This window comes from Mesorhizobium robiniae (assembly GCF_040545535.1).
In the GTDB taxonomy this organism is placed as follows: domain Bacteria; phylum Pseudomonadota; class Alphaproteobacteria; order Rhizobiales; family Rhizobiaceae; genus Mesorhizobium; species Mesorhizobium robiniae.
Window position 1 is genome coordinate 1 of record NZ_JBEPMC010000005.1, and the last position, 115,343, is coordinate 115,343.

Consider the following 115,343-nt stretch of genomic DNA (forward strand, 5'->3'; position numbering starts at 1 on the left):
ATAGAGCTGCTTCCGCATCAATGCCTCCACTCGATTCGGAAGCCTTGAATCACAACTCTGCGCTGGCGGGAATCCTAATTGAGTACAGACCCTAGAGGAAGGTTTCCGGAATCGGCTTCCAGCGGTCCCCGTCTGGTGCGAATTGCGGGATATGTGCGAGGCTGTGGATCAGCGCCCGGTCCGGCCCAAGCGTTTCTTGCCAATCCCGCGCCTCGGTGAGGATCACGCCGATGCCAACCATTTCCGCGCCCGCGCTGCGCACCAACTCGACCGAGCCCTTCAGGCTTGAGCCGGACGCCACGACATCATCGACCACCACGACGCGCTTGCCCGCGAGGAGCGGTATCGCGCGGCGGTCGAGAAGCAGGCGCTGCTCGCCCTTCGAGGTGATGGAGGAGATGCGCTGGACAAGCGCGTCGCCCAGATGGATCTTGGGCGATTTCTGCAAGATCACGTAATCGTCGAGTCCCAAGGCGCGGCTCACTTCGATGGCGACGGGAATGCCGAGCGTGGCCGCGCCCACGATCACGTCGGGTTTGAGCGGCCGCAACTTCTCGGCCAATTTGCGGCCGACATGCTCGCCAAACCTTACCCCGAGATCGATGACCATCATCAGCGAAATGGCAAAATCCGGCTTGATCGCAACGATCGGCAAATCGACCTGTACGCCGGCGACGTCGACCGGCCAGTGTTGCCCGGTCATCGGCGCAACAGCGGTTTCCTGGGTCATTTTGTTTGTCCTTGATGAGCGAGCCGCGGTTCGACCAGCAGGCCGACATTGCGCCACGTTGTGCGCTTGCGGTTCATGTCGAACCCATAGATGGAAAGTGAAAGCGAAATGGCGTGCGCCAAGCGGATGGCCTGCACCAGAAGCGGCACACCACGTGCCAGCGCAAAGCGCAACCGAGTTGGCAGCGAGACGTCGTCGATCTCCATGCCACGTGCGCGCTGCGCATCGGCGATGCGCTCGAAATCCTCGCGCAGCATCGGGATGATACCGAAGGTGAGCGACAGGACCAGAGTGACAATGGGCGGGAGACGGGCAGCACTGGCCGCAGCCAGGATAGAGCCTGGCGTACTCGTCTCCATGACAAAATAGAAGGCCGCGGTCGTCGTGACGAGACGTGCCGCCATTCCAGCAGCGATCGGCAGGGCATCGGCAGGTGAAAGCCCCTGCAGCAGAAGGTTGCCGATCCAACTCGCCATGACCAAAAGCACGAGAAGCGCCGCACCTTTGAGATAGCCGCGCAAGCCAGGCACCTGCATCACGCTCAGGAAAACGAGAGAAAGTAGGGCCAGCGGCACGCCGAAGCGCCAGTCCGGCGCAAGCCAGGCCACCAGCATGATGGCGAATGCAGCCGTCAATTTCACGAAAAAGTTGAGTTCATAGATCCGTTTCATGCCGCAGCTCCCGTCGATAGAACCGTCGGTGCGGACCAACCGAGCTGGGAGAATGCACTCGACGCCCAGGCTTCCTGCGGCGCGCCGTCGAAGACGATCTGCCCTTCATCCAATATCAGCGTGCGCGAGGCGACATCTTGGACAAGGTCGAGATCATGCGAGATGAGCATGATCGCGCGTCCCGACGACAGCATGGACCCTACGAACAGGTCCAGCATGCGTCTGCCCTGCAGGTCTCGCGCAAGCAGCGGTTCGTCCAGGATCGCCACCGAGGCCTGTGCCGCATCGGCGCAGGCAAGTCCAAGCAGTGCCTGCTGCCTCGTCGACAGCGCGAAGGGATTGGCTTCGGCCAACCCTTTAATTCCGTATTTCTCCAGCGCTGCATGTGCCTCCCTCCTTACCGAATCGTCGGCTGCCGCGCCTGCGGTGATGGAGAAGACGACTTCCTCGAGCACAGTCATGTTGAACAGGATGCGGCGCATATTCTGCGGAAGATACGCTATCGCGCGGGCGCGGCGGGCAACGGTCCAGCCGTCGGCCGGTTCGCCACCAATACGGACCGACCCTGCGGCGAGCTTCGCCAAGCCTAGGATCGACTGGAACAGCGTCGTCTTGCCTGCGCCGTTGCGCCCTATCAGCGCCACGTGCTCCCCGGCACGGATCTGGAGCGAAACATCACGCAGGACCGGGGCGCCGTCGGGGCGCGCAAGCCGGGTGCGGATGCCGGAAACCGAAAGCAGCACATCGCCGACAGGAAAGGATGGTGTGCTGGTCGCCCGATGGTTGGGCGGCAGGATGCCCGCCTCCAGCCACGGCTCTTGTTGTGTCATGATCAGGCGCGCGGCGACCGCCTCCGAAAGCCTGCCCGACACGAGCAGGCGCACATTGTCAGCGACGGATTTGAATGCGCCCGGATCCTGTTCGGCGACGAGCAACGAGGGCACCTCGTCGGCCAGCTTCGCGAGAATTCGAACCAGCCGTGCACGGGCAGCTGGATCGAGCCCAGTCGTGGGCTCGTCGAGTACAAGCAGCTCAGGCGCAGCCGCAAGGGCAGCCGCGATTGCCACCATCCGCCGTTCGCCGCCGGAGAGAGTGAGAACTCGCCTCCCCCGCAGCGGATTGAGCTCAAGCTCATCGAGCAGAACCTGCAGCCTGCGGCGGATAAGTTTCTTTTCCACGCCCCGGTTTTCCAGCGGGAACGCGATCAGGTCCTCGACACCCAGGTCCCAGAGCTGGTCCTCGACATTCTGCGTAACGATGCCGATCCTGGTAAAAAGGGCATCCTTCGACAGGCTCGAAAGCGGCTGGCCATCGAATGAAACCGAGCCGGAGAAGTGACGGGGCGCAACGAGGCGGGGGATGATTCCTCCCGCCACGTTGAGCAACGTGGTCTTGGCTCCGCCTGCCGCCCCGCATACGAGCAGGCGCTCGCCACGTGCAATGGTCATCGTCGCTTCGGCGACTGCCGGCGGCGCATCGCCGAAGCCCACCGTCACATTGGTCAGTTCAAGCACTTTTCAAATCTTACCTTGCGCTCAGAAGCGCGTGAAACCGGCAGGATGCGCGCTCTTGAGAATCTTCAGCGCTGGGACGACAAGAAGCGGCGTGCCTATGATCATCGGCACGATGTCCGACAGCCCCAGATACATCACAGCCCACCAGAAGGGGAAAATGCCGAGATAAGCGAGACTGGCCGAGACCGCAACAACCATCACGAGGCCAACAATTAGGCATACTGCCGCAATTTTGATCAGTGTGTTGCGATCGAATTTCGTTCTGGCCGGGTCGAATATCAAGCCAGGCACGAGGCCGGTGAGGCCTACCATGATGCCGTCGACGATGAGCGAATGGGCGGGGATGAATGTGCCCGCCAGCAGCGACCAGACTATGGTGCCGAGATAACCGCAGATGAAGCCGCTCTTCCAGCCGAGCAGGATACCCACAAGCGGAGGCAGAAAGGCGAAGATGCGCCACTGGATGACGCCGGGAACGAGCTGTATCGGATTCGCATAGGCCCAGAGCACTCCGGTCGCCGCGGCAGCGACGATCGACAGCACGATCGGGAAGAGGGTATTACCCTCAGAGTGAGTGGCAGTTGCGTCTTGCATGACGAAATTCCCCTGATGTGCCTCCCCTGACTGAAAAGCAAGTTATGTGCCGGATTCCTGCCAGCGGACCGAATTGGATGCTCGCCGGCCGGACGTCGGAGCACTGAGCAAATGCAATCATGCCGCAAGCTTGGAAAGGGCCAGAATCCCGGAGCAGTGGAGGCACAAGGTGATTTTAGGCGTCGCAGAGCCCCACCATAAAGTCGATGACCGCGTCGCGATGAGGCTCCGCTGCTGCGCCCTGTTCTAAGTGCTCGCGCGTTTGATGATCTGGAAGCCGGTGTCGACGACCCGACCTCGATTTCGATTACCCCTGGCGCGTTCCACGATCATTGTAACGGATTGCTGCCCCATTTCGTAGGCATTGGGCTGGACCGTAGTGAGGCCGGGAGTGATTTCGGATGCGATTTCATAGTCACCCCAACCGGCTACGGCGATCCGGTCCGGGACCTTCCATCCGCGCCGTCCGCATTCGAACAGCACGCCCGCCGCCACGATGTCCGTCGGGCAGATGACAGCATCGATCCGAGGACCGATACGGCAAAGCTCTTCGAGCGCCTTCGGACCTGCACCGAAACCGTCCGCCTCATCTGCCAGATGAACCAGATCAGATGACAAACCAGCTTGCGCAAGAACAGACCTGAAGATCGGCAGTCGCTCTGTGAACCGGTGAGACGCAGTACGCTCGTACCCGATGAAGCCGATGTTGCGGTATCCTCGAGCAAGGAGCACGTCGAGGATCGCCTTGGTCGCCGCAGTGGTGGAATAGCCAACGGCCATGTCGATAGGATTTCCCAGAACCCAGGATTCCACCACGGGGAGCGCTGTCTTTTGGAGAATATCTATGGCTGCTGGCTCGTGCTCATTGCCGACAAGGGCAATGCCGGCAACGCGCAGCCCGATGAACGTTTGAATGGCTGCGTGCTCGTGGCAAATCGTATCGGCCAGTTTCAAAACGAGTTCGTAGCCATGCTCGGCAGCCGTATCTTGCATGCCACGGACATATTTGTAGAAGCTCGAGTTCTTGATCGAAGGTATGATCGCGCCGATGACACGGCTTTGTCCCGATGCGAGATTTCCGGCTGCATGATTGGGCACATAGCCAAGTTCAGCAGCGATCCGCATGACCCGCTGACGTGTCTCTTCCTGAACGCGCTCCGGGTAGCGGAAGGTGTTCGAAACAGTCATGGGCGAGACACCCGCGGCACTGGCAATCGAGTGCATGGTGACCAGACCGACCTGCTCGCGTCGCTTGGTCATAAATTACCGCTTGCTGTTCGGGCTGGGTGACGACAACCGTCCTGTCCCTTTAAAGGAAGCAAAAAAGCCATACCTGTTGACTCGTTTTGGCTTTCCATGAATTGTAGCGCTACAAAATATAAATGGGAACAGGCCTTTGACGGAAATCTTGCAGGCAAAAATCCTGGGCCGGGGCCACTGCGTAGCATGAGTTCTGGGCTGGAAAAGGCAGCGGACCTGCAACTTGCCGGCATTTCCAAGTCGTATGGAAAGGCGCTGGCCGTCCGCGATCTAGACCTGGAGATCGAAGGGGGACACCTGGTGGCCCTTCTGGGTCCTTCCGGTTGCGGCAAGACGACGACGTTGCGCATGGTCGCAGGTTTCGAACGGCCCGATGTGGGTTCGATCAAGATCGGCGCAACGGATATTACTCATTTGCCGCCCCATCGTCGCAATCTCGGGATGGTCTTTCAGAACTACAGTCTGTTTCCGCACCGCACTGTTGCTGAGAATATCGGTTTTGGCTTGCTCATGGCAAAAGTCGGCGCTGCCGAAAGGGACCGCCGCGTCGCGGAAATGCTGGACCTGATCCAATTACAGTCGCGCGGCGACATGTATCCTTCACAGCTTTCCGGCGGCCAGCAGCAGCGCGTGGCGCTGGCCCGTTCGCTCGTGGTCAATCCCAAAGTACTGTTGCTGGACGAGCCGCTCGGCGCTCTGGACAAATCGCTGCGCGAGAGCATGCAGTTCGAAATCCGCGCAATGCAGCAGCGTCTCGGCATCACGACCTTGCTCGTCACCCATGATCAGGAGGAAGCGCTCTCCATGTCGGATCGGGTGGCCGTCATGAGCAACGGCCGCATCCTGCAAACCGGGACCCCGACCGAGGTCTATGATCGGCCGCAAACGCGGTTCGTCGCGGAATTTCTCGGGACCTCGAATATTTTCGAAGGCACGGTGGCGCCGGGCGGCTCGGCATTGATGCTGCCTGGTCGTTCAGCGCCGGTCGATGTTCTTCTCGATCGTCCGCAGGAACCCGGTTCGGCTCTCATGGTTTCAATACGTCCCGAGCGCATGACACTCGGGGCGATACCGGTGAACGGCCCGCAATTCGAGGCGCGGATCACGGGCGCCGTCTTCCGCGGCAACTACGCCGCCTATCAGGTCGACGTTCCGTCCTTGAAACGCGAGCTCTTCGTCTACAGGCAGGCCGATGGGCCTTTGGGGTCGGTCTCGTTTCGACTTGGTGAAGCAACGACGCTCGGCTGGGCGCCTGAAGATGCCGTCATCGTACGGCCGGAGTAATGTGGAATGACAAATACGGAAAATGCCGGCGCTCGCATCGGCATCGATGTCGGTGGCACATTCACGGATTTCGTGCTTTCCGATCCGCGCAACGGAAGTCTTACGCATTATAAGGAACCTTCGACCCCCGACGAACCGTCGCGGGCTCTGATTGAAGGGCTGCAGTCTCTGCTCGACAAGGCAGGTCTGCGGTCGAGCGACATCGCGACCATCATGCATGGAACGACAATCGGGCTGAACGCGATCATCCAGCGGCGCGGCGCCACGATCGCGCTTGTGGTCAGTCGCGGATTTCGTGACATCCTTGAGATCGCCCGAAGCCGAATGCCGTCGTCGTTCGATTTCCACGCCAGCAAGGAAGAGCCGCTGGTGCCGCGCTTCCGGATTGTCGAAATCAATGCGCGCCTTTCCGCGAGCGGCGAAATGACCATGACGCCGGACGACGCGGAACTCGATCGCGTCGCGGCGGAGATCAAGACGCTCGGGGTTGATGCCGCCGCCCTGATGCTCATCAACGGATATACGAAGCCGGCGGTAGAGATTGATCTTGCTTCCCGCCTATCGGCGAAAGCCGGCGGCCTTGCAATCAGCTCCGCTGCGGCGATCTGGCCCGAGATCCGTGAATATGAACGGACATTGGTTGCCTGCCTGAATGCTTATATCCAGCCGCTGATGCACCGCTATTTCAGCGGATTGAAGAGCGGCCTCGAGCGCGACGGCGTCGTCGCTCCCATCCTTGTTACGGCCTCGAACGGAGGTTCGCTGAGCCTATCTTCGGCTGGAGAGCGGCCGGTCGAAACCATCCTGTCCGGGCCGGCATCAGGTGTGATGGCCGCGGCGCGCCTTGCCGAGGCCGCGGGCGTTCAATCGATCATCACTTTCGATATGGGCGGCACCTCGTCGGATATCGCGGTAGCGAGCGCCGGTTCGGCGCAGCTTGCGACCCGAACCGATGTCGGCGGCCTTCCGCTGGTCCTTCCGGTCGTCGATGTTTCGGCGATCGGTGCAGGCGGCGGCTCGATCGTGTGGGTCGACGATTACGGAGTGCTGAAGGTCGGTCCACGCAGTGCAGGCGCTATGCCGGGGCCGGTCTCCTATGGAAGAGGCGGCACCGAACCGGCAGTGACCGATTGCTACCTCACGCTAGGCTATATCGATCCGGGCGGCTTTCTCGGAGGCCGCATGCGGCTCGACGGGAAAGCGGCGGCTGCGGCGCTTTCCAAAGTCGGGGTACGGATCGGCCTCGATGGGGAGGATGCCGCACAGCGCGCCGCAGAAGGCGCATTGGCGGTCACGACGGCGGGCATGGCGACCGAGCTTTACAAGACGCTGGCCTCGCGCGGTCTCGATCCGGCGACGTTCGCGCTCGTTCCCTTTGGCGGTGCAGGGCCGACCCATGCCAATCTGCTGGCCGAGGAGACGGGGATTGGACGTATCGTCATTCCGCCGGCGGCGGGAACCTTTTGCGCACTGGGCGCTGCCGCTGCGGACTTGCGGCGCGATTTCGTGCGCAGCCTGCGTTGGCCTCTCGACGCGCGGAGCGCTGGGTTGCTGCAAGGCGTATTCGATGAACTCTCGGCCGAGGGTAGCGCCTGGCTGGCCCGGGAAGGCGAGCAGAGCACACAGCGCCGGTATGAACGTGCAGTCGACATGCGTTACGCGGGACAGGCTTATGAGTTGCGAGTGGAGCTTGCCGACGACTGCAAAGACGCACTCTGCGTGGCGGAGGCATTTCATCGCGAGCACGAGCGCATTTACGGGTTTCGCGACACGGAGAGCGAGATCGAACTCGGAACGGCGCGGCTTGCAGTCGTTGGCGTCACCTCGAAGATTTCCGAACCGGTCATCGCGGCCGGGACAGGCACGCCCAAGCTGAAAGCGCAGCGTCGCCTGTTCAGAAAAGGCGCCTGGATTGAAGCCGGTGTTTACGCACGGAGCGATTTCGGCGCCGGAGACACCATTCAGGGACCGGCCATCATCGAGCAGGAAGACACCACGACGGTTCTTCTTCCCGGCTGGGCCGCCAAGGCGGATGCCACTGGTAATCTTCATCTGGAAAGACATTCGTCATGAAGCTCGATCCCATCACGCTCGCCATCCTTGGCAACAAGCTGGCTGCCGTCAGCGAGGAAATGTGCCTGACGCTTCAGCGCACCGGCCGCACATTGTATGTCAAGGAAACGGCTGATTTTGCCTGCGCGCTGGCGGGACTCGACGGGCGCTTCTTTGCCTATCCGCGCTCCATCGGGGTTTCGGGTTTCGTCGGCCTCGAGTGCGGCCCGACGATCGCAGCTGTCGGTCCTCTGGAGCCGGGCGACGTCATTTTAACCAACGATCCCTACCGGTCGGAGGGGCTTGCGACGCATCTTCCCGACCTTCACATGATCCAGCCTTACTTTCACGACGGCAAGATAGTCGCCTATGGCTGGTGCTTCGTCCATTGCTCGGATGTCGGCGGGCGCGTGCCTTCCAGCATCTCTCCGATCAACACCGAGATATTCCAGGAAGGTCTGCGCATCCCGCCCGTCAAGCTGATGAAGCGCGGCGAGATGACAGCGGAAGTGCGCCTGTTCCTGGATGCCAACAGCAGGACGCCCGATGCCAATATGGGCGACATCCGCGCCATGCTCGCAGCGCTTTCCGCCGGCCGCCGTCGTCTCGAGCAGACCATCGCGCAGCATGGCGTCGCGGCAGTGTCCAATGCGGCAGTCGATCTGGTCGCCTATGCGGCTGAGAAGGCCCGGACCGTTCTGAAGCGTGTACCGGCCGGTACATACGCCTTTTCCGACTATCTGGACGACGATGCCGCGACGCGCACTCCAGTGCGAATAGCGCTGGCTGCCACCTTCGAAAAAGGCGAGGTTCATCTCGATTTCACCGGCACCGATCCTCAGCTCGCGACTGCGATGAACATCCCCTCACGGGGCCGGCCGCATGCCTGGCTGACCTTGCGCGTTCTGGCGCTGGTCAACACGCTCGATTCAACGGCGCCGCTCAATGTCGGGCTGCTCGATCCGGTGCGCATTACCGCACCGGAGGGAAGCCTGGTCAACCCGCAGGAGCCGGCGGCGACGGGCGTGCGTCATGCGGCAGCAATCCGCGTGAACGACGTTCTGAACGGTGCGTTCGGCAAAGCCCTGCCGGACGTGATGCCGGCAGCATCGTCCGGCACGGTGATACCGGTCGTCCTGGCAGAACCCGATGGCCGCGGCGGCCGACGTGTTCAGGTCGTGGAGCCGATGATCGGCGGTACCGGTGGTCGTTTCGGTCGTGACGGCGTCGATTGCCGCGACAGCGGGATTTCCAATCTGGCGAACAATCCGGTCGAGACGGTCGAGGCGGAACTCGGCATCGATATCCAGACATACGCCCTGCGTCCGGATTCCGGCGGCGCCGGTCAATGGCGTGGCGGCTGCGGCATGGAACTGACCTTCCGTATCCTCACCGACGATTCCAATGTGCTGGGGCGCGGCATGGAGCGTCTGGTGTTCCGCCCCTGGGGATCGAATGGCGGCAAGCCAGGACTTCCCGGCGCGCTGATCGTCAATCGTGGCAAGCCCAGCGAGCGGCACCTTGGCAAGATCGATGTGCTGAATCTCAACGCCGATGATACTGTGACGTTCTTGACGCCGGGCGCCGGTGGCTGGGGCGACCCGGCCCGTCGCGACCTGGAAGCGGTGCTCCAGGACGTCAAGAACGGTTTCATCAGTCCCGAGGGCGCAGCCGCGGATTATGGGGTGGTGATCCGCGACGGTGCGGTGGATGAGGCCGAAACCGCAACGCTGCGCCAGACGCTTCCACCCAGCAATGCATCGAATGCTCAAGGCCCTGAGCGCGAGCGCTGGGAAAGCATCTTCACAGCACCCGTCATGGACCGGCTGAATCAAGGGCTGATCGCCTTGCCGGGCGCAGCGCGGCAACGCCGTCGGCGCGAGATTTTCGACGCCGTGCTGACCGATCTGCCGGAGACTTTCCCCCGCGCGGCCGCCAATGAACAAGCTATCTCCAATGCACGCGAAAAGTTGGAGGCGATCGCGCAGAGCCTCTGAACCTTACCAGACCACCTGCATGCCCCTTCGTTCCAACCCCTTTGGAGAACTGCTATGATCCTTTTGAAAAGACGCAATTTTCTTAGCGGTGCCGCCGCGATCGGCGCCGGCCTGATGACCGGCGGCATGCCGCGGTTTGCGAACGCGCAATCCAGCGAAATAACGGTCACCGCATTTGGCGGCGTGTGGGAAGAAGCGGTGCGAACCTGCTTCGTGGCGCCGTTCGAAGCGAAGAGCAAGGCCAAGGCCAATGTTTCGCTCGGCGGCCCGCCGCAATGGCTGGCCCAGGTTGAGGCCAATCCGGCAAAGCCGCCGCTCGATGTTCTGATCATGACGCCGGACCTGGCATTGACCGCTGCGAAGGCCGACCTTGTCGATGACTTTACCGTCGCCAATCTGCCCAATCTGGCCAAGATTCCGCAGCAACTGACCGATTCCATCATGGGCAAGGGTACGCTCTTCGACTACGGCGTCGGCGGGATCACATTCCACAAGGAACGCGTCAAAAGCCCTCCGAAGTCCTTTGCTGAATTTGTCGATCGCGTTGCCGCGGGCGAGTTCGTCGCCTCCCTCCCCTCGATCAGCTATGCGGTCACGCCCATCATGCTGATCTGGGCCATGGCAAAGGCACTTGGCGGCGGCGTCGACAATGTCGATCCATTCTTCAAAGCCATGGAGAAAATGAAGGACAATCTCGTCTTCTGGGCGGGGCCCAACGATTTCTTCAACCATCTATCGTCCGGCGAGGCCGAACTCGGCATCTATTTCGACGGCCGCACCTGGAACCATTATGATAGCGGCGCGACCTGGATCGACTTTATCAATCCGACAGAAGGCGGCTCTCTGAACGGTGTCGCGGTCCAGAAGCCCAAGAACGCAAACCCGCTCGCCTGGGTTTACATCAACGAGGTTCTGGACGCCGCCAACCAGACCAAATTCGCAGAGATCATGAATTACGGCGTGACCAATACCGACGTGGTCTACAGCGAAAAGCTGAAGCCGCGCGTGACGCCGTGGGAAAAGACGGCCTTTCCCCCTTACGAGCAGATTGCCCTGGTCCGCAATGAATGGGTCGATCGCTGGAACCGCGAGATCGGTCGCTAACAACCGCCGTAGCTGCGTCGCTCCGCCGGGCGACGCAGCCACGATTCTCACATCGGAAACAGTCAATGGCCGATACTAAGGCGCCCGCCATTTCGCAAGCGAGAGCACAGCCGGTGTTGAAGCCGTTCTTTCTGGCTATTCCGGTCGTGCTTTTCCTGCTGGCATTCTTTGTGCTGCCGCTGATCGACAACGGCATGCGCAGCTTTGCGAACGCGGAAACCGACGGCTTCACCTTGTCGCGCTATGTGTCGCTGTTGACGGATCCATTCTATTTTCGCGTGGTCGCCGAAACGATCCTGCTGTCGACGGTGGTGACGGTCATTTCAATCGTGATCGGTTATCCGGTCGCCTATTTCCTCGTCCGCAAGGCGGGGAGATGGTCCGGCCTGGTCATATTCCTGCTGATCGCGCCGCTATTGACGTCGATCATCATGCGGACTTTTGGGTGGCAGGTGCTGTTTGCACGCCGCGGCCTGGTCAACAATCTGCTTGTCGAACAACTCGGCATCATTTCGGCGCCATTGCGGCTGACGAATTCTCCCGAGATCGCCATTGCTGCGCTGGTCCACGTCCTCGTCCCCTTCATGGTCCTCTCGATCAGCTCTGTACTGCAGGGGCTTGATCGTCACATCGAGGAGTCCGCCAAGATCCTTGGTGCGGGACGGTTTCGCACGTTCTGGGAAGTCACCCTTCCGCTGTCCCTCGACGGTGTCGGCACCGGCGCGATCCTCGTCTTCATGATCGCCAACGGCAGCTTCGTAACGCTGGTGCTGCTCGGCGGCGGATTTCAGACGCTGCCGCTTATGATTTATCAGCAGTTCAACACAACCCGCGATTTTGGAATGGCGAGCGCGATGAGCACCATCCTGCTCGTCATCGCCATCCTGTGCCTCTGGCTTCAACTGCGCCTCGTGCGCCGAAAGGGAGCATGATGGGTCAGGCACAAAGGGACTGGATCAACCTCTGGCTTTTCGCCTTCGTCGTGCTGTTTTTCATCTTCATGCTCGCGCCTATCCTGGTCGTCGTCGTCGTATCCTTTACGTCCGCCGGCTTTATCGCCTTTCCGATCCCTGGCTGGTCGCTGAAATGGTTTGCGAGGATCTTCGAATACCAGCCCTTCATAGACGCGCTTATCGTCAGCATCGAGGTGGCGATCGGTGCGACGCTATTGTCCTGCCTGCTCGGCGTCCCGGCTTGCCTGGCACTAGCGCGCTCGCGCGCCGGCTGGACAAACGCGGTGATGACATTTCTGCTGTCGCCGCTTTCAATGCCGATGATCGTCATCGGTTTCGCCTCTCTGTTCTTCCTGTCCTGGCTGGGCATCGGCGTTTCGTTCACTGCCCTTTTGATAACGCACACGGTTGTCTGCCTTCCCTACGTCGTGCGCACGGTGGCTGGCGTCTATCATGGGATTCCGAGAGCCTATGAGGAGTCGGCCTCCATCCTTGGCGCCGGTCCCTTCCAGGTGTTCTGGCACGTTACCTTGCCGCTGATAAGGCCGGGCATCATGGCGGGATCGCTGTTCTCGTTTCTCACCTCCTTCGACAACTTGCCGATCAGCTACTTCTTTGGAAGCGCCAGCACCAACACACTGCCAGTCGTCATGCTGAGCTACATGGAAAACCAGTTCGATCCGTCGATCGCCGCCCTCAGCACGCTGCAGCTGGTCATGGCCGTCATCGCGCTGCTGGTGGTCGATCGTCTCTACGGCATCGATAAGATGACGGTTTCGGCTTGATGCTGCATCTGCCGATCGATCACGTGGTTCTGGTGGTGCCTGATCTCGACCGTGCCGGCCAGGCATTCGAGGCGGCGGGCTTCCACGTTACGGAGAAGGCCACTCATAGCACCGCGATGGGAACCGCCAATCGCTGCATCATGCTCGACGGGACCTATATCGAGCTGATGGGAATAGTGACGGAAACGCCGTCCAACCTTCCGTGGCGCACGCTCCTGGACATGGGCCAGGGCATTCGCGGTCTTGCTTTTCGCAGCACCGACATCAGCGCCTCTGGGAAAGAGCTGACCCAGGCCAACGTAGCCATCGAGCCGACCCGACATTTTTCCAGAGAGACGCCGCAAGGCGAGCTTCGGTTTTCCGTGGTGCGGATCGACCCAGCGGAGACGCCTGGCCTGCAATGCCTTGTCTGCCAGCATCATACTGCCGAAAGGCTGTGGACGGCGCAAAGCATGCGTCATCCGAATGGCGCTGTCGGCCTGCAATCCCTGGAGGTTCCGGAAATTGCGACGCTGTATCGCCTTGCGGCCGTGTTCAACGACGGCGGCGTCGCCGTCGCCTCAGGTGATGGCCGCCTGGTCTTGGCGGGGCACCAACCGAACTCCTTCGATCTGCGCAGCGCATGCGGCGTCGAAATCGAGGTGGTCGGCCAATGACCTCCTGGCCTCTGGACAAGCCATCACAGCTCTGGATGGCGCTTTCGCGCGAGCGCTTCGAAGCGCCGGCCTTGCAGAGTGAGATCGAGGCTGATGTCGTGGTGGTCGGCGGCGGTATATCCGGTTTGGCAACGGCGCTGGAGCTGGCGCGGCGCGGCCGGAAGGTCGTTTTGCTGGAGGCAGCGAAGATCGGCTACGGAGCCTCCGGGCGCGCCAACGGTCAAGTGATATCGGCCCTCACGCGTCATGGACCGGCGGCGATCCGGGCTCTTGAGCCGGGCGAGAAAGGTGATCGTCTCATTGCGCTGGTGCGAGACGCAGCCGACATGCTTTTCGCGCTTGTCGATAAATACGCTATCGACTGCGACGCCTGCCGGAACGGCTGGCTGCAGCCTGCCCATAGCGAAGGGCGCGCGCGCCGCACTACGGATCTTGCCGAGCAGTGGGCGGCAGTCGGCGCACCGGCCGCTGCTCTTTCTTCGCACGCCATGCAGGCGCGTCTCGGCGCCGGCGGTTATCATGGTGGCTGGGAGCACCGCGGCGGCGGCCATATCAACCCTTATGCCTTCACCCTCGGTCTGGCCCGGGCGGCGGCACAGGAAGGAGCCTTCATCTTCGAGAGCAGCCCGGCATGGCGCATTGGACGTGTGAGAAATGGCTGGCTGGTCGAGACGCCGGAAGGCAGGGTGAGCGCGCCGAAGATTGCGCTCGCCACGGCAGCTCATACTGGCAATCTTTGGCCGGCGCTCCGCCGGTCTATCGTGCCGGTGACCTCTTATCAGGCGGCAACCGAGCCTTTGGGGGAGCTTGCAACCCGGATTCTCCCTGACAATGAGGCCGTATCCGATACCCGCATAGACCTTCGCTATTTCCGTAAGGATCGCGATGGCCGGCTGGTCTCCGGCGGTGCGCTGGCGCTGCAAATCGGCGCATCACGACGTCTGCCCGCGCTCGTGGCAAAGCGACTGCACAACATGTTTCCAGCTCTTCGAAAGAAGCGAATGGAGTTCTTCTGGGGCGGCCGAATCGCCATGACAATCGACAGGCTGCCGCACCTTCACCGACGCGCCGACGGCCTCTGCGCCTGGGTCGGTTGCAATGGCCGCGGGCTGGCACTCGCTTGCGCGATGGCACCAGTGCTGGCCGACGCCATTGACGGCGTGCCCGACGATGAGCTCGCCTTGCAACCAAGCAAGCCACGCGCAGTACCGCTGCACGCGATTACCTCCCGCATCGCGCGCTTCATCCTGCCTTGGTACCGATTCAAGGACAGTTGCGAAATCTAACCTGCCAAGACGACGCGCGGCTCAGCGCGAGGAGACAGCATGACCTTTTCGCTTTCCGCATTCGATCGAGCAACCGGCATGTTTGGCATCGCGGTTGCAAGTTCCAGCATTGCCGTCGGCAATCGCTGTCCATGGGCGCGAGCTGGTGCGGGTGTCGTTGCAACCCAGCACCGAACGGATATCCGCTGTGGACCACTGGGCCTCGAGCTCCTCAGCCAAGGTTTTTCTGCGATCGAGGTCGTCAATCTCCTCGTGGCCGGCAGTGAGCACCCGGATCTGCGACAGTTTTCCGTTGTTGACCGCGACGGGCGAACCGCCTTTTTCAACGGTCCCAAAATAGAATCCATTGCCACAGCACACCAGGGCGACGCCTGCGTCTCGGTTGGCAATTTCCTGGCAAACGAGCGCGTCACAGCCAAAATGGTGAGCGGCTACGAAAAATCGTGGAGCGCAAGCTTTGCGGCAAGGCTTCTGGATGCGCTGGATGCTGGCGTAGCTGCCGGAGGAGAGACGCAGCCGGCGATGGCGGCAGCGCTGTTGATCGTCGACCGACATGCCTGGCCGCTGGTCGATCTCAGAGTTGATTTCGTGGCAAATCCGGCGACGGGCCTGCGTGCGCTCTGGGGGGCCTATGAGCCGCTCGTTGACAGGTTCGTGACCCAGGTGCTGCGGCCGGCAGAGTTGAAGCCGCTCATCAACAGCCCTCTTCAGGTCTAACCCGAAGCTGTGCCATCGCCGCCGCCCTACTCGACTGCTTCGCTCACCGGTGCTGATCTTTCAGGATCAAGCGCGCCGTATTCTCGTCGGTGATCAATCCATTGGCCAAGCTCCCCGCGAAAGCTGCTTGGACCGCCTGAACGCGGTTGGCGCCCGAAGCCACGATGATCGTCGGACGCGAAACAGACGGCGTCGGCGAGAACGATGTCAGACGCGGATGATAATCCGCGTCGACCAGTCTTCCCCGGCTGTCGATTGCGCTGCCCAACAACTCTCCAACGCCGCCCCTTTCCATTGCCTGGCGTGTCTCGGCAGGCGTGATGAAGCCGTCCATGAGGAGCGACGCTTCCGCCCCCCAGTAACCGATCCCCATCATCAGGACGCTCGCCTCATCGACAAGTGCACTCAGCATCTTATAGCCAGGCTGAGCCTGGAGCACTTTGCGCTCTTCAATCGAATTGGTCACAACCGGCATAGGCAATGGGTAGCACTGTGCGTTGATGCGTTCGGCAAGCCAGGTGACCACATCGTAGTGACTGGCGCGGCCATCCCGCGTGAGATTGCCCATCAGCGAGACGCATTTGTGCTGTGGCCGGTTCATCTGCTGCAAGCGCCGCGCAACTTCTCGCATCGCCTTGCCGTTGCCGATACCGATTGTCACCGGAGCCTTCTGCTGCAGCAGATTCTCCAGATACAAGGCGGCCAGGAGACCGACGGACGGGATATCCTCGACATTGCCTGATTCATTGAGAGCAACATCGCAATACTGCAGTCCAAACCTGTCGGTCAGTTTCTCGGCAAGCTCAATGCACTCGCTCATCGGGTGAATAAGCTGGAACCGCATGAGCTTTTCGCTTTGGGCCAATGCGATCAACCGCTGCACGATCTGGCGTGACACCCCGAGCTGCGCCGCTATCTGATCCTGCGTGCGGCTTTTTTCGTAGTAGAGCCAGGCGGCACGCGCCGCGAGGTCGATCCGGCGGTCGCCGTGCATGTCGATGCGATCGCCGGTGTCGCTCATGAACGCGGCCCAGACAGGTAATGCAGCATCACAGGTTCAAGAGCCTGGCTATGTTGCCGCCGACGATCTTGGCGTAGCCGTCGTGGTCGGCCGTAGCACGCTCCATTTTCTTGAACTCCCATTCATAGTCGACGAAGGGCGAGTCGGTGCCCCAGATGACCTTGTCTGGACCGAGTTCGCGCACGGCGGTCTGGATCTCGAAGATCGGCGCCCGCGATGTTTCGAGATAAAGGTTGGGATATTGCCGGGCGAACGATATCGCCTGATCGACCGACCAGAAGAAGCCCATATGGGCCATCAGCAGCTGCACGGCAGGGAAGCGCGCCGCCATAAGCGCGAATTCGGGTGGGCTGTTGTAGAGATCGCTGGCGCCGTGGACGATGATCGGAATGCCGAGTTCCTCGGCCACCCGGAACAGGGGGTCCACCAGGTTCGGGTCAGACAGATGAAAACCATTGATCGTCGGGTGCAGCTTCAGCCCTTTGAAGCCCCAGTCGACGACGCACCGGCGAACTTCATCGGCCGCGTCCGGCTGCCAGGGATTTACTGCGCAAAAGGGGATCAGCCGGTCTGGGAACTGGTCGAAGGCCTCCTTGATCGGCTCATTGCTGAAATTGCCTTCAACGAAAGGAAACATGACGGCCTTGTCGACACCAACAGCGTCGATCTTGGCGACCAGTTCAGCGCCGGTCTGACGTGCGCCCGGCCGGATTCCGAGATGGTTGTGTGCATCAATGACAAGCATGCGAAGGACCCCTATTCTTTTCGTTTCAGGCCGCCAACCGCCATGGCGAGAAGGATCAAGCCGCCATTGAAGGCATAGCGCCACGGCGCGCCCATGCCCAGGATCGTAAGCCCGTTGCCGATGAAAGCGATGAAGAGCGCGCCGAGCAACGTACCGAACACGTTCATCTCGCCGCGCCTTGAAGCGAGCGTTCCCAGATAGGCGGCGGCGAACGCATCGAGCAGATACGGTTCGGCGCCGCGCGGCATGGCGATGCCGGTGCGCGAAACCAGCGCGACGCCGGCGATCGCGGCAAGGGTCGACGCGACTACGAAACCCGCACCGAAAACCATTCGGATATCAATGCCTGCCAGGAAGGCGGCGCGGACATTATTACCGACCGCTCGCGCCTGCCGAGCGAACGGCGTGTAGCGCATCAGTGTGAAGACGAAAAGGAACACCACTGTGGCTAGGATGATGAGCGCTCCTATGCCGCCTACCGATCCTTGACCGAGAAACAGGAAGGGCGCCGTCAGGCCGCGCGGCAGCGTGAAGAGGATCTGTGGCTCCGAGCCATTGGTCGCCATGAGTTCGCCTGACCGGATGACGAACATCATGCCCAGCGTGCCGATAATGGCAGGTATCCCCAGATATGCCATCTGCACCGCATTTACCGCGCCGATGATCACCCCGAATGCGACAGGCGCGGCGAACGCCACCCAGATCGGGTAGTGATTGATGATCGCGATAGCGGCGATCAGACCGGCGGCGTCGGCAACCTGAGCGATTGAGAGATCGACGCCGCGCATCGACATCACGACTGTCAGACCGAGCGCAAGGATGATGAGAATGGTGCTCTGACGAAGCACGTTGGCGACGTTGTTCGGGCTGAGGAAAGACGGTTTGAGCAGATAGACGATCGCCAGCACCAGGATCATGCCCAGGATGGGGCCGTAGGTGCGTAAAAGGTCAATGAGCCTATTCATGTTGGACTGTGTCAGAGTGGCGGCCACGGTCATCTCACTTCAAAAAATGGTAACTTGGCCGATTTCCCGGCGACGCACGACACCCACCGCTGTCGCCATGACGAGGACGATGCCCTGGATTGCCGGCAGCGCCTGGCTGGATATCCCCATCAGGATCAGCCCATTGGACAGCGACGCCAGGAAGAGCGCAATCACCACGGTCCCAATGACGTTGAGATCGCGTCGGCGCGACAGCGTGCTGCCGAGGAAACTTGCCGCCAGCGCGCTGATCAGAAAGTCGATGCCTGTCGCGAGCGCCGACGCGCCATAGCTGTAGGACGCCAGTACGACACCCGAAACGCCAAGGATGAGACCGCCAAGCGCAAAAGAAGCGAATGCATATGGCGCCTGGTCGACGCCGCGCAATTGCGCCGCCGGCAGGTTTTGACCGACCGCGTACATACGCCATCCGAGCCGGGTCCTGCGCAGCACACCGTGCAGACAGATCGTCGACGCGATCAGCAGGATGAAAACGAAAGGCACCGGCCCGACATAACCCTGCCCGATGAAGAAGAAGCCGGGCTGGCTTGCCAGCGTCAGTGCCTGGCCGCCATTGTACAAGAGCGTCGCGCCCATAGCCACGAACATGGTTCCCAGCGTCGCCACGAAGGGGGGCATGCGAAACACCAGGACCAGAAGTGCGTTGAACATCCCCGCGGCGAGTCCGGCTAGGGCTCCGAACAGAATACCGATGGCCGCGCTCATACCGCCGATCAGAGCACCGGCCGCCAAATTCGTCGCCAGTTGGCTAATCGCGCCTGCCGACATGTCGAAACCGCCGGCAATCAGCACCACCGTCAGGCCCAGAGCGATAAAGCCAAGCACGCTTCCCTGCTTCAAAAGGTCGAAGACATTGCCCGGGCTGAAGAAATGTGGCGCAACCACGCCGATCAGCGCAAGCGTTACCAGCATTCCGGCGATGGTGCCCCATCGGGTGAGAAGGCTGGTCATCGTCCACTCGGTGCGGCCATCGTTCGCCGGCAGCGAATGCGCGTTGCCGAGCGTTGCAGCGGCGGACGGGGCGGTGTTGCCGGACGCCCAGAACAGCAGCGCGGCGGCATCGATTTCGGGACGCTCCAGAAACTTGCTGATCCGGCCCTTGTGCATCACTGCAGCGCGGTCGCACATGCCCGCTATCTCCTCGAAATCGGAGGAGATGAAGATGATCGCCGCGCCGCGTTTGGCGAGCTCGACCATCTGCCGATAGATTTCAACCTTCGAGCCCACGTCGACGCCAGTGGTTGGCTCGTCGAAAATGAACACCTCCGCATCACCCATCAGCCAACGGCCGATGACGATCTTCTGCTGGTTGCCACCCGAGAGGTAGCGCGCGATCTGTCCGATGCGCGGAGGCTGGATGGCAAGCCGGCGCACGACTTCCGCCGCATCCCGGTTCTCGCGCCGTACATCGAGCAGCCCGAACGCCGACCATCGCGAGATGTTCGGCAAAGTGAGGTTGTCACGCACGCTCATATCGAGCACCAGCCCCTCATGGCGTCGATCCTCCGGGATCAACGCAAAGCCCTCCTGCTTGGCCTGGCGCGGTGACGACGGCGTTGAAGGCTTGCCATGCAAGGTGACGGTGCCGGCGCTTCGCGGCAGCGCACCGATAAGTGCCATTGCGAGCTCGGTTCTGCCCGCGCCAACCAGTCCGGCGAGGCCGAGAATCTCGCCGCGCCTAAGCGTCAGATCGACACCGCCAAGTGCGTTGCCCTGAGAAAGTCCCTCGACGATCAGGATCGGTTCGCCGATGCTTACTTCCTCCTTGGGATACAGCTGGGAGATGTCGCGCCCCACCATCATGCCGATGATGTCGCCACGCGAAGTCTCGTTTGCCGGGAGGGTTGCAACGAGCTTGCCGTCTCGAAGAATGGTGACCCTGTCAACGAGATCCAGAACCTCGTCCAGATAGTGCGAGATGTAGATGATGGTGACGCCGCCATCGCGAAGCGCGCGCACCACCTGGAACAATTGCTCCGACTCAGCCTCGCTCAGCGATGCTGTGGGCTCGTCGAGAATGAGGACACGCGGGTCGCGCATCAGTGCCGCGGCGATCGATACCTGCTCACGCTGAGCGACGGTCAGGTCCCCCACCAGCACGTCTGGCGAAAACGAAGCGCCTACCCTATCGAGCGCCGCCTGCGTGGCGGCGCGCATGGTCGCGAAATCGAGGATGCCGGCGCCCCTTGTGCGTTCCTGGCCGAGGAAGATGTTCTGCGTGACATCGAACTGGGCGACCAGTGCCTGATCCTGGTGCACGATGACGATGCCGTTGGCTTCGGCGTCATTGGGGCCGCGCATACGGATGGGTTTGCCGGCGACCTCGATTGTGCCGGCGTCGGGCTGATAGACGCCGGTCAGTATTTTCACCAACGTCGACTTACCGGCCCCGTTTTGTCCGACGAGCGCATGGATTTCGCCTTTCTCGACAGCAAGCGAGACGTCAGAGAGCGCGGCGATCCCGGCAAACTCCTTGCGGATCGATCGGCATTCGAGGATCGTTGCGCCTGAGGGTTTCATCGCATCGTATTGGTTCGACATCATAATTTGACTCTTGAGAGTGGAGCGAAGGGCGGCGTGCTCATGGCTGCCCTTCGCCCCGCGCGTTCATCACGGGAGGACTGGATGAACGACCTGCAGCTCGCCGTCCTGCGGCCAGCGTCCCTCGACAGTGGCCTTGTCGATGGCAAGATCGGCCCAGACATTGGCGCCCCAGCGCTTCTCAGCCGCCGCCACGCCGTTGGCATGAGTCGCCAGCCAGGCGTCGGTGAAGAGCGTGCTTGGAAAATCTGACTTCCCACCAAGCTTCTGGATGATGATTTCGCCGGCCAGCGAGCCGATGCGGTTCACATCCTGCACAACCGTCGCAACGAATGGGCTCCCTTCGTCGAGAAGCATTTGGAAGCCGACCCGGTCGCCATCGATCGACGCGACCTTGATCTCGTTTCGACCGTTGCGGCGAATGGCTTCCACCGCACCCGAGACAAGGAGATCGTAAGCGCCCCAGACGGCGGCGATCGATCCCGGTTCCGGATTGGCGGTCAGGATGTCCTCCATCTGCGTCTGCACCTTGGCAGCGCTATGTTCGGTGGGGACCTCGTGCAGCTTGACCTGCGGATAGTCGGCCGCGATCGCCTGCAGGATACGCTTGCGCGTCTCAAGAAGCGGCGCGCCCGGCACCCAAACCACGTAGACGTCCCCCTTGTAGTCAATGCTCGACAACAGCGCACGACTGATCATGGCCGACATGAGAGCGTCGTCGCCGCCGACATCGGCAAGCGCCCCTTCGGTCTTGGCGCCCACGGACGTTGTCACCACTGGAATGCCGGCGTCACTGGCCTTCTTGACGACCGGCGCCAATTGCTGCGCATCGCCGAGTTGCACGATGATGCCCGAAACGCCCGAGTTGACGAGGTTTTCGATATTTTCGTTGTGCTTGCGCGGATCGGCTCCACCATCGGTAACCACCACTTGGCCACCAGCGGCCTCAATCACCTTCGTCGCGCCGGCGATGATGTCGCGGTTGTAGTCGTTGGTTATTTCGCGTGCGGCTATGCCGATCTTTTTTCCTGCGAGGTCTTGCGCATCCCCTTTCGAGGGTGCCGCCACCATTAGGGCTGTGGCCATCGCTACCAAATGCAAAAACTTCATCGTCTCCTCCCAAACTCACTTTCGATCAATTGATCGATGGCTGAATAATTGCTCGCACATCTTCGCATGTCAATGCCGGTCGGTATTTTTGGAAACGCCGGCGACCTCGATCCCCGCCTTGAGCCGCTGCCGGCCGGGACTGTATCCTGCCTCCCCAGCATGCTCGGACACGGGTTCAGACCCGTTATGTGTAAGCAACCTCGGTGTGAGGCCGAGCCAGCGCTAGAAGAGCACCAGCGTCTGTAAGGTCGGCAACGGTCCAAAGCGTTTCGGCAAGGGGCTCCGCCGCCAAAGTCGGGCAACCGTAACGCGCCAGCGCGGCAAATTTCTCTCTGAGCGCCGAGTCTGACATCGGTCGAGCGAGGCTGCCGGTCGCGACCCTCTCGGACACCTCGACCGAAGAGCCGTCCGCATATCGGATCGAGACATGAGCGGCTTCGACCGGCGTGCCGGCATCGATCTCGACCGGGCGGACCTTGGCGCGCAGGGCCTTTACCTCGGGATCGTTCACCGCCGCATCGCTGAATTCCTCTGCGCCCGCTCGGCCGCGCAGCAGGCTGATAGCGACCGCGTGCTGGGCGCTCACCTGCGCCTCGCGCCCGGTGGTGACTTCGGGCCGATCAGCGCGAGCCTTGAGCAAGGGGGCACCGCGCACGACGACCTCTGCGATCCGGTCGGCGGAGAAACTAGGCTCGGCCCGGACAGCAAGGCAGGCATCGATCACGGGATTCAGCACCACTCCGCAAGGATAAGGCTTGAACATGTTGCGCAAGATCTCCCAATCCCTTCCCAGCCCTGCCTCGATCAATTCGGGCTTTGGCTGGTCCGAGCAAACTTTCAGGAAGCCGCGCGGCCCCTCGAGCGGCTGCGGCGGCCCTTCGACACCGCACTGCGCCATCAAGGCCGAGACAAGACCGCCGCGGGCCGCATTGCCGACGCCCGTGCTCTTGGCCATGAAGCCGAGCGTCTCGACGAGGCCGGAAGCTTGCGCGGCGGCATTGCCGAGCGCCCAGAGGATTTCGTTCTCGCTGAGATCGAGGAGCTTCGCGGCGGCCACGGCGGCGCCGAAGATTCCGCATGTCGACGTGATGTGCCAGCCGCGGTCGTAGTGGCTTGGCGAGACCGCGTTGCCGATGCGGCAAGCGACCTCTACGCCCAGAGTAAAGGCGTGGAGGAGTTCCGCACCACTCACTGGGCGCGTTTCGGCAAGAGCCAGGACAACAGGAGCGACGGGCGCCGTAGGATGGATGATCGTTCCCGCGTGGGTATCGTCGAAGTCGAAGACGTTTATTGCTGCCGCGTTGAGGAAAGCGGCCGTCAATGCATCCCGCCGCTGGCTATGGCCGATGACGGTCGCGGTCTCGCCAGCCGAAAAAGGCGCGAGGCTTTCGGCCAGCCGCAGCACCGCCTGATCGGACGAGCCGCCGAGCGCCGTTCCAAAGCCATTGAAGACTGATCTCAGCGCGTGCGCGCGGACCGGCTCCGGGACGTCCTCCCAGCGGGAGCGGTGTACGAAGGCCGCGAGCCGGCGCGAAAGGCCCGCGGCGGAGGGCTGCAAAACGTCGTCGGTCATGCGCGAGGTCTCCGACCTGGAACTGCGAGGCATCAGCCCCTCGCCTTGTCGCCGGCGACGATAACGCCGGCCCAGTCCTCGATCGGCTTGATGATTTCGGTCAGGTCCGCATCCGCGCCGAGATCGCCCTTCGCCACAGTCAGAAGTTGCCGTACCGCGCCGCCGACGATCATCGGTACGCCAAGGGCGTCGCTTTCCTCGAGGCAGAGCCGGATATCCTTCGCCGACAGACCGATCGAGAAGCCGAAATCGAAACTGCGGGTCAGGACAAATTTCGGAATCTTGGTCATCGTGGCATTGGAGCTGCCGCTGCCCGAATTGACCACTTCGATCAGCACGTCGGGATCGAGCCCGGCCTTGGTGCCGAGCACCAGCGCCTCGGAAGCAATGGACAGGGCCGTCACCGACATGAGGTTGTTGATCACCTTCATCATTTGCCCCATGCCCGGCTCTGCGCCGACATGGATTGGCTTGCCGAGAACTTCAAGGATTGGCCGGACCGTCTCCATGACAGACATTTCGCAGGCGACCATCATCGCCAGCGTGCCCTTCTCGGCGCCGCCGACGCCACCGCTTACCGGACAGTCGACCGTCGTGATGCCAGCCGCCTTCAGGCCTTCTGCCAGCTGCCGCTCGGTGCGCGGGCCAGTGGTCGACAGGTCGACGACGATTTTGGCCCCCTTCCCCGATGCAAGCCCGTTGGGCCCGAGCGCGACGGCGTGCACGATCTCGGGCGTCGGCAGCGACAACAGCACCACATCGGACAGGCTCATCAGCTCCGCCGGGGTCGCGGCCCTGCCCGCCCCCTCTTTCGCCAGCGCGGAGACGGTGACGGTGTTGGTGTCGTAGACGGTGACTGTGTAGCCGGCCGCGATCAGCCGTCTCACCATCGGCGTTCCCATGCGTCCTACGCCGGCAAAACCCAGCTTGAAGTTGGTCATTGTGATCTCCTGCTTGAAGGCCAGTGCAGCTCAGCTCCGCGGGCGAATGCTCACGGCGCTGCCGCAATCGGATTGAGATCCAGGCGCACGATATCCTCGACCCCCGGCAGCGCGGCCGGATAGCGCGTCAGCACAAGCGGGTCGTGGCCCGGAATGACATGTTTGGGCGAACTCGCGAGCTTGCGCATCGTGGCGTAGCCTTCCAGCATGTCGGTGGCGCTCTCCAACACCGGAAAGGGCCGGTTCTGCTCGAAATTGGCATAGAAGTGCGAGGCATCGGAGCCGAGCACCACCCAGCCGCGCGCCGTCTTCACCCGGATCACCTGCAATCCCTTCGAGTGGCCGCCGACACGATGCACGGTGAGGTTCGGGGCGATCTCCGAGACGCCGTCATGGAACGTCACCCGCCCGGTGAAGAGCTTGGCGATCATGCTGGCCACATCCTCATAGGCGAAGGGGTGGCGCAGATATTCGTGGCACATGCAACGTCCGGTGCAATAAGCCATCTCCACGTCCTGGACATGATAGCGAGCATTCGGGAACAGTTCGTGGTTGCCGGCATGATCGAAATGCATGTGCGACAGGATGACGTCCTCGACCTTGTCCGGATCGATCCCGATCATCTTCAGGCCTTCGCCGACCGGCCGCAGCAACTGCCTTTGCCGCTTCTCAGCCACCTTGGCGTCATAGCCCGTGTCGAACACGAAGGTCCGCGTCTTGCCGACAATGGCCCAGACGAAATAGTCGAGGGGCATTGGACCGTCGTGCGGATCGCCGCCGATGAAGTTCGCCGCCGCATTGCGGTCGTGGTGCCCGTAGCGAACCGCGTAGAGTTCGTAGACATCATCCATGCCTGCCTCCTTTCGCTGCCAAGCCGCCATGGCGCTGAGTCACATCGATCCGGATCCGCTCAGCTCGCAAGCCACCCACCCTCGACCGGGAGCATGGCTCCCGTCATATCGCGCGCGATCGGCCCGCAGAGAAAGACCAGGAGATCGGACACGCTCTGTGGTGAGACGAAGCTGCCGCCAGGCTGCTTGCCTTCCAGAAAGAGGCGCTCTGCCGCGCCGCGATCGATGCCTCGATCCGCCATCAGCTCTTCCACCCGGCTCTCCGTACCCGGTGTCAGCACCGAGCCGGGACAGAGACTGTGGCAGGTGACGTCGACGTCCAGGTTCTCCAGTGCCACTGCCCTTGTGAGGCCGAGGATGGCGGATTTCGTCGTCACATAGCCGACACGACCTGGTGTGCCGCGCAGGCCGTAGACGGAGGTTATGTTGAAGATACGCCCGAAGTTCTGCTCTCGCATCTGCGGTAGCAACAGCCGGACGGCGTGGAAAATCGCCGAGAGGTTCACGGCCAGCGCCATGTCCCACTGATCGGGCGGGAAATCCATAATGGACGCGAAATGCCGCACGACCGCATTGTTGATAAGAATATCCACCCCGCCAAGTTCGGCGTTGGCCGCTGCGACAAGCCCCTCCACTTCTGCTGGTGTGGACAGATCAGCCCTGTGGTAGGCAATCTGTGAGCCTGTCCTGCCGGCCAGGGCTTCGCGCTGCGGCTCGACCGCCTCGGGCGTTTCGAGCCCGTGCAGCATCACATTGCAGCCGGCCTCTGCAAGCCGAGCGGCCATCACCTGTCCCAACCCCGCGGTGGAACCGGTGATCAGCGCACGGCGCCCCTTCAGGACTTTTGCCGAGTTCGGAAGCATCGCTTGTTCTGGTTCCTTCGACACGCTCATATCCTGCCCTGCCGCTTCGTGAGCATCGCCAAAGTCCTCGTCCTGGTCCGGACGCAGCGTCGCGCCATGTTCATTTTTTGGTACCGGTAACAGGAATGGACTATAGAGCAGCGCCGCCAGCGGCGCAACCGCTGGTACGGGTCCTGGCGGTCAAGTGCTTTCGCGCTGGATCAACTCGAATTTCAGATCAACCACGCTGCCGCGCAGGTGCTCGGCTCCGTCCATGATTCGGCTGAGCAGGATGCGCGCCGTCCGCTCGCCGATGTCATAGCGTGGCAACCTCAGCGTGGTGACGGATGGACTGACGTGGCGCAAAAGGTCCACGTCATCGAAGCTTGCCAGAGCGATCCGGCCGGGCACCGTCCAGCCGCGCTTCTGGCACTCAAAGAGCGCTCCCACGGCCAGCACGTCTCCCGCGCAAAACAGCGCGTCGACTTCCGGTACGCTCTGCACCACGCGCGCCATCACCTCGGCCCCGGCAGCGAGCCCGCGCTCCGTCTCCAGCACGATGCGGGGGTCGGGATCGAGGCCAAGCTGGTTGAGTGCGGCATGATAGCCCTGCAGCCGGTCCTGCGAACGGTCGTTATGGACTGAGTAGAGACTGGCGAAAGCAATCTTGCGGTATCCGAGCCGGCCGAGATGCATCGTCATAGCGTAGGATGCGTCATAGTTGGAAAAACTGACCACCATGTCCAGCGGTTCTCTAGGTATATTGCCGTTTTCGACCACCGGTATGCCCGATTTCCGGATCTTCTCCGTGGCTTGCGGTGTATGTTCAGTACTGTGCAGAACCAGGCCGCTCACGCGGTGACTGAGGAAGACCGTTATCAGCTCCTCCTCCTCGTTTGGGTCATAGCCCGACTCGGCGATCATCAGCTGGAAGCCTGAGCTTTTGAGTACTTCCGACAGGCCCTTGACCGTTTGCGTATAGATCGAATTGTCGATGCTCGGCACGATCAGCCCGATCGTCGTGGACCGGTTCGACGACAGGCTGCCGGCCAGATGGTTCGGCAAATAGCCGATCTCGCGCACCGCCCGGAGCACCCTTTCGCGCATCTCCTCGGAGACTTTGCCGGGCTCGTTCAGCGCCCGTGACACGGTCATGGTGGAGACGCCGGCGCGAACCGCCACGTCCCGCATCCTCGCGCTCCCGCTGTGCGGGTTTCCGTCTCCAGACGATCTCTTCGGCATTTCCCATCACAGCCCGATGTGGCGGCAGAAATCAAATCATTGCGTGAGTGCGCAAACAAGCCTTCACGGCAGAATTCCGCAATAGTATTGTTACCGATACCAAAATCCAGTATTGCCTGAAAGGGGTTTGCGCCTTCAAGGGTTCTGCGGAGATCGCAATGCATGGAAAAGCCAACAGCGGAGCGGAACAGGCGGTGTTGCGCTATGTGGCGACTGCCCGACCGGTGCAGCAGCAGATAAGCGAGACGCTGACGCAAGTCGCGGGCTTCGCGCTGCTGCTGATGACCTCGCCGCGCCGGGCCGTGCTCGCCGAAAGCGCGCTCGCCAGCGCACAGGAGGCAGCAACGCGAGCAGCCGAGGAGCTACGTGCTCTCACGGTCCCCGAAGTCGCTACGCACCACCATCATCATTTGCGCGGCGCCGCCGAGACGCTCCTCCAGGCCTGCGTCGCGGCGTTGGATTCCCGCCGGATCGACACCTCCGAGCAAAGTGATGCACTCGTCCGGACGCTGCGGGCATCAAGCGATCACCTGCGAGCTACGGCCCGTCTGTTGCCGGGCTTCGAACTTGTCGATTTCAGCCTGGCTTGCTGCGCGGCTCATGCCCCGCAGCGCCTGCTGCAGGAAGCAACATAAGCCAACGGTATCAGGGAGGATGAAATGGCGGATTACTCGATTTGGGTGCTCGAATATGCGGCGGTGGAGAAATTCCCCTTCAGCGTCATGATGTATGGGCCTCAACATCAGGGCACGCGCAAACTGCCCTATGCCTACGCGCTGCTTAAGGGAAAAGGCGAGACGATCCTGATCGACACCGGCTACGACCACGTTGCCTATGGCGAACAATTGGCGACCGCCTACGGGGTCTCGAACTACCATGGGCCGCGCGAGGTTCTGGCCGAATGCGGCGTCAAGCCGGAAGATGTGACCAGCGTCTTCATCACCCACGCCCATTTCGACCACATGGGCGCCATGCATCTGTTTCCAAACGCGAAATTCTACGTCCAGAAGAGCGAATTGGACAAATGGGTCTGGGCTCTCACGTTAGGCCCGGAATATCGGTTCCTGACCGGTGGCGGCGATCCGGCCGACATCGTGCGCGCCGTCGAGGCCGCGAAGGAAGGCCGGATGATCTGCATCGATGGCGACCAGGAAGATGTCCTGCCGGGTATCGACGTCCATCTGGCAGCGGACACCCACACCTATGGCAGTATGTACGTCACCATCCGCAACGACGGCGCCAAGGATGGCGAGGACAAATGGATCTTCGCGGGCGACCTGATTTATACGTACGACAATCTGACCGGCCTCGATGCGGATGTGCCGCAGATCGTGCCGATCGGCCTTGCCGTCGGCAGCCAGCATAATTTGATCTTCTCCAGCGCCGAGATGCTGAAATCGGTGGGTGGCGAGGTACGGCGAGTCATCCCCGTCCACGAGGATCGGCTGCGCACCACATTTCCGTCGCGGCTCACCGACAAGGGCTTGCAGGTGGTGGAGATCGCGCTGGCAAAGGGCGAGAAAAGCTGGGTCGGCTGAGAAGCTGGTCGACTGAGCCTGGGCGGCAGGACGCACAGACGCCCTGCCCAAGCTGCACCTTGAAAATTCAGAGTTGGTCCGCGCCGGCGACGAAGCCGCCGCCATCGATCACGATGGCTTGGCCGGTGATGAATGAGGCCGCGTCCGATGAGAGGAACAGCACAAGCTGGGCAATCTCCGACGGGTCGCTGATGCGCCCCATGGGGATCATCGGCAACACCGTATCCTTTGCCCCCTGCTCGCTGCCGAACATGCCGCGCAGCAGCGGCGTCATCACCGAGCCCGGCGCGATGGCGTTGACGCGGATGTTCTTGCGGGCCACTTCCAGCGCCACCGAATTGGTCAGCCCGATTACGCCCCACTTGCTGGCGCAGTAAACTGCAGTGGTGGCGAAACCCATGACGCCGAAGAGCGAAGACGTGTTGACAATCGCGCCGCCGCCCTTCGCGATCATATGCGGAATCTGATGTCTCAGTCCGTTGAACATGCCGCGCAGATTGACGTCCATCAGGAGATCGTAGTCCGCGTCGTCGAGTTCGTGCACAGGCGCCGTCTTGCCCGGCACGCCCGCATTGTTGAAGGCGACATCGATCCTGCCGAAGCGATCGAAGGCCTTCTGGTGCAGCGCGGCCATCGCCTTGCTGTCGCGCACGTCGGTCTCCATGAACTCGATCTCGACGCCCAACGGCTTCACCTCTTCCTTGAGGCTGCTCCCGAATTCGGCGCCGATGCCGGCGACAAAGAGATTTGCCCCCGCCTGGGCGAAGGCCAGCGCCGTGGCGCGGCCAATGCCGGTCGTTCCACCGATCAAGATGACGTTCTTGCCGGAAAAATCGTATTTTACTTGCATGGTTGGTCCTCCCACGGCCCGCGGCCTCAAGACATCGCGGCAAAAATCATCCGCGCCGTGGCTATCCATAGCCTTGACGTGATACCGCTAACAAGAGAAAATAGAGCAAGACGCGCACAAGATAGCGGCTCCTGTTCGATTTTCGGCCAAAAAATGAATTCCCCTGACAGGGTAAGCCGCCTATTGCCGCCCTTCTGAATGTAATTTATGATACCGGTATCAGATACGACGGATCCCGGCAGCTAAGCAATCGTAGAGACCTGATCTGCGGAGCGCCAAACGGACCTGGAGAGGCACACCGCTTCGAGGCTCTTGGGCGAAGGAACGGGTCTTGGGGTGCGAGGGGGGCGAGCGAAGATCGCAGAAACCTCGTGAGAAGGAAGGCGCCGGACCCATCGTGGGGACGGTCGACAGGGAGAGAGGATTTCCAAATGCACAAACTGCTGCTTGCCGCATTGACGGCCGGCGCCATGATTGTTGCCACCGTCGCCCAGGCGAAAACGCTTGGCGTCGTTGCACTTCTGGCCAATGATGCCCTCAACATAGCCGTCATTGGCGGCGTGACCGAAGCCGCCAAGGCTGCCGGCTGGGATGTCAAGGTGACCGATACCCAGGCGAGCGCCGACCAGGCAAATGCCGCGATGAACTCTTTCGCCGCGCAAAAAGTCGACGCGATCTTCGTGCTTGCCTTCGCCAGCAGCTCCATTGGCTCCGGTCTTGCCGCGGCGCGCGATGCGGGCATTCCCGTCGCCACCTGGGGTGGCGAGATCGTTCCCGGTATCGTCGTGACGACGAGCGGTCGCCAGGTCGGCGACGACTCGGTTAAGTTCCTGCTCGACAAGGTTGGTGGAAAGGCCGACGTGCTGGCGATGACCTTCCACCCCGGAAAGCTCTGCATCGATCGCGGCATCGCCTTCGACGAGGGCGTGAAGGGCAAGTCCGACGTCAAGGTGGACTATAGCGAAGTGACGGCCCCCGGACAGGTCCAGTTCGGAAACGCCACCGCCGCGGCCTGGCTAACCGCGCATCCTGCCGGCGGCGACAAGCCGCTCGCCATCTGGGCCTGCTGGGACGAGCCGATGCAGGGAGCCGTCGCTGCAATGCGCCAGGCTGGCCGCACCGACGTCACCACGGTCTCGATCAACGGCAGCCCGCAGGCGCTGCAGCTGGTCAAGGAAGGCGACCTGACGGCGACCGTCTGGCAGCCGGCCTACCAGGAAGGCAAGGAGGTCTTCCAGGCCATCCTCGACTCGATCAAGGCCGGCGCCTCCTGGCAGCCGAAGGACATCCAGATCCCCGGAATCGTGGTCACCAAGGACAATGTCGACAAGTTCATGGCCGAACATCCCAATGGAACGTGAGACCGTTTTACAGCGCCTGACGGAGCGGCGCCGCTAGATGCCGCCCGCAGCTTCGGCCGGGCCGTGGATGCGCATCCGCGGCCTGACCAAATCCTTCGCGGGAGAACTTGCTCTCGACCACGCCGATCTCGACATCGAGCAAGGCAAGGTACATGGCCTGGTCGGCGCCAACGGCGCCGGCAAGTCGACGCTGATCCGCTGTCTTGCCGGAGTAACCGTGGCAGACGAGGGCAGCGTGACGATTTCCGGCGAGGATCTGCAAAAGGGGTCGCCTCGGGCTTCGGAACGAGCCGGGCTTGCCTTCATCCATCAGGAATTGAACCTGATCCCGCATTTCAACGCGCTGCAGAATATGCTGCTCGGCGCACCCAAGGTCACCCGTTTCGGGATAATCGACTGGCAGCGTTCCGGCGTCGCCGCTCGCGCTGCCGCCGAGCGCGTCGGCATCCGCTTTCCACTCGAGACGAAAATATCAGAACTTTCGGTGGCCCAGCGCTGGCTGGTCATGATCAGCAAGGCGCTCGTGGGCGAAGCCAGCATGATCGCCATGGACGAGCCCACGGCCTCGCTCTCGGGTCCGGAGAGCGAGCAGCTCTTTGCCATCATACGCGATCTCTCCGCCCAGGGCGTGGCCATACTCTACGTCTCTCACCGGCTCGAAGAGGTGCTCCAGCTCTGCGACAGGATCACCGTGCTGCGCGACGGCCGCATCGTCGATGGTGCGGAGCGCGGAGCGCTCAACAAGAAGGGCCTGGTCAGAGCCATCATCGGCCATGACATACGCCCGCCAGACGCGCGCGCCCGCTTCGCCGCCGACCGCAGCCGGCCGCCGATCTTCTCCGTCCGCGACATCGCCTGGAAGAGCGCGGTAAAGGGCGTGAGTTTCGATCTTTATAAGGGTGAGGTCCTGGCGCTCGGCGGCCTTGTCGGCGCGGGACGGACCGAACTCGCCCATCTCGTGGCCGGCGTCGCCCGGCCGGATGCCGGCCATTTCGAGCTCAGCGACAAACGGCTCGATATCGCCAACGAGGCGGAGGCGGTGCGGGCCGGTATAGCGCTGGTGCCGGAGGAACGCCGCTCGCAAGGCGTGATGCTGCAGCAGTCGGTGGGCTTCAACATCAACATATCCACCTTGAAGAAGCTGCGCGCCATTCCAGGGCTCCCGTTCGTCTCGGACAAAAAGGCCCGACGGCAGGCGGAGAGCCTCGTGGCCCAGCTCGCCATCAAGACGCCCAGCGTCGAGGCCAGGATCGGCGGTCTTTCAGGCGGCAACCAGCAAAAAGCGCTGATCGCCCGCTGGCTCAATGCCGGAACCAAGCTCCTCATTCTCGACGAACCGTCGCGAGGTGTCGATGTCGGCGCACGTGAAGAGATCCATGACGCGATCCGGGCGCTTGCCCGGTCCAGCGTCGGCATCCTGGTGATCTCGTCGGATGTCGAGGAACTCACGCTGCTGGCGGATCGTGTCCTCGTCATGCGCGAAGGCCGCGTCACCGGCGAACTGACCGGCGCTGATATCACCGAAGCCAAGATCATCGAACTCAGCTACCACGATCCCAATGACGAAGAAGGAGACATCGCATGATGGCCCAGGCCGGAACCGCGACGAAGGACGCGCCCCTGCTCCGCAAATCCTCGTGGAAGCGGACCGCGCTGATCTGGCTCTCTCGCTACGGCACGATCGTCGGCCTCCTGCTGATGGTTGTCTTCTTCTCGGCGAACGCGCCGGGAATCTTCCTGTCCCGAGCCAACTTCCTCAACATCCTCAGCCAGGCGTCCCTGACCGCGATCATCGCCTCCGGGCTAACCTACACGCTCGTTGTCGGCGAGTTCGATCTCAGCATTGGCTATGTCGCGAGCTTCGTCGGGCTTATCGTTACCGGGTTGATGGCCTACCAGGGTTTTCCGATCTGGCTAAGCATCGTCTGCGCCCTGCTTCTGGGGGCCGCGATCGGCGCCTTGAACGGCGTGCTGGTGACTAAAGTGAGGATCAACGCAGTCATCTCCACGCTGGGCATCGGGACCATGCTGACGGGGATAGGCTTCACCTACAGTTCCTTTCCGATCGCCACCGGAATTCCACGTGCTTTCACCGACATTTCGCTTGGTCGCCTGATCTTCGGCCTGCCCAATCCGGTGATCATCATGGTGATCGTGCTGATTGCGCTTTGGATCATCCTGAACAAGACCGACATCGGCCAGAAGATGCAGGCCGTCGGCGGCAATCTGGAGGCGGCCAGGCTCTCGGGCATCCGGGTGGACCGCATCAAGATCTTTGCCTTTGCCACTGCAGGCTTCTGCGCCGCATTGACGGGAACGCTGCTGTCCTCACTGCTCGGCAGCGGCACGCTGGCAGCAGCCGACGGCTATCTCCTGGACGCCTTCGCCGCCGTCTTCCTGGGGTCCGCCACGCTGAAGGAAGGTGAATTTCACATAACCGGGACGCTGGTCGGCGTGCTCATCCTGGCGGTCGGCTTCAACGGGCTCAGCATCTTTGGCGCCCCCACCCATTTCCAGCCGATCTTTAAAGGCGGCATCCTCGTGCTCGCGGTCGGGATGTCCGCGCTGGCCCGGCGTTATGCCGCTTCGGTGTGACTGAGGTCGGGCACCACCTCTTCGAGGATGTGCTCGGCTTTAATTTAGGGTTTCGGGTCCCAGATTCCCATTTTGCGCAAGGCGCGCACCTCCTCCCTTATGAGGGTAGTCAGCGCCCGGATGACGGTAGTGGTTGGCCGCTGGGTCGAGGTGGCGAGCAGCAGTTCCCTTTCAATCGATGGATTCTGGATACGCCAATATTTGATCCTGCCTTCCGCGACCAGGTTGTGGCAACTCGAATAGGACAGGATCGTATAGCCCATGCCGGCCTCAACGAGGCGCAACGTCGAAGGCATCGCCTCGACCTCGACCTCGATCTTGGGCACGATGCCAACGGAACCGAAGATTTGATCCAGCAGCACCCGCAGCCCATGCGGTCGGGCCGGAAGGATCATGGGGATACGTGAAACAACCTCGGCATCGACCGGTCCCGGGCCGAGCTTGCTGGGGTCATTCTCAGCGCCAAGCAGAAAGAGTTCGTCACGCAGGATCGGCTCTGACAGAAGGTTGTTCATGCGCGGCGCGTTGTAGAGCACCGCGACGTCGATCTTTCCCATCACGAGCCATTCGAGAAGATGGCCGCTGAACCCCTCGACGACGCGCATGCTCACCTGCGGGAACTGCTCGTGGAAATGCTGGACGAGGGGCGAGGTGAGGACGACGCCGACTGATGGCGGCATTCCGAGAGCAATCGTCCCACGCGGGTTCGATCGCAAGGCTCCGAGTTCAGTCGAGGCCCGCGAGGCCTGCTCCAGGATTGCCGACGCGTAGTCCCGGAGAAGCTTGCCTGCCTCCGTGAGCACGATGCCGCGACCGTTTCGATAGAGAAGTGCGATCCCGACGCTCTCCTCCAGCGCCTTGATTTGCCTGCTCAGCACCGGCTGGCTGACCGACAGTGCAACGGCGGCCCGCGAAAAGCTGCCGAACTCCGCCACTGCCGTAAACAGTTGGAGCTGCCGTAAGTCGAACATGAACATTGCCTCGTCGCAAAATGCGGAGAATTCCGTTGGCATGCAACGAATGCCGGAGTTTGGGGTACATCGAAGCCGTTGACAAGCGCGCGTCGAGCCCGCGGCAAAGCTGTTATGCGCGTCGCGAACCTTATCGCGCGGGCAGCAATCGGCCTAATCTAAACCAACCAAAAATTGCCTAAATTCAATAGATTTGAGAGGAAAAGTCGTTGCAGCGTCAAACGCTTGGGTTCATCGGCCTCGGCCGCATGGGCGCGCCGATGGTGCGCCGCCTGATCGAGGCCGGCCACCATTTGGTCGTCTACGACACGCGGCCGGACGCGGCGAAGGAACTGCCTGCGGACTACACGAAATTTGCCGCATCTCCCAAGGCGGTCGGCGATGAAGCCGACATCGTATTCTGCAGCCTGCCGACGCCTCAGGTCGTTAGAGAAGTCGTGCTGGGCGCGAATGGAATCGCGGCCGGCGCAAAGGCCAGGATCATTGTCGACGTGTCCACCACCGGACCGAGCATGGCAAAGACCATCTCGGAAGCCCTGACCAGCAAAGGCATTGCGTGGGTGGACGCACCGATATCAGGCGGGATCGCAGGCGCGCGCGACGGCACGCTGGCCGTGATGGTCTCCTGCCCCAAGCAGATCTACGAGGAAATCGAACCTGTCCTGGCCAACTTTGGTCGCAGGTTCTATTGCGGAGAAACGCCGGGAAGCGCTCAGGTTGCAAAGCTCGGCAACAACATGATCGCCGCCGGCGTCATTCTGTTGTCGGCAGAGGCGCTCGCAATGGGTGTCAAGGCTGGCTTGGATCCCACGGTGATGTGCGACATCATCAATGCTTCGAGCGGGCGAAACAGCGCGACGCAGGACAAGTTCCCCCGTGCCGTCTTGCCGGGAACTTTCGATTTCGGCTTCTCCACGGCGCTGTCGTACAAGGACGTGCGCATGTGTGTCGATGAAAGCGAGAATTTGGGCGTACCCATGGTTGGCGGCTCCCTGGTGCGGCAGATGCTCGCCGCCACCAATGCCCGCTTCGGCCCTGATTCGGATTTCACCTCGATGGTCCGCATCGTCGAGGAATGGGCCGGCGTGGAGATACGCGCCTAGGGCTTGTTTTGTGGAGAGCAGCATATGACCACGCGCTCGATGGAACTGGCAGACGCCTTGGCGAACCTTGCTTCGCCGGTTTTCAGTCCTGCTGTTGTGATCAAGGCCAAGCTGTGCCTGCTCGATTTTCTCGGTTGTGCATTTGAGGCTTCGGCATTGGAGCCCAGCCGACAGGCGGTCGCCGCCGTGGCGTCAGCGCCTGGTGGCCATATGATTGGCGAAAGCGCAACCGCGACACCAGCGGATGCCGCCTTTGTCAACGCCGTGAAGGGCCATGGCCTCGTCAGGGAAGACATGCATGCCGCGTCGGTGTGCCATCACGGCGTGGTTGTCTGGCCGCTGCTTCTTGCCTTGGCGGAGACGGAAACTGTTTCCGGCATGGACCTGATTCGGTCGGCGGTGGTCGCCTATGAGGTCGGCGGACGTCTTGGAAGGATGCTGATCGACCCGGCGATGTCGTCACTTTTCCGGCCGACAGGACTGATCGCTCCCATCGGATCGGCATGCGGTGGCGCCTGGATGCTGAAGCTCGACCGAGAGCAGATGGCCGCGACGATCGCCTTGGCGGCGAACACCGCGTCTGGGTTGAACCAGTGGCCGCACAGCGGCGGCTCCGACATGTTCTTCCATCCCGGCTTTGCCGCGCGAAATGCCTGGATGGCGGTTCGGCTGGCCGAAGCCGGGGCCTTTGGCAGTCCTGACATACTTGAAGGCCGATCGGGATACTTTGCCGCGCTGGCGCGGCGGCCGATGCCTGGCCCGATCGAACTCTTTCCCGATGAAGAGGCGGATATTCTCAACGTCTATCACAAGGCGGCGCCCGCCTGCAATTTCGCCCAGACCGCCTGCCAGACTGCATTGAAGCTTGTCGAGATGATCGGCGCCGACGCCGCGCCGGTCGAGCGCATCCGCATCAGCGTGCCCGCCGCGGCGGCTGCATATCCGGGTTGCGACCGGACAGGACCATTCGACAGAGCCCTTCAGGCGAAGATGAGCATTCCATTTGGTGTGGGGGCCGTGTTTGCGCACGGCCGGCTGTCCGAGGACATCTACAGCGACCTCGCTCACGCTGAAACGATACGCTTGATTGGCGCCAGCGAACTGGTTGCTAGCCCGGATCTCACCGCGTTGTTTCCCGACCAGCAGGGCGCGGCAATCGATGTGACGCTCGGCGACGGTCGCCAGCTTTCGATGGGCCTGCCGGATGTCGTGCCCGCCACCGAGGCGGAGGTGCGCGAACGCTTCCGGTCGGCGGCAGCAGGCATCCTTGGCGTTGCCGGGGCGGAGGCTATCGAAGAATTTGTCGACAGGCTGGACACCAAGAAGGATGCCGGCCGGCTCCTGTCGCTTTGTGCGACAGCCAAAAGGCAAACGACGCGAGTGCCCCGCCAAGGGGCCGGCAAAGCTACGCGTGTGTCCAGGTAAGCTTCGTAACCGATCCCAAAACAGGAGCAAATTTCATATGTCCAAGGATGTCTTCGAGCGTGGCCTGGCGATCCGCAAGGATGTGCTGGGCAAGGAGTTCGTCGAAAAGTCGTTTGCCGCGGCAGACGACTTCAACCGCCCCATGCAGGAACTGGTGACGGAATATTGCTGGGGTGCGGTCTGGGGCCGTGAAGATCTGCCCCGTAAGACGCGTTCGATGCTGAACCTCGCCATGCTCAGTTGCCTCAACAGGCCCCATGAACTCAAGACGCATATCAAAGGCGCCTTGAGCAACGGTGTCAGCCGCGAGGAGATCCGCGAGATTTTCCTGCAGGTGGCGATCTATGCCGGTGTGCCCGCGGGGGTGGATTCGTTTCGTATCGGACGTGAAACTTTCGCCGAACTCGATGCTGCTAAGGCCTGACCGACATTTCCAGGAGGACGGCCTGACATGATGGATCGGCAAAGGATCGCCTTCGTCACCGGTGCTGCCAGCGGCATCGGGCGCGCGGTTTGCATGAGCCTCCACGGCAAGGGCTGCCGCATCGTGCTGGCGGATCGCCAGGAGGGCCATCTCACCGCCCTGGCCGGCGATCTCGGCGCCAATGTCTTCCCGCTCCCCCTTGATATCACCGACGGCGCCGCCGTCGCCAACTGCCTCGACCGGCTGCCGCCGGAATTCCGCGACATCGACATACTGGTGAACAATGCCGGTCACGACATCGGCGGGCGCACCCGCTTCGACGTCGGATCGGCCGACGACTGGTCGGCGATCATCGAGACCAATCTGATCGGCCTCATGCGCGTGACGCGGGCGATCCTGCCTGGAATGGTCGAACGCGGCCGTGGCGACATCGTCAACATGAGCTCCATCAGCGCTTTGCGCCTGGTGCCTGACCAGGCGCCCTACTCTGCCAGCAAGGCCGGCGTGCACATGCTGAGCGACATCATCCGCGGCGAATTGGCGGAGACCCCCATACGCGTGATCGAGATCTTGCCGGGGCTTACCCGCACCAACATCGTCACGTCCCGCCATCGCGGCGACGAGGAGGCGTCCCGACAATATTTCGAGAAGTTCGGCATGGCGCTCGACCCCGAGGACATCGCCCGATGCGTCTCATTCGCGCTTGACCAACCGCCCCATGTCCAGATCGCGCAGATGTTCGTCCTGCCGACGAACAGGTGGTAGAAACCGGCTAGGCCTAAGCATTAGCGTCGCCGCGTTTCGCCGCGACTTCAGTTCTGTGACCGGCCGCTCTTGCCACGACAGGCTCAGTGGACCGCCGCGTACATGATCCCGCTTTCGGTCGCCTCGGCGATGTCCATCTCCTCGACGATCCGTCCCTGCCTCGCAACGAGAATCCGGTCCGACAGCGACATGATCTCGGGCAGGTAGGACGAGATGACCACCACGGCCATGCCGCTGTCGGCAAGCTCGTTGATGAAGTTGTGGATCTCCACGATGGTGCCGACGTCGACGCCGCGCGTCGGTTCGTCGAGGATGACCAGCTTGGGCTTCTGGATCAGCGCCTTGGACAGAACCACCTTCTGCTGGTTGCCGCCGGAAAGTTCGATGACGCGGGCATCCGCGTCGATCGCCTTGACCCCCAGCCGCTTGGTCCATTCGGTGGCGAGTTCGCGTCCCTGGCGCGGCGCGACCGGCGTCAGCGGATTGTTGCCTTTGGCGAGTTGGCCAAGCTGGATGTTGCCGGCGATCGTCATGGTTTCGAAGAAGCCTTCGATCTTGCGATCCTCGGTGACATAGACGATGCCGTCGCGCACCGCCGGTCGCGGCGTGCGGTAGCGAACCGGCCTGTCTTCGAAGCGCACCGTGCCGCCATGGAAGTAATCGCGCTTCAATACGCCGGCGACGATCTTCATCGTTTCCGTGCGTCCCGCGCCGACGAGGCCGAACATTCCCGTCACCTGTCCGGCGAACACGGAGAACGATGTGTTGCGCACGGTGTTTCCCATCGACAGGTTTTCGACGCTGAGTATCTTTCTGCCCATGGGCCGCGCCACGCGCGTCTGGCCGGAATAGAGCTCGCCGGACAGGCTGCGGCCGACCATCGCCTGCACGATCCGGTCGCGATCGAACTTGCTCGTTTCGTCGGTGACGACCACTTTGGCGTCGCGCATCACCGTGATGCGGTCCGACAGCTGCAACGCCTCTTCGAGCGCATGGCTGATGAAGATGATCGCGATGCCTTCCTCTTTTAGGCGGCGGGCCAGATTGAAGAAGTGGAACTTCTCCTCGGGCGTCAGCGTCGCGGTCGGCTCGTCGAAGATGATGAGCCGTGCATTGTGATGAACGGCGCGCGCGATCTCGACCATCTGCTTCTTGCCAGCCCCGAGAAAGGAGACCTGCGCAGTGGGGTCGACGTAGAAGTTCAGCGATAGCAGGTAGCGCTGCGCCTGGATGTTCAAGCCGCGCAGCCGGTTGAACAGCTTCTCGTCGCCAAGATAGATGTTCTGCGCCACCGACATCGACGGCACCAGATTGGTCTCCTGGAAGACCATCGCTATGCCGCGGTTCAGCGCGTCGGACGGCGAATTGAGGGTGACGGGCTGGCCGTCGAGCAGCATTTCGCCGGAGCTCGGCTGGTAGACGCCGGCGAGCACTTTCATGAGCGTCGACTTTCCCGCGCCGTTCTCGCCGAGAATGGCGTGTATCTCGCCGGGACGGATCTCGAAATCCACGTTCGAGATCGCCAGAACACCGCGGAAGTCCTTGGAGACACCGCGCAATTGAATGAGCGGTGTCATTTCGCGGCGTGCCTCGCCAGTTCGTCGATCGCCACGATCTTTCCCGATCCCTTTGCACCGATCAGAAGCCGGCCATCGGCTTCGCACATTGACGTCACGCCGTGCACATCGCCATCGGCACGGCTTTGATAGTTTCGCAGCATGGACATGGTCTCGTCGCAGCGCACGACGAGGCCCGCCGACCAGGTCGGCGACCACGGCTTCAGCATGTTGAGCTTCTTGCGTGCGCCGCCCTGTATGGGCTCGAGGAAACTCCGTCCGGTGGCGAGAGAGGGAGCGATCCAATATTCGGGATCGATCGTCTCGATCATGCGACTGCGGTACTCGTCCTCCTTCAGGACGAACTCGACAAGCGGGTTGCGCGGCGCAAACATCGCCAGCCAGAAGCCGCCTTCCGCTGTCGGCGCGATGCGCCCGGGATAGGCGGGGAGCGAACCGAGGGCGATCTGTTGGCGCGAGCCGTCGAGGCCCATCGAAAGGACACGGTGCCGCCAGGCCTCAGAGACGAAGACGCGGTCCTTCGACACGATTATCCCCGACGGAAATGCCACCCCCGACGCGATTGAAACGGCGCTGCCTGCAGCAAGGTCGACGCGCCAGACCGAGCCCGCTTCCGTCTTCGTCATCAGATCGTGTTTCCACCGGTGCGCGGGATTGCTGGCCGATCCTACGGCGACGAACAAGGTGGACGGGTCGGCGAAAGCCATCGCCGTGATGCATTCCAGATTGAGCCCTTCAGGCCTGATCAATTCCGCGGATGCGCGGCCTGGCCTCTCGATGTGAATACCCTCGCCCTCGACCGCGACAGCCAGCAGGTCTCCGGCCGCCGCCATGCTGGTCACGGGTTTGCCGGCGTTACGCGTTCCGGTGATCGAAAGCGCCTGCCCGTTCTTGCCAGCCGCCGTCGCCAGCGTATGAATCTCATGACCGACCGAGCAGACGATCTGTTGCCCACGCAGCACCAGATTGTCGACATCGGCGAGATCGAGCAGCAGCGGCGCTGCGTCGAGCTTCGCGTTCGGCCGCAGCGGGCCGTCCATCGGCGGCACCGTGCTGCCTGTGAGATCGAAGCCGCGGAAGTTCGCCCAGGCGCGCTTGACGGCGCCGATCATGGGCGCGGCCCCCAATAGGCATCCTGCCCGCACCAGTCGGGGTCCGCGTCCGGCAGTCTGTAGCGGCCTATGCGGTTGTTCGAAACGCCGCCGAGATAGAGCCATCCCCGGTGCTCGCGCATCGAGGTGATCATGGGGTGGTTGCGGCCGCCGAGATCCCAGAGATTGTCGAGGATTTCGCCCTTCTCGTTGAATTTCACCACGCAGCCGGTGTTGATGTTTGGATAGAGCCACTGATCCGGAGCGACACGGCGGGCCATGCGCTTGCGGAAGCCGGGCATGCGCATCGCAAGATCGAGCGCCGGCCCGCGCATGCCGAGCAGCGCCAGCCAGTAATTGCCGTCCGAGGCCCGGTTGATGTTATCGGGATAGCCGGGCAGGCTGGAGATGACACGTTCGGTCGTGCCCTTCTTGGGTCCGTCAAACCAGTATCTGCTGATGGAACAGGTCCAGCTCTCCGCGAACATGAAGGACTGTCCGTCGGGACACATCGTGACACCGTTGGCGAAGACCAGCTTCGGGATCTCGGTGTGCGTCTTGCCGGTGCGCGGATCGTAGCAGATCATGCGTCCGCTCGCCCGGCTTTCCAGCGCATCGGTCGCCCAGTCCTCCTGTTCGTAGCGGATCGTCGCCTCGCTGAAATAGACGCGGCCATCGGGTGCGACGTCGACGTCATCGGCAAGTCGAAGCCTGGAATCGTCGACGACCGAGGTCCAGCTTCTGTTCGTCTCATCGGTGAGCTTGGTGACGGTCTTGTCAGGCGCAACCTGGAATAGACCCATGCCGCCGATGCAGACCAGCAGGTTGCCGGTGCGGTCAAACGCCATGCCGAGCGGATGGCCGCCAATATGCGCGAACACTTCGGAGCGTTTGTGGTCGGGACCGAAGAAACGGACGATGTCGCCGTGCCTTGTGCCGCAATAGAGATTGTCGTCGCGGTCGAGGATGACGTCCTCGGGTCCTTCGATCTCGCCGAGCCCGATGATCTCGACGGAGCGCAAGCGGTCGTTCAGCACATAGGGCGAGCCGGGTGCGTCGACCTTCGGCGCCGGCGGCAGGGAAAGGTAGGCAGGCGAGACATAGACCTTGGCGAGAATGCGGTGGCGGTGCTTCTGCCAGCGCATGTCGACGAAGACGGCGAACAGCAGGATCGCGCCGAGGATGGTCGAGGTGATCGGGCCGCTGATGCCGAGATTGATCAGGCCGTTGGTGAGCATCAGCACCAGCAGGCTGCCGATGATCGCCTTCGCCACCGAACCCCGGCCGCCGCCGATCGCCGTTCCGCCGAGCACGGCCGCGGTAAGCGCCTGCACTTCGAGCCCGACGCCGGTGTCGGACCCTGTGCTGCCCAGCCGGGCGGCGAACAGGAAGCCGGCCAGCGCGCACATCGTGCTGGAGGCGACATAGGTGAGGAACACCATGAAGCGCACGTCGATACCGGCGTTGAAAGCCGAACGCCTGGCCCCGCCCACGGCGGTGAGCCGCCAGCCGGGACGCATGCGCGACAGCACAAGGTGCCAGGCAAGAGCGATCACCAGCGTGACCACCAGCGAGGTCGGAACGCCGAGCACCGTGCCTTCGCCGATGAACAGCCAGAGGTCGGACATGGAGAAGCCCACCATCATCGAGGTGGACATCTTCACGAAGACGATCTCGTAGATCGAGCGGAAGATGATCAGGCTGACCAGCGTGGTCAGGAAGGCGCGCAGGCGCAGATAGCCGACCAGGACGCCGTTGATGGCGCCGCACCCCATGCCCATGACCAGTATGCCGGCCAGGACGACCGGAACCGGCAGTTCGTAGACGTTCACGCCGATCAGCGAGAACAGCACCGCGAGCGAGAAGACGGAAGCGACCGAAAGGTCGATGCCGCCTGAAATCATCACCACCGTCAGGGCAAGCACCACGAGCCCGAATTCCGCGAACTGCCGGGCGAGGTCGGAAAGGCTCGACAGGGACAGAAAGTCCGGAATGATCGAGCCCAGCACCACGATCGTGAGCAGGAGGGCGGAAAACGGGATCGCATTGTCGATCCAACGCTTCGACAGAAGCTCCCCGATCAGATGATCGGGGAGATAACGCGAACGCAGATACGCGAAGGTGTCGCTGCTGGCCATGATGATCTCAGGTACTCGTCCGGTCGATCTATTTCAGCTGGTCCAGCTGCCAGCAGGTGCGCGGACCGATATTGTCCTTCGTCAGCAGCGTCAGCGGCGTGTAGTAGGAGGTCTTGCTCTCGCCGGCCTTGGCCGGCGCCAGCAGCGTCTGCACAATCTGCTGGTTGATCGCATTGCCCTGGAGCGGGACATCGTAGCTGATGATCAGGTCGAGCAACCCCTTCTCGATGTTGTCGCAACCGATCTTGTTGCCGCCGCCGGAGGTGACGACATAGATGTCGTCGGCCTTGCCGGCCGCCTGGATCGCCGCGCCTGCGCCAACGTCCTGGTTGTCCCAGTTGCCGACCACGCCGCAGAGGTCGGGGTGCTGCTGCAACACCGTCTCCATGATCGCGCGCGCCTTAGCGGGGTCGTATTGAGCGGCCTGCTCCGAAACGACCTTGATCGACGGATCCTTGGCGAAGGTCTGCTTGTAGGCATAAAGCTCGTAGAGGTCCGAAGCTGCCGTAGGCTGGCCGCGAATGATGGCGATCTTGCCGGACTTGCCGGAGCCCGCGCCGCATTGCTTCACCAGCGCCTCGGCCTCGATGTAGCCGACGCGCGACCAGTCGGCGCCGACATAGGCGTCGGTCGGGACGACGGATTCGAGATTGAGCTGCACCACCTTGATGCCGGCATCCATGGCCCGCTTCAGCAACCGTGCGTAGGACTGCACATCGGGATTGTGCGCGATGATGAGATCGGGCTTTTCGGCGATCAGCGCGGTCAAGGCGCGTGTGCCCGCATCCGTGCTCCAGTTCGGATCACGGATTTCGAGCGTATAGCCGAGATCGGCCGCCTGCTTGCGCATGATTGCGGCCCATCCCTCCGTCAGGTCGAAACCCATCGCCAGAGGGATGAAAACGACGCGTTTTCCCTTCAGGCCGTCATAGAATGGATTGCGCGACGGGTTATCGAGGCCGTCATCGGCATGTGCGGCGCCCGCCAGCCCGAGGGCCATCAGGCCTGCCGCCAGAATGTTGCGAATCTTCATGGTTTCCTCCCGTTGATCACAAACAAAATGTGGTTCAGATATCCCCTTGGCTCTGCTGCGAGGTCTGCTCGTCCCTGGGGTTGATGAAACTGTCCACCATGATCGCCAGCAGAAGGATCAGGCTCTTGATCAGGTTTTGCGTGGTGTAGGTGATGTCGAGGATGGTCATGCCGTTGAGCAGCACGCCGACAAGCAGCGTTCCAACCAGTACATTGCGCACACCGCCGCGACCGCCGCTCAGGCTTATGCCGCCGAGCACCACGACGAGCAGGACATCGTAGATCATGGTCGAGTTGTAGAGGCGTGTGCTCATGCCGGACACGGCCGCCGCCATGACGACACCGGCGAGGAAGGCGATCAGCGAACTCACCACGTACTGCGAAACGATCAGCGGCCGCAGCGGCAAACCGGTGATGCGGGCCGCCAGCGGATTGTCGCCTGCCGCATAGACAAACCGGCCGAAGCGGGTGCGTAGCAAAAGCAGCGCAATCAGCGCCGCGAGCACGGCAAAGGCGATGATCGGCATCGGTAGGCCGAACAACAAACCACGGCCAAGAAAGTCGAACCAGGCGACGCCGACCGGTGTGTTCTGCACGTCTATCTGAAACAGGAAGGCGCGCCCGGAGCCATAGGCGACAAGGCCCATGGCGAGCGTCGTGAAGATCGCCGGGATGTCGGCGTAGGCGACCAGAATTCCGCTTACCAAACCGATGGCGAGGGCGAGCAGGACGCCATACACGAGCGCGGTGTCGAACGGCGTGCCGGTCTGTGCCATGGACAAAACCCACGACAGCGAGACCACCATCGTGGCCACCATTGCGAGGTCTATTCCGCGGCCGATCACGACCAGCCCCATGCCGAGGCCGAGAATGCCGAGGATCGATACGCTGCGCACCAGCGCGATCAGGTTACCGGCGGTCAGAAAATTGTTGAGCGTGACCGCAAATACCGCGAACATCGCAACGGCCAGCGCGAACACCACGCCCTCTTGCGACAATCGCGCCTTCCCCATTCTCCGACCTCCCAGACCGGCCGATGTCGTTCCACGGATGCGGACCTGCGCGCGATCGGCATCGAGCTGGAACGAACATCCCTTTTTTGGAGAACCCGAGACAGACCCGTCGGTGGAATATCAGTTATGCTGGCTACCGGTTCTATCGCGGAGAACGGTTGAGCGTTGGCAAATGCGGCGGTCGCAAGAGCGCGTCTGGCATTGGGCGAGCGCAGCTGCTTAGGCTGGAGTCGGCGGTTTCCAGATGTGGGTGGATATAATGTCCCGCAGCTCCGTGCGCACTGTCCGAAACAGAGGGCGAAAGGTCGACGACATCGGTCGCTGCGAGGAGGTTGCAAGAATCAACTTGCGGGTAATCGGCGGATCGAACGGCCAGACTTCGATGCGTCCGGCTTCGACCAGCAGATGGACCGAGGCGTAGGGTAAGACGGTGTAGCCCGCGCCCTCCTCCACCAAAAGCAGTGTCGAGGGCATCGCTTCTAGCTCCATCTCGACGCGCGGATACACTCCGTGCTCGGCCAGGATGTTGTCGAGCAGACGCCTCAGCCCGTGCGGGCGGCTCGGCAGGATCATCGGCAGTTCGGCAAAGACGTTGAGGCCGACCGGTCCCGGCGGCAGCACGCGCTCGCGCAAGGCCGGTCCGATCAGGAAGAGTTCGTCGTCGGCAAGCGGCTCGGTGAGAACAGAGGGATGGTTTGGCGAGTTGTAGAGCACGGCGGCGTCGATACGGCCGGCGATCAGCCATTCCAGTATGTGGCCGCTGAAGCCTTCAATCACCTGCAGCACGACATTCGGGAATTCATTCTTGATCTTCTTGACCAGAGGCACCGTCAGCACCGTGCCGACCGACGGCGGCACCCCCAGCACCAACCGGCCCTTCGGCGAGGTCTTGAGATTAGACACTGCATTCTGCGCAAGCCGCATCCGCTCAACGATCTCGTCGGCATGCGCCTTCAAAAGCACGCCGGCCTCTGTCAGCACCACCCCGCGACCGTTCCGATAGAAGAGCTCAACACCGAGTTCCTCCTCCAACCCGCGGATATGACGGGTGACCATCGGCTGCGTCACATTCAGGTCAAGTGCGGCCTTCGAGAAGCTTCCCGCTGAGCCAACGGCGATGAACACCTGTAACTGCTTCGTGTCCAACTCTCACCCATCTGACCATCCGCTGCGGCAGAACTTTCAGGTTGAATTTCCGTAGTAACTTCTCACTTCCCGAATGGATACTTCAGACCCCGGACATTCAGGAAAACTGCATAGACCGACGTGGTCGCCGTAATGAACAACCTGTTGTTGCGCGGCCCACCGAAGGTTAGATTTGCCACCATTTCAGGCACTTGGATCTTTCCGATCAGTTCGCCATCCGGTGTATGGCAGTGGACGCCGTCCCAGGCACTGATCCAGAGATTGCCCGTGGCATCAATGCGGAAACCGTCCGGAATGCCAGGTGAAATCTCTGCGAACACACGGGAATTTATCAGTTTCTCGCCCTCGACGTCAAACAACCTGACGTGGTGGGGCGCGTTGCAGTCGGTGAGAAAACCGGAGTCTGAGACATAGAGCTGTCTTTCGTCAGCCGAGAAAGCAAGCCCGTTCGGCATGGAGAAATCATCGGCAACGACGGTGACCTTTCCCGATAGCGGCTCGATCCGATAGACGCGACAGCCCGGCTGTTCCTGAAGGCTCCTGCGACCCACATAGTCGGAGATGATTCCGTAGTTCGGATCGGTGAACCAGATGCTGCCGTCCGACTTCACCACCACGTCGTTCGGCGAGTTCAGCCGCTTGCCGTCGAACGCATCGGCCAGCACCGTGACCGAGCCATCCCATTCGGTGCGCACCACCCGGCGCTCGCCCTGCATGCAGGTGACGAGCCGCCCTTCCCGGTCGCGCGTATTGCCGTTCGGGTTGGCGATGTTGCCACGAAAGAGTGACACCGCGCCGGTCTCTTCATCCCAGCGCAGGATGCGGTCATTGGGAATGTCGCTCCACACCAGCGACCGGTGGTCGGCAAAATAGACCGGCCCCTCCGCCCAGCGATTCCCCGTATGGATGGTTTCGAGGAAAGCGACAGGATCGATCAGCTCGCCGAACCTCGCATCGATGATCTCATAGCACGACATCGACGGCCCTCATGGCTGCTTCCTCGAAGGTCCTGTCCGGTCAGCGCTGGACGAACGGCGCGGGAATGGAATTCCCGCTATCGATCCAGACGCTTTTTTCCTGGAGATATTCGTAGATGGCGGTCTGGCCGTTCTCCCGGCCGAAGCCCGACTGCTTGTAGCCGCCGAAGGGCGAGAGATAGCTGGTCGCACGATACATGTTGACCCAGATGCTGCCGGCTTCGAGCCGTTCGGGCAGGCGGATCGCGCGGCCGAGATCCTGCGTCCACAGACCGGCCGCAAGGCCGTAAATACTGTCATTGGCGATCGCCACCGCCTCGTCCTCATCCTCGAACGGAATGATCGAGAGCACCGGTCCGAAAACCTCCTCCTGGGCGATGCGCATGGACTGCTTGACGTTGCCGAAGATCGTCGGCTCGACGAACCAGCCGTCGGCGATCGACTTGTCTTCCGGAACTTTGCCGCCCAGCAATTGCGTCGCACCCTCGCCATTGGCGATGCCGATATAGTCGAGCACCTTCTCGCGCTGCGGCAGCGTCGTGATCGGACCGACCTGGGTCTCGGGATCGAGCGGATCTCCAATTTTCGCGGTCCGTGCGAACTCGACCAGTTTTTCCGTCACCTGGTCGTAGACGGAGCGCTGCACGAGCGCGCGCGAGCCGGCGATGCAGGTCTGGCCGGTCGCCGCGAAGATGCCGGAAACGAGGCCGGGAATGGCCGCCTCCATCTTGGCGTCGGCAAAAACGATGTTGGCGGACTTGCCGCCGAGTTCGAGCGTCACCTTCTTCAGTCCGCCCGCGGCCGATTGATAGACGCGGCGGCCAGTCGCGTCGCCGCCGGTGAAGGCCACCTTCGCAACGTCGGGATGCGTCACCAGCCGATCGCCGATCTCGTTGCCAAAGCCGGTGATGATGTTGACGACGCCCTTCGGGAAACCGGCCTTCTCGAACAGCTTGCCGAAGAACAGCGCCGAGACGGAGGAGAATTCCGATGGCTTCCAGACGATGGTGTTGCCGGCGGCAAGTGCCGGCGCCAGCTTCCAGGTCGCCAGCATCAGCGGCGAATTCCAGGGTGTGATCGCCGCCACCACCCCGAGCGGCTCCTGGCGCGTGTAGTTGAACACGCCAGGCTTGTCGATCGGGATGACCCGGCCTTCGATCTTGTCGGCGAGACCGCCGAAGAAGCGGAACCATTGCGGGATGTATTTGCACTGCATCCGCATTTCATTGATCAGCTTGCCATTGTCGCGGGTTTCGAGAATGGCCAGGTTTTCGGCTTCCTCTGCGACCAGGTCGGCAAAACGCGTCATGATCTGCCCGCGCGCGCTCGCGCTCATTGTTCGCCATTCACCGCGGAAGGCGTCGATGGCGGCTTGAACGGCCGCGTCGACATCGGCAATCCCGGCGCGCGGAACCAGCGCCCAGGCCTTGCCGGTGAAGGGATCGAAGGATTCGAACCGATCACCCGATGCCGAAGCGACCGAGCGACCGCCTACCAGCATTGAAAGTTTTTCCGCGGCGAGCGGCGGACGCGCAATCATGCCTGGGCTTCCTGCATGGCCTCGCGGGCGAGCCGGAAGGCGTCGACCCCTGCCGGCACGCCGGCATAGATCGCCACCTGCAGCAGCACCTCTCGAATTTCGTCCTTGGTGACGCCGTTGCGAAGCGCGCCCTTTACATGCATCTTCAGCTCGTGCGGACGGTTGAGCGTAGCGAGCATGGCAAGGTTCAGCATGCTGCGCGTCTTCTTGTCGAGCGTATCGCGGCCCCATACGGCGCCCCAGCAATATTCCGTCACCAGTTCCTGCATCGGGCGATTGAAATCGTCGGCGCTGGCAAAGGATTTCTCGACGAACTCCGCGCCCAGAACCGATTTGCGGATCTCAAAACCCTTATCGAATACGTCCTTGCCCATTTGGGTAGTCCTTTCCTGTTTGCTTGGGAGGTCAGAGGCCGGGGGTCGGCCGATATTTGCGGCCGCGCGCGATCACATGCCCGAGCGAACCATTGGTCAGGTAGATCTGCGTTGCCTTGGAATCGTACTGGACATTTTCCTGTCCGGGATAACCGATCAGCTCGCGCACGCGCGGGTTCATGTAGTAGGTGGCGATGGCAATCGTGGTGATCGCGGAGAAGGCCTCGCCGTCTTGCCTGTTGATTGTTTCCAGATGTGCCTCCGCGCCAGTAGACGGATCGGTGGCGATGGCGCGGGCAAAACCCTCCTTGAGATCGATGCGGAAATCGAGGGATTTCTCGACATCGGCATAGCTGCAGACATCGCTGAACTTCGGCATCTTGCCATGCGCCGGAATCAGGAAATCGGCGAGCGCGAAGAAGGCGTTCTCTTTCGACATTTCAAGCCACCTTCTGGTTGCGGCGCTCGGCGATCATGCGGTGCGTGTTGCGCAGCGCCACGGCCATGATGGTCGCGGTCGGATTGGTGGCGCCCGAGGTCGGGAAGGTCGAGGCATCCATGACATAGAGGTTAGGCACGTCGTGGCAAGCGCCCCATTGATCGACGACGGAGCGCTTGGGGTCGTCGCCCATGACGGTGGTGCCGATCAGGTGCCAACCGGATTCGCGCACCGGTGTCGAAACCAGCGTCTCGATGGCCCCGGCGGCACGTACCGATTCCAGGCAGCGATCGATATTGAACTGCAAGAGCCGGTTGGAGTTCTCGTTGACCTTGTAGATGATCTGCGGCGCCGGCAGGCCATCGGAATCGACCAGGTCCTTCGACAGCACCACTTGGTTGCTCTCCTCCGGAAGGTCCTCACCGACAATGCCCCAGATCAGCGAATGACCGAAGCGGCGGGCGACATTCTCATGCAGATTGGCGCCCCAGAAATCCTGGAACCGGCCTTCCTCGGCGACATAGACCTTGGAGCCGATCGCACCGGACACGCCGACCGGTCCGCCCGACGGCATGCAGTTCCATTTCGAGCCGCGCACGAAGCCGCGGCTTTCGTCGGTCTCGTAGAACTCCAGCGAATAGACCTGCTGACCGAAGGGGCCGCGCCAGGAATCGAGCGGGTCCTCGTAGGAGGCGAGCACGCTTGCGAAAGGATGCATCATCAGCCGCTTGCCGATCATGCCGGAAGAGTTGGCGAGGCCGTCCGGGTTCTTGCTGCCGCCCGACATCAGCAGCAGCCGCGGCGTGCCGACACCATTGGCGCACAGGATGACGACCTTGGCGCGCTGGCGCCGGTCGCGACCATTGGCGTCGACATAGACGACCCCGGTCGCCAGTCCCTGGTCATTGGTTTCGATCTCCTTGACCCGGGCACGGGTGATCAGTCGTGCGCCGGCTTTCTGCGCCAAAGGCCAGTGCGACCGGTCGGTCGTCGACTTCGCCCCCTCGGGACAGCCGGTAAGGCAGGTGCCCCGGCGCACGCACGGATTGAGTTCGCCGAACTTCTCCGACGGGATCGCATTGCTTCCCGGCCACCAGTGCCAGCCCATCTTTTCCATGCCGAGCGCGCCGCGCAGACCCACGGACCCCATCGGCAGCGCCGGAAAGGGATAAGCGCCGCGCGGCGGAAAGGCGGGATCGCCCGCAAGACCCGATACGCCCACCTCGCGCTCTATCTCGAGCTGATAGGGCAAGAGGTCTTCGTAAGTGAACGGCCAGTCCTCGGCCACGCCGTCCATCGAGCGCACCCGGAAATCGGACGGCAGGAAATGCATCCACTGCGCGCCGTAGAGCGTGGCGCTGCCGCCGACGCCGGCGAACATCAACGGGTTGATGTCCGTCGTCGACGTATCGACGGGATAGTCGTTCGGATTATCGCGGACGTTGGGATTGGGATGCCAGAGCTTCGTGCTGACCAGTTCGTGCTCCGGCCGCGCCCCGGTATAGTCGGCATAGTCCGGCCATTCGCCCTGCTCGAGCACGACGACGGAGATGCCGGCCCGCGCCAGATGAAGCGCCGCGACCGAGCCGGAAGGTCCGGCGCCGACGATCACGACATCCACCTCCTCGTCGCGCCTTGCCCGTGCACTACGATCCGCCAGAATTTCAACCGTCATTCTCTTCCTCCCTCGAGGTCCAACGACCGCATCATTCCTCAGGCGAGCCGCGCCCGGTAAAAAGCCGCGGCGCCGATGATGATGATACCTTTGATGATGAGCTGCATCTCGATCGGAAAACCGAGCAGCAGCACCAAATTGTTGATCACGACCAGCACGGCGACGCCGAGCAGCGCGGCGAAGACATTGCCGCGGCCGCCGGAAAGCGCGACCCCGCCCATCACCGCCGCGACAATCGAATCCAGCTCGTAGCCCTGGCCGACCCAGTTCGACACCGTGCCGACATAACCGAGCAGGAAGAGCCCGCCTATCCCGGCACAGACCGAGCAGATGACGTAGCAGAGGATCACGACGCGGTCCGGCGCGACCCCGTTCAGAAACGCGGCTTTTGGATTGCTGCCTACCATGAATATTTCCCGGCCGAGGCGCGACCGATGCAGCACAATGCCAAAAGCAATGGCCAGAAAGGCCAGGGTGATCAGATTGACCGGAATACCAAAAATCCGTCCGGAGGCCAGAAAGCCCATGCCGGGCGGCAGCGTGCTGATCGGCGCGCCGCCGGTGTAGGCGAAGCGTGCGCCCTGCAGGATGATCATCATCGCCAGCGTCGCGAGAAACGGGCTGACGTTGCGCTTGGCCACGAGCCAGCCATTGACCAGGCCGACCGCGGCCGACAAGGCGATCGCGGCGATGAAGATCATCGGGATCGCGTCGTTGGTGGTGGCTTTGAAGGCGGTCGCCAGCACGGCCACCGTCGCCATCAATGAAGCCACAGAAAGATCCAGGCCGCGTACCAGGATGACAAAGGTCTGGCCGACGACCACCATGCCGAGGGGTGCCGCAATCGTCAGCACATTGACGAGGTTTGCCGGTCGCAGAAAGGTCGGTGAAGCGACAGCCGCAACAACCATCAGCGCGACCAGGAAGATCACCAGTCCATAGCGCTCGAAGACGGACGCCATGGAAACGCTTTGCGGTCGCTGCATCGGAGTCTCGAGAGGCGTCATTTCCGCCTCGCGCTGTGAATACCGACTGCGATGAGAATGATGAGACCCTGAATGACCCACTGGTAGTAGGACGAGACATTCACGAAATTCAGCAGGCTGTTCAGCATAGTCACGAGCAGCACACCGAGGAACGTGCCAAGCACGCCGCCCCTGCCCCCGGCCAGAATAGTGCCCCCGACCACCACCGGCGTCACCGACTGCAGCGTCAGCGCGGCGCCGATGCGCGGATCGCCGACGCCGGTTCGAGCGGTCAGGAAAATCGCCGCTATCCCGGCGCACAGGCCCGACAGCGCATAGGCGAGCACCACGATGCGGTCGACAGGCAAGCCGTTCAGCCGCGCCGCTTCCCGGTCGCCGCCGGCGAAGTAGATGCTGCGGCCGGTGCGCGTCCGCTGCAGCCAAAGCCCGGCAAGCGCGAAAATCACCACCAGCACGATGGCGCTGATCGGAATGCCGCCGACCTTTGTATAGGCGATGTCCGCGAAGGCGCGCGGTACCGAGCCGCCTGGTTCCTTGCGATACATCAGCGTGCCGCCGAAGATGATCGAGGACATGCCGAGCGTGACGATCAAGGGATGGACGCGCAGCACCACGGTCAGCAGGCCGTTGATCGCGCCGACCCCGGTTGCGGCGATCAACGCCAGCGGCAAGGCAAGCCAGACCAGATCCGGGCGCCATTCGAGGAAATTCGCCAGGAAGACGGTGAGCGCCCCGACCAGCGAACCAACAGCCAGATCGATGCCCCCCATCAGCACGACGAAAGTCTGGCCAAGGCTGACCATGCCGAGCACGATGAGCTGCTGGAGCAGATTGCCGATGTTTCGCCAGGTCAGGAACCGATCGGACAAGAAGCCGCCAGCGACGGCGAGCAGCACCAGCAGCACTGCCACGATCAGATAGGAAAGCATCAGCCGGTTGCGGCGAATATCCATGGCGATCGCGCTCATCCGACCGGCTCCGCATGCTGATCGACGTTCGCCTTGCGGTCCCCGATCGAGCGCACCGCGAGATCCATGATCGCCTCCTCGCCGAGGGCATCGCCTTTGATTTCGCCGACGACGTGGCCTTGGGCCATCACGAAGACCCTGTCGGAGAGACCGACGATCTCCGGCAGTTCCGAACTGATCATCAGCACGCCAACGCCCGAATCCGCCAGCCGACGCACGATACGGTAAATCTCCACCTTGGCCCCGATATCGACGCCGCGCGTGGGTTCGTCGAGGATGAGCAGCTTGCTGGCGATCCGCGACCAGCGGCTGAACAGCACCTTCTGCTGGTTGCCACCCGAGAGATTGCCGATCTTCACGTCAGGCGACGGTGTCGCCACCGAAAAATCCTGAATCTGCCGCGTCGCCACCGCACGTTCCTGCGTCCGGTCGATCAGCCCGCGTTTCGTGATGGCGTCGAGATCGGGCGCCACGATGTTGGCGGAAATCGGCAGGCCGAGGAACAGGCCGTCGTCCTTGCGGCTCTCGGTCAGAAAACCGAGCCCATGGCCGATCGAACCCTTCGGGAGCTTTCTCTCGAATGGCTTGCCGTCGAATTCGATCACGCCGCTGTCGACGGCGCGGGTGCCGAAGATGGCCTCGGCGACCTCGGTGCGTCCCGAGCCGACCATACCGGCCACGCCGACGATTTCGCCGACCCTGACGTTGAGGCTGACGTCGCGGACGCGCGGGCCGGCCCTGAGATTGCGAACGCTGAGCACATCCGGGCCGTCCGCAGGTGCTGCACGCCGCGGCGGATAGATCTGGCTGAGCCGGCGGCCGACCATCTTGGTGATCATCTCTTCGCGCGTGAGCGCGCTGACCGGGCTCGTGCCGACGAGCTGGCCGTCCTTGAGGATCGTCACCCTGTCGGCGATCTCGAAGATTTCCTCGAGCCGATGAGAGACATAGACGATGCCGACGCCTTCATTGCGCAGCCTGCGCATATTCTCGAACAGAAGATCGACCTCGCGGCCGGCGATGACCGCCGTCGGCTCGTCCAGGATGAGCAGCCGCACGTCGCCGACCAGGGCTTTCGCGATCTCGACCATTTGCTGGTCGGCAAGCGGCAATTCGTCGATCTTGGCGTAGGTCGGAATATCGACGCCGAGCTGTGCGAGGATTTCAGCCGCGCGGGCGTGGCGGGCGCGGTTTGAAATGAGCCCCAGCACGCCGCGGGGCTGGGCGTCGACCAGGATATTCTCGGCAACCGAAAGCTCGGGAAAAAGCGCCAGCTCCTGGTGAATGACGTGGATGCCGGCAGCGCGCGCTGCCTTCGGCGACTGCCAGGAAACCGGCTTGCCGAGATAGGTGATGGTGCCGGAATTGGGTTTGGTCACGCCGCCCATCACGCGGATCAGCGTTGATTTGCCCGCGCCGTTTTCGCCCAGAAGGGCGTGGATCTCGCCTGGTTGCACAGCAAAATCGACCTTGTCCAGGGGTTTGACTCCAGGATAGTCCTTTTCGATCTGGCTGAGCTCAATAACAGACGCTGACATATCCGGCGCTCGAAACTGTTCAATTAACGTCCGGTGCGCGCCAAGCCTGGCGCGCACCGGGTCGCTTGGGAGGCTTACTTCGGATAGTCGGGATTGAATGTGCTTGGATTGTAGCCGGCGGGCAGCCCGTTGCTGGGCGACAGATCGCCCGGATCGTCCATGCTAACATGGTCGAGCAGATGCCGGTCGCCCTTGACCGACACAGTATCGGCACCCGGCGACGTGACGACCTGGAAGCTCACCTCGACCTTGTCCGGGACAGAAATGCCCTTCATCACGTCGAGCGCCGTCTCGATGCCGGTGATGCCCATCGACGTTGGATAGTCGATGCCGACCATCTTGATGTTGTGCTTGTTGGCCAGCTGATACATCCGGGCGACGTCACCACCGGTCATCGGTGGGAATTCGCCGTCCTTGTAGCCGGCGTCGAGGAACGCTTCGATCGCGCCATAACCCTGGAGCGCACTGTCGGCCAAGACGCCATTGATGTTCTTGCCGTGCTTCTGAATCAGCGCCGCCATGACCGACTTGCCTGTGGCCGGATTCCAGTCGCAATACTGCTTCTCGAGCACCTTGATGTCAGGGAATTTCGAGAACACTTCCTCGTTCGCCTTGATGCGGATTTCCGCCACGCTGGAACCGGCAATGCCGGGCAGCATCACGATATTGCCCTTGCCGCCGAGCGTCTCGCACAGCCACTGAGCCTCGAGGCGGCCGAGCGCCCAGTCGGACGCGGTGACGTAGGTGATGTAATTCGACGCCGTCTTCACCTTGCGGTCGACCATGACGACGGGAATGTCCTGCTCCATGGCGCGACCGACGACGGAATCGAGCGCGTCCTCGGTCGAGGCCGCGATAAGCAGGATGTCGACGCCCTGGCTGATCAGATCCTGGATGTCGGCGATCTGCTTGGAGGGATCGTCATTGGCGTCGGTCACCAGCAGATGGGCGATCTCATCGCGATGCTGGCCGGCGGACCAGAGAACACCATGCTGGAAGGCGACGCGCCAGGCATTCGAGATCGAGGCGTTGGAGAAACCGATCGTATAGGGACCGTCCTTCTTCCACTTCGATGTGTCGACCATGGTGTTGGCGTTGGGATTCCACATCCAGGTGCGCGGCGCACCATAGTATCCGGGCCTGGTTTCCGTTTCAGTGGCTGCGGCGGAGGTAGCCTGCGCAAGCTGGAGGCCTGGCACGGCAGCGATCGCCGCGGCGGCGGCGGGCATGCCCCTGATGAAGCTTTTGCGGGATATCTTGTGATCTAGGATGCTCTTTATTGACATTGGTTCCTCCTCCTGAACGCTCAACAGAGCGCATAAAACTCTCCTCAGAAATAAACACCAACGAGAAAGTATAGGCGCAGAATAAATGTCTATATCTCGTTAAAGCGCATGACTATCATCCTGAAATCCTCCAATTCAGGAAACTCGATTGAAACCGATTTGCCGCAAATTAGCAGTCGATTACCCATGATCGTCAATCTGCCGTCTTGTAATATCTGCTATTACCTTTTTGCCCATTGGGAGCAGCGGAGAATACGACTTATGTAGCCGCCGGAGTCGGGCGCTTGAGGTGCGTTCCGTCGGAGGAGAGGCCGTGAATATTCTTGTTGTCTTGCGCATGATCCCGGATTCCGCGGGCGAGCTTCAGCTCGGCGAAGACGGGCGCAGCATCGATCGGGAATGGCTGGATTTCCAACTCAACGATTTCGACGATCACGCTCTCGAGGAAGCAATCCTGATCAAGGAGGCCGTCGGCGCGAAGGTGACTGCGGTCGCTGTCGGCGAAGGCGCCAACCGGGTGCTGCAAATGGCTGCGGCGCGCGGCGCCGACGAGGTCGTCGCACTTCAATTCGAAGAGGATACCATGATCTCCTCGCGCGACATCGCTGCATCTATTGCCTCGATGGCGCAGGCAAGATCCGCCGACCTTGTCTTGTGCGGCGTTCAATCGACGGAGGACCTTTTCGGCCAACTCGCGCCCTATGTCGGAGCCTTGCTCGACTGGCCGCATGTTTCAGGCACCAACCGTATCGCAGCAACGGGCGCTGCACTGCGGGTCACGCAGGAGCGCGGCGCCGGTGTCGCCGTGACTTACGATCTGGCCATACCGGCGGTTCTGGGCGTCCAAACGGCGTCCAAGGCACCGCGCTACGTCTCCGGCAGCAAGCTTCGCGAAGCGTCGAAAACCCCGATCGGCCGCGCCACGATCGAGCCGTCCGGCTTCGAGCGTTCCGCAGAGATTCGTGAGCTTCGCCTGCCGGCGCAGGGCGGCTCAGGTGAAGACCTCGGCAACGACCCCGAGAATGTCGCCGATCGTCTGGTCACCATCCTGGCAGTCAACGGTCTGACCGCCAACGGTCTGGCAAGGAAGTAAGCCATGAAGATGATAGCTTGCACGGAAGGCCGTTCCGACAGGATCGAAGCCTTCTCTTTCGAGATGATCGCCGCCGCGCGTTCCATCGCAGCGGCTGGCGACGAAGTGGTTGCCTTCTTCGCCGGCCAGGCCGCCAAGGCGGCAGCTGCTTCCTTCGGGGCAGCCGATCGGCTGATCGCCGCCGAAGCCGCCGGATCGGACCTCGTCCCTGCCGAAGCCTATGCGCGCCTGTTGCGCGATGCCGTCGCGGCCGAACAGCCTGATCTGGTGCTGGTGCCCTACTCGGCGAACGGGCTGGATGTCGCTGCCGACATCGCCGCGCGAACCGGCTGGCCGCTCCTGTCTTATGTCAATGAAATCAAGCGGAACGGTGAAAATCTCAATGTTGTCGCTCAGATGTATGGCGGCAAGGTCCGTGCCGAATGCGTGGTCAAGCTCCCTGCGGTCCTGATGGTCAATCCGGGCGTCTTCGAGGAGGCCGTGCCGAGCCCTGTCAATGCCGCCAGGGTGCAGCAATTCGATGCCACGCCTGCCGTCGAAAGCGCCAAGGTCAAGATGGTGGCCATCAATGTGCCTGACTATGCCGATGTCGACCTCACGACCGCCGAAAGGATCGTCTGCGTGGGTCGCGGCATTGGCGACGAGGCAAGCATCGACATTGCCCGCGATCTGGCGACGATCCTCGGCGCCGAGATCGCCGGCAGCCGGCCCGTGGTCGACAATGGCTGGCTGCCGAAGCTGCGCCAGGTCGGCAAATCAGGCCAGAAGGTCAAGCCCAAGCTTTATCTGGCGCTAGGTGTCTCCGGCGCGCCCGAGCATCTCGAGGGCATGTCGCACGCCGATCTGATCATCGCGGTCAACACCGATCCGAAGGCTCCCATCTTCAACGTCGCTCACTATGGCGCAACCTGTGACCTGTTCGATCTCGTTGCGAGCCTGAGCGACAGGCTGCAGGCGCCGCCGAGCCGTTGAGATGGCATCGACCTTGGTGCTCTGGGTAATACTGGCTTCGGCAATCGCAATGACAGGCTGGCGCGCACGCCGCTACGTGTTCGCGCTTGCCAACGCGCCGAAGGCCGCACGTTTCGACCAGCCGATGCGACGCCTGGAGGGCGTGGCAACCGCCATCGGCCTGCACCGGAAGATGTTGCGCAAGCCGCTCGCCGGCGTGCTGCACGCGATCATCTTCATTTCCTTCTTCGTTCTGTTCACCGCGACGATCGAGGCCTTCGGCTCGCGTCTGTTTCCAGGGTTTTCGCTGGCGCCCATCGGTGGTGAAACCTGGATCGCCACCCTGCAGGACTTGTTTGCAATACTGATGCTGATCGGCGTCGGGCTTGCGCTCTACCAGCGTTATGTCCTGAGACCAGCACGGTTCAAGGGATCGAGCGGCAGCGACGCTGCGGTCATCTACGTGCTGATCGTGCTGATCGTGGGCTCGCTGCTGTTTGAAGCGGCGGCGCGCATTCTGGGCGGCGCGGACGGGTCGTGGCGGCCGGTCGCCTCCTGGCTTGCCAGCCTGCTCGGCCGCGCCGGTGTGCCGGCACATGTGATGGAGGAGATATGCTACTGGCTGCATGTCGGCGCCATCCTCGCCTTTCTCGTCTATATTCCCGGCTCCAAGCATCGGCATATGTTCCTGGCCGCGCCGAACATCTATTTCCGCAATCTTGAACCGCGCGGCACCGCGCCGGCCGTGCCGCGCGAGCGTGAAAGCCCCGGCGTCGACAAGCTCTCCCAGTTCGACTGGAAACAGCAGCTCGACCTTCTGTCCTGCACCGAATGCGGACGCTGCCAGGCAGTCTGTCCCGCCTATTCGGCGGGCCTGCCGCTCAGTCCCAAGATGCTGATCACCGACATGCGCGACGCCCTTGGCGGCGGGCCGGCGGCGGCCCCGCTGGTCGGCGGCGTGATTTCAGAGGCCACGCTGTGGGCGTGCACCACCTGTCGCGCTTGCATGGAGGCGTGCCCGGTAGAGATCGAGCACCTGCCGAAGATCATCGACATGCGCCGCCATCTGATTGACGAGGGCCATGTCAGCCCTGGGCTTCAGGACGCGTTGTCGAACCTGACCCGTCTCGGCAACTCTATGGGCAAACCGTCGAAGATGCGGGCGCGCTGGACCAGGGAGCTCGGCTTTCCGGTCAAGGACGCGCGCAGCGAACCTGTCGACGTCTTGTGGTTCGTCGGCGATTACGCGTCCTACGATCCGCGCGTTCAGGAGATCACCCGCAAGGTTGCCGAGCTGCTGACTGCCGCCAATGTTGATTTCGGCATTCTCTTCGACGCCGAGCGCAACAGCGGCAACGATGTGCGGCGCGCCGGAGAAGAAGGCCTGTTCGAGACGCTGGCTCAGTCCAATATCGATGAGATCAAAGCGTGCAGCTTCAACAGGATCATGACTACGGATCCGCACAGTTTGAACGCGCTGAAGAACGACTACCGGCACTTCGGCGCGGCCTTCGAGGTTCTGCATTATACGGCGCTACTCGCGGAACTGATCGCGGCAGGAAAGCTCGACCTTGTCGTGGCCGACGGCGCCAGAGTTACCTATCACGATCCCTGTTATCTCGGGCGCTACAATGGCGGTTTCGACGCACCACGCGAACTGATCCGCGCCGCCGGTTATCAGCTTCACGACATGCCGCGCTGCCGCGAGAATTCCTTTTGCTGCGGCGCCGGCGGCGGCCGCATCTGGCAGAACGACGACGGGGTGACCGAGCGGCCAAGCGAGAACCGAATACGCGAAGCGCTGAGCCTGGGTGACGTCGCATATTTCGCCGTCGCCTGCCCGAAGGACAAGGTGATGTACACCGCGGCGGTCGATGCCCTCGGCGTGGCCGACAAATTGAAGGTCGTGGACATAGCGGAACTTCTAGTGCTGCGCACAGGCGCGGCGCTCGAAGAGTCAGCGGTGGAAACGACCTGACCAAATGCGATCCCTGGAGATCGAGGCAAGTATCATGGGCAATATGCCCCGAACGAGGAGTGAGCGATCATGTCGACGATGAAAATCGGCTTTGTTGGCGTCGGAAAAATGGGCACGCCGATGGCGACTCGCCTCATCAATGCCGGCTGTGATGTGACGGTCTATGACGTCGACCGCAAGGCGGTGCAGGACCTTGCAGCCGCGGGGGCGAAGGTCGCCACCAGCGCCAGCGGGGTCGCCGATATTGCCGAGATAGTCTTTGCCAGCCTGCCGAGCCCGCAGATTCTTGAAAAGGTCGCACTCGGCGAGGCTGGCATCGCCGAGGGTAAGTCGGTTCGGATTTTCATCGACATATCAACGACCGGCCCGCGCACGGCAGCTAGAGTTGCCACGAGCCTTGCCGAGAAGAAGATAGCCATGATCGATGCGCCGGTCAGCGGTGGTTTGAAGGGTGCCCGCAACGGCACGCTTGCCGTGATGGTATCAGGACCGAAGCCGGCTTTTGAAATCGCAAAGCCCGTGATCGAGAATTTCGGAAAGATCTTTTACATGGGTGAGGTTCAAGGTGCCGCCCAGACCATGAAACTTGCCAACAACCTGCTTGCGGCGGCAGCGCTCGCCGTCTCTTCCGAAGCGATCGTCATGGGTGTCAAGGCAGGCCTCGATCCCAAAATCATGATCGACGTTATCAACGCCTCCAGCGGCCGTAACAGCGCGACCGAAGACAAGTTCCCGAAATCGGTGCTGCCTCGCACCTTCGATTTCGGCTTCGCGACCGGCCTGTCCTTCAAGGACGTGCGGCTTTGCGTCGATGAGGCCGAGGCGATCGGCGTGCCGATGGTGGTGGGCAGTGCCGTTCGTCAGTTGCTGAGCGTAACGAACCAGCTCTACGGACCCGACTCGGATTTCACCTGCATGGTGAAGACCGTCGAAACATGGGCCCATGTGGAGGTTGGCTCGGCCGAGAAGCCGAATATTGCCGAAGCGAGCTGAACGATGAGTGCCGGACGTTATGAAATCCATGCCGTGCGCTATGGCCATTTCGAGCGCCGCTCAGGCGAGAATTTCCTTGGCGGCGACACGCATGACGTTCCCATGCCGCTCGATTATTTCGTCTGGGCGATCGTCGGCGAAGAGCGCACCTTCATCGTCGACACAGGCTTCGACAAGCCGACTGGCGACAGACGCGGCCGCAGTATCGTCAGGCCTGTCGGGGAGGGCCTGGCGGTCATCGGTATCAACCATGCGGATGTGACCGACGTCATCATCTCACACATGCATTATGATCATTGCGGGAACCATCATCTGTTCCCCAACGCGACGTTCCACTTGCAGGATGCCGAAATGGAATTCGCGACCGGCCGCTGCATGTGCCACCATGCGATGCGCCATCCATTCGAGGCTGAAGATGTCACCGTCATGGTGCGGCGCGTCTACAACGGCAAGGTCTGCTTTCACGATCCGGAGTCGCGGATCGCACCTGGCATCACGCTTCACAAGATCGGAGGCCACTCACGCGGGCTTCAAGTGGTGCGCGTGGAGACCGACAATGGCGCCGTGGTGGTCGCTTCCGATGCCGCCCATTTCTACGCCAATATGGAGCGCGAAAAGCCTTTCCCGGTCTTTGATCGACTGAGCGACGTGATCTTTGGGGTCGAGCGTATGAAACAACTTGCCAGTTCCCCAGCTCACATCGTCCCAGGGCATGACCCGCTGGTGCTCAAGCGCTTCGCGCGCACCCGCATCGACGTTGAAGACATCGTAAGCCTTGCTCACCCCACGCCCTGAGCTTGCGCGGCGGCGGGTGCCAGGCCTGCTCGACTGAACCCCTTGGATCCGATGCTCGGAGTGCGCCTTAGTGGAAATAAATACCGCCGCAGACGTTGAGCGCCTGGCCGGTAACGAAGGCTGACTGCTCCGAAGCGAAGAAGCACACCGGCCCGATGATGTCCTCGGGATAGCCGAGGCGCTTCAGCGCTGCGACCTCTTCCCAGTGCCGGATGGCCTCATCGCTGCCGAGATTGTTCTTGCCCATCTCGGTCAGGATGATGCCGGGGCAGATTGCGTTGACGGTGACGCCGTCCATGCCGACTTCCTGCGCCAGCACGCGGGTCAGCGTGATGACGGTCGCCTTGGTCGCGGCATAATGGCCCTGCGTCGGCACGCCCTGACGCCCGGCGATCGAGGCGATGTTGACGACACGGCCGGATTTGCGCGCCCGCATATGCGGCAGCACCGCCTGGCACATCAACAGAACGCCTTTGGCGTTGACGTCGAAATGCGCGTCCCACGAGCCTTCATCGAGATCCTGCAGCAGGCTCGGCTTGAGGATGCCGGCATTGTTGACCAGCACGTCGATGCGGCCGGCATCCCTGAGCAGCGCCGCAGTGGTCGCCTCGACCTCATGCTTGCTGCTGACATCCATCGTGTAGATATAGGCTTTGCGGCCGGTAGCCTCGATCTCGGCGCGCGTTATCTCGAGTTCCTTGGCCTGCCCAGGCAGGTCGGTGACGGCGACGTCGTAGCCGAACTTCGCCAGCCCGACGGCAAGCGCCCGGCCGATGCCGCGGCTGGCGCCGGTGACCAGCGCGACCGTGCCGATTCTTGAATTGCTCATGGGAATGTTCCTTTAGGATTGCTGGCTTCAGGCGTGGGCGTAGGAGCGCGCAGGCGCCTTGACCGGAAGGGAATTCATCGCGGCGATAGTGTCGTCGAAGGAGACCAGCTTGCCGTCCGAGCCGAGGCCCATTGCCACCTTGGCGGCAACCGCCGAGGCAAAGCGCGCCGAGCGTTCTAGATCCCAACCTCTGACAATGCCGACGATGATGCCGGCGGTGAAACTGTCGCCACAGCCGGTGGTGTCGACGACCTCGATGTCGAAGGCCGGCAGGTGGAACGGCTTGCCGCTCTCCGGCGCGACATAGACGCCTTCGCCGCCAAGCGTGAGCAGACAGTTCTTGACGCCCTTCGACTTGAAGTAGGCGGCAACCTTTGCGGGATCGCGCTCATGCGCCATCTCGCTGGCTTCATCGATGCTCGGCACGAAATAGTCGATATAGGGCAGGCACGGCTCGACGAAGGCGATCGTTTCCGGCGTCGCCTGGATGAGATCGAAGGTTGTAGTGCGGCCGAGTTCCTTGGCGCGCTTCAGCAGTTGCACAGTCGGCTCGCCGTCGAAGCTTTTGAGCAAGCCGGTGCCGCCGACATGGACGACGCTCGCATCGAGCGCGGCGTCGAGATCCTCGTCGGCAACACGGAAGACGGTTGCGGTGCCCGGCACATGCAGCGCCGGCCGCTCGCCATTGGGTCGAACCGGCAGGATGGTGGACGAGGTCTGCACGCTGCCGTCGCGGTGGACCAGACCGCAGTCGAGACCGTATTTCTGCAATTTGGCGACGAACCAGTCGCCCATGTCGTCGGTGCCGAGCGTGGTCACGGCCTGCGTCTTCAGGCCGAGGATGGCGCAGTCCATTCCCGTTGCGCCGGCGGTGCCGGCGACGGTCATGCGGATCTCCTCGATATAGTCGGCCCTGCCGCCTTCCGGGATGCGCGAGACCGGGCGGCCGAGAATGTCGAGCACGTAGAAGCCGATCGAACTGACATCGAATTTGGGCATGGAGAGAAATCCTTTGACGAAGAGGCGAAAAATTACTGGCGGGCGCGGCGCAAGCCGAAGCTCACCGCGAGCACGAGAAAGACGAGAACGCCGATGCCGACCTGCTGCCAGTAAAAATTCCAGCCGATGAGCAGCAGCCCGTTCTTGACCACCGCAAGCAGCAACACGCCAAGCAGCGTGCCGATGACCGTCGGCCGGCGTTCGGCGCTGAGCGTGGTGCCGATAAAGGTGGCGCCGATGGCATCGAGCAGGAAGGCGTTGCCCGAAAGCGGCACGTAGGACTTCACCGTCGCCGACAACAGGATGCCGGTGATGCCGCAGAGCAGCGCGCAGCCGATATAGACCAGCGACTGCTGGCGCGGCACACGCAGGCCCGAATACCAGGCGACACCAGGCTGCGCGCCCATGGCCTGGACGGCGCGGCCGAAGACCGAGCGATGCAGCAGGAGATAGACGACGACGATGCAGGCGATCAGCACCAGCACCGGCGCCGGCACGCCCAGAGCCGAGGTCCTGGCGATGGCGTTGAACTGGTCGCCGGCGTAGCCCGTGATCAGGTAGATCGGCTGGCCGCCGCTGGTCGCCAGTTGCTGCGTGCTCTGGCCGATGAACAGCACGCCGAGCGTCGCCAGGAACGGACTGATCTTCAGTCGGGTGATCAGGACGGCGTTGAGCACGCCGACGGCGACCGCCGCCAGCAGCCCTACGGTGACGCCGAACACGCCGCCATAGCCGGCAGCGAGCAGCATGACGAACACCATGCTCGCCATGTCGACCGAGACGCCCACCGACAGGTCGATGCCGCCCGACGAGATGACGATGGTGAGCCCGAGCGCGACGATGGCCAGCATCACCACATTGTTGACCAGCACGTTGTAGAGGTTGGCGCCGGTCAGGAAGGTCGGGCTGGCGACAGCGAAGAACAGGCAGATCGCCAGGAAGGTGATGACCACGCTGTAGCTGGCGATGAAGCTGCCGAGCCGTTGTGCGCCAGAGGCGCTCGTGTCTTGCGAGACGCTCATCGAGATGCCTCCGGTCCGCGGGCGAATGAGGTGACGGCGACGACCAGCAGGATCAGCGCGCCCTGCACGCCGTTGACCCAGTAGCTCGACACGTTGAGGAGCTGAAAGCCGTTGGCGAGGAAGCCGATGAACAATACGCTGAGCAGCGTGCCGCCGATGGTCGGAACCAGGCGCCGGGAAAAAACCGTGCCGAGCAGAGCGGCGGCCAGCACCGACAAGAGCATCTCGCCCGAGCCGGGGGTGCTGGCGCTGAGCCGCGACACCGCCAGCACACTGGCGATGGCCGCGCAAAAGCCTGAGAACAGGTAAGTGAAGGAGACGTGCAGCGGCACGCTGATGCCGGCGGCGCGTGCCGCTTCCGGGTGGCCGCCGACGGCGTAGAGCCTTAGGCCGAAGGCCGTCTTGTGGATGAAGACGAGCATGATGGCGGAAAACAGAATCAGACACCAGGCAAGCGTCGAGATGCCGAGGAAACTGCCCGACACCAGGAAGCCCAGTAGGGGTGACGTGGCGCCGACCACGGTGTTCTGCGTCAGCGTCAGCTCGGCGCCGGCGGCGATGTTCATCACGGCCAGCGTCGCCAACAGCGGCAGGATGCCGAGGCCGACGACGGCGACGGCATTCAAAACTCCGATCGCAACGCCGCAGCCGATCGCCGCGAGGATGGCGACGGCATCGGGATAACCGGCCTGCAGCATCGTCGCGAAGACCGCGGCGCACAGGCCCATATTGGCGGCGATCGACAGATCGATGCCGCCTTCGGTGACGTTCGAGCCGCCGCCGATGATGACGGCCGCCATGCCGAAGGCCAACACGCCGAGGATCGCCGACTGCTCGACGACGTTGATGAAGTTGAAGCTGGAGAGGAAGCCCGGCGCAAAAAGCGCGAAATAGAGCAGGATCAAGGCAAAGGTAGCGATGGCGCCGAGCCGCACGGCGACCGCGCCGATGCGCTTGCCGGTGTTTTGCACACGCCGCGCGTCGCTCTGCGCGGCGACGGACTGCCCGGCGGCATTGCCTGTGGTGTTCATCGTGGTTGCGGTCATGAGGAAACCTCCGCTTTCGGCCCGCGGGCACCGGAAGAGGCGGCAAGCAGCCTGTCGCCGTCGAGCTCGGCACCGGAGAATTCGCCGGCGAGCCTGCCGCGATAGACGACGAGCACGCGGTCGCAGACGCCGACCAGTTCGAGCAGGTCGGACGACAGCATCAGGATGGCGGCGCCCTCGCCGGCCAGCCGGTTCAGCAGATTGTAGATCTCGACCTTGGCGCCGACATCGACGGCGACGGTCGGCTCGTCGAGGATGTAGACGCGCGACTGGCAGCTCAGCCATTTGGCGATCGCCACCTTCTGCTGGTTGCCGCCGGAGAGCTGGCGCACCAGCGTGTCGCGGCCGGGCGTCTTGATCGACAATTCGCGAATCAGCCCGTCGATCGCCTGATTCTCCTGCCTTCGTTTGACGAAGCCGCTGCCGCTGTAGCGGCCGAGACTGGCGAGGCTGATGTTCTCGCGCACCGAGAGATCAATGGCCACGCCGTGAGCGCGGCGATCCTCCGGCAGCATGGCGATACCGCCCTGGACGGCGTGCACGGGGGTGGACAGCGACAGTTTCCTGCCCTCGACCTTGACCGAGCCGCGCTCGGCGCGGTCCAGCCCGAACAGGCACTGCACGATCTCCTTGGCGCCGGAGCCCAGCAGGCCGGTCAGCCCGACGATCTCGCCGCGGCGCACCGAGAACGAGATGTCCTCGAAACTGCCGGCCATGCCGAGATGCGAGACTTCGAGCATCGGCGCGCCGATCTCGACCGAGCGCTTCGGAAACATCTCGCCGACATCGCGCGCGATCATCATGGCGATGATCTCGTCGATCGGCGTCTGAGCCGGATCGACGGTGCCGACGTCGGTGCCATTGCGCATCACGGTGACGCGGTCGCAGAGCTGTTCGATCTCCTGCATGTAGTGCGAAATGAAGATCACGGCGATGCCGTCATCGCGCAGCCGACGCAGCACGGCAAACAGGCTGTCGACCTCGCGTTTGACAAGGGCGGCCGTCGGTTCGTCGAGCACCAGAACCGAGGCCTTCTGCGCCAGCGCACGGGTGATCTGGACGATCTTCTGCTGCGCCGTGGTCAGATCCTGCACCAGGATGCCGGCCGGGAGTTCGAGGTCGAAATAGCGTTTCAAGAGTTCGGCGGCGCGCCGGCTCATCGAGCGGCGGCTGACGAAGGGCCCGAAACCGAGTTCGTGACGCAGGAACACCGCCTCGCCGACCGTGGCGGTCGGCACCAGCAGGCGGTCCTGATGGATGAAGTGAACGCCGAGCCGTTCGACTGATGATGGGGTCAGATTGCCAACGGCCTCGCCATTGACTGATATCGTGCCGCTGTCCGGTTTCAGGATGCCGGCCAACACCTTGATGATCGTCGACTTGCCGGCGCCATTCTGGCCGACGAGGCCATGGATCGTGCCGCGTGCCACTTCGAGATCGGCATCGTGAAGCGCCTGGACCGGGCCAAACCGCTTGGAGATGCCGGTCATCGAGATGGCTATTTGGTCTGCTGAGGGTTGCACGGTCATGCCCTGCTCCTTGCGCGGTATTCTTGCGCATGACGCCTGAAACCGGGATCGGTTGCATGCGCAGGTTTGAAATTAAGGGAGCGCGTCGTGCGCGTCGAATCCGGCGCGGCGCTCTCTGGAGGCCGCGCCGCCGAAGCGGCGCGGCCCTGGGGTATGAGGCTTGGGAGGCCTTATTTCACGCCGGCCTTCTCGGCCGCCTCGAGGAACGGCTTGCCGGTGACGGCGGCGTTCTCCTTGTTGATCAGCACGGCAGGCACGAAGGTGAACGGCGGCACCTTCTGGCCGGCCAGGAACTTGGCGACGTTCTGCACCGAGGTCTTGCCGATCTCATATGGCTGCTGGGCGGCGACGGCGGCGGCCGGCGACTTCTCGTCCATCACCATCTTGATGACTTCCGGGCTGCCGTCGATGCCATAGGTCTTCAGCTCCGGCCGGCCGGCGGCTTCTGCAGCTTGGGTGGCGCCGATCTGCGGCACGTCCCAGCACGCCCAGACCGCGTTGAGCGAGCCCTTTTCCGGCGACTTGGTCAGCATGTCGGTGATATTGGAGTAGGCGGCCTGAACGGTGTTGGGGATGACGTCGCGCAGCTCCGGCTCAACGATCTTCACATCAGGGAACGAGGACAGCACATATTTCATCTGATCGTAGCGGACCTTGCAGACCGGCACGCTGTAGAAGCCGTTGAAGACCAGTACGTTGCCCTTGCCGCCCATGTCGGCGACCATCTGCAGCGCGATCTCGGCGCCGATATTGTAGTTGTTCGAGGTGGTGTTGTTGATCGCATGGGGCGTTGCCGTATCGACGGTGAACAGCGGAATGTCAGCTTGGCGGATCTTGGCCAGCCAGGGGTTCAGGACTTCGAGATTGCCAAGCACCTCGACGATGGCGTCGGGTTTCTGGGCAATCAGCGTCTGCAATTGCGCGATCTGCTGCTGGTCCTTGCGGCCGGCGTCGAGCGCGATCGCCTCGCCGCCAAGCGCCTTGATCTCGTCCTGGATGCCGCGGAAAGCCATCAGGTCCCAGTAGTGGTCGGTGCCGACGATGGAAACGCCAATGCGCTTGCCCTTGAGGGAAAGCTCTTCGGCTTGTGCGGCCGAGATGGCGAACTGGAAACTGCAGGCAGCCGTCAGCGCGATGGCCGCCGCCTTGAGAATGCTGTGTGATCTACTCTGTTTTTTGGACATTGATTTCCTCCACTTTGCCTTCAATAACCCTCAGAACCCGCTCTGAAGGACCTCACCGGTTCGATCCGGCAATTCGTTCGATACAGCTTTGTTGACCATGATCTTTTCCGAAAACCGGTTTCCACTTTTCGCGATAATGGCCTAGGCCGCGTCGACATCGTCGCGATGGCCATAGCTTGCCATCCTGCCGAGAACATTCTGGATTTCCACCTCCGACAGAAGCGGCGGCGTGCCGATCTGCAGGCAGCCATGATATTGGCGGGCCAGCGTCTCGACCTCCACCGCCAGCCACATCGCCTTGTCGAGCGAGGTGCCGACCGCAATCATGCCGTGATGCGCGAGAAGGCAGGCCTTGCGGCCTTCCAGCGCCTTGACCGCGCAGGCCGACAGTTCCGCGGTGCCGAAGGTCGCATAGGGCGCGCAGCGGATGCTGCTGCCGCCGGCGACGGCGACCATGTAGTGGATCGGCGGAATGTCGCGGCCCATGATGGCGATCGTCGTGCAATACGGCGGGTGAGCATGGACGATTGCCTGCACTTCCGGCCGCGCCCGCAAGATGTCGAGATGGAAACGCCATTCGCTGGACGGCGTCAGCGCGCCATCGACCGAACCGTCGGCGCGCATGAACACTATGTCCTCAGGCCGCATCCGATCATAGGCAACGCTTGTCGGCGTGATCAGCATGCCGTCGCCGTGGCGCATGCTGATATTGCCCGACGTTCCCTGGTTGATGCCCATCGCGTTCATCCGGATGCAGGCATCGATGATGGATTGGCGCTTGGCGGTGTCTGTCATTGGCATGCTATTTCCTTGGTCCTTGATCTCACCAGGCGGTGTAGCCGCCGTCGATCGACAGGATCGCGCCGGTGACGTAGCTCGAAGCGGGCGAAGCCAGGAACAGGATTGCCGAAGCGATCTCCTGCGGCTCGCCGCAGCGTGCCATCGGCGTCATGTCCATCCACACCTTGAACAGTTCGGGGCGGTCGCGCATTTTCAGCGTCATGTCGGTCGCGACATAGCCCGGCGCCAGCGCATTGACGCGCACCCCCATCGGCGCCCATTCGACGGCGAGCGCCTTGGTCAGCATGTGGACCGCACCCTTGCTGACCATGTAGGACGCAGCGCTTTGCGGACGGTTGACGATCAGGCCCGACATCGAACCAAGATTGACGATGCTGCCCTTTCCCTTCGCCACCATGTGGCGACCGAAGGCGCGCGATGCCCAGTAGACGCCGTTGACGTTGACATCCATGACCAGCCGCCATTCCTCGTCCGGCGTGTCGAGCGCCGAGTTGAGGCGAGCGATGCCGGCGCTGTTGACGAGAATGTCGATCCTGCCGAGCGAGGCCGCCAGATCGGTGGCGGCGGCTTCCATGGCAGTCGGGTCGGTCACGTCGAGCTGCCTCGTCGAGACGCTGGTGATGCCGGCATCCGCGAGTGCGGCAACCGCAGCGTCGAGCGCGCTTTGGTCGAGATCGATCAGCACGAGATGTGCGCCGCAGGAACCAAGCGCCTTGGCCGCCTCGAAGCCGATGCCACGGGCGCCCCCGGTGACCACAGCAACCTCGCCATCGAAATCCAGTTGACGCCTGTAATCCATGCACTTCCTCCACACTGGAACAAGGATCCGCTTGGCGCAAAGCAACGCTTTCCGCTCGTCGCCAACCGTCGTGGTGACGCCCTCAGGTCCGATATTCCGAAATCTCCTCCCGCCACCCTCTTGGGATGGCGGTCTCCGTCACCCCTGGGGATGACGCGCTCCGTCAGCCTGGGATGACGAGTTCGTCACCCTGGGGATGGCGGCATGAGCAGAACCCTAAGGTCCTTCCCCGCTCGTGTCAATCTGGTTATTACCAGAAATAATTTTTCTGCCTAGATTCCCGGCCGGCAATATCTTGCCTTGCGCGCCGGATCCCTCACCCGTTCGTGCCGCTGCTCTGCTCGATCGACATGTGGATGCGCGCCACCGACGAATTGTAGAGCGCCTGGTAGTATTCGAGGGCAGCGCCATCGGCATCGTAGGCGATCGATTCGATCGAGATCAGCGGCGTGGTCGGCGCCACGCCCATCCGCTCCGCCTCCTCCAGGGTCGGCATTGCGGCCGTAAACCAGCGCTCCGCACGCAGCACGGTCAGGCCGTAGCGCTCCCTGATCGTCTGGAAGACCGACTGGTTCTCGATATTGACGGTCTCCAGCCCCGGCACTTTGTGTCCCGGCAGGCTGATATGGGTCAGCGTGATCGGCGCGCCATCGGTCATGTAGACGCGGCCGATGCGCACGACACTGCCGGTTTCCGGTATGCCGAAGACGCTGCTTTCCTTTTCGCTGGGCGGGCAGCGGTAGAATTCGAAAGTACGGGTCGAAACGACATGACCCTTGGCGGTCAAATCCCCGAACACGGAGAGGTTCGAAGTCATGAAGTCGACATGCTCGCGCGGTGCTGCGACGAACATGCCCTTGCGCGGCATCTTGATGACGCGGCCGCCATTGGAGAGCGAGCCGATCGCGGCCCTCACCACCGGACGGGACACGCCGAAGAAGTCGCACAGTGCCTGTTCGGACGGAATGCGGGAGTTGGCGGCCAGCACGCCGGTATTGATCGCTTCCTCGATCTGGTTGCGCAATTGCACCCAGAGCGGGGCAGCGTTGTCGCGGTTCAGCTGGATCTTCTCGCCAATGCCGCGAAATGTTTCCGCGGCCTCGGCGTCTTCCTGGTCGTAGCGCGGTCTTCCCCGGGTCTTCAGCATTCACCCATCCTGAATTCTCGGCTCGGTTGTCAAACCGGGCACCAGCATGATCGCTGCGGCTGATACACTCCATCTTTGTGCGGGAAATCAAGTCCGACCGTCATCCTCTCGCTGTAGGGCCGATTTAACCTAGCGTCTGCCCCCGGCCATTTTTGCGGCGGCGGGCAGACGCCGTAAGGCGAGCATCGCCGCAGCACCGATGAAGGGTCCGGGCACCAGCAGCAGGAACGCCCAGCGCCAGCCGCCAAGCCAGGCTGCGACTTGCGGGACCAGCCAGATCACCAGCACGGTCAGCGCAAAGCCGAGGCCAAGCTGGATCGACAGCGCCGTGCCGACAAAGCGCCGATCGCCAAGTTCGGTCACCGCCGCAGAAAACTGTGCCGAATCGCCGATGATCGAAACGCCCCAGACAACAGCGACCAGAGCGAACAGCCAAAGCGGTCCGTCGAAGACGAAGCCGATGGCCAGCGCGCACATCCCAGAGACGATCATCAGCCCGGCAGTGGTCAGGCTGCGGCCGAAGCGATCGGAAAGCACGCCGCCGATCAGGCAGCCGCCGACACCGGCGGCAATCGACAAGAAGGTCAGAAGCGATGCCAAAGCCGGCGAGGCGTGCTGCTGCACCTCAAGCGCGGCGCGCGCATAGGCGAGCAGCCATGCCCACATCGCATAGAGTTCCCACATGTGGCCGAGATAGCCGATGTTGACGAGGACCAACGGCCTGTCGCGGAACACCGCACCGATCTGGCGCGGGTCGAAAACCGCCTTGCCAAACGGATACGGCCCTTCGCTGGCGAAGAACCAGAAGATCGCGGCGCCGAGGAGAGTCGCGATGGTCGCGGCGACGACCACCAATTGCCAGTCGAGCGCGCCGCTCAGCGCCCTGAACAGATGCGGCAGCGACGAACCCAATGTCAGCGCGCCGATGACGGCGCCGAGCGCCAGGCCCCTGCCCCGCACGAACCATGTCGAGACAAGCTTCAGCGCCGGCGGATAGACGCCGGCCAGCGCCACCCCCGTCAGGATGCGCGCTGCGACGAGGCCGGCCGGTTCGGGCTGCGTCAGCAGGAAGGCATTGGCGGCAGCGGCAAGCAAAGCGGATACAGCCATCAGCCGGTTCAGCCTGACGATATCGGGCAGGTTGACAAGGCTGGAGGTGAGCGCACCGGCGACGAAGCCGATCTGCACGCCATTGGTCAGCCAAGCCTCGGTGGCGCCAGACAGGTGCCACGCCGCCTTCAGCTCGGGCGTGATCGCGGTCGCCGAAAACCAGGTCGTCAGCGACAGAACGACAGCGACGCAGAGCAGGGCAAGCACGCTCCAGCGGTGCGCGTCTTCGGCAGGGGCGCCCTGCGTCGCGTCCGAAGTGCCCCGCCAGAGCGTCATCTCGAAACTCAGGCCTTGGCCAGCGCAACGGTGAACACGGTCGCGGTCCCGGTCAGGCAGATGTCGCCAGCCTCGTTGCGCACCGAGGTCTCGATCTTGCAGATCGGCTTGTCGGGGCGCACCTCCTTGACCTCGACCCGGCCCGTGATCATCTCGTCGACGCCGACTGCCTTGACGAATTTCCAGGCGACTTCGAGGAATACCGTGCCCGGGCCGGGGAGATCCTCGGCCACCAGCGCATTGAGGATGCCCGAGGTGACGCCACCCTGGACGATCAGCTTGCCGAAGACGGACGCCTCGGCCAGCGCCTTGTCGTAATGCAGCGGGTTGCGGTCGCCGGTCATTTCGGTGAAGGCCTCGATATCCTCCAGACGAGTGCGCCGCGAGCGCTCGGCGAACGCGCCCACCTGCGGCCGCCCGTTGATAACGCCAATCCAGCCGTCCTTCGTCTCTGCACTCATGAGCGTATCTCCAGTTTGGTTGGGTGAGCCGGCCATGGCCGACGGTTTGAAAGCGGGAAGCAGACGGCCGCCGATCCGCGTCGGCGCGAGCACAAGCGACTGGCCGACGGCGCAGGCTTCTTCGCCTGCCACAATGAAGCTGAGCATCGTCGGGCCTTCGTCCAGTTCGACCAAGCCGACAACGTAAGGCGCAGCGGGCAGCCAGCCGGGATGGCCGGGCTTGTGGACGACCGAGAAGGATTTTAGACGACCGCGGCCGGACGCCTCGCGCCAGGCGAGGCGGTTGCTCCAGCAGTGCGGGCAGATCGGCCTGACATAGAACACCGCCTTGCCGCATGCCTGGCAGGACTGGATCATCAGCCGTCCTTCCGACGCTGCCTGCCAGAACGGCGCGGTCAGCGCGGTGATCGTCGGTCCCGGCGTCTTCAAGAGATCGAGGTCGACGCTCATTGGTCGGCTCCCAGCACGAGCGCGGTCGCTTCGCTCATCGTCGCGCCATTGCCGGTGACCAGCGCCAACCTTGCGTTGCCGATCTGCCGGCCTGTCGCCTGCCCGCGCAATTGCCGCACCGCCTCCACGACATGGGTCATGCCGCCGGCAAGATCGGGCTGGCCGAAGCCGAGCTGGCCGCCATGCGTATTCAGCGGCGCCTCGCCCGCAGGACCGAGATCGTGGTCGCGGACCCATTGGCCGAACTGCCCGGCAGCGCAGAGGCCGGCATCCTCGATCGTCGTCGCCACCATGATCGTGTAGCAATCATAGAGCGACAGCAGGCTCATCTCGGCGGCGCTGGTACCGGACTGCGCGAAGGCACGTCCCATTGCCGGCTTGAGCGGGCCGGAAGTCAGGCTCGGCGCCTGTGAAACGGCGCGGTGCGTCACCTTCTCGCCGGCGCCGAGAAGATGCACGGCGGGCTTGGCCAATTGCCGCGCGCGTTTGGCCGAGACGACGACGACAGCCTCGCCGCCGGCAACCGGCATGACGATCTCAAGCAGATGCAAGGGCGAGGCGACCATCGGCGAGGCCAGCACGTCATCGATGCCGGCCGGCTTGCCGTGAAAGATCGCATCGGGGTTGAGCTGCGCATTGCTGCGCGCCCAGGCGGCGATCGCGGCGAAATCCTCCGGCGACGAGCCGTGTTCGGCCATATGCGCCTGCATCAGCAGCGCATAGGAAATGTTGGCGCCGGACGCGCCGAACGGCACGTCGAATTCGCGGATCGGATTGCGGTTGGGCGAGCGTGCCGGCACCTCCTCGCGGGTGTTGGCGAGCACACACAGCACCGTCTCGCACATGCCGGCTTCGATCGCCGCCGCAGCCCGCCAGATCATGCCGGCGCCGGAGGCGCCACCGAGATCGACGACATTGGCCATGTCAGGCTTGAGGCCGAGATATTCGGCAACCGTCGCCGGCACATGCTGCGGCGTCTCGCCGACCTGCGGTCCGACCAGCAGCCCGTCGATGTGTCCGGGCTCCAGCCCGGCATCGAGGACTGCGAGCCTGGAAACCTCGGCGATCATCTCCAGCGTCGTGCGCCCTTCGGTGCGGCGCGTCGGCTTCAACTCGCCGATGCCGGCAATGGCGCCGCGTGAGCGGGCGAGGTTCATGCCGCCTGACTCCGGACGAGATGCCGATATTCGTCAAGCACTTCAGGGTTGGCCAGCGACCCAAGGTTCTTCACCGCCTTGCCCTCTATGACAGTGCGGGCGGCGCCCTCCACCCGCTTACCGTTCAGCGTGTAGGGGATGGCTGACACGGCATGGATGCGATGTGGAACGTGACGCGGCGAGGCCTGCTCGCGGATATGCTTGCGGATGCGCCGCGCGAGCTCCGCCGTCAGTGTGTTGCCCTCCTTCAGCTTCAGGCAGAGCAGGATTTCCTCGTCGCCGCTGATCGGCGCGCCGAACACCAGGCAGTCCTCGATCTCCGGGAATTTCTCGCAGGCTGCATAGATCTCCGCGATACCGATCCTGACGCCGCCGGGTTTGAGCGTTGTGTCGGAGCGGCCGTGAACGATCGCCGAGCCATGCACCGTCATCTCGGCGACGTCGCCATGGGTCCAGATTTCGCGGCGGGCGCCAAAATAGGTGGCGTGGTAGCGCTCGTCGCCGCCCTCGCCCCAGAAGGTCAGCGGCATCGACGGGAACGGCTCGGTGCAGACGAGGTCGCCCTGGGTGGCGATGACAGGCGCGTTGCGATCGTCCATCACGGCAACCGCCAGCCCAAGCCCCTTGACGGTCAGATGGCCCCTGCGCACCGGATGCAGCGGCGAGCCTAACAGGAAGCAGCCGATGATCTCGGTGCCGCCCGAAATCGAGGCAAAGATCATGTCGCGCTTGACGTTCTCGTAGACCCAATCGAACTGGCCTGGCGAAACCGGCGCACCGGCCGACAGCAGCGAGCGCAGCGCCGACAGATCGTGCCTGGCACCCGGCGCATAATTCTCGTCAGCCAGCGTCGCCAGATATTTCGGGCTGGTGCCGAAATGGGTGACGCCGGCTTTCTCGGCGACGCGCCAGAGCGGGCTCGGGTCGAGACCTCCAGCCGTTTTCAGGATCGGAGCGCCGTCATAGAGCACGACTACCGCGTTGCAGGCGAGGCCCGAGATAAGCCAGTGATACATCATCCAGGCGGTGTTGGTGTACCAGCTCATGACGTCGCCCGGCCTGACGTCGCCATGCAGCAGATGTTCCTTGACGTGCTGGAGCAGGACGCCGCCGGCGGAATGCACGATGGCCTTCGGTGCGCCTGTCGTGCCTGATGTGTAGAGGATGTAAGCCGGGTGCGAGAATGGCACGCGCTCGAAGGCGAGGTCTCCTTCCCTGCCGAAGGCCTCGAAGCCGACGCAGGAAATACCAGGCGGGAATGATACCGCAGCTTGGTCGCCGCAGATCACGAGTGTCGTCAATTCGGGGATGCCGGCGACGATCTCTGCCAGCCTGCCTTCAATAGCATGATTCCTGCCGGCATACCAGTAGCGCGGCGTGGCGAACAGCACCTTCGGACCGATCTGGCCAAGCCGGTCGAGAATGGCCGCGACGCCGAAATCAGGTGAGCAGGATGACCACACCGCGCCGACGGAAAGCGTGGCGAGTAGCGCCGCCAGCGCCTCGATGCGGTTGGGCAGGACGCCGCCGACCCGGTCGCCGCGCCCAACGCCGGCAGCCTTCAGGCCATGCGCGGTGCGGGCGACCATGGCCCGTAATTCGCCGCGGCTGTAGCTGCGGAAATGCCCGGTTTCGTCGGTCTCTACGATGGCAAGTGCGTCGTCGTCGCCGCGCAACAGATTCTCGGCTAGGTTGAGGCTCGCGTCTGGAAAGAAGGCGCTGCCGGTCATCGGCGCCGACGGATCGGCGCGGAATGCCACCGCGCCCGGCTCGCCGATGATGGCGGCAAAGTCCCAGACGGCGCGCCAGAAGGCGCCCTTTTCGCCAATCGACCAGCGATGCAGCGTCTCGTAGTCACGCGGATCGAAGCCATTTTCGGCGGCGAAACGCGCAAGACCGGAGTTCTTGAACGCGGCCGAAGCCGGCGTCCAGAGCACGCTGGATGTCATCAACTCCTCCCGGAAATTCGTTTGGCGTTTCGCTCTTGGCGTTGCGCCCGACACCAGCTAGAATATTGGTTATAACCAGAATGTCAAGAAGCCGAACGGACCACCTCCGTGTCGGCAAGGGAGCGAGAACCATATGCAGGACGTATTCATCGTGGCCGCCAGGCGCACGCCAATCGGCAAGCTCAACGGCGCCTTCGCCGGCATCCCTGCCGCTGACCTCGGCGCTGCCGTGATCGGCTCGCTGCTGGAAGAGACCGGGATCGAAGGCGACGCGGTTGGCGAAATCATCATGGGCCAGGTGCTGACCGGCGGTGCCGGCCAGAATCCCGCCCGGCAGGCGGCGCTGAAGGCCGGCATTCCAGTCAGCGTGCCGGCGATGACCGTCAACAAGGTCTGCGGCGCCGGCCAGAAGTCGATCCACCTCGCCGCCCAGGCGATACGCTGCGGCGACGCCGACATCGTTATCGCCGGTGGCCAGGACTCGATGACGGAGGCGCCGCATCTGATCTACGGGGCGCGCCGCGGCATCAGGATGGGCGATTCTGAGATCAAGGATTCGATGATCGTCGACGGCCTATGGGACGCACCCAACCAGGTACATATGGGAGTGACCGCGGAAGGCCTGGCGCGGCGCTACCAGATCACCCGCGACGAGCAGGACCGCTTCGCTCTGGCCTCACAGGAAAAAGCAGCCACGGCGGTCGCCGCCGAGCGCTTCGCTGACGAGATCGTGCCCGTCACGGTCACGCTGAAGCGCGAGGAATATGTCGTCGCTACCGACGAGCATCCCAATTCCGGCTCGACGCTGGAAGGCCTGTGCCGCTTGCGACCGGTCTTCGCCCCGGAAGGCACCGTCACGGCGGGCAATTCGTCCGGGCTGAACGATGGCGCGGCGGCAGTAATGGTTATCTCGGAAAAGCGCATGCTCGAGCTCGGCTTGACGCCGCTGGCGCGCATCGCTTCCTACGCATCGGCCGGCGTCGAACCGATGGAGATGGGCCTGGGCCCGGTGGCGGCATCGCGCAAGGCGCTGGACAAGGCCGGCTGGATGGCATCCGACCTCGAGCTGATGGAGATTAACGAGGCCTTCGCCGCGCAGGCGATCGCGGTCAATCGCGAGATGGGCTGGGACAGCACCTTGATTAACGTCAATGGCGGCGCGATTGCGCTTGGGCATCCGCTGGCCGGCTCCGGCTGCCGCATCGTCGTCACGCTGCTGCACGAAATGTGCAAGCGCAGCGTAAAGCGCGGCCTGGCGTCGCTGTGCATCGGTGGCGGACTTGGTGTCGCTATTTGCCTGGAGCGCTCATGGTAGGAAATGTTGATGCGATATTTAGGGGCTCTCGCCGCAATCTACGCGTTATGCCGACATTCCCAACGTAACAGAACTTCTTGGCTAGTTAAGACTGACATGGGCCAGGCCTAAACTAAATCAATCCGCGATTCATGGCGATGGCCGCCGCATGGGCCTTGTTGGACGCGCCGAGTTTTCTCATCGCCTTCTGCAAATGATACTCGATCGTCGGCTTGCTGCGGCCTATTATCTGGGAGATCTCCCAGGCTGTCTTTCCTTGCGACGTCCATTTCAGGCACACGCATTCACGGTCGGTAAGAGCGGCGTCCTCGCTCTTTGGCGGATGGTTTTCACTCTTCGCCATCATGCCATAGGCATGGACGAAGGGAGCAACCGTCATCAGCCCTTGATAGATTGCAATCGAGGGATCGAGCAGGTTGGGCAAACCGCCTCTGTTGGCGACGATGGCGGAGCCCTGTGGTCGATATGAACAGCCGAGCTTCCTCTATGAACGTTCGATTTGCCGGCCGCATGGACAAGGTCAAACCTTCCGCCATCCGCGAGCTTTTGCGGCTCGGCGCGGATCCCCGGATCATTTCCTTCGGTGGCGGCTACCCGGACGCCTCGCTGTTTCCGTTCGAACAGTTGGAAGAGGTCTTTCAAACCGCGATCTCCGCCAACGGCCGGGATTCTTTGCAATACACCGTCTCTAACGGCCTTCCCCGGCTTCGCCAGCAAATTGCGCAGCGCATGGAGCGCGACGGCATCGCTTGCTCGCAGGATAACATCCTGATCCTGCAAGGCGGCCAGCAGGGTCTCGACCTCGTCGCCAAGATGCTAATCGACAAGGGCGACGTGATCGCCACGGAGAATCCGACCTTCCTCGGGGCGCTCATCGCCTTCAATCCCTGCGAGCCTCGCTATGCCGCCGTCCGAATGGACGATGACGGCATGGACATGGACGACCTCGAACTGGTGCTGGCGCGAAACCCAGGTGCCAAATTGATCTATACGGTGCCGGATTTTCAGAACCCGACCGGCGTGACCATGGCATTGGAGCGCCGCAAGCGGCTGATCGAACTTGCCAACCGTTTCGATCTGATCGTGCTGGAAGACAGCCCCTATCGCGAAATCCGCTATCAGGGCACTCCGGTTCCGCCTATCAAGAGCCTCGATACGGAAGGCCGCGTGATCTTTCTGGGCAGTTTCTCCAAGATACTTGCGCCCGGCTTGCGGTTGGGATGGGCCATTGCCTCCGAAGAGCTCACACAGCAGCTCGGGCTGCTGAAACTTGCCGCGGATACGCAGTGCAGCACGTTGAACATGTCGGCCGTTTCGCTGTATCTCGACACCTACGACATCGACGTGCACATCGCCTCGATTTGCCAGACCTATCGGCGCAAGAAGGACCTGATGCTTGAAACCATCAGAGGCAGCTTTCCGCAGGAGGTGTCGTTCACGGAGCCGAGCGGCGGCCTGTTCACTTGGCTGAGCTTCCCGCGGAACTTCGATACTGCTCGCTTCATGGCCGAACATGCGCTGCCCGAAGCAAAGGTCGCCTATGTTCCCGGCGCGACGTTCTTTCCGCTGGAGCAAGAGGTCAATCACGCACGCTTCAGCTATTCCACGCAGACCGACGAGACGATCGTGCAAGGCATCACTTCGCTGGGCCGGCTGTTAACGTCGAGCCTCCGGACCGCTGAGCGCCGGTTCGAAGACCGCACATCGACTTAAAGACAAGGAAGAACCATGCCAACGACGATTCACAAGACGGTCCCGAACCGCATCACGGCAAGCGAACTTCAGGACTGGGCCGGCGTGCCCGTGACGATACTATCCGATGTCACCAGCGGGCGCTTTGTCGCCGACCCCAGGATAAGGCCGGTTCGGCCTTTCCCGCTCGGCACGCGGATGGTCGGGCGGGCGGTCACCGCCTGGTGCGAGCGTGCCGACTTCGGACCGGTGTTGCATGCGATCGATATCGCTGGACAGGGGGATGTGATTGTCGTCGATGCCGGGGGTTCCGTCGACACCGCCTATATCGGCGAGCTGTTGTGCGGCGCCGCGCGTTTGAAGAAAATAGCGGGGGTGATCGTCAATGGCGCAGTTCGCGACATAGACACGATCGCAAGCTGGACAGACTTTCCGGTATATAGTGTGGGAAACACGGCGCGAGGCCCCCTGTCCAAGGAGCGCGGCACCGTCAATGACGCGATCGTTTTTGGCGGTGTCCCAGCGCAACCCGGGGACATCGTGCTCGGGGACAATGACGGCCTTGCAATCGTCCCCGCTGAAAGCGCCATGGCTGTCCTGGCGCTGGCGCACGAACGTGTCCGCGTCGAAGCGCAATGGGCAGCCGAACTGGCTTCGGGCAGGACGCTCGTCGACGTCTTCAGCGTTCCGAAGGCGCACTGATTTGCATCTGCCGCGACATGGGCGATTCGGACAGCGAACACAGCAGTTTCAGTGGTGCTTTGCGGCGCGCAAAAGCATTCCAAAGAGGTCACGCGGCTCATCGGGATCAGCAAGCAGATCCAGCTCCTCGTAAAGGCCGGTATCGGCGAGCTGGTCGCGCACGTAGCGCAGCGCGGAGAAATCCTCTGTGGCAAAGCCGACGGAATCGAACAGCGTGACCGTACGGCTGTCGCCGCGCACCGGTGTCTTCCCAGTCATAACCGCCCAGAGTTCGACGACCGGATGGTCCGGATCGAGCTGCTGGATCTCACCCTCTATCCGCGTTTGCGGCGTGTATTCGACGAAGATCTGCGAACGCAGCAGGATGTCGCGATGGAGCTCGGTCTTACCTGGGCAGTCACCGCCAACCGCATTGATGTGGACGCCGCTGCCCACCATGTTGTCGGTGAGGATCGTCGCGTACTGCTTGTCGGCGGTAACCGTGGTGATGATGTGTGCTCCCTCCACCGCAGCATGTGCGGATGCGCAGGGCGTGATGTCGAATCCCAGTCCCTCGAGGTTTTTAGCGCATTTTCGGGTGGCTGCCGGGTCGATGTCGTAGAGACGCAGTCTGTTGATGCCGAGCAATGCCTTGAAGGCGACGGCCTGAAACTCCGACTGTGCGCCGTTGCCGATGATCGCCATGCAGTCTGCTCCCTTCGGCGCCAGGTATTTCGCGGCAACAGCCGACGTCGCCGCCGTGCGCAGGGCAGTCAGGATGGTCATCTCGGAGAGCAGCATGGGATAGCCGTTGCCAACGTCGGCAAGAACGCCGAAGGCGGTCACCGTCTGGCGGCCATCGCGCGTGTTCTTCGGATGACCATTGACGTATTTGAAGCCGTAGAGACGACCATCGCTCGTCGGCATCAGTTCGATGACGCCGTCGATGCTGTGCGATGCCACGCGCGGCGTCTTGTCGAAAAGCTCCCAGCGCCGGAAGTCCTCCTCGATATAGGCAGCGAGATCGGTGAGGAAGCGTTCAATCCCGATCGCAAGGACGAGCTTCATCATGTGGTCGACACTTACGAAGGGGACGATGTTCAGCCTGGTGGTCATCGACTCAAAAACTCCTTGTCGGTCGGTCCATGATGCGGCGACCCATCAGGCTGGCTGTCAGGTCGACCATGAGCGTGGCCGTGCGGCCGCGCTCGTCGAGAAACGGGTTGAGCTCGACAAGGTCGAGGCTGCTGACCAGGCCGCTGTCCGAGAGCATCTCCATCACCAGGTGCGCTTCGCGAAACGTTGCGCCTCCGGGAACGGTGGTGCCGACCGCGGGAGCGATCGACGGATCGAGAAAGTCGACATCAAGGCTGACGTGCAGGAGCCCGTTTTCAGCCGCTACCCGCTCCAGGAAAGCGCCCAGGAGGGGTGCGATACCGTGCTCGTCGATGGCGCGCATATCGTGCGCCGTAACGCCCGCAGCGCGAAGCGCCTGCCGCTCCGCCGGGTCGACGCTGCGGATTCCCAAGGTGCAGATGCGGGCCGGATCCACCTTCGCCGGCAGGTCGGGAAAGTAGCCATCAAAGCCCGGCTGGCCACTGGCATAGGCGAGCGGCACGCCATGCAGGTTGCCGCTGACGGTGGTGTCGAGCGTGTGGAAATCGGGATGGGCGTCAAGCCACAGCACGAACAGCGGCCGGCCGGCTTCGGCAGCGCGGCGCGCGAGCCCTGATAGGGTTCCAGCCGAAATGCTGTGATCTCCACCGAGAAAGATCGGCATGGCGCCACCGCTGGCGGCATAGGCTGCATCTGCAATGCCTGCCGTCCAGGCTGAAATCTCCGGCAGCGCCTTCAGCGCCAGGTTGCCATGGGTGAGCGGACGCACCGCCGCCGGCACGACAGCGCCAAGATCGGTAACGGTATGGCCAAGTTCAGAAAGGGCTGCAATCAGCCCCGCCGTCCGCAACGCGCTCGGGCCCATTTCGCAGCCCATCCGCCGCGACCCGTCCTGTACCGGCGCGCCCAAGATATTGCAGTGCATTCAACCACTCTTCCGTCAATGAGGCAGAGAGGAGTTGAAGCGCATGTTACCGGCAGAATGAATAGGACCGATTGGCAAAATCAGCAGAAAGAATTATCACTTTGAGATATCAGGCTGCCATATTGGACAATAATGGATTCCCTCGACCAAAAACTCATCACGCTCCTGCGCCATAGCGGGAGGCGCAGCATCTCCGATCTTGCTGCGGACCTCGGCGTATCGCGCGCCACGGCACGATCGCGAATGGAGCGCCTGGAGCAGTCCGGAGAGATCATCGGCTACACGGTCATCTTACGGGCTGAAGCCATCAGCCCCGCCGTCAGGGGTATCATGATGATCGAGATCGAAGGACATGCCGCCGACCGCGTCGTGCGCGCACTTGGCGGGTTTGCGGAAGTCGCAACGATCCATACGACGAATGGCCGCTGGGATCTGGTGGTCGAACTCAACACGGCAACCCTCACCGAGTTCGATGCGGTCCTGCGCCGGGTCCGCCTGATACCTGGCATCACTGGCAGTGAGACGAGCCTGCTGCTTGCCACGCCGCGCAGCACGAAGGCCCGTCTTTAAGGCATGTCAGCTACCCGCGATTTGCACACGGTTCCCAGCCGTCAGGATGTGATCTCCACCAGCGAGCCATCAGGTGTTCGTGTCACCGCTTCATAGTAACCATCTCCGGTCATGCGCGGCTGCGAGACCAATAAACCGTCTTCGTCAAATCGCCTGGCAAGGGTGTCCACGGCTTCACATGAGCCGACGGAAACCGCGATATGCGCCCAGCCTGGGACTTCTGCGACGGCCCGCGCGACGTCGTCGGGAACCCACGGGCCGGTCATCAATTCGATGGATGGTCCTGCGTTCAATTCCACGAAGCGAGATGCAAAGCCCGGGCGTCGCCGACTTTCATAACGCTCGCCGATGCTGGCGTCGAAATATTTTGACCAGAAAGCTGCGGATGTTTCCAGGTCAGCTGTCCAAAGCGCCACATGCGTTACCTTCATTGGATTGGCAGCCATGCCGACGATCCGGACCGAAACGCCTCAAACGTATTTGAAACGTCACATCCGTTCACCATCACGGTCGAACACGGTCTATTGGGCGACCAGGGCACCGGCGTTGATCTCCACATTGCGTATCGCGTCTGCCAACCGGTGATCAGGCAAATCGCCCGACCGGACTGCTGCAGCGACGTGCTTGGCGACGTCGTCTATCCCGCTTGCCGGAAGGAGGATGAGATCGGCCCCCGCTTTCACCGCGGCGACCGCGGTTTCGCCATCAGAGAGACCTCGCAGCATTGCAACAGCATCGATATCGTCACTGACGATGATGCCGGTAAAGCCAAAATCGTGGCGCAGCATGTCGATGGTTTTCTTCGAGCGAGAGGATGGAAATTCCAAATCGATGGCCGGTACCAGCGCCGGGCCGGTCATGATCGCGCGGACGCCTGCTTGGATCGCCGAGCGGAAAACCTCAAATCCGGGCAGGAGGTCTTCCGCTGTCCCTCGAACGTCCGCAAGTTCGATTGCCGGGTCGCCCGTAATATCATGGTGGCCGGGAAAGTGTTTGGCCACCGCCACGACGCCAGCACTCTGGACACCGCTGATGATCGCCCTCGTGAGGCGAGCGACCTGAACCACATCCGCATGAAGGGTGCGTCCGTGCAGCCAAGGATTGTGACCCGTGAGGACATCGACCACCGGACCGAGGAACATTCCGACCCCGAGTTCCCTCGCCTTGCGGCCAATATCGTGCGCGCGCTGGCGAATCGTTTCATCCGGCATCGAGAGCAGTTCCGCCCGATCGCCAAAGCTCGGCGCCAGACCATGGAGACGTTCGATCCCGGCCGGCTCCTGATCGAGCGCGATCATCACCCCGTCGGCGCGGCTGGCCACCTCGCCAGCCAGACGCTGGAAGTCCTCCGCTCTTTCACAGGCGCGTCTGGCATCGCTCATTCGACGCGAAACATATTCGGCCCGCGTCTCGCCGAGCAGCAGAGATCGACCACCTTCGTCGAAATAGCGCTTCAAATCATCAGTCAGTTCCAGGCCGTCGATAGCGGGAAGGAGAACCGCGCGGGCGTTGCGTTCGATAATGTCCACGTCTTGTCCCTTGCAAATGTGTTCGAACCAGAGAATTTGCCGCGGCCGATGCACAGAAGAATGCTTCGGCCTGAGGTTCCACCCGGCGTTGCGGCAGCGGCAGGTCTGAGCGATATCAACCCATCCCATCCCGAGGCGCTGGCCTTGCGTCGGCCACAGACTTCTTCTCGCGCTTATTCCGCGTCGTCGGCCGCTTCGCAGAGTTGCGCGCTATACGCATGGGACACTTCAGAATACGCCAAGCACTTAATTCTGGATAACTCGACGTTCTCCTGATTTGTGCGGTTTATGAAAGCCACGATTTTTCCGCCGAAAAAATATGACCCCACCAACGAAAATAGCATCAGGCTCGTCAGAGCTACGATTGGGATTGAAGGCTTTTTTCGGGCTCGGTTTACCATTGGCTTTTCCATGCAAAAAGCAAAACACGGACCCCCATCAGGCCTTTCGGCGCGGCGGCAGCCGTCTAGGAAATCGGGTGCAATTCGATAGCCAACCAGATCGAATCCGTGTCCGCATAATAGCGATGCCACGGATACTCCCACTGGTTCTTGCCGGCGACGCGGCAGAACGGGTCATGCGTATAGCCAACCGGCATCATGACATCCTCGTAGAGCGCGGACTGCTCCCGCTCATGGAATTTCTGCATGCGGCCGAGGCCATGGATCTGGGTGTGCACTTCGAGGAAGGGGTGCTCATTGTGGATGAAGCAGTCGGTTTGTCCCGGCGACCACCAGAGGTTCAGCTTCAGCGTGAATTCCTGGTTTGCCGCGACGGCCGGGTTTTCGTTGGTGAAGGCGAGAGGATCGGTCATCACGGTGCCGACCGTGTCCTGCGCCGAAATGTAGAGGGGGGTGTCGCGCGGAAAACTCTTGATCCGGTTGCCGAGCCAGTCCCAGCCACGCAGGCCAACGCCGCCGAGGTTGGTGATCTTGTTCATCTTCAGCACCGCCACGCGCTCTGCGCTGACGATCTTCGCACCTTTTAGCGTGGTCGACTTCCAGGCCGGCACGATGCCAGGCACGGCAGAGCCGAACGTCACCATCGGCTCCGGCGAAAGGTTGACGACGACGCCATCCTCCACGGCGAAGTTGCGCACGTTGTCGATCAGTGTCGCAGAGATGAAATCGTCGGCAAAAGCCAGATTGCGACGTGCGTTCTCTTGATCAGCCATTGGCATCCTAATTTCACAAATTCAATGCTGGTGAATAGAACCACGCTCCACATCGCCGTTCAATTTCGCGGCGAACGCATTCCTGGCGTGGAAGTAAGCGCATCATGCGTCAGTTTGCGTCGGGCGGGGTTGTTGCGGGCGGGTTGCGTGGGCGCCGAGCGCGACAACAAGAAGGGCAATGAACACGACCCACAGACTGGCGCTCAACGAGGTGGCCTGGGCCAGCATGCCGATGAAAGCGGGGCCTACGAGCAGGCCGGCATAGCCGAGCGTGGCGACGAGCGACATCGCCGAACCCGCCGAATGGCCGCCGATCCGGCCGGCTGCGGCAAACAGTGCAGGCACAACATTGGCGATGCCGAAGCCGCACAAGATGAGCGCCAGGAAGATAATCGGCACCGTCGGGATGCCAAGAATCGCGGCCAGCGCGACAGCGCTTGCTGCACTGCCGAGCCGCAACAGCCGTACCGGCCCGAACGCATTGGCCATGGCATCGCCGACCATGCGACCGATCGCCATCATACCGGCGAAGACCGCAAAACCAAAAGCGCCGATGCTCTCCGATGCACCAGCATTGCCAACCAGATAGACGGCTGTCCAGTCCATCAGCGCCCCTTCCGCAAACAGCGCAAGGAACGCGATCGCGCCGACGAGCAACAGCCGTCTCCGCTGGGTCGGGTCAAGCCGCGTGGAGCCTTGGTTCGGATTTTTGTGAGCTGACATGTGCGGTTCGCTCTGCCAACAACCGGCCGCACCGAACAGGATCACGCTCATTCCCGTGACGCCGAGACACGCCTGCACATTGCCGCCAGCATATAGGATCAGCCCACAGATGCCGGCGCCCGCCAGGTTGCCGACACTGAACGATGCGTGGAAGGACGACATGATATGGCGCCCGACACGTCGCTCCAGAAAAGCCGCTTCGGTGTTCATCGCCACATCTAGCGTTCCGAACGAGGCGCCCGCGAAGGCGATGACGAGAGCCAGCGACATCACGCTCGGCGCATGCGGTGCGACGATCAACGCCAGCCCGAAGCCGGTACAGGCTACCGAGCATAGGGTGCGCGTACCGAACCGCGGCACCAGCCGGCCAACATTGGTCATGGTCAGGATGGCGCCTGCCGCGAAGCAGAGCAGCACGAGGCCGAGTGTTCCCGTGTCGAGCTGAAGTTCCGCACTGATCGACGGCAGGCTGGCAGCCCACGCACCGATGCCAACGCCGCCGGCAAGGAAGATCAAGAAGGATGCCGTGCGGGACGGTGCTCGGATTTCGGCGAAGGTCATCTAAATCCCTTTAGCTGCGCCGCGTCTGGAAGACGGCAGGGCTGATCGCGCCGCAGCCGCTATTCATGGCCGGGACGCGAAGACCGAGGCGTCTCAAGCCGGACCCGTCGAACCGCAGCTCCTCTATTCGTAGTGCCGGACAGCCACCGCCTTGCCGGTCGCGGCGGCCTTTGCCACTGCTTCGGCGCCGGCGAGCGCCGCTAGCCCGTCGCGTCCCGTGGCGCGGGGGCTGCCGGTTCCGGCGATGGCGCCCAGGAATTGATTGACGGTATCCGCGTAGAGATCGTTGGCGCGCAGCGGAATTGACTCGTTGTGCCCATTCACGCGCCGCGTCAGCGTTCCCGTGGAACGCTGCGCCAGCGTGCCGGCGGCGATCAGCGCTCCTTCCGAGCCGAGCGCTACGACCTGGCTTTCCACGTCGGGCGTGACGAAGCTCTCGTGTACCTGAACGAAAGCCCCGCCACTCATCTTCAGCGCATACATCGCATGATCGTGGACGGTGTTGGAGCCGAGCGCCACACCCGCGCCCAATGCGACCGCCGCCACCGGCGTCTGCTCCAGCAGGAACGAGGCCAGGTCTATGTCGTGGACGCTGAGATCGAGATAGATGCCGCCCTCGGCCGCGTCCTTGATGCGCCAAGACTGCAGAACGGGCCGGAGATAACCGGCATGGACGATCATCAGCGAACGGACGACGCCTATCTCCCCGGCCGCGATCATCCGCTGCATCGTCTGGTGCACCGGTGACGACCGCAGATGGTGATTGACGGCAAGCACCACGCCGGCCTTGTCGCAGGCACGCACCATCCTCAGCGCGTCTGCGGACCGGGTGGCCAGCGGTTTGTCGCACAGCACGTGTTTGCCGGCCGCCGCTGCGGCCAGCACCTGACGCCGGTGCTGGGTGTTGGTTGAGCTGATATAGACCGCAGCGATCTGCGGGTCGGTGAGCAGCACGTCAAGATCGGAGCAGGAGCCCGGAATGTCGAGGTCGCGCGCGAAGGTGGCGGCCCGGGCGCCGTCGTGACTCATCACGCTCAGCAGCCGGCCGCCGGTGCGGCGGATCGCGTCGGCCATGTATTCGCGTGCGATGGTGCTGGCACCGATAAGGCCCCAGCCAAAGCCGTCGAGGGCCTCAACCGTCGAAGGGCGCGGCCCAGCCGCGGCCAAACCCGACACTGTGGTATTTTTCGCTTTTCGCAGGGCCATCGAAACACGCTCCAGTCAGGTGATCGGGACCCATTGGCGACGCCGCGAGGAATCGAGGCAGGCGTCGACGATCTGGGTGATATGATGGCCGCTCTCGAAGGTCGGCCACATTTGCTCGCCGGTGACGACGGAGCGCACCACCTCGGCGATCTCGATCTGCTTGGATTCATTGTAGCCGAGCGCGAAGTTCGCGATGGGGAGGAACGCGGCGTAGGTGGCGTTTTCCGGTCCGACGTCGATCTCGCGAAAACCCCGGCGGCCGACGCGATCTTCGTTGGTGTAGAAGCGCAGGCGGTTTACCTCATCGTAGTCGTAGGCGATGCTGCCCTTCGTGCCGTAGATCTCATAGGTCTGCATGAATTTGCGGCCGGTCGCGACACGGCTAAAATCGACGATGCCCATCGCACCGTTCTCAAAGCGGCAGAGCAGGTTCGTGGCATCGGTGTTGGTCACTTCGGCCATGTCCTCGGTACCGGAAAGCGCGGCAGCGCTGCCGTAGTTGAACCCGGCGACGACGGGACGCTTGTGCGTGACGATCGCACAGTCGGCGATCAGTTCGGACACGCGCCCGACCAGCCGCTCCATGAACGAAAAGACGTGACTGCCGGTATCGCCGACGATGCCGGTCGGCGCGAGCTTGCCGTCCGCGCGCCACATGAAGGGTGCGTTCGGATCGCCCAGCACATCGACATGCTGGCACGCCTTGAAAAGCTTGATGTCACCGATCTCGCCGGAATCGATGATGTCCTTGGCAACGTCGTGGATCGGATTGCGCGGAAACGCGTGACCGACGCGTGTGACGAGGCCCTTCTCGGCCGCGATGTCGGCGAGCTCGCGCGCTTCGGTCGCCGTATTGGCAAGCGGTTTTTCGCAATAGACATGCTTTCCCTGAAGAAGCGCGGCTTTGGCGACCTGGTGATGCAGGCTATCGGGAAGGCAGATATCGATTAGCTCGACGGACGGGTCGGCCACGGCAGCGCGCCAGTCGGTCGACGTTTGCGCATTCGGGACCAGCCTGCCGGCCTTTTCCAGTGCCGGTGCACTTCCGTCGACGAGCCAGGCGATTTCTGCCGTGCCTTTGTCCGAGCCAAAGATGAACGGGATGTTCTGGTAGGACATGGTGTGGACCTTGCCCATCCAGCCGCAGGCGCCCAGAACGGCTACTTTCACGGATCTACTCATTGGTCCTCCTGTCCACTCGAATTAACGGACCAGTTCGGCACGCAGCTTTGATGCAGCGCGCAGTGTTACCGCGGCGATGGTCAGTGCCGGATTCACAGCAGCCGACGTTGGCAGCACGCTCGCGTCCATGATGTAAAGGTTTTCGACGTCGTGCGATCGGCAATGGGTATTGACGACCGAGGTCGCCCCATCGGTACCCATCTTGGCCGTGCCGCACTGATGCGACGGCGTGCGACGATCGAAAGCGCGCGAAAGCACGACCGGAAAGCCGGCCGCCTTGAACACGCTACGCACCCGCTCAACCAGCGTCCTGTGGCCGAGCATGTTGGAGCGCTGCCAGTCGAGCACGATCGCCGACCCATCAACCATGACCCGGCTTGCCGGATTGGGCAGGTCCTCGCTCATGACGTACCAGTCGAAGGAATAGCGGGCGATCAGCCCCGTAACGAACTCCGGCACGCTGGGCATGTTGGCCTTGAAGATCGGTCCCGATATCTTGCCGAGCAGTTGCACGTTGCCGAGCGGAAAGCCGGTCTTGGAATCGTGCAGATAGAAGTCGTTGAAGCCAAAGGTCTTGGAATGGACCGCAGTGTTGCGCAGGCGGGGATCGAGCGTGATCATCGCGGTGCAGTTGTGGTTCATAAAGTTGCGGCCGACTTGGTCGGAGCCGTTGGCGAGACCGTTCGGGTGCTGCGCGTTGGCCGAGCGCAGCAGGAGTGCCGCGGAATTGACCGCGCCTGCCGCCAGGATGAAGCGTTTCGCGCGCACCGGCACGTCCTGCCCCTTGTGACGGATCGTTGCTTGCGTGATCGTCTTGCCCGAGGCGTCCGTATCGAGGCGCAGCACCTCCGCGCCGGTCAAGAGCTCGACATTGTCGTGCGCGAGCGCTGCCGCGAGTGGGCCAGTCTCCGCGTCGATCTTCCCGGTAAAAGTGTCGGGAAAGGCATCCCATGGAGTCGGTGCGCGCTTCAGCCACGCGACATGATCGATTGCCACCGGCAGTGAACTTGTGTGGATACCGACCTTCTTCAGCCGCTGCCGGGCCCTGCCGATCGAGGGCTCGTCCGGTATGGCGGGAAAATCGTAGGCCGTTGAATGCGGCGGCTCCGTCGGGTCCTCGCCGATTTGACCACGCACGCGGAACAGGCGCTCTGCCTTGCCGTACCACGGTTCGATCTCGCCGTAATCAAAAGGCCAACCGGGCGTACTGCCTTCCATGTGCCGCTGCGGGGCGAAATCCTCCGCGCGGTAGCGGTACATGATCGCGCCGTAGAATTTCGAGTTGCCGCCGACATTGTAGAAATTGCCGGGGCTGAAGGGCGCTCCTGTGCCGTCGAGCCAGACTTCTTTCGTGCGGAAATGTCCGCGCTGAAAGATAGCGCGCTCGTCGCGCGTCTCCGGCGTATCCCGAAGCTGCTCGCCGCGTTCGAGGATGAGGATCTTGGCGCCCGTATCGGCAAGCACCGAAGCCACCGTTGCGCCGCCGATGCCCGATCCGATGATGACGATGTCGGCGGAAAGCTCTGCTGGCCGGATGTTGGTCATGCCGCCTCGACCGCTTGCCCATAGCCGACGTTCTTGCGCGCGAAGCGGCGTACCCGGACATTGGCCTGCTCGGCATGGCCGGCGAAACCTTCCATGATGCAAAGCCTGGAGCAGCGCTCGCCAATCATGGCCGAAGCCTCGTCAGTCGTGATCCTCTGATAGGTGCAGGTCTTCAGGAACTTGCCGACCCAAAGGCCGCCGGTATAGCGCGCGGCGGTCTTGGTCGGCAGCGTGTGATTGGTACCGATCACCTTGTCGCCATAGGCAACGGTCGTGCGATGGCCGAGGAACAGCGCGCCATAGTTGGTCATCTTGTCGAGGAAGTAGTCAGGATCGGCAGTCATCACCTGGACATGCTCGGAAGCGATGCGGTCGGCTTCCGCGACCATCTCGTCCAGTGTGTCGCAGACGATCACCTCGCCACAGTCTCGCCAAGCCTGGCCGGCAATGGCCGCGGTCGGCAGGATCGTCAGCAGCCGCTCAATCTCGCGCATCGTGTCACGAGCCAGTTTTTCGGAATTGGTCAGAAGCACCGCCGGTGAATTCACGCCATGCTCGGCCTGGCCGAGCAGATCGGTAGCGCACAGCTCGCCGTCGGCCGTATCGTCGGCGATCACCAGCGTCTCCGTCGGTCCGGCGAAGAGATCGATGCCGACCTGACCGAACATCAATCGTTTGGCCTCCGCGACATAAGCGTTGCCCGGACCGGCCAGCATATCGACGGATTTTATCGTCTCTGTGCCATAAGCCATCGCCGCGATCGCCTGGACCCCGCCCATGCAGTAGATCTCATCTGCGCCGGCAAGATGCTGGGCGGCGACGATCATCGGCGCCGGTCGGCCCTTGAACGGCGGCGCGCAGGTGATAACGCGGTCGCAACCGGCGACCTTCGCCGTCAAAACCGACATATGTGCGGAGGCCAGTAGCGGGTACTGCCCACCAGGCACGTAGCAGCCGACATTTTCGATCGGGATATGTCGATGCCCGAGAATCACGCCGGGCAGCGTCTCGACTTCGATGTCGAGCAGGGAATCGCGTTGCGCTTGTGCGAAGTTGCGCACCTGGTCCTGCGCGAAGCCGATGTCGTCACGCTCGCGAGTCGTAAGGCTGTCTACACAGGCTCGGATTTCGACATCGCTCAGCTGGTAGGACGGCCGGTCAAGTCCGTCGAATTTCATCGACAGTTCCCGAACCGCCGCATCGCCGCGAACCGCCACATCCGCCAGCAGCGCTTCCACGGTCGCGGTCAGCTTCGCGTCCCGCGCAAACCCCGTAGCAGCCTTGGACGATTTCAGCCGTCTGATCATGTCTGGACCTTTTGGCGAGGCGTTTCATCGCCCCTCATTCGAGAGTGAGGCCGGAGCGGCGCGTTTTCGGGAGACAACCGCTTTTGCGAAATCACATATGCTGTTCGAGTTCGCGGCCGGCGGCGTATTCCGCCTGCTCCTTCTCGTAGTAGGCGGGCGACGGGAAATCCCACCAGCCAGTGACGAACGGCCCGGCCGCATCGCGTGAGGTGGTCACCTCGACCAGCGCCGGCGCGTTGGAATCGAGCGCAGCCTTCAGCGTCTTTTCCAGGTCGGCCGAGTCCTCGACCTTCCAGGCTTCCATGCCGAAGTTCTTGGCCACTTCGGCAATGTTGGCGGTGTATGGCTCGCCATTGCCCTTGTGGTGGTTGAACTCGCTGCCGACGTGGCGGCCCATGAATTTACGCTGGCCGCCGCGGATCGACATGTAGCCGCGGTTGTTCTGGACCAGGAACACGGCAGGGATGTCGTTCATGACAGCCGTGCCCATTTCCGGCAGCGACATCATGAAATCGCCGTCGCCGACCACTGCAACGACCTGGCGGTCGGGTTGCGCCAGCTTTGCGCCAAGGGCCGCCGGGACCGCCCATCCCATCGGGGAGAACGAGCCCGAAGTGAGATGCGTTCGCGGCTCATAAACCGGGAAGGTCTGCTTGACTGCGCCCTGCGTGTTGCCCGACCCGGCAAGGATGATGCCCGAGCGGTCCATCACCTTGCGCAATGCGCCGAGCGGTCGCTGCGATGTGAAGGGGCTTTCGTTCGAGTCGCGGCGCGGCGCCAGCATCTCTTCCCATTCCGCCTTGGCCTTGCGGACATCGGCATGGAAGCGGTCGCGCCGGCTGAGCGCGCGGCTAGCCTGCTGGTCCGAGATCAGCGCCAGCATCGCCTCGAGCGTGGCGCGGGCGTCGGCGACGATACCGACTTCGGTCGGGTAGTTCTTGCCGATCTCATGATGGTCGAGATCGACATGGATAAGCTTGCCGGGCGGGATGGAGAAGGATGCGCCCTTGCGGTAGCTGGACGCCGACCAGTCGGTGAAGCGACAGCCGACCGACATGACGACGTCGGCGCTGGCCGTGATCCGATTGCCGCAGGCCGTGCCGGTCTGGCCGACAGCGCCGATCGACAGCGGATGATCCTCGGGGAAGGCACCCTTGCCGTTCCAGGTCGAGGAGACGGCGGCTCCAACCTTCTCGGCCAGCGCAAGCAATGCCTCCGAGGCGTTGGCGCTGATTGCGCCACCGCCTGCGATGATGACCGGCCGCTCGGCCGACAGCAGCAACGCCGCCGCTCTTTCGACTGCGACGGGATCGGGATAGGCGACGCCAATCGCCATGCGCGAAGCGAGCGGATGGATGGTGACGTCGGCCGCTTCGGTCTGGAGGTCCATCGGCACTTCCACATGCACCGGCCCGGGCCGGCCCGACAGCATGGTGTTGAAGGCGCGGTGCATGATGAACGGCAGTTCGTCGACGCGGCCCACCTTGTACACGCGCTTCGTCACCTGCTCGGTGATGCGCGGGAACGCATTCTCCTGCTGGCGCTCCAGCTCCTGCATGACGCCGTGGCCCTTCATGTGCGTCGCCGGACCGCCCGAAACATAGAAGGCCGGAATGGAGTCCGTGTAGCAGGTCGCCAGACCGATGATGGTGTTGGTCGCGCCCGGGCCGATCGAGGTCGAGCACGCCATCGGCTTGCCCGATGCCCGGAAATAGCCATCAGCCATGTGCACCGCGCTCTGCTCGTGCATGACCTGGATAAACGGGATCTGCGAGCCGGACTCGAGGAATGCGTCGAATAACGACCAGATGCCGTGACCGGGAACGCCGGCGACATACTCGACGCCGTATTCCTTCAAAGCTCGTGCTACGATCTGTCCGCCCGTCAACTTCATGGTTTCCACCTCGTTTTTCGTGTGGCCGGCGACCGCTCGATCTCGGTGCCCGGCAGCAGGATTGAGGCAGAGTTTCAGGAAATTGTCCTTGACGCACAATTTCGCAGACACTTGAATATTGACGCGACATGACGCAACATATGCGGCATGTGACTTAAAGTGGGCGGGATTGATGGAACACGATGGAAACCAGGTAGCCCACTTCTCGGCCAACCTGCGCCTGCTCTGCGAGCGTCACGGCTCGATCTCGGCGGTCTGCCGCAAGATCAATCTTAACCGTCAGCAATTCAACAAATATCTTTCCGGGCTGCACATGCCCTCGCCGCAGAACCTGCGGCTGATCGCCAATTACTTCGGCCTCAGCGTGCCGATCCTGTTCTCGCAGCCGGACGAGTTCCGCACCCTCGTGGAGGGGAATTTCTTCCACGCGATGGAAAATGTGCGCCGTTCGCCCGAGCTCAACAAGTTCGTCGAAGCGATGATCGTCGAATCGAGCGGTGACCAGAAAGAGGTCCTCGGCGTCTGGGACCGCTACCAGTACTCATCGATCTACAAGGGGTTCATCCTGCGGTCGGCGTTCTGCATCTACAAGAACAACCAGTTCCTGCAGCACTATTACATCGAGCGGTTTCCGAGCTACGACGATCCAACGAAGACGGAGTACGTTTTTAAATATTACGGCTTCGTTTTTCCGGTCGCAGGCCGACTTTTCACCGCCGACTTCGAAGGCATCCAACGTAACGAGCTGACCTTCGGCGTCTATGCGCCGGTCAAGCGCAGCTCATCGAAATTCATGTTCGGCATCGCCACAGGCATCGCCGCCACCATGTTCCGCCAGCCTTATTCGACCAAGGTGGCACTGCACTACCGGGGGCCCGGGCTGCTCAAACGCGAGCACCTCGACGCACTGACCGTGCTCGATCGCGGCGACCCTTCAATCCCACGCGAGGCCTTGCAATTCCTCGGCGATGGCTCCGAAATGATCCAGCTCGGCTGACGCAATCCGACGCGGCCAAAGCGTCAAACACGCTCGCCAATGTGTTCGCCACGAAATTGCGGGAACGTGCGCGGCCGTGTCAATTGGCGCGGTCCGGCAGAGCGCCGGACCTGCGGCAGAAGGAGCGCGATTTTGGCAGGCCCCGTCAATTCGACCATGATGCCGTTTTCCAACGTGGCGCACCTGCCATTCCAGGAAAAGCTTCGCGCTACGCGCTTGGCCGGATTCGGCGAACTCTCGCTAATGCCGCTGGAGGTCGAGCGGCTGTTGGAAGACGGCATGAGCTTTGCCGAGATGAAGTCACGAGCAGCCGACGACGGCATCTCGATCACCCGGCTCGATCCGCTCAATACCTGGCCGCGCATCTGGCGTCCCGACAACATGGACGAAGCCTATATCCGCACCGTCGACACGGCGCCGGACGCCTTCTTTCGGCTGATCGATGGACTGGGTTGCACGCATATGAGCCTGAATGCCACGTTCCCGTTGAATGCGATGTCGATCGACGAGATCACCCAGCAATACGCCGCCATATGCCGTCGCGCCGCGACCTACGGGGTAATTTGCGATCTCGAATTCATACCATTGTGGGGCGTGCCGACGCTGGAGATGGCCTGGCAAATCGTCAGTGCAGCGGACCAGCCGAATTCCGGTCTGGTCTTCGATGTCTGGCATTTCGTCCGCAGCCGCTCGAAGCTCGATACCCTTCGCCAGATTCCCAGCGGCATGATCCACTGCCTGCAACTGAACGACGGGCCGCTCGATCTTCCGGCCGGTATCTCGATCAAGGATGATTGTTACAACAGGTTCTTTCCGGGTGACGGCGACTTTCCCAATGTGGAGATCATCCGGATCCTGGCCGAGGGCGGCGACCTCAACCAGGTCGGACCGGAGGTCTTTTCCCCGATGCTGGCAGCCATGTCGGCCGAAGAGATCGCAACGAAATCCGCGGCCTCGATCTCTGCAGTTCTCGATGCGGCCGACGTAAGGGCCTGATGGACTAATTTATCCCGGTGGCAGATACCTCGGTTTGGAAGCAATACTTCGCGCAGTGTGCGCAAGATCGCTTCAGGAAACCCTGTCGTGCGAAATTGTTAACTGGCGCGAAACTGCGGACTATCACCTGGCAAGAGCAGGCGACGGATCGGTCGATCTGACGACCTGCCGACGGGAACCATGAATGCGCCGTTGATCGGCGCCGACAGCCTCGGACGGAGCCGGCTCGGATGGGCGGCGATGGACGAAGCCCTGCGGGAGTGCTGCAAATGAGTCTTACACGCACGAGAACGGGGACATTGCTGGCCACGCCGGCGATACTCTACATGCTCGTGTTCTTCATCGTACCGAGCCTGATCCTATTCGCCTACAGCTTCTGGTCGTCCGCATCCTACCGCATCGTGCCGGACTTCCAGTTCAACAACTATCTCGGCTCGCTAGCCTCGCCCGTCTTCTGGAAGGTTACCTTCAACGCCATCCGCATCGGCCTGTTCACCGCCACGGTCACGCTGATCCTGTCGATCCCGGTCGGCTACTATCTTGTCTATGTCAGCCGTTCGCAGACCATCCTTTATCTCATCCTCATCACGTGGTTCTCGAGCTATCTGGTGCGCATCTACGCCTGGCGCACGCTGCTCGGCACCAATGGCGTGCTCAACACTGTGCTCTTGCAGCTCGGCGTCATCGATCACCCGGTCTCGGCTTTCCTGTTCAGCCCGTTCGCGGTGACGATCACGTTGGTCCATATCTACCTGCCGTTCTGCATCCTGCTCGTCGTGTCCTCATTGAGCGAGATCAAGCGCGATCTGATCGATGCGGCGCGCGACCTAGGCACGTCATCGATAGGCGCGTTCTTCAAGGTCATCGCCCCCAACGCTGCCAACGGCCTGATCGGCGCCTTCATGCTGACTTTCATCCTTGTCGCGGGCGACTACGTGACGCCGCAAATGCTGGGCGGTTCATCTGGACAGACCACGGGCCTCCTGATCGCTGACCAGTTCCGCAAGACCGGCAACTGGCCGCTGGGTGCGGCGCAGGCCTTCCTGATGTTCGGTATCTCGATCGTCCTTTACGCGTTCATCACGGTGCTTGGCCGCGCCACCGGCCTGATCGTCAAGCGGCGGGCGAAAACCGAGCGGGAGATCTGACTGTGCTTTTGCGGATCATCGTCTGGGCCATCCTGGCCTTCCTGCTCGCGCCGCTCTTGATTATCGTACTGTTCTCATTCCATGCGTCGCCGTCGCTGTCCTTCCCCTTCGCAGGATTTTCGCTGCGTTGGTACGAGGAGTTGCTCGGCAATGCGCAACTGGCTTCCGCGGTGATCAAGAGCCTAACGGTTGCCCTCCTCACAGCACTGGTGACCCTGCTGCTCGGCGCTACGGCATCGTTGGCCTGGCTGCGCTTTGGCCGTGCCGGCCGCGGCATGATCGAAGCGCTGACTGTGACGCCGATCGCGCTGCCGGGCCTGTTCGTCGGCGTGTCGCTGCTCGTCCTCTTCGCCCAGTCAGGCACTCAGCTCTCGACCGTCACGATCGTGATCGCCCATGTCGTCATCGCCATCCCGATCCTGATCGTCGCCATGAAGGCGCGTCTTGCCCTGTTCGATCCTTCGCTGGAGGAGGCTTCGCGCGATCTGGGCGCTTCGCAGATACAGACCTTTGCCCGCGTTACGCTGCCGCTGATCGCGCCGACATTGATTGCGTCCTCGATTCTCGCCTTCGCGGTTTCCTTCGACGAATTCGTGGTGACGTCCTTCGTCGCCGGCACAGAGACCACGCTGCCGATGTACATCTGGTCGATGATGCGCCGCACGGTGACGCCACTCGTCAACGCCATCTCGACGCTCGCCCTCTTTTTTTCGATCGCAATCCTGGTTGCGTCCTGGCTGATCGGTCAGGCGCGCCGCCGCTCCGCGATCGCCGGCCGCGTGGAACAGTTGGAGCCTTTGCCATGACCAATCCCAAGACGATCATCGATATCCGCGATGGCAAGAAAGTCTTCGGTAGTTTTACCGCGCTGACCGACATCAATCTGTCGATCCGCCAAGGCGAGATCCTGACGCTGCTCGGACCATCCGGGTGCGGCAAGACTACGCTCATGCGCCTCATCGCCGGGTTCGAGACGCTGACTTCGGGGACGATCAGCATCGACGGCAACGACTGCGCCGGCACGCCGCCCGAACGCCGGCCTGTCAACATGGTGTTCCAGCGCTACGCACTCTTTCCGCATCTCGACGTGTTCGAGAACGTCGCATTCGGCCTGAAGGTTAAGGGTTTGCCGAAGTCCGAAGTCAAGGAGCGGGTCAATCGCATGCTGAACATCGTGCAGTTGGACAACTTCGCCAACCGTTACATCGACGAGATCAGTGGCGGCCAGAGCCAGCGCGTGGCGCTGGCCCGCGCGCTGGTAAACGGCCCCAAGGTACTGCTTCTCGACGAGCCGCTCGCCGCGCTCGACTTGAAAATCCGCCAGCACATGCTGGCCGAGATGAAGCGCATCCATGCCGAGACGGGAGCCACCTTCGTCTACGTCACCCATGACCAGGACGAGGCGATGATCCTGTCGGATCGCGTCGTGCTGATGGAAAAGGGCCGCATCGTGCAGATCGACCGGCCCGAGGACATGTACGCCAGACCGAAATCGTTGTTCGCCGCCAAATTCCTCGGTGAGACCAATCTGTTCGATGCGACCGTCAGCGCGGTCAATGGCATCGGCACCACTGCGGTCACGACGGCCGGCATTCCTTTCCTCGGCGCCGAGACTCAGGATCGCCAGGTATCGGAGCGCATCATCGTCTCCATCCGCCCGGAGTCCTTGAGCTTCCAGGGCGGTGAAGCGGCGCAGTCGGCCGAAGGTACAGTCGAGGATGTCGTCTTCATCGGCAGCCGTTCGTTCTACACCGTGCGCCTGGACGACCAGTCGCCGGTCCGCATCCAGGTGCAACGTAACGGCCATCTCGCCTTGCCGTCAGTAGGCGACCGAACCCGCATCTATTGGGATTCGGCCAATGTCATCATGCTGCCGCACGCCTGACGCGTCGCCGAAATTGTGCATCTCTGACGACGGCATTCGCACATTGACGCACGCAATGCGCCATGAAGCGCCGGCATTCGATCCCATGCGAAATTGTTTGGCGGCGCGGATGCCAACACAATCAAATTCTTAACGGATCTCAAAAAGGGGAATTCGACAATGAGAAAAATCTGGTCCACCGACGAAGTCATGCAATTCGCAACGAGCCGCCGGTCATTTCTTGGCGGCGCAACAGCCCTTGCCGGCGGCGCGATGCTCGCGCCTTTCATCCCCAATCTGGCACACGCCGCCTCCGGTGACCTGCAGATCATGGCTTGGGAAGGCTGGGAGCTGACCGACGAGCTTGCCGACTGGATTTCGAAAAATAGCCTCAACGTCGAAGTCTCGGCGATGGGCAACCAGGATGACGTCACCACGAAGTTCAGCGTGCCCAACCCGCCGCCTTTCGACGCCGCCGAATACAACCAGGGCTACGCCGACCTGTATCTCGACGTTTTGAAGATCGCCAAGCCGCTCGACAGGTCCAAGCTGCCGAACTACAGCGCCGACAACCTCTTCGACGTCTTCTATGATAAGCCGACCTGGTTCCGGAACGGCGAACTCCATGGTGTGCCCTATGCCTGGGGCCTCAACACCATCGTGTATAATCCAAAGCTGATGGACAAGCCGACCAGCTACAAGGACCTGCTCAAGCCTGAGCTGAAAGGCAAAATCGTTCTGGTTGACGACACGCTTGTCACGTGGCCGGTCGCCGCCGTGCTGGCCGGCTTCACAAGTTTCCCGAACTTAACCAAGGACGAGATGGCCAAGACGTTCGAGCACCTGAAGCTCTACCGCGATCAGGCCCGCACCATCAGCCTGACCTACGGCGACGTGGTGTCGCTCATGGTTTCGGGCGAAGTCGCCGCCTGTTTCGCGGGTTGGACCGGCATCCCAACGGAGACGGCCAAGCAAGGGGTCGAGACGATCTACACGATTCCCAAGGAGGGCGCCGCAACCTGGTGCGACGCCTGGTTCATGCCGCCTGGCGCAGACAATGAGGAAGCCGCCTACGAATTCTTCAACCAGGCGATCTCGCCGGAGGTACAGGCCAAGGTCGTCACCCGCAATGCAGCCGGTGTCGTCTCGTCGAAGGCGGTCGACCTGCTGCCGCCCGAAACCAAGGCGCTGTTCGACTATTCCGATGTCGAAGGGATCTTCAAAGCTGCTCCGCTCCTCGGCATCCCGCCGCTCGAGTCGGAGCAGTATGCGACCTATGCCGATTGGGTCGCCGCCTGGAACGAATTCAAGGCGGGCTGAGGCTTCCGTCACATCCAGCCAGAAGGCGCATCCTCCCCGGCGCTCTCTACGGACGGCAGCTGCGCTTGCGCGGCTGCCGTCCGCCCATCGTACCGCTTGTGCACCAGAGACAGCATCATGCCAGACTACGTCGTCATCGGTGGCGGTTCCGCCGGTTGCGTAGCCGCATCGCGGCTCTCGGAAGATGCCGGCAGTTCCGTGCTTCTCCTGGAGGAAGGGCCGGAGGACCGCGCCATCGAAATCCATCTTCCGGTGATGGTCTACAAGACCGCGACCGGCAGTCTGCTGCAGCGTTTCGAACAGGAGCCGACCGCCGAGAACCCAAAGGCCACACCGCCGACCATGGTGCAGGCGCGCGTGCTGGGCGGCGGCAGTTCCGTCAATGCGATGCTCTATATCCGCGGCATTCCATCAGACTATGACGGCTGGGCCGAGCAAGGTGCGGAGGGTTGGGCCTACAAGGACGTTCTGCCCTTTTTTCTGCGCGCCGAGGACAACGACACGCTAGCCGGCGAGGCACATGCATCTGGGGGGCCGCTGAAGGTTTCCAATCCGCAGTATGTCAGCCCGTTGACGCGGACCTGGCTCAAGGCCTGCCAGCAGGCGGGGATCCCCTATGTCGGCGATTTCAACGGCGGCGTGCAGGCCGGCGCGGGCCTTTACCAGATCACGGCGCGCAACGGCCGGCGCGCCAGCGCCTCTGTCTGCTATTTGAAGCCGGCGCGCAGGCGGCCAAACCTCAAGGTGCAGACTGGCGCCCGAGCTACGCGCATCCTGGTCGCGGACAATCGCGCCGTCGGGGTCGAATACGTCCAAGGTGGGCGCTCGCTCGTCGCACGTGCCGAGCGCGAAGTCATATTGTCGGCCGGTGCAATCAACTCGCCCCGCCTGCTGCTGCTTTCCGGCATCGGCCCGGCGGAGCATCTGCGGCAGATCGGCGTGCCCGTCGTGCATGACCTACCGGGCGTCGGCCGCAACCTGCAGGACCACATGGACTGCTACCTGATTTATGAGCTCAACGGACCAGATGGCTACGACAAATACAAGAAGTTGCATTGGAAGCTTTGGGCCGGCCTTCAATACGCACTGTTCCGACAAGGGCCCGTCTGCTCAAACATCATCGAGGGCGGTGCGTTCTGGTGGGGCAACGCCGACGACCCGCATCCCGACCTGCAATATGCTTTCCTTGCCGGCTCCGGCATTGAGGAAGGCGTTGCGCGGATTGAAAGTGGAAACGGCTGCACTTTGAACGTCTGCCAAACCCGACCCCGGTCGCGGGGCTTCGTCGAATTGCGTTCGCCTGATCCGTTCGCACCGCCACGAATCGTGCCGAACTATCTTTCCGACCCCTATGACCTCGACACGATGGCTGAGGGCGTTCGGCTTGGACAGCGGATCATGGCGCAGGCGGCGCTTGCTCCCGTGATCAAGCGCGAGCAGTACCCAGGTCGGCCGATGCAGACGAAAGAGAACTATCGCGACTACGTCAAGGAGATGGCGCAAGGCGCTCTGCATCCGACCGGCACCTGCCGGATCGGTAACGACCGGATGGCGGTGGTCGACAGCGAGTTGCGGTTGCATGGCCTCGGCGGCCTGCGCGTCGCCGACGCCTCGGTCATGCCGAGTGTGCCCTCAGGCAACACTAACGCGCCATCGATCATGGTCGGAGAACGCGTCGCCGACTTCATTCGCCGCGGCCGCAACGCGCGTTGAACCGAAGCGATTTTCTTATGCAGGAGGCATAGATGAACGACAGAAAAGGGATGCCGGGGTTGGCCGCCATGGACCATGTCGGTCTCGTGGTGCCCGACATGAAGGAGGCGATTGCCTTCTTCGGAGATGTGATCGGCTGCGACTTCATCTATTCCGGTGGCTCGATGAAGGACGACAATGGCACCTTCATGCAGGACAAGATGAACATCCATCCGCGCGCCAACATGAAGGAAGTCGTCTTCATGCGCTGCGGGAACGGCAGCAACATCGAACTGTTCGATTTCCAGGCGCCCGACCAGAAGCGAATCTATCCGAGAAACAGCGACATCGGCGGCTACCACCTTTGCTTCTATGTCGAGGATATCGAGGCGGCCGCCGACTATCTGACAGCTAAGGGCGTCAAGGTCTTCGACCGGCCCGAACTCGAAAAGCAAGGACCGGGAGCCGGCGAATCCTGGGTTTATTTCGAGGCACCGTGGGGATTGCAGATGGAGCTGATCAGCTATCCCAACGGCAAGGCCTACGAGACGGATGCACCAAAGCTCCTCTGGAAGCCGGCTCGGTAGCGGACGCTCGCAGCATTTGGGTGCACGCGCCGTTCGGAGCCGCAGAGGTCTCGGAGTATTTTGCAGCCTGACCAATGCTTCCAGGTTTCAGAGGGCAAAACCCCTCCCTATCCTTGTTCTCATCTGCCGGTCCGGATTGGCGTGGCAAGCGAGCGGTTCAATACCTAGATAACGAGGACGCCTTTCACTCTGACGCGGCATTCTCATGAAAAAAATCGGATTTCTGTCGTTCGGACACTGGGCACCCTCGCCGCAATCGCAGACGCGATCAGCCTCCGACGCTCTGCTGCAGTCCATCGAGCTTGCCGTTGCTACCGAGGCGCTGGGCGCCGACGGGGCCTATTTCCGCGTGCATCATTTCGCACGGCAACTTGGTTCGCCATTCCCGCTGTTGGCGGCAGTCGGCGCCAGGACCAGCCGCATCGAGATCGGCACAGCGGTGATCGACATGCGCTACGAGAACCCGCTCTACATGGCCGAGGACGCCGGTGCTGCCGACCTGATCGCCGGCGGACGTTTGCAGCTTGGCATCAGCCGCGGCTCGCCCGAGCAGGTGATCGACGGCTGGCGCTACTTCGGCTACGCCCCGCAGGAGGGTGAGAGCGACGCCGACATGGCCCGGCGACACACGGGAGTGCTGCTCGAAGTCTTGCGGGGCAAAGGCTTTGCCCAGCCGAACCCGCGGCCGATGTTTCCAAACCCGCCCGGCCTGCTTCGCGTCGAACCACATTCGGAGGGTCTGCGCGACAGGATCTGGTGGGGCGCCGCCACCAATGCCACCGCGGAATGGGCGGCGAAACTGGGAATGAACCTGCAGAGTTCCACGCTCAAATTCGACGAGGGCGGAAAGCCTTTTCACATTCAGCAGGCCGAACAGATCCGGGCCTTTCGTGCAGCCTGGAAGGCGGCCGGTCACGAACGCGAGCCGCGGGTGTCGGTGAGCCGTAGCATCTTCGCGCTGGTCGACGATCGAGACCGCGCCTATTTCGGCAGCAATGAAAGCGAGGATCATTTCGGCTACATCGAAGCGGACAGGCGCGCCGTGTTCGGCCGTACCTATGCCGCCGAACCGGACGTCCTCATCGAGGAACTGAAGAAGGACGAGGCCATCGCGGAGGCCGACACGCTGCTGCTCACCGTTCCCAACCAGCTTGGCGTCGATTACAACGCGCATGTCATTGAGGCGATCCTGACCCATGTCGCTCCGGCCTTGGGCTGGCGCTGACGCCTGCGGCCAACGCCCCTGTCCTGCGCGAATGCTTCATCGCCAGGACAGCTGGTCCTGCGGCAGCCGCCCCCTCGGATCGAACACCTTCACCTTGTGCGGAAGATCGGAACCCCAGTCCAGAACACCCAGGTTGCAGTCCTCCGTCCCGGTACCCGGAGCAAAACTCGGAGCCAGAATACCAGCAAGAGGTCGCAGTCACCGACGATCATTTCTCATGGTTGACGTCCTGCAAGATCATTTCCGATGCCTTCTCGGCGATCATCACCACTGGAGAGTTGGTGTTGCCGGAAACGATCGTCGGCATAATCGAAGCGTCGACGACGCGCAGGCCGGAAATGCCGTGCACCCGCAGCCGGCCGTCGACCACCGCCATCGAATCCGCGCCCATCTTGCAGGTGCCAACCGGGTGGAAAATCGTAGTACCGATATCGCCGGCCTTGCGGACGAGATCTCCGTCGCTTTCATATTGCGCACCAGGCAGAATTTCCTCAGGCGCGAAACGGGCGACGGCGCGTGCCTTCATCAAACGGCGGACATGGCGGAGCGAGGCTACAGCCACGGTCCTGTCTCCCTCGGTAGACAAATAGTTCGGCCGGATTTTTGGGGCAGTCTGCGGATCGGCCACCCCTATGTGGACAGTGCCGCGGCTTTCCGGTCTGAGATTGCAGACCGAAACCGTGACTGCGGGGAAGCGATGCAGCGGCTCGCCCAGCCGGTCAGTGCTCAACGGCTGGACGTGGTATTCGAGATCGGGCGTCTCCATGCGTGGGTCGCTTCTGGCGAAGATGCCAAGCTGGCTCGGCGCCATCGACAGCGGTCCGGTGCGACGGATGGCGTATTCGACGCCCATGGCCGCGCGGCTGAACAGATTGTGGTAGCGCTGGTTAAGCGTCGAGGCATTGGCGACCTTGAAGACTGTGCGGATCTGGAGATGGTCCTGCAGGTTCTCGCCGACGCCTTCGAGTGCATGGCGAACCGGGATACCTGCGGCGCCAAGCACGGCAGGTCGCCCGACGCCGGAAAGCTCGAGCAGCTTCGGCGAATTGATCGCGCCAGCGGCAAGTATCGTCTCGCCTGCCCGCGCACGATGCAACCGACCGCCCATGCGGAAGACAACGCCATTGACGCAAGCTCCGTCGAAATCCAGGGTCTCGGTCTCGGCGCCGGTCACGACGTGCAAATTCGGCCGCCGCAGCACGCCCCGCAGGAACGCTTTCGAGGTATTCCAGCGCACGCCCTTCCTCTGGTTGACCTCGAAATAGCCCGATCCCTCGTTGGTTCCGCCGTTGAAATCGTCGGTCCGGGGAATGCCGAGTTCCTCGGCAGCATCGCGGAAGGCATCCAGGATTGGCCAGGACAGGCGCTGCCGCTCGACGCGCCATTCGCCACCGGCACCATGGAGATCGTTGGCGCCACCAAAATGGTCCTCGGACTTGCGGAAATATGGAAGCACGTCGTCCCAGCCCCACCCAAGATTTCCGGCTTGCCGCCAGCCATGATAGTCGGCCGCCTGGCCGCGCATGTAGATCATGCCGTTGATCGACGAGCAGCCGCCCAGAAGCTTGCCGCGCGGATAGTTGAGCGCACGACCGTTGAGCCCGGCCTCCGGCTCGGTTTTCATTAGCCAATCGGTGCGCGGGTTGCCCATGCAATAGAGGTATCCGATCGGAATGTTGACCCAGTGGTAGCGGTCGCTGCCGCCGGCCTCCAGAAGCAGCACGCGCATGCCTGGATTGGCCGACAGTCTGTTGGCCAGCACGCAGCCGGCTGAACCCGCGCCGACGATGATGAAGTCATATTGTCCAAAATCGGCAGCGGTCTGTGTCAATTAAAGGTCCGTTCGCTTGCCATCCTGTCCCATAGCGGACCCATGGCCTGGTTGATCTCACCATACAGACGATAGCGCTGCTCATAGACCGGTGCGATCCCGCCATTAGGCTGGTAGCAGCGGTCGGGTGCGGTCATCGCGGCCGCGCCCGCGGAAAAGTCGGCAAACATGCCGACGCCCGTCCCAGCTGCAATTGCAGCGCCCAGCGCACCAGTCTCGCGGCTGCGCGCCACGGTCACCGGCACATCAAGCACATCGGCGAATATCTGCGGCCAGATGGCGCTGCGCGAGCCGCCGCCCGAAAGAACCGCCTGGCTGACCGTGGCTCCTGCTCGACGCAGCGTCTCGACATGGCGCCGATGTTCAAAGACGACGCCCTCGAACAGTGCGCGCAGCATATGCGCCCGCGTGTGCCAGCCGGCGATGCCGTAGAAACCTGCACGCGCCTTGCCATTCTGCTGCGAGCCGTAAAGGAATGGATGGTAGATCGGCATGTCTCCCGCGGGATCGACGGAAGCAACAAGCTCGCTGCAGATCTCGAATGGCGATCCACCTGCCGGCGGTGCATGCTCGAAGAACTCACGGACGATCCACTCGAGATTTGCGGCCGAAGTGGCGCTCGATTCGATTGCGAGGTAGCGCACCGGATCGAATGTCGACAGCATGAAGATCGACGGATCCCGGATCGGCTCGTCGGTGATTACCTGGTTGATGCTCCAGGTGCCGGCAATGATGGAGGCGGCGCCGGTGCTGGTGACACCCGAACCGATGGCGCTGGCGACGACGTCGAACAGTCCCGCCACCACAGGCGTGCCCGCCATAAGGCCGGTGGCGGCGGCGACATCGCGCGTGATATGGCCAGCGATGTCGGAGGCTTCCAGCACGTTCGGCAGCAGTTCCATGCAATCGTCGAGACCGTAGGTGGCCAGCAACTCATGCTCGTAGCGTCGCCCGGGCATCTGCAAAAGCCCGCAGCCCGACATGTCCGAGGTCTCGGTCGAGCGTGCGCCGGTGAGGCGGTTGACGACAAAATCCTTGCACAGGAAGACGGTGCCTATTCGGGCGAAAACCGCCGGTTCGTGGCGCTTGAGCCACGCCAGTAGCGTCGGCGTCTGCGCCGCCCAGGGCCGTTGCAGGCAGTGGACGTAGGTCCGGTCGCCAACGCCCGCGGCCGCCCATTCGCTCACAATGCCGACGCCGCGTGTGTCGAGCGACTGGATGCCGAGCAGCGGGTCGCCGCTGCGGTCCAGCGCATAGAGCCCGTTGCCGTGGCCGGCGCAGCCGATTGCCGCGATGTCGCTGGGGTCGATGCCCGACTGGTCGAGGCACTGGCGGATGACCTCGACAGCGTTGCGCCACAATTCGCCGAGATCCCGCTCGACATGGCCGGGTTTTGGCATGCAGGAGCGGCCGTCCCGAGCGGCGAGCGCGAGCTCGCGACCGGCGGTGTCGAAAATGATGGCCTTGATGACGGTGTTGCCCGCATCAAGACCCAGAATGTATTGCTGCATTGAAGCTCCTCCCAAGCTGCCAAACTTATTCTTGTTGGTAGAGCTCCCAGGCTGCCGCGCCGTCCGCATTGTCATGGATGATCGCCATCAATCCTCTCACCACGGCACGAGGGTTGGAATGCTGGTATATGTTGCGGCCATAGACCATGCCGGCCGCGCCCTGTGCCATCAGCGCCGCCGACTTGTCGAAAACGGCGCGCAGATCCTCCCTGCCCCCACCGCGCACAAGGACAGGGCAGCGTGTCGCCGCCACGACCCGGTGGAAGTCGTTCGGATCGGTGGTCGGGTCCGCTTTGATGATGTCGGCGCCCATCTCGCTGGCAAGCCGGGTCAGGGTGACGATCTTTTCGGGGTCGCCGTCGACCATGTAGCCTCCGCGCTCCGAGTTGGGCAGCATTGCCAGCGGCTCGATCATCAGCGGCAGGCCGTATTTTTCGCAGTCGGCGCGAACACGGGCAATGTTGTGGACGCATTGCCGGAATAGGTCCGGCTCATCGGGCAGCATGAATAGGTTGACGACCACGCAGGCCGCGTCCATTTCCAGCGCGCCGATCAGCGGCTCGGCTTCGTTCTGCAGGATCGCCCACATCGAGCGATGGCGGGTTTTGTTGTATGGATTGCCCATGTCTATGCGCATGACCAATGCTGGCTTGTCCTTGCCAGGCAAGGACTGCAGCAGATCGGCCTGGCCATAATTCATCTGAATGGCGTCCGGTCCCGCGGCGACCAGCTGGGTGACGACGCCGGCCATATCCTCGAGCCCTTCCAGAAATGACGGCTCGTTGCACACGCCATGGTCGATTGCGACGTCGAGACAGCGTGCTCCGCCGAACAATCGGTTCATGCGGACTTTCTTGTTGATGCGCATTCGGCGCTCCTTCGTTGGTCTTTTTGGGATAGCTGGTCGAGATCGACGCCGTGCCGGCGTTGCAAGAGGGCAAGGAAATCGGCGCGCTCGAATGCCTTGCGCGCGGCGTCCCAGTTCTTTTCGACAGCGAGAACATCGAGAGCCGCATCGAGAAGGTCGGTCGAGAGAGCACCGGTAATGGCAACTGTCGTGCGGCGCAGCAGCAGGTCCTCCAGCTTCTCGACATATTCATTGGCGATGAGATATCGAACCTCCCGGGCCGAGTAGTCGCTGCCGGGCAAGAGCTCGTCATGTACCGCGGCCATATAGGCAGCGACGGCATCCGCCTCGGTACCGTAGCGCTCGAAAAGGCTGCGCATACGGTCGAGCGACAGGCCGTGCGCCCCTGCGCGTTCTGCGCACCATTTTGCCGGCGCAATCGGAAAATCACGGCCGCCGCCGATCGGCATGTTTTCGGTGCCGACGATGCGCTCTCGGCACAATCGCTCGAGCACGATATCCGCTGCCAGTTCGCCAAACGATCGGAAGGTTGTCCATTTCCCTCCGATCATACAGAGCGTCGGCGGCACTATACCGGCGCCCTCGACGAGTTCGCAGAAATGATCGCGGGGGATGCGCCCTGTAAAACTGTCTTGGCTTATCGGCAGCGGCCTCACCCCGGTGAACTGAAAGACGATGTCGGTATCGGCGATCTCGATCCCTGGAAACACGAAGGACAGTGACTGCAGAATGTATTGCCGCTCGTCATCCATGCAGCGCGCCTGGTCGGGATCATCGACACGGATATCCGTCGAGCCGACCAGCACGTTGCCGAGATAGGGGAACAGGATGCAGATCCGGCCGTCCTCGTTCTCGTAGTAGATCATGTGACCGTCGAGCGCGTCATGAAGCTCGCGATTGTCGACGATCAGATGTGAGCCTTTGGTGCCGCCCATGAGCTTCGGTGCAACGGCTCCGATCGCCGAATTGGTCAAGTCAATCCAGCCGCCTGTGGCGTTGACGACGAGCCGCGGCTTCACGGCCATCGTTTCGCCGGATAGTCCGTCGTTAAGCACCAGGCTGGCGTCGTCGAGCGACACGCATGCATAGTTGAGCGCCCGGGCCGACGGCTTCTCCTTCATGGTATCGCGCAGCATCTCGGTACCCAGCCGCTCGGGGTGGCTGACCCAGGCATCATAATATGTCGCCGAATTGCGAATAGCAGGATTGATTGCAGGCCAGACCTTGAGCGTTTCAGCGCGGCTTCTGAATTTGTGCGTCGGGACGACGCGCCGTGCGGCGGTGAAGAAGTCATACATCGCCAGGCCGGTCTTGATGACCAATGCGCCGCGCCGGCCCGGACGACGGCTTAGCCCGAGGAAGCGGACTGCGCCATTTGCCATGCCTGAGAACAGATCGAAGATAGGCACTGTGGTTGGCAGTGGCGCAACGTAGTGCGGCGCGTTCTTCAACAGCCGATCGCGTTCGAGCAAGGATTCGCGGACCAGCTTGAACTCGCCATTTTCAAGATAGCGCAAGCCGCCATGGACCATGCGCGAGAGGGCTGCGCTGGCGCCAGAACAATAATCGCCCTTTTCGGCGAGCAGCACATCGACGCCCTGCAAAGCGAGTTCGCGAAACACGCTGATGCCGTTAATGCCGCCGCCTATGACGAGCACGTCAACATTGGGGTTCTCGCGCAAGCCGGCGATCGTCTGGAGGCGATTCATCTCGAGATGCGCTTTCGATCACGCATCTATCGCCACGAGATGCCCGTCCACCGCCGCATCGACGGCCGCCAGTTCCGCAGCGCTCAGCAAAATCTCCCCTGCCCTGGCGTTGTCGAGCGCCTGTTTGGCGTTTCGCGCTCCACACAATGCGAAGGTGATGCCGGGCTGCGCCAGCGTCCAGGCGATGACGATCTGCGCCATGGTCGCCTGGTGGACCTCCGCGACCGGGGTCAGGGCATGTTTCAAAGCCGCTATCTTGCGCCGGTTGGCCTGAGAGAAGCGCGGATTGTCTTTGCGCTGATCGTCGCCGCTGAACTCACGCGTCGGATCGATCGCGCCCGAAAGCAAGCCGAGCGCAAGCGACGAGTAACTGAGCGCGGCCACCTGATGCCGGCGCGCGATCGGCAGCAATGTCTGCTCAATCTCGCGATCCAGCATCGAATATCTTTCCTGGATCGCGTCGAGCTGGCCAGCTTCTACGTACTGCTGCAGCTCGGCGGCGTTGAGATTGCTTGCGCCGATGGCTCGGATCTTGCCCGCTGATTTGAGGCGTTCGAGCGCTTCCATTGTTTCGGCAATGGGGGTCGTCGGATCCTGCCAGTGGGTGATGTAGAGATCGATATAGTCGGTGCCGAGCCGCCTCAGACTCTGCTCCACTTCATAAGCGATGCCGTCGGCGCCCAAATATCGGTTCACCGGCTTTCCGTCCTGATCGAAGAAGTGGTTGCCCTTTTTCGAATGCCAGTTCAGGCCACATTTGGTGGCGATGACCGCGCTGTCGCGCCGGCCCTTGATGGCCTTGCCGACGATCTCCTCGCTACGGCCGAGACCGTAAGCCGGCGCGGTGTCGATCAGCGAGACGCCGGCATCGATAGACGCCTGGATCGCAGCGACCGATTCTGCTTCATCGGTGCCACCCCACATCCAGCCGCCGATGGCCCAGGTGCCGAGCCCGACTGCCGACGTGACAACGCCGGACTTGCCGATCGAGCGGGTGATTTGTCGAGAATTCATGCTGCATTTCCTTCGGCGAGCTCGAGGATTTTCAAGCCGGTGGCTTCGTCGGTAACGAGGGTATCGAGGTGAGAACCGCGCATGGCACTGAGGATCGGGACCACCTTGCTTGCGCCGCTTGCGACCCCGATCGACTGCGGAATGGTCGCGAATTCCTCGAGCGTCAGCGAAACGAGTGAGCGGTTGAGGCTGTAGTCGGCGAGCTTTCCGTTGCCGTCTATGAGATGGGCGAGCAGCTCGCCCGCCGCGCCCGAGCGCTCGATGGCCAGCCGGTCGGCGCTCGAGGACGGGTGCAGATCGTAGTAGCTCGAATCGTCGGTCAGGATGGAGCCGATGCCGACGACCGCAAGCGTTGCCTCCCGCGCCTTGCTGAAGACGTCCGAAACGGCCCGGACGCCCATCAACATGTCGCGTTGGGCCGGGCTGTCGGCAAACAACGGCGCGTGAATCTGAAAGGCGCGCCCGCCGAGCTTGTCGGCCATCAGCGACGCGACATGATTGACGTCGGTGTAATGCTTGCCCTGGACCAGGCCGGTCGCGGGAATAACCTCGACGTCGTAGCTGCGGTTCGGCTTGAGACCGGCGACCACGGCACTCACCCCCTTGCCTCCCGTTATGGAAATCGTATCGCCGTCCTTGATCGTCTCGAGCACCAGCCTGGCCGCAGCCTCGCCGACGCGCTGGAGCGCGGTCTGCGGATTGTCCGAAACGGAAGGGACGACGACGGCCCTTTGGATGCCGCCTATCGCGACAAGTCGCGCCTCGATGTCGACCAGTTGCTCGACCGGCGACTTGATCTTGATCTCGACCAGCCCGAGTTGATGACCGCGTTTGATCAGCCGGTTGACGGTCGCATGCGAGATGCCGAGCTCCTTGGCGATTTCAGCCTGCGTCTTGGCCTCCATGTAGTGAAGCACAAGCGCCTGATACATCTGGCGAACGATCGTGATGTCGTCCCGCGAATTGGTTGGTGACATGATGGATGCTCAACTCTTGCGCTGCTGCTCACGATTTCCTGCTGTGCAGGAAATGATCGATCGATACCGCCGCGAGCAGGATGCATCCCTTGATCATGTCCTGCCAATAGACAGAAACGTCGAGCAGGATCAGCGAACTTGTGACGACGGAGAGCAACGCCATGCCGAGTATGGCGCCGAAGATGGTGCCCGAGCCGCCATTGAGCGATGCCCCGCCGATTACGGCCGCTGCGATGATGTTAAGCTCCATGCCAGCGCCGAAGGTCGGAGTCGCAGCGCCAAAGCGCGACATGTAGATGACGCCGGCAAAGCCCGCGAGGGTGGAGCAGAGGACCGTGACCCAGAATTTGACCTGCTTGGTCTTGATGCCCGAAAATTGGGCCGCCTTCTCGTTGCTGCCGGTATAGAAGACCTTGCGGAACGCGGTGGCGCGCCGAAGCAGGAAATCGAAGATCGCCACGACCACGATAAAGATGACGATGACATAAGGCAAATTGCCGAAGCTGCCCTGGCCGATCGCCTTGAACCCGGGCGGCAGGGTGAACAGCGACAGCGGGGTTCCCTTGGTGATGACAAGGCAAAGGCCGCGCACGATCACCATCGCCGCCAGCGAGGTGATGAAGTGATTGAGCCCGATAACGGTCACAAAGAAGCCCATCACCGCGCCGATCAGCGCACTGGCGCCTATGCCGATGAGGCTCGCGGTCCACGGGTCCAGTCCCATCAGGAAGAGAGCGCCTGAGACAACCATGGAGAAGCAGACCACCGACCCGACGGAAAGGTCGATGCCGCCGACTATGAGGAGTATCGTCATGCCGACCACGACGATGCCTTCAATGGAGAAGCTCATCAGCATCGCCCGGAAATTTCCCCAGGTCAGGAAGTGCGGCGAGGCAAATGTCATGGCGATGCAGAGCGCCAGCATGATTGCGATCAGCCCGGCCTCGCGCATCGACCCCAGACGCAGCCAGTTGCGCCCGCCAAGCCTCGGGGCGCGCGCCTTGATTTCAGTGTCCATGAGGGTTCCTCCGGTCTGCCTAAGCGACATTCTGAGCCTGCCTTGCGTTTGATCGTTGCTGCGGGACACCCGAAGCCAGCAGCATGATCGCCTCTTCGGTCAAATCGTCCGCTCCTAATTCGCCGGCGATGGTCCCTTCGTGCACGACAAGCACCCTGTCGCTGAGCCCGATCAATTCCGGAAGCTCGGATGAAATCACGATGACGCCGACGCCCCGCTCGGCAAGATCGCGAAGCAGGCGATGAATTTCCACTTTGGCGCCGACATCGACCCCGCGTGTCGGCTCGTCCAGGATGACCACCTTGGGGCTGACCGAAAGAAGCCGGGCGATGGCCACTTTCTGCTGATTGCCACCACTGAGCGTCGACACCTGTGTCTCGATGCCGCCCATGCGCACACCGTGGCGCTCCACCAGGTCGGTGGCTTGCTTTGCCTCGGCGCGGCGATCGAGCAGCCCAAGGGGGGTGGTCAATTTCCGAAGGTCTAGCGCGGAGATGTTCGACGCAATCGACAGGTCCAGGAACAGTCCCGACGCCTTGCGGTCCTCAGAGAGGTAGACCAGGCCCGCGCGCACCGCATCGCTGTAGGTGCTGATGCTGACCGGCTCGCCATTGAGTTCGACCGATCCCGACACTTTCGGGCGCAAGCCACAAACGGTCTGAACCATCTCGCTGCGGCCAGCGCCGATCAACCCGCCAATGCCAAGAATTTCGCCGGCACGAAGCGCGAAGCTGACGCCGTTCGAACCCTGTCGATAGGAGAGATTCCGGACCGACAGCACGGGGCGATCGGTGCGCTGTTCAGGCGAGAGCTTTTGTGGATAGAGCTGCGTGATCTCGCGCCCGACCATCTTGCGAACGACATCATTGGGGGTGACCGAAGCGATCAAATCGGTCGCCACATATCTACCGTCACGAAACACCGTGACGCGGTCGCACAGGCTGAAGATCTCGGCCATACGGTGGCTGATGTAGATGATTGAAATTCCGCGCGCCTTGAGATCGCGTATGATTGCGAAAAGGCGCCGCGCCTCGGTCTCGGTCAGGGCGGCTGTCGGCTCGTCGAGCATCAGCACCCGGCATTCGAGCGTCAACGCCTTGGCGATTTCCACAAGTTGCTGGTTGGAAATCGAAAGCTCGGCGACCGGCGTCTCGACCGGGATCGGCGCCAGCAGGTCCATTATCTTCTGAGCATCGGCGTAGAGTTGTCGAAAATTCATCAGTGGCGCGCGCCGGTTGTTGATGGCCGCCATAAGAATATTCTCGGCGACCGTAGCATCCTGGCAGAGCGCGATTTCCTGATGGACGAGACCTATGCCAAGCCGCTGCGCGGCCGATGGCGATGCAATGGTGACGTCCTTGCCGTTGAGCCGAATGGTGCCTTCGTCGGGTTGCACAATGCCGGCAATGACATTCATCAGCGTGGACTTGCCCGCGCCATTCTCGCCGCAGAGCGCGTGAATTTCGCCCCGCTGCAGCGTGAAATCGACCCCGGTCAGCGCTTTGATGGCGCCAAAGGATTTCGAGATGTCGCGGATTTCAAGAATGGCGGCGGCAGTCACTCCGTCCCCCCTGCAGCGTTGATATTGACGATGATGGCCCGGTCGACGGGACGCCAGCGCGCCCCGTCCGGTTCGAGCATTTTCCGAAGAGCTTATTCTTCGATGCCCTTGGTGCCGCGCCGCTTGAGGTAGGCATCCCAGTAGAAATCATCGGCATTTTCCGCAGTGACGATGGAAAAGCCGTTGTCGACGAAAGGCACGCCCATGCCATTGAATCCGGACCGCCGGGCGTCGTTCATCGGATCGATCAGCTCAGGATGCTTGGCCAGCCACAGCAGCATGAATCCCATGTAGCCCTGCATGCCCTGGTTCGGGTTGACCGAGCCAAAGATTTCGCCGGCCTTGATCATATCGAGGATCTTGGCGTTGACGTCGGCCAGCATGACTCGGATCTTGCCGCCGCCCTCCTTCGCGGCCTGCGCCGCGCCGATTGCCGAGTTGGCTTCCGGCATGAACACTGCGCCCAGTTCGGGATGCGCCTGAGCAAGGCTGAGCACGGCCTGATAGGCTTTCGTCGCATCCTGGTTCGACGCCGCGCGGCCGACGAGCTTCATCTCAGGCCATTTGGCTTCCATGCGGCCTATGAAGGCGGCGATGCGCTTGTCGTGATTATCCTGTCCGGGGTTTTCGAGGACCGCGTATTCGCCCTTGCCGTCCATCGCCTTGGCAACGGCATCGGCAGCATAGGTACCTTCGGCGACATTGTCGGAGGTGATGTAGGACACTCGTTTGGAGTTGGGCGAATCTGCGG

General features: G+C 62.3%; 102 protein-coding genes and 1 pseudogene (1 of these 103 running past the window's edge). 36 read left to right on the top strand and 67 right to left on the bottom strand.

What is annotated here, in order from left to right; genetic code table 11:
- Positions 1 to 91 precede the first annotated feature (91 nt).
- The 5 genes from ABID19_RS14995 to ABID19_RS15015 form a co-directional block, all read right to left on the bottom strand.
- The gene (locus ABID19_RS14995; RefSeq protein ID WP_354491650.1) at positions 92 to 730 is read right to left on the bottom strand and encodes a phosphoribosyltransferase family protein; all 639 of its coding nucleotides are present in this window, start codon (positions 728 to 730) and stop codon (positions 92 to 94) included.
- On the bottom strand, positions 727 to 1,440 hold the full coding sequence (locus tag ABID19_RS15000; protein WP_354491652.1) for an energy-coupling factor transporter transmembrane component T family protein: 714 nt from the start codon (positions 1,438 to 1,440) through the stop codon (positions 727 to 729). Before ABID19_RS15000 ends, ABID19_RS14995 begins: the two co-directional genes overlap by 4 nt.
- Positions 1,398 to 2,915 (bottom strand): ABC transporter ATP-binding protein, encoded by a 1,518-nt coding sequence (locus tag ABID19_RS15005; protein ID WP_354491653.1) that lies wholly within the window; start codon positions 2,913 to 2,915, stop codon positions 1,398 to 1,400. The genes ABID19_RS15000 and ABID19_RS15005 overlap by 43 nt, the downstream gene beginning before the upstream one ends.
- Positions 2,916 to 2,936: 21 nt before the next feature.
- Complete coding sequence (locus ABID19_RS15010; protein WP_352929598.1) at positions 2,937 to 3,509, bottom strand: aminotriazole resistance protein; 573 nt, start codon at positions 3,507 to 3,509, stop codon at positions 2,937 to 2,939.
- Between the two features lie 246 nt (positions 3,510 to 3,755).
- Complete coding sequence (locus ABID19_RS15015; RefSeq protein WP_354491656.1) at positions 3,756 to 4,769, bottom strand: LacI family DNA-binding transcriptional regulator; 1,014 nt, start codon at positions 4,767 to 4,769, stop codon at positions 3,756 to 3,758.
- Between the two features lie 186 nt (positions 4,770 to 4,955).
- On the opposite strand from ABID19_RS15015, the gene ABID19_RS15020 reads away from it, so the two are divergent.
- From ABID19_RS15020 to ABID19_RS15060, 9 genes are all read left to right on the top strand, one after another.
- Positions 4,956 to 6,053, top strand: coding sequence for an ABC transporter ATP-binding protein (locus tag ABID19_RS15020; protein ID WP_354491658.1), 1,098 nt, complete (start codon positions 4,956 to 4,958; stop codon positions 6,051 to 6,053).
- Between the two features lie 6 nt (positions 6,054 to 6,059).
- Positions 6,060 to 8,126 (top strand): hydantoinase/oxoprolinase family protein, encoded by a 2,067-nt coding sequence (locus ABID19_RS15025; RefSeq protein WP_354491660.1) that lies wholly within the window; start codon positions 6,060 to 6,062, stop codon positions 8,124 to 8,126.
- Positions 8,123 to 10,102: a hydantoinase B/oxoprolinase family protein gene (locus ABID19_RS15030; protein ID WP_354491662.1), complete on the top strand. Its 1,980-nt coding sequence runs from the start codon at positions 8,123 to 8,125 to the stop codon at positions 10,100 to 10,102. The genes ABID19_RS15025 and ABID19_RS15030 overlap by 4 nt, the downstream gene beginning before the upstream one ends.
- Positions 10,103 to 10,156: 54 nt before the next feature.
- The gene (locus tag ABID19_RS15035; protein WP_354491664.1) at positions 10,157 to 11,206 is read left to right on the top strand and encodes an extracellular solute-binding protein; all 1,050 of its coding nucleotides are present in this window, start codon (positions 10,157 to 10,159) and stop codon (positions 11,204 to 11,206) included.
- 65 nt (positions 11,207 to 11,271) lie between these two features.
- Entirely contained in the window at positions 11,272 to 12,138 is an 867-nt protein-coding gene (locus ABID19_RS15040; protein WP_354491666.1) for an ABC transporter permease, read from the top strand.
- Positions 12,138 to 12,944 carry an ABC transporter permease gene (locus ABID19_RS15045; RefSeq protein WP_354491668.1) on the top strand — a complete coding sequence of 269 codons (807 nt, stop codon included), beginning with the start codon at positions 12,138 to 12,140 and terminating at the stop codon, positions 12,942 to 12,944. Before ABID19_RS15040 ends, ABID19_RS15045 begins: the two co-directional genes overlap by 1 nt.
- Positions 12,944 to 13,600 carry a VOC family protein gene (locus tag ABID19_RS15050; protein WP_354491670.1) on the top strand — a complete coding sequence of 219 codons (657 nt, stop codon included), beginning with the start codon at positions 12,944 to 12,946 and terminating at the stop codon, positions 13,598 to 13,600. Before ABID19_RS15045 ends, ABID19_RS15050 begins: the two co-directional genes overlap by 1 nt.
- Positions 13,597 to 14,886, top strand: coding sequence for an NAD(P)/FAD-dependent oxidoreductase (locus ABID19_RS15055; RefSeq protein ID WP_354491672.1), 1,290 nt, complete (start codon positions 13,597 to 13,599; stop codon positions 14,884 to 14,886). Before ABID19_RS15050 ends, ABID19_RS15055 begins: the two co-directional genes overlap by 4 nt.
- A 39-nt stretch (positions 14,887 to 14,925) precedes the next feature.
- Entirely contained in the window at positions 14,926 to 15,603 is a 678-nt protein-coding gene (locus tag ABID19_RS15060) for a DUF1028 domain-containing protein (RefSeq protein WP_354491674.1), read from the top strand.
- Positions 15,604 to 15,646: 43 nt separating this feature from the next.
- Here ABID19_RS15060 and ABID19_RS15065 read toward each other — a convergent pair whose 3' ends face one another.
- The 10 genes from ABID19_RS15065 to ABID19_RS15110 form a co-directional block, all read right to left on the bottom strand.
- Positions 15,647 to 16,624, bottom strand: coding sequence for a sugar-binding transcriptional regulator (locus ABID19_RS15065; RefSeq protein WP_354491676.1), 978 nt, complete (start codon positions 16,622 to 16,624; stop codon positions 15,647 to 15,649).
- A gap of 28 nt (positions 16,625 to 16,652) precedes the next feature.
- A complete protein-coding gene (locus ABID19_RS15070) occupies positions 16,653 to 17,369 on the bottom strand; it encodes an amidohydrolase family protein (protein ID WP_354491677.1) in 717 nt (238 codons plus the stop codon).
- Positions 17,370 to 17,380: 11 nt separating this feature from the next.
- A complete protein-coding gene (locus ABID19_RS15075) occupies positions 17,381 to 18,334 on the bottom strand; it encodes an ABC transporter permease (RefSeq protein ID WP_354491679.1) in 954 nt (317 codons plus the stop codon).
- 39 nt (positions 18,335 to 18,373) lie between these two features.
- On the bottom strand, positions 18,374 to 20,917 hold the full coding sequence (locus tag ABID19_RS15080) for an ATP-binding cassette domain-containing protein (RefSeq protein ID WP_354491681.1): 2,544 nt from the start codon (positions 20,915 to 20,917) through the stop codon (positions 18,374 to 18,376).
- A 66-nt stretch (positions 20,918 to 20,983) separates the two neighbouring features.
- Positions 20,984 to 22,024, bottom strand: a complete 1,041-nt coding sequence (locus ABID19_RS15085) for a substrate-binding domain-containing protein (protein WP_354491682.1) — start codon at positions 22,022 to 22,024, stop codon at positions 20,984 to 20,986.
- A gap of 184 nt (positions 22,025 to 22,208) precedes the next feature.
- On the bottom strand, positions 22,209 to 23,597 hold the full coding sequence (locus ABID19_RS15090; protein ID WP_354491684.1) for an MmgE/PrpD family protein: 1,389 nt from the start codon (positions 23,595 to 23,597) through the stop codon (positions 22,209 to 22,211).
- A gap of 32 nt (positions 23,598 to 23,629) precedes the next feature.
- The gene (locus ABID19_RS15095; RefSeq protein ID WP_354491686.1) at positions 23,630 to 24,538 is read right to left on the bottom strand and encodes an NAD(P)-dependent oxidoreductase; all 909 of its coding nucleotides are present in this window, start codon (positions 24,536 to 24,538) and stop codon (positions 23,630 to 23,632) included.
- A gap of 50 nt (positions 24,539 to 24,588) precedes the next feature.
- The gene (locus tag ABID19_RS15100) at positions 24,589 to 25,389 is read right to left on the bottom strand and encodes an N-acyl homoserine lactonase family protein (RefSeq protein ID WP_354491687.1); all 801 of its coding nucleotides are present in this window, start codon (positions 25,387 to 25,389) and stop codon (positions 24,589 to 24,591) included.
- 59 nt (positions 25,390 to 25,448) lie between these two features.
- A complete protein-coding gene (locus tag ABID19_RS15105) occupies positions 25,449 to 26,282 on the bottom strand; it encodes an SDR family NAD(P)-dependent oxidoreductase (RefSeq protein ID WP_354491689.1) in 834 nt (277 codons plus the stop codon).
- 150 nt (positions 26,283 to 26,432) lie between these two features.
- On the bottom strand, positions 26,433 to 27,413 hold the full coding sequence (locus ABID19_RS15110) for a LacI family DNA-binding transcriptional regulator (RefSeq protein ID WP_354491691.1): 981 nt from the start codon (positions 27,411 to 27,413) through the stop codon (positions 26,433 to 26,435).
- Positions 27,414 to 27,520: 107 nt separating this feature from the next.
- Between ABID19_RS15110 and ABID19_RS15115 the strand changes: the two genes are divergently transcribed.
- Positions 27,521 to 28,108: a hypothetical protein gene (locus ABID19_RS15115; protein WP_354491693.1), complete on the top strand. Its 588-nt coding sequence runs from the start codon at positions 27,521 to 27,523 to the stop codon at positions 28,106 to 28,108.
- Positions 28,109 to 28,132: 24 nt separating this feature from the next.
- A complete protein-coding gene (locus ABID19_RS15120; protein WP_354491695.1) occupies positions 28,133 to 29,011 on the top strand; it encodes an N-acyl homoserine lactonase family protein in 879 nt (292 codons plus the stop codon).
- Positions 29,012 to 29,078: 67 nt separating this feature from the next.
- Here the strand turns inward: ABID19_RS15120 and ABID19_RS15125 are convergent, their stop codons facing one another.
- Complete coding sequence (locus ABID19_RS15125; RefSeq protein WP_354491697.1) at positions 29,079 to 29,861, bottom strand: SDR family NAD(P)-dependent oxidoreductase; 783 nt, start codon at positions 29,859 to 29,861, stop codon at positions 29,079 to 29,081.
- 431 nt (positions 29,862 to 30,292) lie between these two features.
- On the opposite strand from ABID19_RS15125, the gene ABID19_RS15130 reads away from it, so the two are divergent.
- From ABID19_RS15130 to ABID19_RS15140, 3 genes are read left to right on the top strand one after another with little or no spacing between them, the layout of a single operon-like run.
- Entirely contained in the window at positions 30,293 to 31,222 is a 930-nt protein-coding gene (locus tag ABID19_RS15130) for a sugar ABC transporter substrate-binding protein (protein WP_354491699.1), read from the top strand.
- Between the two features lie 37 nt (positions 31,223 to 31,259).
- On the top strand, positions 31,260 to 32,807 hold the full coding sequence (locus tag ABID19_RS15135; protein ID WP_354491701.1) for a sugar ABC transporter ATP-binding protein: 1,548 nt from the start codon (positions 31,260 to 31,262) through the stop codon (positions 32,805 to 32,807).
- Entirely contained in the window at positions 32,804 to 33,817 is a 1,014-nt protein-coding gene (locus ABID19_RS15140; protein ID WP_354491703.1) for an ABC transporter permease, read from the top strand. Before ABID19_RS15135 ends, ABID19_RS15140 begins: the two co-directional genes overlap by 4 nt.
- A 44-nt stretch (positions 33,818 to 33,861) precedes the next feature.
- Here the strand turns inward: ABID19_RS15140 and ABID19_RS15145 are convergent, their stop codons facing one another.
- Complete coding sequence (locus ABID19_RS15145) at positions 33,862 to 34,788, bottom strand: LysR family transcriptional regulator (RefSeq protein WP_354491705.1); 927 nt, start codon at positions 34,786 to 34,788, stop codon at positions 33,862 to 33,864.
- 209 nt (positions 34,789 to 34,997) lie between these two features.
- Between ABID19_RS15145 and ABID19_RS15150 the strand changes: the two genes are divergently transcribed.
- Genes ABID19_RS15150 through ABID19_RS15165 form a run of 4 tightly spaced genes read left to right on the top strand, consistent with a single transcriptional unit; the run spans position 34,998 to position 38,505 of the window.
- Complete coding sequence (locus ABID19_RS15150; protein ID WP_354491707.1) at positions 34,998 to 35,891, top strand: NAD(P)-dependent oxidoreductase; 894 nt, start codon at positions 34,998 to 35,000, stop codon at positions 35,889 to 35,891.
- A 24-nt stretch (positions 35,892 to 35,915) separates the two neighbouring features.
- Positions 35,916 to 37,316 (top strand): MmgE/PrpD family protein, encoded by a 1,401-nt coding sequence (locus ABID19_RS15155; protein WP_354491709.1) that lies wholly within the window; start codon positions 35,916 to 35,918, stop codon positions 37,314 to 37,316.
- A gap of 37 nt (positions 37,317 to 37,353) precedes the next feature.
- On the top strand, positions 37,354 to 37,740 hold the full coding sequence (locus ABID19_RS15160) for a carboxymuconolactone decarboxylase family protein (protein ID WP_354491711.1): 387 nt from the start codon (positions 37,354 to 37,356) through the stop codon (positions 37,738 to 37,740).
- A 27-nt stretch (positions 37,741 to 37,767) separates the two neighbouring features.
- Positions 37,768 to 38,505 carry an SDR family oxidoreductase gene (locus ABID19_RS15165; protein ID WP_354491713.1) on the top strand — a complete coding sequence of 246 codons (738 nt, stop codon included), beginning with the start codon at positions 37,768 to 37,770 and terminating at the stop codon, positions 38,503 to 38,505.
- Positions 38,506 to 38,588: 83 nt separating this feature from the next.
- Here ABID19_RS15165 and ABID19_RS15170 read toward each other — a convergent pair whose 3' ends face one another.
- The 15 genes from ABID19_RS15170 to ABID19_RS15240 form a co-directional block, all read right to left on the bottom strand.
- Positions 38,589 to 40,082: a sugar ABC transporter ATP-binding protein gene (locus tag ABID19_RS15170; RefSeq protein WP_097571472.1), complete on the bottom strand. Its 1,494-nt coding sequence runs from the start codon at positions 40,080 to 40,082 to the stop codon at positions 38,589 to 38,591.
- The gene (locus ABID19_RS15175; RefSeq protein ID WP_354491716.1) at positions 40,079 to 41,194 is read right to left on the bottom strand and encodes an SMP-30/gluconolactonase/LRE family protein; all 1,116 of its coding nucleotides are present in this window, start codon (positions 41,192 to 41,194) and stop codon (positions 40,079 to 40,081) included. The genes ABID19_RS15170 and ABID19_RS15175 overlap by 4 nt, the downstream gene beginning before the upstream one ends.
- Entirely contained in the window at positions 41,191 to 43,311 is a 2,121-nt protein-coding gene (locus tag ABID19_RS15180; protein ID WP_354491718.1) for an ABC transporter permease, read from the bottom strand. Before ABID19_RS15180 ends, ABID19_RS15175 begins: the two co-directional genes overlap by 4 nt.
- 28 nt (positions 43,312 to 43,339) lie before the next feature.
- Entirely contained in the window at positions 43,340 to 44,344 is a 1,005-nt protein-coding gene (locus ABID19_RS15185; RefSeq protein ID WP_354491720.1) for a sugar ABC transporter substrate-binding protein, read from the bottom strand.
- Between the two features lie 34 nt (positions 44,345 to 44,378).
- Positions 44,379 to 45,356, bottom strand: a complete 978-nt coding sequence (locus ABID19_RS15190; protein WP_354491722.1) for an ABC transporter permease — start codon at positions 45,354 to 45,356, stop codon at positions 44,379 to 44,381.
- A gap of 219 nt (positions 45,357 to 45,575) precedes the next feature.
- On the bottom strand, positions 45,576 to 46,481 hold the full coding sequence (locus tag ABID19_RS15195; protein WP_354491724.1) for a LysR family transcriptional regulator: 906 nt from the start codon (positions 46,479 to 46,481) through the stop codon (positions 45,576 to 45,578).
- 83 nt (positions 46,482 to 46,564) lie between these two features.
- Positions 46,565 to 47,479, bottom strand: coding sequence for an SMP-30/gluconolactonase/LRE family protein (locus ABID19_RS15200; RefSeq protein WP_354491726.1), 915 nt, complete (start codon positions 47,477 to 47,479; stop codon positions 46,565 to 46,567).
- 40 nt (positions 47,480 to 47,519) lie between these two features.
- The gene (locus ABID19_RS15205) at positions 47,520 to 49,019 is read right to left on the bottom strand and encodes an aldehyde dehydrogenase (protein ID WP_435528729.1); all 1,500 of its coding nucleotides are present in this window, start codon (positions 49,017 to 49,019) and stop codon (positions 47,520 to 47,522) included.
- On the bottom strand, positions 49,016 to 49,393 hold the full coding sequence (locus ABID19_RS15210; protein ID WP_352929777.1) for a carboxymuconolactone decarboxylase family protein: 378 nt from the start codon (positions 49,391 to 49,393) through the stop codon (positions 49,016 to 49,018). The genes ABID19_RS15205 and ABID19_RS15210 overlap by 4 nt, the downstream gene beginning before the upstream one ends.
- A gap of 31 nt (positions 49,394 to 49,424) precedes the next feature.
- Complete coding sequence (locus ABID19_RS15215) at positions 49,425 to 49,832, bottom strand: hypothetical protein (RefSeq protein ID WP_354491728.1); 408 nt, start codon at positions 49,830 to 49,832, stop codon at positions 49,425 to 49,427.
- A gap of 1 nt (position 49,833) precedes the next feature.
- Positions 49,834 to 51,507 (bottom strand): GMC family oxidoreductase, encoded by a 1,674-nt coding sequence (locus ABID19_RS15220; protein WP_354491730.1) that lies wholly within the window; start codon positions 51,505 to 51,507, stop codon positions 49,834 to 49,836.
- A gap of 38 nt (positions 51,508 to 51,545) precedes the next feature.
- Positions 51,546 to 52,514, bottom strand: a complete 969-nt coding sequence (locus tag ABID19_RS15225; RefSeq protein ID WP_354491732.1) for an ABC transporter permease — start codon at positions 52,512 to 52,514, stop codon at positions 51,546 to 51,548.
- Positions 52,511 to 53,461, bottom strand: coding sequence for an ABC transporter permease (locus tag ABID19_RS15230; RefSeq protein ID WP_354491733.1), 951 nt, complete (start codon positions 53,459 to 53,461; stop codon positions 52,511 to 52,513). The genes ABID19_RS15225 and ABID19_RS15230 overlap by 4 nt, the downstream gene beginning before the upstream one ends.
- A complete protein-coding gene (locus ABID19_RS15235; protein ID WP_354491735.1) occupies positions 53,458 to 54,999 on the bottom strand; it encodes a sugar ABC transporter ATP-binding protein in 1,542 nt (513 codons plus the stop codon). Before ABID19_RS15235 ends, ABID19_RS15230 begins: the two co-directional genes overlap by 4 nt.
- 74 nt (positions 55,000 to 55,073) lie before the next feature.
- Positions 55,074 to 56,285, bottom strand: coding sequence for a substrate-binding domain-containing protein (locus ABID19_RS15240; RefSeq protein WP_354491737.1), 1,212 nt, complete (start codon positions 56,283 to 56,285; stop codon positions 55,074 to 55,076).
- Between the two features lie 313 nt (positions 56,286 to 56,598).
- On the opposite strand from ABID19_RS15240, the gene ABID19_RS15245 reads away from it, so the two are divergent.
- From ABID19_RS15245 to ABID19_RS15265, 5 genes are all read left to right on the top strand, one after another.
- A complete protein-coding gene (locus ABID19_RS15245) occupies positions 56,599 to 57,378 on the top strand; it encodes an electron transfer flavoprotein subunit beta/FixA family protein (protein WP_354491739.1) in 780 nt (259 codons plus the stop codon).
- A 3-nt stretch (positions 57,379 to 57,381) separates the two neighbouring features.
- Positions 57,382 to 58,350 (top strand): electron transfer flavoprotein subunit alpha/FixB family protein, encoded by a 969-nt coding sequence (locus tag ABID19_RS15250; protein WP_354491741.1) that lies wholly within the window; start codon positions 57,382 to 57,384, stop codon positions 58,348 to 58,350.
- A 49-nt stretch (positions 58,351 to 58,399) separates the two neighbouring features.
- Positions 58,400 to 60,307 carry a (Fe-S)-binding protein gene (locus ABID19_RS15255; protein WP_354491744.1) on the top strand — a complete coding sequence of 636 codons (1,908 nt, stop codon included), beginning with the start codon at positions 58,400 to 58,402 and terminating at the stop codon, positions 60,305 to 60,307.
- A gap of 69 nt (positions 60,308 to 60,376) precedes the next feature.
- Positions 60,377 to 61,300: an NAD(P)-dependent oxidoreductase gene (locus tag ABID19_RS15260; protein WP_354491746.1), complete on the top strand. Its 924-nt coding sequence runs from the start codon at positions 60,377 to 60,379 to the stop codon at positions 61,298 to 61,300.
- A gap of 3 nt (positions 61,301 to 61,303) precedes the next feature.
- Entirely contained in the window at positions 61,304 to 62,095 is a 792-nt protein-coding gene (locus tag ABID19_RS15265) for an N-acyl homoserine lactonase family protein (RefSeq protein WP_354491748.1), read from the top strand.
- A 67-nt stretch (positions 62,096 to 62,162) separates the two neighbouring features.
- On the opposite strand, the gene ABID19_RS15270 is transcribed toward ABID19_RS15265, so the two are convergent.
- The 13 genes from ABID19_RS15270 to ABID19_RS15330 all read right to left on the bottom strand — a co-directional run bounded on the left by ABID19_RS15270 (position 62,163) and on the right by ABID19_RS15330 (position 76,854).
- Complete coding sequence (locus tag ABID19_RS15270) at positions 62,163 to 62,924, bottom strand: SDR family NAD(P)-dependent oxidoreductase (protein WP_354491749.1); 762 nt, start codon at positions 62,922 to 62,924, stop codon at positions 62,163 to 62,165.
- Positions 62,925 to 62,951: 27 nt separating this feature from the next.
- A complete protein-coding gene (locus ABID19_RS15275) occupies positions 62,952 to 63,923 on the bottom strand; it encodes a carbohydrate kinase family protein (protein ID WP_354491751.1) in 972 nt (323 codons plus the stop codon).
- A gap of 32 nt (positions 63,924 to 63,955) precedes the next feature.
- The gene (locus tag ABID19_RS15280) at positions 63,956 to 64,945 is read right to left on the bottom strand and encodes an ABC transporter permease (RefSeq protein WP_354491753.1); all 990 of its coding nucleotides are present in this window, start codon (positions 64,943 to 64,945) and stop codon (positions 63,956 to 63,958) included.
- Positions 64,942 to 65,991: an ABC transporter permease gene (locus tag ABID19_RS15285; protein ID WP_354491755.1), complete on the bottom strand. Its 1,050-nt coding sequence runs from the start codon at positions 65,989 to 65,991 to the stop codon at positions 64,942 to 64,944. Before ABID19_RS15285 ends, ABID19_RS15280 begins: the two co-directional genes overlap by 4 nt.
- A complete protein-coding gene (locus tag ABID19_RS15290) occupies positions 65,988 to 67,520 on the bottom strand; it encodes a sugar ABC transporter ATP-binding protein (protein ID WP_354491757.1) in 1,533 nt (510 codons plus the stop codon). The genes ABID19_RS15285 and ABID19_RS15290 overlap by 4 nt, the downstream gene beginning before the upstream one ends.
- 170 nt (positions 67,521 to 67,690) lie before the next feature.
- Positions 67,691 to 68,704, bottom strand: a complete 1,014-nt coding sequence (locus ABID19_RS15295; protein WP_354491759.1) for a sugar ABC transporter substrate-binding protein — start codon at positions 68,702 to 68,704, stop codon at positions 67,691 to 67,693.
- Between the two features lie 141 nt (positions 68,705 to 68,845).
- A complete protein-coding gene (locus ABID19_RS15300) occupies positions 68,846 to 69,505 on the bottom strand; it encodes an L-fuculose-phosphate aldolase (protein ID WP_352936432.1) in 660 nt (219 codons plus the stop codon).
- A gap of 22 nt (positions 69,506 to 69,527) precedes the next feature.
- Positions 69,528 to 70,304 (bottom strand): SDR family NAD(P)-dependent oxidoreductase, encoded by a 777-nt coding sequence (locus ABID19_RS15305; RefSeq protein ID WP_354491761.1) that lies wholly within the window; start codon positions 70,302 to 70,304, stop codon positions 69,528 to 69,530.
- Between the two features lie 316 nt (positions 70,305 to 70,620).
- Positions 70,621 to 71,451, bottom strand: coding sequence for a GntR family transcriptional regulator (locus ABID19_RS15310; RefSeq protein ID WP_352936428.1), 831 nt, complete (start codon positions 71,449 to 71,451; stop codon positions 70,621 to 70,623).
- A gap of 129 nt (positions 71,452 to 71,580) precedes the next feature.
- Positions 71,581 to 72,837: an MFS transporter gene (locus tag ABID19_RS15315; protein ID WP_354491763.1), complete on the bottom strand. Its 1,257-nt coding sequence runs from the start codon at positions 72,835 to 72,837 to the stop codon at positions 71,581 to 71,583.
- 8 nt (positions 72,838 to 72,845) lie between these two features.
- On the bottom strand, positions 72,846 to 73,748 hold the full coding sequence (locus ABID19_RS15320) for an OB-fold domain-containing protein (protein ID WP_354491765.1): 903 nt from the start codon (positions 73,746 to 73,748) through the stop codon (positions 72,846 to 72,848).
- Positions 73,745 to 74,905 carry a thiolase family protein gene (locus tag ABID19_RS15325; protein ID WP_354491767.1) on the bottom strand — a complete coding sequence of 387 codons (1,161 nt, stop codon included), beginning with the start codon at positions 74,903 to 74,905 and terminating at the stop codon, positions 73,745 to 73,747. Before ABID19_RS15325 ends, ABID19_RS15320 begins: the two co-directional genes overlap by 4 nt.
- Positions 74,902 to 76,854, bottom strand: a complete 1,953-nt coding sequence (locus tag ABID19_RS15330; protein ID WP_354491769.1) for an acetoacetate--CoA ligase — start codon at positions 76,852 to 76,854, stop codon at positions 74,902 to 74,904. The genes ABID19_RS15325 and ABID19_RS15330 overlap by 4 nt, the downstream gene beginning before the upstream one ends.
- A gap of 133 nt (positions 76,855 to 76,987) precedes the next feature.
- On the opposite strand from ABID19_RS15330, the gene ABID19_RS15335 reads away from it, so the two are divergent.
- On the top strand, positions 76,988 to 78,169 hold the full coding sequence (locus ABID19_RS15335; protein ID WP_354491771.1) for an acetyl-CoA C-acetyltransferase: 1,182 nt from the start codon (positions 76,988 to 76,990) through the stop codon (positions 78,167 to 78,169).
- 112 nt (positions 78,170 to 78,281) lie between these two features.
- Here the strand turns inward: ABID19_RS15335 and ABID19_RS15340 are convergent, their stop codons facing one another.
- A complete protein-coding gene (locus ABID19_RS15340; protein WP_354491773.1) occupies positions 78,282 to 78,593 on the bottom strand; it encodes a helix-turn-helix transcriptional regulator in 312 nt (103 codons plus the stop codon).
- A 62-nt stretch (positions 78,594 to 78,655) separates the two neighbouring features.
- On the opposite strand from ABID19_RS15340, the gene ABID19_RS15345 reads away from it, so the two are divergent.
- Both ABID19_RS15345 and ABID19_RS15350 read left to right on the top strand, forming a co-directional pair.
- Entirely contained in the window at positions 78,656 to 79,882 is a 1,227-nt protein-coding gene (locus ABID19_RS15345; protein ID WP_354491774.1) for an aminotransferase-like domain-containing protein, read from the top strand.
- Between the two features lie 15 nt (positions 79,883 to 79,897).
- On the top strand, positions 79,898 to 80,563 hold the full coding sequence (locus ABID19_RS15350; protein WP_354491776.1) for an RraA family protein: 666 nt from the start codon (positions 79,898 to 79,900) through the stop codon (positions 80,561 to 80,563).
- Positions 80,564 to 80,611: 48 nt separating this feature from the next.
- Here the strand turns inward: ABID19_RS15350 and ABID19_RS15355 are convergent, their stop codons facing one another.
- Together ABID19_RS15355 and rocF are read right to left on the bottom strand one after the other, a co-directional pair.
- Positions 80,612 to 81,658 carry an ornithine cyclodeaminase gene (locus ABID19_RS15355; RefSeq protein ID WP_354491778.1) on the bottom strand — a complete coding sequence of 349 codons (1,047 nt, stop codon included), beginning with the start codon at positions 81,656 to 81,658 and terminating at the stop codon, positions 80,612 to 80,614.
- A gap of 4 nt (positions 81,659 to 81,662) precedes the next feature.
- Entirely contained in the window at positions 81,663 to 82,583 is a 921-nt protein-coding gene (gene rocF / locus ABID19_RS15360) for an arginase (RefSeq protein ID WP_354491780.1), read from the bottom strand.
- A gap of 132 nt (positions 82,584 to 82,715) precedes the next feature.
- On the opposite strand from rocF, the gene ABID19_RS15365 reads away from it, so the two are divergent.
- Positions 82,716 to 83,153, top strand: coding sequence for an Lrp/AsnC family transcriptional regulator (locus ABID19_RS15365; protein ID WP_354491781.1), 438 nt, complete (start codon positions 82,716 to 82,718; stop codon positions 83,151 to 83,153).
- Positions 83,154 to 83,194: 41 nt separating this feature from the next.
- On the opposite strand, the gene ABID19_RS15370 is transcribed toward ABID19_RS15365, so the two are convergent.
- The 9 genes from ABID19_RS15370 to ABID19_RS15410 form a co-directional block, all read right to left on the bottom strand.
- The gene (locus ABID19_RS15370; protein WP_354491783.1) at positions 83,195 to 83,599 is read right to left on the bottom strand and encodes a VOC family protein; all 405 of its coding nucleotides are present in this window, start codon (positions 83,597 to 83,599) and stop codon (positions 83,195 to 83,197) included.
- A 75-nt stretch (positions 83,600 to 83,674) separates the two neighbouring features.
- A complete protein-coding gene (locus tag ABID19_RS15375) occupies positions 83,675 to 84,811 on the bottom strand; it encodes a glycoside hydrolase family 3 N-terminal domain-containing protein (RefSeq protein WP_354491785.1) in 1,137 nt (378 codons plus the stop codon).
- 337 nt (positions 84,812 to 85,148) lie between these two features.
- The gene (locus tag ABID19_RS15380) at positions 85,149 to 85,856 is read right to left on the bottom strand and encodes a hypothetical protein (RefSeq protein ID WP_354491787.1); all 708 of its coding nucleotides are present in this window, start codon (positions 85,854 to 85,856) and stop codon (positions 85,149 to 85,151) included.
- A gap of 102 nt (positions 85,857 to 85,958) precedes the next feature.
- Entirely contained in the window at positions 85,959 to 87,140 is a 1,182-nt protein-coding gene (locus ABID19_RS15385) for an MFS transporter (protein WP_354491789.1), read from the bottom strand.
- Positions 87,141 to 87,263: 123 nt separating this feature from the next.
- Positions 87,264 to 88,346 carry a Gfo/Idh/MocA family protein gene (locus ABID19_RS15390; RefSeq protein ID WP_354491791.1) on the bottom strand — a complete coding sequence of 361 codons (1,083 nt, stop codon included), beginning with the start codon at positions 88,344 to 88,346 and terminating at the stop codon, positions 87,264 to 87,266.
- Positions 88,347 to 88,361: 15 nt separating this feature from the next.
- Complete coding sequence (locus ABID19_RS15395; RefSeq protein ID WP_354491793.1) at positions 88,362 to 89,528, bottom strand: Gfo/Idh/MocA family protein; 1,167 nt, start codon at positions 89,526 to 89,528, stop codon at positions 88,362 to 88,364.
- 21 nt (positions 89,529 to 89,549) lie between these two features.
- Entirely contained in the window at positions 89,550 to 91,073 is a 1,524-nt protein-coding gene (locus tag ABID19_RS15400) for a GMC family oxidoreductase (RefSeq protein ID WP_354491795.1), read from the bottom strand.
- Positions 91,070 to 92,380, bottom strand: a complete 1,311-nt coding sequence (hisD, locus tag ABID19_RS15405; protein ID WP_354491797.1) for a histidinol dehydrogenase — start codon at positions 92,378 to 92,380, stop codon at positions 91,070 to 91,072. Before hisD ends, ABID19_RS15400 begins: the two co-directional genes overlap by 4 nt.
- A 91-nt stretch (positions 92,381 to 92,471) precedes the next feature.
- The gene (locus ABID19_RS15410; protein WP_354491798.1) at positions 92,472 to 94,274 is read right to left on the bottom strand and encodes a thiamine pyrophosphate-binding protein; all 1,803 of its coding nucleotides are present in this window, start codon (positions 94,272 to 94,274) and stop codon (positions 92,472 to 92,474) included.
- A 172-nt stretch (positions 94,275 to 94,446) separates the two neighbouring features.
- On the opposite strand from ABID19_RS15410, the gene ABID19_RS15415 reads away from it, so the two are divergent.
- The 9 genes from ABID19_RS15415 (at position 94,447) to ABID19_RS15455 (ending at position 104,103) form a co-directional block, all read left to right on the top strand.
- On the top strand, positions 94,447 to 95,271 hold the full coding sequence (locus ABID19_RS15415) for a helix-turn-helix domain-containing protein (RefSeq protein ID WP_354491800.1): 825 nt from the start codon (positions 94,447 to 94,449) through the stop codon (positions 95,269 to 95,271).
- 132 nt (positions 95,272 to 95,403) lie between these two features.
- Positions 95,404 to 96,267, top strand: coding sequence for a sugar phosphate isomerase/epimerase family protein (locus ABID19_RS15420; protein ID WP_354491802.1), 864 nt, complete (start codon positions 95,404 to 95,406; stop codon positions 96,265 to 96,267).
- A gap of 269 nt (positions 96,268 to 96,536) precedes the next feature.
- Entirely contained in the window at positions 96,537 to 97,415 is an 879-nt protein-coding gene (locus tag ABID19_RS15425) for an ABC transporter permease (RefSeq protein ID WP_354491803.1), read from the top strand.
- Between the two features lie 2 nt (positions 97,416 to 97,417).
- Positions 97,418 to 98,221, top strand: coding sequence for an ABC transporter permease (locus ABID19_RS15430; RefSeq protein ID WP_354491805.1), 804 nt, complete (start codon positions 97,418 to 97,420; stop codon positions 98,219 to 98,221).
- Entirely contained in the window at positions 98,218 to 99,300 is a 1,083-nt protein-coding gene (locus tag ABID19_RS15435) for an ABC transporter ATP-binding protein (protein ID WP_354491807.1), read from the top strand. The genes ABID19_RS15430 and ABID19_RS15435 overlap by 4 nt, the downstream gene beginning before the upstream one ends.
- A 159-nt stretch (positions 99,301 to 99,459) precedes the next feature.
- On the top strand, positions 99,460 to 100,599 hold the full coding sequence (locus ABID19_RS15440; RefSeq protein ID WP_352936359.1) for an ABC transporter substrate-binding protein: 1,140 nt from the start codon (positions 99,460 to 99,462) through the stop codon (positions 100,597 to 100,599).
- Between the two features lie 117 nt (positions 100,600 to 100,716).
- On the top strand, positions 100,717 to 102,312 hold the full coding sequence (locus ABID19_RS15445) for a GMC family oxidoreductase (RefSeq protein ID WP_354491809.1): 1,596 nt from the start codon (positions 100,717 to 100,719) through the stop codon (positions 102,310 to 102,312).
- A 32-nt stretch (positions 102,313 to 102,344) separates the two neighbouring features.
- Entirely contained in the window at positions 102,345 to 102,878 is a 534-nt protein-coding gene (locus tag ABID19_RS15450; RefSeq protein WP_354491811.1) for a VOC family protein, read from the top strand.
- 205 nt (positions 102,879 to 103,083) lie between these two features.
- Positions 103,084 to 104,103 carry an LLM class flavin-dependent oxidoreductase gene (locus ABID19_RS15455; RefSeq protein ID WP_354491812.1) on the top strand — a complete coding sequence of 340 codons (1,020 nt, stop codon included), beginning with the start codon at positions 103,084 to 103,086 and terminating at the stop codon, positions 104,101 to 104,103.
- Positions 104,104 to 104,139: 36 nt separating this feature from the next.
- Here the strand turns inward: ABID19_RS15455 and ABID19_RS34340 are convergent.
- The 10 genes and pseudogenes from ABID19_RS34340 to ABID19_RS15500 all read right to left on the bottom strand — a co-directional run.
- Positions 104,140 to 104,298: pseudogene (locus ABID19_RS34340) on the bottom strand (RES family NAD+ phosphorylase); the annotation flags it as partial.
- Positions 104,299 to 104,311: 13 nt separating this feature from the next.
- Complete coding sequence (locus ABID19_RS15460) at positions 104,312 to 105,934, bottom strand: GMC family oxidoreductase (RefSeq protein ID WP_354491814.1); 1,623 nt, start codon at positions 105,932 to 105,934, stop codon at positions 104,312 to 104,314.
- Entirely contained in the window at positions 105,931 to 107,445 is a 1,515-nt protein-coding gene (locus tag ABID19_RS15465) for an FGGY-family carbohydrate kinase (protein ID WP_354491815.1), read from the bottom strand. The genes ABID19_RS15460 and ABID19_RS15465 overlap by 4 nt, the downstream gene beginning before the upstream one ends.
- Positions 107,446 to 107,470: 25 nt before the next feature.
- On the bottom strand, positions 107,471 to 108,313 hold the full coding sequence (locus ABID19_RS15470) for a class I fructose-bisphosphate aldolase (protein ID WP_354491817.1): 843 nt from the start codon (positions 108,311 to 108,313) through the stop codon (positions 107,471 to 107,473).
- Positions 108,286 to 110,022, bottom strand: a complete 1,737-nt coding sequence (locus ABID19_RS15475; RefSeq protein ID WP_354491819.1) for a glycerol-3-phosphate dehydrogenase/oxidase — start codon at positions 110,020 to 110,022, stop codon at positions 108,286 to 108,288. The genes ABID19_RS15470 and ABID19_RS15475 overlap by 28 nt, the downstream gene beginning before the upstream one ends.
- 18 nt (positions 110,023 to 110,040) lie before the next feature.
- Complete coding sequence (locus tag ABID19_RS15480) at positions 110,041 to 111,036, bottom strand: aldo/keto reductase (protein ID WP_354491821.1); 996 nt, start codon at positions 111,034 to 111,036, stop codon at positions 110,041 to 110,043.
- Positions 111,033 to 112,013 (bottom strand): sugar-binding transcriptional regulator, encoded by a 981-nt coding sequence (locus ABID19_RS15485; RefSeq protein ID WP_354491823.1) that lies wholly within the window; start codon positions 112,011 to 112,013, stop codon positions 111,033 to 111,035. Before ABID19_RS15485 ends, ABID19_RS15480 begins: the two co-directional genes overlap by 4 nt.
- A 28-nt stretch (positions 112,014 to 112,041) precedes the next feature.
- Entirely contained in the window at positions 112,042 to 113,031 is a 990-nt protein-coding gene (locus ABID19_RS15490) for an ABC transporter permease (protein ID WP_354491824.1), read from the bottom strand.
- Positions 113,032 to 113,050: 19 nt separating this feature from the next.
- The gene (locus tag ABID19_RS15495) at positions 113,051 to 114,592 is read right to left on the bottom strand and encodes a sugar ABC transporter ATP-binding protein (protein WP_354491825.1); all 1,542 of its coding nucleotides are present in this window, start codon (positions 114,590 to 114,592) and stop codon (positions 113,051 to 113,053) included.
- 92 nt (positions 114,593 to 114,684) lie between these two features.
- Positions 114,685 to 115,343, bottom strand: the 3' portion of a protein-coding gene (locus ABID19_RS15500) for a substrate-binding domain-containing protein (protein ID WP_292217688.1). It continues 373 nt past the right edge of the window; the window shows 659 of its 1,032 coding nt (coding positions 374-1,032); its start codon lies off the right edge, out of view; it ends in the stop codon at positions 114,685 to 114,687.

Bases quoted from the DNA above. Each gene is read 5' to 3' on its own strand.
- ABID19_RS15415 (WP_354491800.1), top strand. From the start codon at position 94,447: ATGGAACACGATGGAAACCAGGTAGCCCACTTCTCGGCCAACCTGCGC.
- ABID19_RS15275 (WP_354491751.1), bottom strand. From the start codon at position 63,923: ATGCCCAAATTCGATGTCAGTTCGATCGGCTTCTACGTGCTCGACATT.
- ABID19_RS15230 (WP_354491733.1), bottom strand. From the start codon at position 53,461: ATGAGCGCGATCGCCATGGATATTCGCCGCAACCGGCTGATGCTTTCC.
- ABID19_RS15300 (WP_352936432.1), bottom strand. From the start codon at position 69,505: ATGCCAATGACAGACACCGCCAAGCGCCAATCCATCATCGATGCCTGC.
- ABID19_RS14995 (WP_354491650.1), bottom strand. From the start codon at position 730: ATGACCCAGGAAACCGCTGTTGCGCCGATGACCGGGCAACACTGGCCG.
- ABID19_RS15190 (WP_354491722.1), bottom strand. From the start codon at position 45,356: ATGGGGAAGGCGCGATTGTCGCAAGAGGGCGTGGTGTTCGCGCTGGCC.
- ABID19_RS15395 (WP_354491793.1), bottom strand. From the start codon at position 89,528: ATGAGTAGATCCGTGAAAGTAGCCGTTCTGGGCGCCTGCGGCTGGATG.
- ABID19_RS15075 (WP_354491679.1), bottom strand. From the start codon at position 18,334: ATGAATAGGCTCATTGACCTTTTACGCACCTACGGCCCCATCCTGGGC.
- ABID19_RS15025 (WP_354491660.1), top strand. From the start codon at position 6,060: ATGACAAATACGGAAAATGCCGGCGCTCGCATCGGCATCGATGTCGGT.
- ABID19_RS15335 (WP_354491771.1), top strand. From the start codon at position 76,988: ATGCAGGACGTATTCATCGTGGCCGCCAGGCGCACGCCAATCGGCAAG.
- ABID19_RS15065 (WP_354491676.1), bottom strand. From the start codon at position 16,624: ATGAGCGACACCGGCGATCGCATCGACATGCACGGCGACCGCCGGATC.
- ABID19_RS15385 (WP_354491789.1), bottom strand. From the start codon at position 87,140: ATGACCTTCGCCGAAATCCGAGCACCGTCCCGCACGGCATCCTTCTTG.
- ABID19_RS15035 (WP_354491664.1), top strand. From the start codon at position 10,157: ATGATCCTTTTGAAAAGACGCAATTTTCTTAGCGGTGCCGCCGCGATC.
- ABID19_RS15445 (WP_354491809.1), top strand. From the start codon at position 100,717: ATGCCAGACTACGTCGTCATCGGTGGCGGTTCCGCCGGTTGCGTAGCC.
- ABID19_RS15280 (WP_354491753.1), bottom strand. From the start codon at position 64,945: ATGAGCGTCTCGCAAGACACGAGCGCCTCTGGCGCACAACGGCTCGGC.
- ABID19_RS15250 (WP_354491741.1), top strand. From the start codon at position 57,382: ATGAAGATGATAGCTTGCACGGAAGGCCGTTCCGACAGGATCGAAGCC.
- ABID19_RS15375 (WP_354491785.1), bottom strand. From the start codon at position 84,811: ATGGGATGGGTTGATATCGCTCAGACCTGCCGCTGCCGCAACGCCGGG.
- ABID19_RS15260 (WP_354491746.1), top strand. From the start codon at position 60,377: ATGTCGACGATGAAAATCGGCTTTGTTGGCGTCGGAAAAATGGGCACG.
- ABID19_RS15180 (WP_354491718.1), bottom strand. From the start codon at position 43,311: ATGGCCAGCAGCGACACCTTCGCGTATCTGCGTTCGCGTTATCTCCCC.
- ABID19_RS15135 (WP_354491701.1), top strand. From the start codon at position 31,260: ATGCCGCCCGCAGCTTCGGCCGGGCCGTGGATGCGCATCCGCGGCCTG.
- ABID19_RS15155 (WP_354491709.1), top strand. From the start codon at position 35,916: ATGACCACGCGCTCGATGGAACTGGCAGACGCCTTGGCGAACCTTGCT.
- ABID19_RS15480 (WP_354491821.1), bottom strand. From the start codon at position 111,036: ATGAATTCTCGACAAATCACCCGCTCGATCGGCAAGTCCGGCGTTGTC.
- ABID19_RS15380 (WP_354491787.1), bottom strand. From the start codon at position 85,856: ATGGCTGATCAAGAGAACGCACGTCGCAATCTGGCTTTTGCCGACGAT.
- ABID19_RS15315 (WP_354491763.1), bottom strand. From the start codon at position 72,837: ATGACGCTCTGGCGGGGCACTTCGGACGCGACGCAGGGCGCCCCTGCC.
- ABID19_RS15305 (WP_354491761.1), bottom strand. From the start codon at position 70,304: ATGGATTACAGGCGTCAACTGGATTTCGATGGCGAGGTTGCTGTGGTC.
- hisD (WP_354491797.1), bottom strand. From the start codon at position 92,380: ATGATCAGACGGCTGAAATCGTCCAAGGCTGCTACGGGGTTTGCGCGG.
- ABID19_RS15045 (WP_354491668.1), top strand. From the start codon at position 12,138: ATGGGTCAGGCACAAAGGGACTGGATCAACCTCTGGCTTTTCGCCTTC.
- ABID19_RS15425 (WP_354491803.1), top strand. From the start codon at position 96,537: ATGAGTCTTACACGCACGAGAACGGGGACATTGCTGGCCACGCCGGCG.
- ABID19_RS15290 (WP_354491757.1), bottom strand. From the start codon at position 67,520: ATGACCGTGCAACCCTCAGCAGACCAAATAGCCATCTCGATGACCGGC.
- ABID19_RS15330 (WP_354491769.1), bottom strand. From the start codon at position 76,854: ATGACATCCAGCGTGCTCTGGACGCCGGCTTCGGCCGCGTTCAAGAAC.
- ABID19_RS15225 (WP_354491732.1), bottom strand. From the start codon at position 52,514: ATGACGCCTCTCGAGACTCCGATGCAGCGACCGCAAAGCGTTTCCATG.
- ABID19_RS15070 (WP_354491677.1), bottom strand. From the start codon at position 17,369: ATGCTTGTCATTGATGCACACAACCATCTCGGAATCCGGCCGGGCGCA.
- ABID19_RS15010 (WP_352929598.1), bottom strand. From the start codon at position 3,509: ATGCAAGACGCAACTGCCACTCACTCTGAGGGTAATACCCTCTTCCCG.
- ABID19_RS15130 (WP_354491699.1), top strand. From the start codon at position 30,293: ATGCACAAACTGCTGCTTGCCGCATTGACGGCCGGCGCCATGATTGTT.
- ABID19_RS15105 (WP_354491689.1), bottom strand. From the start codon at position 26,282: ATGAGCGTGTCGAAGGAACCAGAACAAGCGATGCTTCCGAACTCGGCA.
- ABID19_RS15095 (WP_354491686.1), bottom strand. From the start codon at position 24,538: ATGACCAACTTCAAGCTGGGTTTTGCCGGCGTAGGACGCATGGGAACG.
- ABID19_RS15120 (WP_354491695.1), top strand. From the start codon at position 28,133: ATGGCGGATTACTCGATTTGGGTGCTCGAATATGCGGCGGTGGAGAAA.
- ABID19_RS15160 (WP_354491711.1), top strand. From the start codon at position 37,354: ATGTCCAAGGATGTCTTCGAGCGTGGCCTGGCGATCCGCAAGGATGTG.
- ABID19_RS15100 (WP_354491687.1), bottom strand. From the start codon at position 25,389: ATGGATGATGTCTACGAACTCTACGCGGTTCGCTACGGGCACCACGAC.
- ABID19_RS15170 (WP_097571472.1), bottom strand. From the start codon at position 40,082: ATGACACCGCTCATTCAATTGCGCGGTGTCTCCAAGGACTTCCGCGGT.
- ABID19_RS15440 (WP_352936359.1), top strand. From the start codon at position 99,460: ATGAGAAAAATCTGGTCCACCGACGAAGTCATGCAATTCGCAACGAGC.
- ABID19_RS15090 (WP_354491684.1), bottom strand. From the start codon at position 23,597: ATGACCGACGACGTTTTGCAGCCCTCCGCCGCGGGCCTTTCGCGCCGG.
- ABID19_RS15185 (WP_354491720.1), bottom strand. From the start codon at position 44,344: ATGAAGATTCGCAACATTCTGGCGGCAGGCCTGATGGCCCTCGGGCTG.
- ABID19_RS15140 (WP_354491703.1), top strand. From the start codon at position 32,804: ATGATGGCCCAGGCCGGAACCGCGACGAAGGACGCGCCCCTGCTCCGC.
- ABID19_RS15355 (WP_354491778.1), bottom strand. From the start codon at position 81,658: ATGACCACCAGGCTGAACATCGTCCCCTTCGTAAGTGTCGACCACATG.
- ABID19_RS15210 (WP_352929777.1), bottom strand. From the start codon at position 49,393: ATGGGCAAGGACGTATTCGATAAGGGTTTTGAGATCCGCAAATCGGTT.
- ABID19_RS15215 (WP_354491728.1), bottom strand. From the start codon at position 49,832: ATGTCGAAAGAGAACGCCTTCTTCGCGCTCGCCGATTTCCTGATTCCG.
- ABID19_RS15205 (WP_435528729.1), bottom strand. From the start codon at position 49,019: ATGATTGCGCGTCCGCCGCTCGCCGCGGAAAAACTTTCAATGCTGGTA.
- ABID19_RS15410 (WP_354491798.1), bottom strand. From the start codon at position 94,274: ATGAAGTTGACGGGCGGACAGATCGTAGCACGAGCTTTGAAGGAATAC.
- ABID19_RS15450 (WP_354491811.1), top strand. From the start codon at position 102,345: ATGAACGACAGAAAAGGGATGCCGGGGTTGGCCGCCATGGACCATGTC.
- ABID19_RS15255 (WP_354491744.1), top strand. From the start codon at position 58,400: ATGACAGGCTGGCGCGCACGCCGCTACGTGTTCGCGCTTGCCAACGCG.
- ABID19_RS15060 (WP_354491674.1), top strand. From the start codon at position 14,926: ATGACCTTTTCGCTTTCCGCATTCGATCGAGCAACCGGCATGTTTGGC.
- ABID19_RS15465 (WP_354491815.1), bottom strand. From the start codon at position 107,445: ATGCAGCAATACATTCTGGGTCTTGATGCGGGCAACACCGTCATCAAG.
- ABID19_RS15400 (WP_354491795.1), bottom strand. From the start codon at position 91,073: ATGACCAACATCCGGCCAGCAGAGCTTTCCGCCGACATCGTCATCATC.
- ABID19_RS15475 (WP_354491819.1), bottom strand. From the start codon at position 110,022: ATGAATCGCCTCCAGACGATCGCCGGCTTGCGCGAGAACCCCAATGTT.
- ABID19_RS15015 (WP_354491656.1), bottom strand. From the start codon at position 4,769: ATGACCAAGCGACGCGAGCAGGTCGGTCTGGTCACCATGCACTCGATT.
- ABID19_RS15125 (WP_354491697.1), bottom strand. From the start codon at position 29,861: ATGCAAGTAAAATACGATTTTTCCGGCAAGAACGTCATCTTGATCGGT.
- ABID19_RS15370 (WP_354491783.1), bottom strand. From the start codon at position 83,599: ATGGCTGCCAATCCAATGAAGGTAACGCATGTGGCGCTTTGGACAGCT.
- ABID19_RS15085 (WP_354491682.1), bottom strand. From the start codon at position 22,024: ATGAAGTTTTTGCATTTGGTAGCGATGGCCACAGCCCTAATGGTGGCG.
- ABID19_RS15285 (WP_354491755.1), bottom strand. From the start codon at position 65,991: ATGACCGCAACCACGATGAACACCACAGGCAATGCCGCCGGGCAGTCC.
- ABID19_RS15310 (WP_352936428.1), bottom strand. From the start codon at position 71,451: ATGCTGAAGACCCGGGGAAGACCGCGCTACGACCAGGAAGACGCCGAG.
- ABID19_RS15050 (WP_354491670.1), top strand. From the start codon at position 12,944: ATGCTGCATCTGCCGATCGATCACGTGGTTCTGGTGGTGCCTGATCTC.
- ABID19_RS15270 (WP_354491749.1), bottom strand. From the start codon at position 62,924: ATGAGCAATTCAAGAATCGGCACGGTCGCGCTGGTCACCGGCGCCAGC.
- ABID19_RS15390 (WP_354491791.1), bottom strand. From the start codon at position 88,346: ATGGCCCTGCGAAAAGCGAAAAATACCACAGTGTCGGGTTTGGCCGCG.
- ABID19_RS15030 (WP_354491662.1), top strand. From the start codon at position 8,123: ATGAAGCTCGATCCCATCACGCTCGCCATCCTTGGCAACAAGCTGGCT.
- ABID19_RS15220 (WP_354491730.1), bottom strand. From the start codon at position 51,507: ATGACGGTTGAAATTCTGGCGGATCGTAGTGCACGGGCAAGGCGCGAC.
- ABID19_RS15240 (WP_354491737.1), bottom strand. From the start codon at position 56,285: ATGTCAATAAAGAGCATCCTAGATCACAAGATATCCCGCAAAAGCTTC.
- ABID19_RS15485 (WP_354491823.1), bottom strand. From the start codon at position 112,013: ATGTCACCAACCAATTCGCGGGACGACATCACGATCGTTCGCCAGATG.
- ABID19_RS15365 (WP_354491781.1), top strand. From the start codon at position 82,716: ATGGATTCCCTCGACCAAAAACTCATCACGCTCCTGCGCCATAGCGGG.
- ABID19_RS15200 (WP_354491726.1), bottom strand. From the start codon at position 47,479: ATGTCGTGCTATGAGATCATCGATGCGAGGTTCGGCGAGCTGATCGAT.
- ABID19_RS15165 (WP_354491713.1), top strand. From the start codon at position 37,768: ATGATGGATCGGCAAAGGATCGCCTTCGTCACCGGTGCTGCCAGCGGC.
- ABID19_RS15295 (WP_354491759.1), bottom strand. From the start codon at position 68,704: ATGTCCAAAAAACAGAGTAGATCACACAGCATTCTCAAGGCGGCGGCC.
- ABID19_RS15320 (WP_354491765.1), bottom strand. From the start codon at position 73,748: ATGAGCGTCGACCTCGATCTCTTGAAGACGCCGGGACCGACGATCACC.
- ABID19_RS15325 (WP_354491767.1), bottom strand. From the start codon at position 74,905: ATGAACCTCGCCCGCTCACGCGGCGCCATTGCCGGCATCGGCGAGTTG.
- rocF (WP_354491780.1), bottom strand. From the start codon at position 82,583: ATGCACTGCAATATCTTGGGCGCGCCGGTACAGGACGGGTCGCGGCGG.
- ABID19_RS15265 (WP_354491748.1), top strand. From the start codon at position 61,304: ATGAGTGCCGGACGTTATGAAATCCATGCCGTGCGCTATGGCCATTTC.
- ABID19_RS15235 (WP_354491735.1), bottom strand. From the start codon at position 54,999: ATGTCAGCGTCTGTTATTGAGCTCAGCCAGATCGAAAAGGACTATCCT.
- ABID19_RS15080 (WP_354491681.1), bottom strand. From the start codon at position 20,917: ATGATGTCGAACCAATACGATGCGATGAAACCCTCAGGCGCAACGATC.
- ABID19_RS15435 (WP_354491807.1), top strand. From the start codon at position 98,218: ATGACCAATCCCAAGACGATCATCGATATCCGCGATGGCAAGAAAGTC.
- ABID19_RS15040 (WP_354491666.1), top strand. From the start codon at position 11,272: ATGGCCGATACTAAGGCGCCCGCCATTTCGCAAGCGAGAGCACAGCCG.
- ABID19_RS15020 (WP_354491658.1), top strand. From the start codon at position 4,956: ATGAGTTCTGGGCTGGAAAAGGCAGCGGACCTGCAACTTGCCGGCATT.
- ABID19_RS15455 (WP_354491812.1), top strand. From the start codon at position 103,084: ATGAAAAAAATCGGATTTCTGTCGTTCGGACACTGGGCACCCTCGCCG.
- ABID19_RS15490 (WP_354491824.1), bottom strand. From the start codon at position 113,031: ATGGACACTGAAATCAAGGCGCGCGCCCCGAGGCTTGGCGGGCGCAAC.
- ABID19_RS15175 (WP_354491716.1), bottom strand. From the start codon at position 41,194: ATGATCGGCGCCGTCAAGCGCGCCTGGGCGAACTTCCGCGGCTTCGAT.
- ABID19_RS15470 (WP_354491817.1), bottom strand. From the start codon at position 108,313: ATGCGCATCAACAAGAAAGTCCGCATGAACCGATTGTTCGGCGGAGCA.
- ABID19_RS15145 (WP_354491705.1), bottom strand. From the start codon at position 34,788: ATGTTCGACTTACGGCAGCTCCAACTGTTTACGGCAGTGGCGGAGTTC.
- ABID19_RS15055 (WP_354491672.1), top strand. From the start codon at position 13,597: ATGACCTCCTGGCCTCTGGACAAGCCATCACAGCTCTGGATGGCGCTT.
- ABID19_RS15345 (WP_354491774.1), top strand. From the start codon at position 78,656: ATGAACGTTCGATTTGCCGGCCGCATGGACAAGGTCAAACCTTCCGCC.
- ABID19_RS15350 (WP_354491776.1), top strand. From the start codon at position 79,898: ATGCCAACGACGATTCACAAGACGGTCCCGAACCGCATCACGGCAAGC.